This window comes from Ferruginibacter paludis (assembly GCF_030409685.1).
In the GTDB taxonomy this organism is placed as follows: Bacteria; Bacteroidota; Bacteroidia; order Chitinophagales; family Chitinophagaceae; genus Ferruginibacter; species Ferruginibacter paludis.
The window spans coordinates 230,071-345,413 of sequence record NZ_JAUFQJ010000007.1 but is presented as its reverse complement, the minus strand read 5'-3'; the positions used below and the strand labels follow the sequence as shown (position 1 = coordinate 345,413).

Sequence of the window (115,343 nt, the reverse complement as noted above, 5' to 3'; positions counted from 1 at the left end):
GCTTTTGCCATCACAGAAAAGCTCAATAAAAATAAGCAGTGAAGGAGGAATTTCATGAAATTGGATATCAGTTATAAGGACCGCTTTTCGGGGCGCCTACCTGATGAGCTTGTTTTCAATTAAATACCCAGGTAAAACTGCCTTAAAAATCGGTAACCCTTAATAAAAATTAACTATTCCAAATATAACGACGAAACCTGCTGAAAAGTGTGTTGCACATCAGGGAGTTAAACAAAAAATCCGGCAATCGTCCATTTCGTCATTTCCATATTTTCTTTAATCGTAATAAATCTCTGTTTTGGGCCAGAGGAAGTGATGAAGAAAATTGAAGGGTTCGGCACATTTGAATTAAAAGTTCAGTCCTGTTGCAACAGTATTCTAAGATTTTTTCTACAACAGCCTAATTGCATTCTTACAAAATATTGTTGCCAAACATCCCAACTTTACACTTATGCCCGCTTTTAGGAATGCGTTAGCTGTAGGCAAGCAATAGAAATTAGTAGTGTTCGTTAGAGGAACAACTGCTACAATTCAGTGAAGAACAACTATTAAACAGCCAAATGGAAGCGGTAGAAAACAGTATCTCAATTCTGATTATAGAAGATAATCCCGGCGACCAGGTGTTATTGGAGGCACACCTGGAAAATACGAGTCTGATTATCTCTGGTATCACCATGGCTTCAACCCTCGCCGAGGGCATTATGCACCTGCAACAAAAATCTTTTTCGCTGATATTTCTCGACTTTTTTTTACCGGACAGCTCCGGCCTCGATGCATATCTTAAACTGGTTAAAGTAAGCCCTGCCATTCCCGTAATTATTTTATCCGGCTTATCAGATACAGCCCTGGCTTTAAAAGCCATTTCGCTCGGTGCGCAGGACTTTATCCTGAAAGGAGAATATGATGTACAATCCCTGCAAAAATCTGTTTGGTATAGCATTGAAAGAAAAAAAAATATTGAACTTTTAAAAGAGAACAATGAACGGTACGATATTATTTCAAAGGCAACCAACGATATTATATGGGACTGGAATCTTGATACAAATAAAGTAAAATGGATTGGCCAGGGGTTGAAGAATTACCTGCCGGTAAATACAGACATTACAAATATTCCTGATAAATTCTGGACCCGTGCACTTCACCCTGATGAACGAAAAAAAATCGTGCGGAGCCTGCACGATTCAATCGAAAAGGGGGAAAATTCATGGGAATGCGACTACCGCTTTTTGAAAAACGATAGCAGCTACGCCCACATCAACAGCAGGGGCTATATCATCAAAAATGAAGCAAACAAAGCTGTCCGGATGATTGGATCCATCCAGGATATTACAGAAAGAAAAAAGGCAGAACTGGAAACTGAGCAGGCGAGAATTGAGGCAGAAGAAGCCCGCAAAACACAGGAACAATTCCTTGCCAACATGAGCCATGAAATTAGAACTCCCATGAATGGTGTTATAGGAATGACACAGTTGCTTTCTGCCACCGATTTAAATGAAGATCAAAAAGAATTTGTGGAAAACATTCAGCAATCCACCGGCAACCTGATGGCCATCATCAATGACATTCTTGATCTTACTAAAATAGTGGCAGGAAAAATAACGCTTGTCCAAAAAGACTATCTCTTTGCGGATCTCATCACCAATTGTATTAAAATGAATCAATACAGGGCTGATGAGAAAGGGATTTTGCTACACTGCACCATCGATGAAAATATACCGTCTGTATTATCAGGCGATCCTTATCGCTTAAACCAGATTTTGCTAAACCTGGTAAGCAATGCAATTAAGTTTACACACAAGGGTGAGGTAAATGTAATTATCAACCTGCAGGAGCAATCTGATGAGTCAGTTGCCCTGGAATTTATTGTTTCAGATACAGGAATTGGTATTGCGGCAGATAAAATAGATTCCATATTCGAACGCTTTATGCAGGTATCGGGAGATTCTACCAGGAAGTATGGTGGCACGGGGCTTGGCCTTACCATTACCAAACAATTAATACAGTTGCTGGGCGGATCCATCACTGTGCGAAGCCACCAGCACGAAGGCAGTACTTTCTCTTTCTACCTTACCCTGTTAAAAGGCAAACAGCAGTCTGGTGACAATCCCGCCAGAGGGGAAACTTCTGAACCGAACCTGCGGAATGCCCTGGCCGGCATTCATATTTTGCTGGTAGAAGACAATCTTGTTAACCAGAAAGTAGCAGTTAAATTATTGGAAAGCCAGGGCGCCACAGTGGAAGTGGCCAACCACGGCAAAGAGGCCATTGAGCTGCTGAAAGACATCCGGGCAGATATCATTCTGATGGATATTCAAATGCCCGAAATGGATGGCTATGAAGCCACCAAAATAATCAGGTACCAAATGCCGGAAGAGGTAAGCAAGCTGCCAATCATTGCCATGACGGCATCGGCCCTTATTTCCGATCAGAAAAAATGCCTGTTTGCAGGTATGAATGATTACATAGCAAAGCCTTACCAGGCAATTGATTTATATAAAAAAATTCTGCAACAGCTAACGCCCTCCTGCTGTATTTTGTAATGGCTCTGCTAATGCAATATCTTTTTGATAGTTGTAACTAACTAAACGACCGTTATCAATTTGTTATTAACAAAACGGCAACGGCTGTTTCACTCATCTGCCAATACATTTGTTTATGCTGTGTTTCTAAAAAAAAAGAAACAGAATTATTAACTAGGCCAGTGCAGGCTTTTAAAACAATCATTTACCATGGCCGAAATTGACGAAGCTATTCAGGAACAGGTAGAACACGCCGCAAAAAATAAACTTAACTCCATGATAGCGGTAATGGTTGCAGTAACTGCCACATTTATGGCGTTGTGCAATGTAAAAGATGGCAATATTGTGCAGGCAATGTCGCAGGCGCAAGCCAATGCATTAAATTCCTGGAGTTATTTTGAGGCAAAAAGTACCAAGCAGGCTATTGCTGAAAATACACTGTCTGTGTTAAAATTGCAATCACCTGTGGTAAATACTGACGTGATAAAAAATTATGAAGCTACCATTGCCCGTTACGAAAAAGAAAAAGAAGCTATTAAAGCTGAGGCTCAGGGATTCCAGAAACAATATGACAACATTAATCTTTTTGATGACCAGTTCGACATGACTGATGCACTGCTGACCATCTCGATCGCCATGCTGGGCGTTGCATCTCTTACGCAAAAAAAATGGCTGTTTTATTTTGCTTCTGCTGTAAGCTGCACGGGAATTTTTCTGGGATTAGCTGCCTTTATGAAAATCAGCCTGCATTCGGATTTTGTATCAAAAATCTTAGGATAAGTAGCTCAACACATTTTAACGGGCATATCCGACCATATCCGACGCATGTAACATGGAGCCTACGGTAAGCGTAATTTGTTTCAAAAAGATCATTTTTTTCAATATCGCATTTATCAAAAAAAATAACGCCGTTAAAACTAGCTGATGCAGTATTTTGCAGTCTCAAAAAAAATCCATCAGCTGGTAAAACATTATTATGAGACAGTTTATTTTATTTATTTTTTGTTTTGTATTATTTAACCATTTGCAGGCACAAACGCTGACTGATTTTGACCTTGTTAAAATGGAAAAGGCCACGGATTATAAGCCTGCAGAACCGTTCGTTTTGCAGACTGCTAATTACCTGTTGGCAGTTCCTTTTAAAAAAGACAGTAAGGATCGTTTAAATGCGCTGCGCTTCATTGGCAAATGGATGAACGGAACACCAGATTACTCGTTTTCATTTACAGATATTGCTGACAAAATAGGCAAGGAAAATTACGACCTCATCGGCCAATATATGGCTGCCCTGGCAAAATATACACTTGAAAATAAAGTAGCTGCCAGGGATACAAAGGTAGCCCGGTTAAACGCCATGATCACGTTGCTTGATTATTGTGAAAACAAAGACAACAACATGCGTATGTCAAAACAATTAAAAAAATTAGCCGAAGCAAGAAGCAAGGGTGAACTGGAAAAATCAATGTAAAGCAACATAAAAAATCATCCTATAAAAACGCTTTGTTGAGGAGGATTGATTGTATTTAAAATATAGAATCCGCTACCCGCGAATTAAATGCAAACTTCGAATGAAGCAACTTTCAATACTACTGCTCGTGCAAATATGCACGACCCCTGTTTTTGCACAATCACTTTTAGACAGTAATAAAAACTGGTCATTTCATTTTCAGCTAACGGCCGTTAACCAATCTCACCCTGCTTTTACAGCAAAATATTCGGGTAACAATAGCCTGGTTAACGAAGCTGAACGTCAAAAACTGTCGGTTACTACTACCCTTTTTATTGGCAGAAAACTGTGGAAAAATGCGGGCATATATGTTAATCCGGAAATTGCCGGTGGGTCCGGCCTCAGCTCAGCCAAAGGTATTGCGGGATTTACCAATGGCGAGACTTTCAGAATCGGAAGTGCAGACCCCAAATTATATATTGCAAGGTTGTACCTGACGCAATATATTTCTTTGAAAAAAAATGCTGATGAAAAATTTGAAGACGGAGCGAACCAGGTAGCGGAAACAGTTCCGGCTAACCGGATTACATTCACCGCAGGTAAAATATGTCTGGCTGATTTCTTTGATAAAAATACATACAGTCATGATCCGCGGACACAGTTTTTAAACTGGTCGCTTATGAGTAATGCGGCCTGGGACTACCCCGCTGATACCCGCGGTTACACGCAGGGGCTGATTGCCGAATTGGTTCATCCCTCCTGGGCTGTAAGAATTGCATCTGTACTGGTTCCCCGCAAAGCCAACGGCTTGCAGCTGGACTACAAAATAACAAAAGCACATTCGGAAACACTCGAGATAGAAAAAAGCTGGCAAGCGACAAAGCCAGGCGTTGTAAGATTACTTATGTTCCGGAATGCAACCCAGGCACCCACCTATGCCATAACTTTACACGACGTTAAAAATAGGGACAGCAGCAGTGTGGATGTGTATAGTGGTGTTAAAGAATGGAAAAAATATGGCGGTGTAAAATATGGACTTGGCATCAACGCCGAACAGGAAATTTATCCCTCCTTTGGAGTATTTTTTAAAGCCAGTTACAATGATGGCAAAACTGCTACCTGGGCTTTTACAGAGATAGACGAAAGTGTCAGTGCAGGTGTTAACATAAAGGGCTCGCAATGGAAAAGACCGGGAGATAACATTGGTATCGCACAAGTAGTCAACGGTATTTCCAAAGACCACCAGCAGTTTTTAAATGCCGGATTATATGGTTTTATTATAGGCGACGGAAAGCTGAACTACGGACATGAAAGCATTACAGAAATATATTACCAGGCTCAGATATCTTCTGCATTTTCACTTTCGTTCGATTACCAGTTTGTGCTGCATCCCGCCTACAATAAAGATCGCGGGCCGGTGAATGTATTGGCATTCAGGGGGCATGTCGCACTGTAAGTTGTAACCGGACATTAACCAGGGATTTCCAGTCGCCGGAAATTATTTTTTCTTCGCAGATAGCTTATCCATTTCCATATAATCAAGTGTAAGATTAGCCAGCGTTTCCACACCCAATTTTAACCCGCTGTCATCAATAAAAAAATCAGGCGTATGGTGTGATGGAGCGGTTAATGGATTACCGCCTTTTGGCATACCGCCTAAAAAGAAAAACAGGCCGGGTACTTTTTCCTGGTAAAAAGAAAAATCTTCGGCACCCGTTTGCGCAACGGTTAAAACAACATTTTCCCTGCCCGCGGATTGCTGTAAAGAAGGCAGCATTTTTTCTGTTAAAGCAGGATCATTAAAGGTTACAGGGAAACTGGATTCGTACGGAATAATGGCTTCTGCGGTAACACCCGCGCTCTCCCCTGTTTTGGTAACAACTTCCCGTACTCTTGCAATCAGCATCTTCCTATCCTCTTGTTTTAAAGCCCGGATGGTGCCCAGCATTTCAACTTTTTCAGGAATGATATTTCCCCTGTTGCCGCCGTTGATAGCCCCAATGGTTACTATGCCTGCATTTTCGGTAATGTTTAAATTGCGGCTTACGATGGCCTGTAAATTATTAATGATTTGCGCAGCAGCAACAATAGGATCAATGGCCGACCAGGGGTAAGCCCCGTGAGCAGACCGCCCTTTTACAATTATTTTCATATCATCTACGCTGGCCAGAATTCCACCGGGCTTGTATTTTATTTTACCCACTTCTGTTTGCGAATTAATATGCAAACCAAATGCAACATCCACTTTAGGATTCTCCATCACTCCTTCCTTTATCATCAGTTCCGCACCCGCATCTTCTCCCTGTGCAGCACCTTCTTCAGCTGGCTGAAAAATAAATTTCACGGTACCTTTCAATTCTTTTTTCATCCCCGCCAATACTTCGGCAACACCCATCAGTATAGCAACATGCGTATCATGTCCGCATGCGTGCATTACGCCGGTTTCTTTGCCATTGTATTGCACTTTTACTTTTGATGCAAACGGAACAGGTGTTCTTTCAGTAACAGGCAACGCATCCATATCGGCCCTTAAAGCTACTACCGGTCCGGGTTTATCTCCTTTTAAAATTCCTACCACGCCGGTAACCCCGACTGCGGTTTTAACTTCAATACCTAAAGACTCCAGGTGTTTTGCAATGAGCGCTGCTGTGCGAACTTCGTGGTTGCCCAGTTCGGGATGTTCATGTATATCCCGCCGCCAGCCGATTACCTTTTGTTCTATTTTATCCGCGGCATTGTCAGCCTCCTTTCTCAGGGCCGCGTTCTGTGCAGTTGAAGACAGGCTTACTAAAGCCAGCAGAGTAGTCACCAGGATATTTCTCATAATGTCAGTTTGATTGCCAAGTTACTTTAAAATGCGTTCAAATGAACAAGGCGGTATTGGTTCTGTTTAACTATGCTTTCAATCAAAAGATGACCCACGCACTTCCCGGGATTGAAATAATCCCGGGAACGCAACTATTGTGCGATAAGTCACGTTGGTAACAGTGATCCCGTCTGGTATTAAATCAAGCCATTTAGATAAACATTGTACTGGCGGGGCTTGTTAAAAATAAAAGTGATTAGTTAGTTTCTGTTTATATTTATAAAGAGATGAAAATTTCAATTGCATGCTTATGCCGTTTTTTACAAGCCTGTTTTCTATCATTTACCGTTTAAAAATATACCGTTGTCTCATTCTATTTATTTGTTGGTCCAACGCTGTGCAGGCACAACTTTGGAATGGTAACCTGGGAGCGCCGGTACTCAACATTACATTTGGTGCAGGCCCTTCCCAGCCGCTGGCTTCAGATGCAACTTCTTTTACCTACGCAAATGGCTGTCCTTCTGAAGGGCAATATGCCATCGAGCATCAGTTACCGGGTTGTTTCGGCGATACGTGGACTATACTGGTCGGGGATTATACCCACGACTTTGAAGGACATTATATGCTGGTAAACGGCGGCGCTCATTCGGGAACAGTTTTAGTGCAAAAGGTAGATGGTTTGTGTGGCAACACTACCTACCAGTTTGCTGCCTTTATAACAAATGTTCTGCGGGAGACGGCCTGCGGGGGTACGCCGGCTTTGCCTAATATCACCTTCAGCGTAGAAGCGACAGATGGCACCATCCTGGAATCGTACAACACAGGAGATTTACCAATTACTGTTGCAAGATACTGGACAGAATATGGCGTTTGTTATACAACGCCACCCGTACCCATGCCCATCGTGTTGCGTATTAAGAATAATGCAACAGGAAGCTGCGGCTGTGCCTTTGTAATGGACAATGTGAGTCTAAAACCTGCCGGGCCAGGTATTACCCTTACATTGGATGGAAAGCAAATTCAACAAATTGATCTGTGTAGTGGTTATAAAGATACATTGCTTTTGGAAGCAAATTATACCACCGGCTTTATAGACCCTGCAATGCACTGGCAGCAGAGTACTGATGGTGGCAGGATATGGTCAGACATTCCGGGTGCCAATACGCCGACTTATCTCATCCCACGAAGAAACCAGGGCATTATTGCCTACAGGTTTTGGATGGCCCAGCAAATTAACCTGGGCATTGCCAGTTGTACCATTAATTCAGATATGATTGTTACCAATGTTCATCCCGGCCCGGATCAGTTGCCTTTGCAACCTTTGCCAGCTTGTTTAAACAGTGAACTTGTTCTTCCAACTCGTTCCGGCTTTCAGCACTACGAATGGAAGGGCCCCAACGGATATCAAAGCAGCCAGCCAATGCCGGTAATTAAAGATATTAATTACGCAGATCAGGGATTGTATACCTTACTGGCCTCCGATGATGTAGGTTGCACAGCGTTGGACAGTTTTCTGCTGACAGTATATCCCGGGGCTGCCATTGCAACCAATCCGGTGTATACAGTTTGCGAGGGTACAACGGTGCATCTTGCCGCAAGTGGAGAAGGAAATTTTGCCTGGACTCCAGCTGCTTACCTGTCTGATACAAACATTGGCAACCCGTTTTCCACACCCCATGATTCTATCCAATACCAAGTTGTATTGACTAACATGTATGGCTGCAAAGATTCTGCATTGGTAAATATCAACATACTTAAAAAGGCAGTGGTAAGTGCGGGTGCTGATCAATTTATACTGGCGGGTGATACTGTTCTACTGAACGGATCAGTGAAGGGTACTGGTGTATACTATCTATGGACATCTACTGGTGCTGTGGCTGTTGACCAGGTGATTCAACCCCGTGTGGCACCCTTAGTTGAAACAAGTTATACCCTGTCTGCATCTGCAACAACCGGATGTGGCGATGCCAGCTCAACCACCACCGTTCATGTATATAAAGATATCTTTTTGCCGGGTGCATTTTCTCCGAATGCAGACGGCCTGAATGACGTTTATCACATCATCCCACCGGACAGCTACCCGCTTATTTCCTTTGCCATTTTTAACCGGCAGGGTAAAAAAGTTTTTAGTACTGCCAATCCAAACATGGGCTGGGATGGGAATTTCCAGGGCACGCCACAAGCACCAGGCACTTATGTTTATTACCTTGAAATGAAGCGGGGTAATGGAAAAAAGATAATAAGAAAAGGCAGCATTGTATTAGTCCGTTAGGTGTTAAACAATCAGCAAAAAAATAAACATTTACATTTACCCAATCTTAAATTTGCATCAGTGTTATAACTATTTCTATTTACAAACAACAATTGCCATGAATTTTAAAATAAACCACCTGCAGCACACCGGTATACCTGTAACCGATTTGGACGTTTCCGAAGCTTTTTATAAAAAATTAGGATTTGAAAATGTAATGGCCTCCGGCTTTGAACACAACAGTGGCAAAGGTACTATGGCAATGATGCAACAGGGAGCAATGATTGTTGAGCTATACCAGATGCCGCCACAAGAGCTGGAAGAAATCAGAAGCCGCTCTAACGGTCACATAGATCATATTGCTTTTGATGTATCTGATATTGACGAAGCATTCACAGAATTAAGAAATGACGGCTTCAATGTAATGGAGGCTGCACCTGTATTTTTGCCCTTCTGGAAAAATGGTTGTAAGTATTTTAACATCACCGGGCCCGACGGAGAAAGGCTGGAGTTTAACCAGATATTATAACAATTATAAGCGATGAATAACGAGCAGGATGCCGCAGATTGATGCTGGAAAAAGGATACAAAATTTGACAAAAAAAATGTTGCCAGTTTATCCGCAACGCTGCTAAAATAAGAAGTAACTATCTTGCGGCCGCATATACCTGGCAAACAAAATCAACAACACTATTCATGATAATATTAAACGGAATTACATGGGATCAATCAAGCATTTATGGTCCACTGGCAGCAGCCTCCAAACTATACGAAGAACAATTCGGCATACGGGTGGAATGGGAAAAAAGACCACTTTCCAGTTTTAAAGATCAGTCACTACCCGACCTTGCTACCAAGGCTGATTTACTCATAATTCAGCATCCGCAGACCGGTGTTGCCGGCGAAACCAACTGCCTGCTCAACCTGGATGAATTGCTGCCTTACGAACAACTGCAGGAACTGGAACACCAATCTGCCGGCCCGGTTTTTTTGAGTTACTATTACCAGCAAAAGCAGTGGGCATTGCCGTTAGATGCCACAATGCAATGTGCTGCCAGCCGGCCCGATTTGCTTGACGGCCACCCGGTTCCCACCAACTGGGATGAAGTTTTTGAATTAGCCGAAATATTAAAACAACAGCATTTAAACATTGGCATGGCGCTTTCTGCCACTGATTGTATGTATACCTTCCTATCACTTGCCGTTCACCTCGGCTCGGCCCCGCGGGAAAATAATACGCTGTTGGTAACAAAGGAAGTTGGCATGCTGGTGCTGGAAGGGATGCGTAAACTAAGAGATAATTTTCATCCAAAATGTCTGGATTGGACCCCAATTGAATTATATGACCATATGGCAACGGAAGATGATATTCCTTACTCGCCGCTGGCATTTTGTTACAACAATTATTCAAGAGATGGCTTCAGAAAAAACCGGCTGCGCTTTCACAATGCCCCGGATGTTAAAGACGTGGTGTTGGGTGGTGCAGGAATTGCTGTATCGGCCACTACAAGCGCTCCTGCAGAGGCCGCAAAATATGCAGCGTGGCTGTGCAGTGCTGCAGTTCAAAATGATGTATATGTAAATGCCCAGGGGCAACCCGCCAATATCATCGCATGGAAAGATCCTGCAGCCAATGCGATGACAGATAATTTTTTCAGCAATACAATTGATACATTAACCTATGCATACGTTCGCCCAAGGTATAATGGGTGGGCCGCTTTTGAGCAATATCTTGGTGAGACGCTGCACACTTTTTTAAAGCATAACAGCAATGCGGCTGAGGTATTGGAGCAGATCCAGGAGGCTTATCATTTCTCTTATGCCTATAACAAAAAAAGCAATCAGCAGAATACTCCCTGAAGAATTACAGCACTAAAACAGATAACGGTTTTTTATAGCGAGTGAACTTTTTTCACCGGTCCATTTTGGCATTTGAACATAACTGCTTTCATTACTCAACGGTAACATAAAAATCACGCGTAATCAATTTTACGGTGTGGTGAAAAGGCAAGAATTTTTTTCTTTAACTCGGCAGGTTTATAAGGTTTTAATACATAATCATCAAAGCCTGCCTCGTTGATTAATGACTCCATATCTTCAAGTAAACTGGCGGTAAATGCAAGCACCGGCGTTTTCTGATCTGTTTCCCTTATTTTTTTTACTGTTTGATAACCGTCCATTTGTGGCATTTCAAGATCCATCAATATAAGGTCGAACTTATGAAATTTCAACAGCTCTAAAGCATGAATTCCATTCTCGGCTTCTTTAACCAATACACCCCACCTGCGTAAAAAACTAATCAGTATAGTGGCATTGATGGCATTATCTTCTACAACCAATATTCTCAATCCCTTGGTATCGGTAATGTGTTCAAATCCTGCTTCATGTGGTACCGGTGCTTTGGGTTCTTTGAGTTGGGCATTCTCAAAACAAACGGAAAAATAGAAACTGGCTCCTTCACCGGGTTCACTTTCTACTTTTAGTTCGCCACCAAACTTAGCTACCAGCTTTTCGCTGATAGTAAGCCCAAGCCCTGTGCCCCCAAACTTTCTGCCGTGGTCTTCTGTATGTACCTGCGCAAACCCTTGAAAAATTTCGGCTTGTTTTTCTACAGGAATACCAATCCCCGTATCAGTTACTCTGAAAGACACCGTAGTGTTCAATCCATTTATAGCTTCAATAGCTACCTTAAAAGTAACATTGCCCGCGGTGGTAAATTTTAGTGCATTGGATAAAAGATTATTTAAAATCTGGCTCAATTTCAATTCATCGCTCGCAACCGTAACGGTGCTTAACTCGGGGGGAGCTGAAAATCTGAATTCAAGATTTTTGTCATTGAACTGCACTTCAAATGCTTCAATTACATTATTAAGACAGTGCTCTAAATTAAACACTTGTTTTTTAAGTTCCAGTTTGCCGGCATCTATTTTACTAAAATCAAGAATATCATTAATGATGCCCAGCATATGTTCTGAGGAATATTTTAAAATATTGATATGCCTTTTAATATTCTCAGGCAAATTGGCTTCCAGCAATACAAGATTGGAAGTACCAATAATTCCGTTTAAAGGGGTACGTAGTTCATGACTCATGCTGCTTAGAAACCTGGCTTTTGCCCTGGCCGCTTTTTCGGCATTCTGCTTATAGCTTGCCAATTCCTGCCGTGCATTTTTCTTAGCTGTTAAATCCCTGAAGGTAATTATCTGCCATTTCACCTCCTCTTTAAAAAAAACAGTGCTGCGGACAGCAGTATAAAATTTTTCTTTACAATAATTAATAAAACCGGCCTCACCTTCCCAGTAATCCGGAATACCATTCATCATCAAATCCTTGTTGTCACTATCTTCTGCCAGGTAGCGCATCATGATCTGGTTAATTTGCAACTTTTTCAGATTTACTTCTGGCGGAAGCGCAAACAATGTCACCATATGTTCGTTAAAATCAACGATATCATTGGTTTCAGTATTGATAACCACATAAGCGTCAATGTACAATTGCAAAAAAGCATCGTGAAAAGCAAGGTCAACGCTGCCTTCTTTTTTACTGTCGCCAAACAGCCGGTTAAAAAATCCGCTGCTTTTTTTGTCTGCTTGTATCATATGAACACTTTGTAAGTTTTACCTATAACAGCTTGAAACGAAAAAAACCTTAAATTATTTGCGTTGCGAAAACTAAATTACTGGCCTCTACAAAATGGATGTTACCATTTAAAATAATACAACAAATTTTACGTTATAAAACCAAACCATGTAAAAACCAAATTGTATTGTTTCATGAATGATGGATCTTTTGAATTTAATGCCCAGCTGGATGGACAATTTTTAGAAAGTATTTATGATGGTGATCATGAACATGCGGAAATGGTTTTTGAGCAGTTCATACAATCTGTTAACGGTCACATGGATGAAATAGAAGCAGGCTTTAACAGTGGCGATGCCGAAGTTTTCAGGAAAGCCATTCATAAATTTAAGCCGGTACTGAGTTTTGTGGGACTTACAAAATTGACAGAAGCTGCCGCAAACATTGAAAAAAAATGCACCGGGATGACGGATGTAAACAATTTAGCTACATTATATACTTTACTTAAAAATGAACTGATTGAAAAAATACCGATTATACAAAACGACCTGATAAAACTTAAATCCATAACCTCTTAACCCAACTTATGAAACTAACTGCACTAATTATTGATGACGAACCGATTGCGCGCAATTTTCTAGAAAGATACTGTGAAAAAACGGGCACCATTGATGTTGTTGGCTCATTTCCTGATTCTGAAAGCGCTTACAGTTACCTTCAGCAAAATGAAGTGGATATATTATTTCTAGATGTTGAAATGCCCGGAGATAGTGGCTTTCAGCTGTTGGACAGATTAATTGTGATGCCTAAAGTAATATTAACCACCTCTAAAACAGATTATGCATACGACGCTTTTCAATATAAAGTTACCGACTATCTTAAAAAGCCTTTTACTTACATCAGGTTCCAGGAAGCAGTGGGAAAAGTGAATGAATCTTTTGAGGATAAAAAAGAAACACCTAAACAGGAAGACATTTTTATCAAATCAAACGGGAAATTAATCCGCCTGAACTATGATGATATTTTATATATTGAAAGCTTAGGCGACTACGTTAAGTATTGCACCTTTGATAAAAAATACGTTACCCACAGCACACTAAAAGCGGTTGAAGAAAAAATGAATCAGGGCTGTTTTATGAAGGTTCACCGATCATACATTGTTAACCTGCGTAAAATAAACAATATAGAAGACTATACTTTGTACATTGGCGACTCTGTAATACCGATCAGTAAAATGCTGAAAACAGAAGTGATGGGAAGAATAAACGTTGCAAGCTAACTCCTCAATAAAACAACCAATCTAAAACGATGCCTCTTACGGGGCATTTTTTTGTTGCTGAAAACTCAACGGGGTAGTGTGTTTGAAATCGTCTTTTTCCAATCTTTCGCCGAAGCCTGCAAGCATTTAAACGAAATGTTTTTCAGCATTTAAATTTAGTTTGCATTTTTACATCAGCAAAGAAACAATAGCTTTTTAAATGTCAAATCCTGTCCGGTAGCCGAAGAAAAGCCAATCCAAACATTCTAAAAACAACCTGTCCCAACATCCTGAAAAAACTAAGATCCTTTCCATGAAAAGACCAAATGCAATTACCTAAGAAACGCCAAATTCAATTATCAAAAAATCCAGCGTTTATCCTAAAACCAGGCATCGGAAGATGTAAAAAAAATGGATAGTTGAACCACAGGTAACAATAAAATTGCAGACTATAAAAAAATGTCCCCTACCCGGGACATTTTTTATTTGCACGCTGGTCTTACCCGTTCCCAGCCTCCGGCTGTTAGTACACCTGTTATTTTAATAAGGCGTACAATGAACATCATTCGCCGAAACATGCTTTCCATTAAACGAAAAATAAAAATCTGCTGAGTAATAAATTGCATTTTTTTACATCAGAAAGAAAAAAGAACAGCTACATATAAAAGCCGATATCCTAGGAAAAACCAACTTCAAATCCTACAACATTTATACCCTGTTACCAAAGATCAATTCAATACTTTTGAAAAACCACCAACATGGTTAACAGGCGGCAAAAATGAGGGCCTTTACTTCAGGTTAGTTATGTTCCATTACCCGGATATTTTTTGAACGTGGCTATTTCAACAGATTGCTTCACGAACTTATTTTCTTAACTGTTGTTTCCAACAAACTATTCTCCGGCGCTTCAAAAATAACGCGTTAAAAAATTTAACGATCTGCTAACGGCAGCGGGCAATCATAATAAACATGCAATACCCGTTTACAAAGTAAGGCTATACCCCTTTGTGACAAAGCATCCCAGCCTTTTCCGAATAATTATCTGCTGAAATATTTCTTCAAAGGGCATTGATTTTGCTAACCTGCCGATGTTGGGCGTTTCAATTCATCCTCTTATATTGCGATACCAATCATTCAAAAATAACCAGCAAACTTTTACACCACATTGATAATTTATGAAAACCAGCTTACTTATTTTAGTTGCCCTTACGGCCATTATATCACCAACATTTTCGCAAGATATATTTATTAATAAAGACACGCTTATCAACAACACCTGGAAGATTCCTTCAGGAGCCATTATAAAATTTGGAAGTAAGGGACATATCAGTGGCACAGGTACCATAAGGGGTGGTATCATCGACGCCTCTTTAGAGCAATGGATCTTTGATACCACCTTAACCATCATTCCGGAAGGTACTTACGGCAAAGATTTTAGTGCAAAATGGTTTGGCGCCGGCAGGGTAAAAGATAACAGCAATGCGCTGCAAAAAGGCATCAACACGGTTCTTGCCAACAATGAAACCCTGCGCAATTTTTATATTCCCAAAGGCACCTATAATTATGGTACTCCCCTTATCATTGCCAATACTTACAAGGGCCAGTACAGTGGCAGTACTATTCACATGTATGGCGAAACTTCTTTTTGGGATTGTTGCAGTGGTACTACGTTAAGATACATGTCAACCGGGGGCTTCGCCCTTGGATTGCAATTAAATAAAGGCACGGAAATAAATAATCTCGCCATTACGGGGCAGTTTAAATCTCCAGCCGGCACCGATACCGCCTACTACAATACACCGTTCGAAAAATACAAAGACGCCAATGGAAAATGTGGTGATTACTATTTTGGAATTGTAATTGATTTCGACGGATCAAAAAATGTAGGCGGCAGCACCGGTGTAAAAATTCATGATGTAGCTGTCAGCAATTTTACAATTGATTATATGGTGAGTCCTAACGGAAAAACTTTTAATGCAGATATCCTGATCTTTGAAAACATAAAATGCGGTGATGCAAAAGTTGGATTCGCCTCGGGCCAGGCACAGGAAAAGGGCAATATCATTCGGGGTATTTATTCCTGGGGAAGCTTACATACGCTTATTTCTATTGGTCACTATGGCAAATCACAAGCCGGCTACTACACCATCGATGGAGGTAATATTGCCGGCAGGTGTATCCGGCTCTTTGATATCAGTCAGAGTGGATGGTATGCTACTTCTATCTCTAATCTTTACTCTGAAAGTATTGCCTCCATTGGTAATGTGTACTCGCAGATTCCGACGGCCATCAATAATTGCAATTTCCATTTTGTCTATGCAAAAGTCATTGGCAAGCAAACTATCCTTAATTCCAACAACGATAAAATTAAATTCAGCAATTGTATCTTCCGGTATTATGGATCAAAAGAAGACATGAAATTTGCCGGCTACGCAACCTATGACAATTGCTTTTTCAGCGGCACTGTGGTGAAATAGCCCATAACGGTCTGAAACCATGCTTACTGTTTCAATATAATTTATCCGTCTATTTTTCTGGATTTAAATATATTTGACAATCGATGATTAATCTTCGATTGCGATTTTTTGCGTATGCTCTGAAATACGTCAATTACATTTATTACAGAAAATTTTCGCCGTTATGCAGTACAAAAAAGTATTTACAGGAACAATTACCTTGTTGCTGTTTGCACAAATTGCAGTTAATGCACAAAGCAAGCAATCGTTTGTAAAAAGTATACCGGAAGGTGAGGGCGTTTCATCACAAGCCATCAATCAATTTTTGGATGCTGTTGGCAAAAGTAAGAATGAGTTGCATAGTATTATCATACTGCGCCATGGTAAGCTCATTGCACAAGGTTGGTGGAATCCATACGGACCAGATTTGAAACACACTTTGTACAGCTGCAGCAAAAGCTTTACCGCAACGGCAATTGGCTTTGCGATTGGTGAAAAAAAGCTAACAGTAAATGATAAAGTGATTTCATTTTTTCCTGAAGCAGTGCCGGCAGTGGTTAGCCCCAACCTTGCAGCATTAACAGTAAAGGATGTGCTGAGTATGTCTGACGGGCAAGATCCTGATCCAACATTTTCGCATGTAAGTATGGACAGTGACTGGGTGAAATCTTTTCTTTCAGTGCCTGTAGTATACAAGCCGGGAACAACATTTTTATACAATACACTGGGCACTTATATGCTCTCTGCCATTATACAAAAAGTAACCGGGCAAAAAGTAATTGACTATCTGAAACCAAGATTGTTTGATACGCTGGGCATTGAAGGAATGGATTGGGAAATTGATCCCAAAGGTATTAATACAGGCGGTTGGGGGTTGCGTTTAAAAACAGAAGACATGGCAAAATTCGGCCAGTTGTTTTTACAGAAAGGTAAGTGGGATGGCAAACAAATTTTACCAATGGGATGGGCGGAAGACGCTTCTACCGCCAAGATCATCCAACACCCTGATTACCCGCAATCAAAAAAAGACTCCAGCGATTGGGAGCAGGGTTATTGTTACCAGATGTGGCGTTGCAGGCACAATGCCTTCAGGGCTGACGGAGCCTTTGGCCAATACATTATTGTGTTGCCAGAACAGGATGCAGTAATTGCCATCACAGCAGAAACGGCGGACATGCAGGATGAAATCAACCTGGTTTGGAAATATTTATTACCAGCCTTTGATAAAAATAAATTGCCGGATAACAAAACTGCAGCAAGCGCATTGGAACAGAAACTGGCTTCGCTTGCCCTGGCATTACCTGCAAAAAACGCATTAACCTCAACGACGGAAAGTTTTAATAAAACATTTTCAATTGAACCCAACAGCCGCCTGTTTAAAAGCATTGCTTTTGATTTTAAAGGTGACTTATGCAACGTAACACTTGACACTGATACTATGACCTACCAGCTTGGTTTTGGAAATGGAGCATGGCAAAAAGGCGAAACCACCAAACACGGACCGTCACTGGTTGGCGGTGCCAAAGCAAGCTTCGTTGGGTTGCCTCCATTAAAAATTGCAGGCAGTTTTAGTTTTACAGATGAGTACACGATTGTGTTGCAATTGCGCTATATTGAAAGTCCGCATACAGAAAAAATTATCTGCCATCTGGATGGAAATAATTTAACGATGGATCTTGAAAACAGCTTCGACTATGGAACTAAAAAAACAACGTTAAAAGGCACTGCTCAATAATTTACTTAGTGAGTATATAATATCGCATGCTGATTTACCTGCGAAAATGCGTCATGTAAGTATGAAAAGTTGAAACAATACTGGCCTTGAAATGGTTTGTACTCATAAACTGCATATCATCATAATATTCTGACAACACCTTTTGATTGGTAAAATCAACAGCAGTAATTTGAAGGCTATGCACCGTTTCTTCGTTCTTAATTTTTTTTGAAAGCTTCCAGCTGCCAGTGAATTTTTCACTGGCAGCATTGGTATAATCCAGTGTTCCATTTTCAAAAAAAGTAATGCTGCCATTCACGAAAGGAAGCTGACTGGTACTGCCTCCCAGGCCAAAGCGGCCTACATCATCAATGCGCCAGGTTCCGATGATTCTTTTATCGTAACTCTTTAAAAAATCTTTGCTGCAGCCGGTAATCGTCACCAAGAGAAAAATGACCGCAATCAAATTTATTTTACCCATGACATCAAAATTTAAAAGATGAGTAAATCAACGTACATGTAACTCGTTTTAACAACTTTGGCCTTTACTAATCCTGAAGGTTTTATATAATTTTTGTCAAACAACCGGCCACGGAATAAGTACTTCATGTGTTTTTTGTCCACTTGGTATATCAGCAAAAGCACTTAAAAATATTGGCTGATGCGGATACCCGGCGTAACGCTCCTGAAAAAATTATTGAAATACATTGATGGCTCAATGGTAGTTTTTCTTATCGCAAATTTGCCAGCGCCCAACCGGAAAGTCTGTTTGTCAAAATACTCTCCTTCCCTGTGTATAAGATACCCTAACGAAAGCACAGCACTAAACGTAAAATCCTTCCTTGGATCGTGATCAGGTATGCCACCCTGTCCATACGTGAAGGTTAAAAAATCATTCCGGTAAGTCTGTAGTTTGTTTTGCGCATCCTTTGCAAAGATGAAATGCGGTTCCCAAAACAATCCTGGTTCCCATTTAAAAGTACGATCACGATTTGTCAGGGCGAGTTTAGCTCCAAGGCTAAAAGATGGAACAAAATAATTTTTATAGTTCTGTACATTAACCATAAAATTCAATACAAGAAAATCGCCGTGTGCGCCTGGTACAAAGCCCCTGGGGGCACCCCCGCTGATGGACCGGTCTTTCTTCAGGTAATGATCGCCGCCACCCAGTATCAACGGCCATTTGGTGTTTTCAAAATTTTTAATCGTGGTCAGTTTTTCTTTTACTGCACCATTGATGTAGCCGCTTAACTCATTCAGATCATTCAGGTAAAAAGTAAGGTGATAGTATCGATCGTTGGTACGACTGATTTTCTGTTGCGCCTTTGGCGGATTAGAAATTACACCAATAATATGAATGGTATCCTGTTCTGTTCTTAGAGAAGCCAGTTCGCCTTTGTTGATTAAAAAGCTGGCGCCTTTGGGCTGAAATTGTTGTAGCCGGATTTTTTTGCGCCCTTGCCCGTCGACAAAATAATCGATGCGTTTTGAAGTGAGTGGATCCCCAAGGGAATCTTTTAATGGAGCAATGTCCGTAATAAATGTCTGCAGTAATTTATCAATATCAGCAAGGGCCTCCAGGTCATTGATATCGGTTAACTCTACCTGCATTTTATTGCCTTTATTGAGGCTTATCCAAAAGCGCCGGTTGATGACAATATTTTCCGGCACTTCAAATGCTTTGTCTGATTTGTTGCTTTGAGCGCAAAGGTCTGACGTGATGCTGATTGCCAGCATCAAAAAACAAATTACTTTTTTCATTGTTATTTTAGTTTGATGGAGTGGTTTTGTTTTTAAAAAAATTCAGGTCGCTGATGTTTTGGGATGCTGATGTTGTAGTATAAGTTTCCGGGCTTACCGGGTTAAACCTGATCGAACGATAATCAGCGATGTGGTCATCCCTGCGTGTTGTTTCTTCCGGGTAGCCGAGCTCATTGATGTGAACTACTTTTAATTTTTGTTTTAATACCGGCCCTGCTGCAGCAATGGCAACTGGTGTAACGACGATCGGAGCGATGCTATTTTGTATAGGTTGAATTTCATTTTGCACTACTGTTCCCGTGCTTGTGGTAACAACTTCAGGTGCAACACTATCCATCGAAGCCATTGTTATTTTATCCTGCCGTGCAACTTTTACGGCTTGTCTTTTTTCAATTACAAGACCACTGTTTTCAGCCGGAGCAGGCGCAGGTTGGTTGATATTTTTATTGGGCATGGATGAGACCGGCTGTTGCTTTACTACCGCTGAGCTGTTATTTGCGTGTGAAGCAGTATTGTTTTTTAAAAATGGCAGCAGAATGACAAACAGCAGACAGGCAGCCGCGACCCAATACCATATCATCCTTTTTCGGCCGGGCTTTTTATGCAGGCGGCTATCCAGCTTTTCCCAAAGCGCATTGCTTTCGCTGCTGGTTAACCCCAGGATTGCCGGATCTTCCAGCCTGTCTTTCCAGGCCGCTCTATCTCGATTTTCGTTTGACATATCGGGTTCCATTTTGTGCTAGATTTTTTTGTAACAATATTTTTGCTTTGCTCAACTGCGATTTGGAAGTACCTTCTGTAATGCCCAGCATAGCCGCAATTTCTTTATGCTCCAGGCCTTCTATTTCGTACAGGTTAAACACCGTGCGGTAACCAACCGGCAACTGAACAATCAAATCAAATATTTCTTTGGCAGATAAATTATTCAACGCTTCTGCTTCCAGCGGGCAATCTGCTGCATCGGCTTCCGTGACAATAGTGAAAACATTTTTTTTGCGCAGAAGCATCAGACACTCGTGGATCATTATTTTTTTTACCCAGCTGTACAAAGCCGCATCTCCCTGGTACTGGAACGAGCCCAGCGTTTTAAAGAACTTGTAAAAGCCATCCAGTAAAACTTCTTCCGCATCTTCATTGCTTTTAACATAGCGGCGGCATACCAGCAGCATTTTATCGCTCAGCAAATCAAACAGGCATTTCTGCGCCGGGGCACTACCCTGTTTTGCTTGCCTGATTAACTGTGCTGTGTCCATATTAAATTTGAAAGATACCCGGTTGTGTACATTATTACAAATGCGGCGTGCAAGCATTAGGTTGTCCGGAGATAAAAATAATTTATTAGTGAGTGGGGAAAAGTGAATTGTGAATTGCTTATACCGATACCCGCATTATTCAACAAAATGCCAGCAAACACCTGCAATATCAATGATGTTTACTTCGAGGCCATACGGTTGCTTTTTGGGTGGTGAAACCCTGATGCCATATTTTTCCGGTAATTTTTTTTCTGTCACTGATCGATAGAACTCAGCCGCATTACTCACTTTTACACTTACCATAAAATTTTCGGCAAAGGCCTTATTTTCGTACTGCTGCAAAATAAACTTACAACCATCTTTTTCAAGACCGGCATATCCGCCCACATCCCAATTGACTGCAAAGCCCAACTCCTGAAAAAATAATTTGGATTTTTCAAATTCGCTGCCGGATGGAACAAATGGTTCCAGGGATAAAAATTGCATGCTGAGTATTTTTTAAAGCGCTGCTGTATGGCTGAATTATAGTAGGTTTCGTTTCAGGTAGTCATCAATCTTGAAGTTAATAATTTTTCCAGTTTTTCTATTGAATTTTGCGCAGATTTTGTGGCGGGTATCCATGTCTGATTAAGATTGCTGCATAATATGAAAAGATTCATTTCTCAAATGACCTGACCTTCGGGGCAGGAAGGAGTTTAATAGTATGCTGGTGAGCTTTAGCCCATTACTTATTTGGCTAAAGCAAGCGGCAAGAAAATCATAAGTCGCCGCCCTGAAGGACGGCGCAAGGTTATAATTGCCATCGTACCATTCATGATGCGTTGCTCCTTTCTAATTTTCAGCTAATTTATATCTGCCTCCGGCAGCATTTTCTTTATTAAAATAATCTGCCCTAAATGCTAGTGGAGGTGTTCAATAATACCGGTTATATTTCTGTAGTAATTACCATACTTACCATCCGCAAAATCGTCCCATAGTTTGGCTTCAGGCAGCTGTTCCAGCAGGCTGGCAAAGGCTTCTGCCTCCTTCCATATTTTTCCGAGTAACTGCTCCCAGTCTTCGCCGCATGCAATGGGTGGATGAGTGAAACTAAATTTATCACTGGCATCCATGGGCCACTCTGCAACACTTTCATTACAGCGCCTACGTAATACTTGGTATGAAACACCAGCGTGGCGATGGTATTAAAACTATTGACTTTTGTTGTAGCCTGCTGCCAGGTTACATCTGCAACTGTATCTTTCAGGTTCACCGCCGTCCAGTTACCGCCGAAGTGAACATCGCTGAATTGCTTTGCTATTTGTGCTGTTAAATTCATAGCAGTATTTTTTTGTCCCGTTGATATTAAAATAGCGTGCCATAAGGTGGTCGACCTTCTTGCACAAATTTTTAAAACACTTTTGTCTAAGGTCGACCACCTTGTGAATGCGATTTTGAAAATTATATGCTGGCAAAACAAACCTACAAAAAGTGTTTTGATTGTTTCTTACTCTTGCGATTTTAGCCACAACAATTGTTTTTCTGTATCCAGTACTTTTAGCCCACGACAATATTTATTTTTTCCCATCACCATTAAATAATGTTCCAATTCTCAATCTTTTCAAAAAAAATCTTACTCATTTTAATATTGCTGTGTTCAATACATTCATTTCATTTCCGTATTTGTAAAATTCTTCGTCATTTTCATCCCAGACATGATTAGAATCTTCCACATTTTTTTTACGCACATCAGCACCAATTCAATTCCCTTTGCAAATATTTGCTGTTTTGATGGCACAGATTGCATTACATTTTAAAAGACTTACAGCCTGATGTGCGCAGATGAATATGCTGAGCTTTGAATTAACAAATGTGAAAACTCCTGACATGTCTTTAGACCTGTCGTGATAATATCAGTGTTGGGTATAAAGTTTAAATGTACTCACATATCGAAGTATAACATATATATACTGTGAATCAGATTTAAAGTATTAAAAATTTGTACTAGCCTTTATTACAATAGCGGTTACATCATCACCCACAAAAGAATGCTGTTTAAGACTATTTTTTAAATGCTTCTATTCTGACCACCTCCCCTACTATAATATTTTTTTTATTTTAAACCATAACGAATAAATTGTGTTACTGGACTTTCCTCAACCCCCTTTCATAAATTATACAATATGCCGCAAGCCCCTGTTGCTATTTACAATCACCTGAATTATTTCAATGCCCTGTTTCATGAAGCCAAAGAAAATGCGGTACTGCTGCTGGATACCGATGGTATTGTACTGGAAGTAAACAAGGCTTTTATCAGCTCGTTTGGTTACGAACGGGACGACGTTTGCGGCAAGCATTTTAGAATGCTTTTTACCGAAGAAGACCGGCTGAAAGACCGGCCCGACAAAGAGATTGCAGCGGCCGTGAGCCAGGGCCAGGCATACGACAATAACTACCTGGTGCAAAAAGACAATGTAATTACCTGGGTATCGGGAGAAAGTACATTGATAAAAGATGAAGCAGGCAAAATCTATGTGCTGAAAATCATACAGAATATTAATGAACAAAAAATTTCTGAGAATGCAATTATCAGTCTCAGCAATTTTACGGACAGTATTTTAAAATCAATTGAAGATGGAATTGTGGTACTGAATAAAGACCTGAAAATTATCAGGGCCAACGAATCATTTTCAAGATTATTCGCCCTGGGTGAAACGAAAATAGCTGATGCTGATTTTGCAAAACTGATTGCACGTTATGACAAAAACAACGACCTGCTGCATAAAATACAACTGGCAGTCAGCAGCAAAAAAGGTTTCAGCAACGTACAACTACAACTGAGCGAAAACACCGCACAGGAGAAGATATTTGAGGTAAACTGCAGCCCGGTAAAAGATGGGTCAACTGAATCAAATGTATTGCTGATTGTACATGATATTACCGTGCAAAAGCAGGCGGAGCGTGACCGCGATGATATGATTGGTTTTATTGGTCATGAGTTAAGAAACCCCATCACCAATGTTCTGCTCTCGCATAATTTACTGGAAGCATTGGTTGAAACCAATGACGCGGGAACCATCAAAGAGTTGCTGGAGCGTAGCAAAAAAAATGTATTGCGGTTAAATAGAATGATCAACGAGTTATATAACTCCACTAAAATAAATGCCGGCCATTTTGAACTGGAAAAAACGGAATTCTATTTTACTGACATGATCTCCGAAGCCGTGGAAACGGTACAAATGTTGCACCCCGATTATAAGATTGCTGTTGATAATAGTGCCGGAACGGTCGTAACAGCAGATCGCTACCGGCTGGTACAGGTAGTTACCAATTACCTCGGTAACAGTATAAAATATGCCGGTGGCAAAAAAGACATCCGCATATCGATAACCATACAAAACAATTTTGTGGAAGTAGCGGTTAAAGACCAGGGAATCGGAATAGCTAAAGCTCACCTGCCTTTTATTTTTGACCGGTTTTTCAGAGCCGAAAAAACAATGAACCTGGAAGGTATCGGGCTGGGACTTTTTTTATGCAAACAAATTATACATGCCCACAACGGCCATGTATGGGCCGAAAGCGAGGAAGGTGATGGATCTACTTTTTACTTTTCTATTCCGTTGAGGCCGTAGTTTCTCCACTCGTTATTCACTAGTCACTATTCACCATTCACTACTCACCATTCACTACTCACCAAAAATCATCACCGCACCGGCACCACATTGCCCTTCAGCATTTTTACGCTGCCCAGCCGGTCGGTGCCTTTTATCATCCACACATAATTGCTGATGTTTTGTTTAATGCCTTTGTAGGTGCCATCCCACCCTTCACCAATATTGCTTGTTTCAAAAACAATATCGCCGTAGCGGTTAAATATCCTGAAGTATTCCAGGTTGCTGATGCCTACTGCTGCTGGCCTGAAGCGATCATTTAATCCATCACCATTGGGACTAAACGCATTGGGCACATAAAATCCGGGACCTTTTAACACACGCAGTTTTACTGTATCGTGCGCCGAACACCCGAGCTCATTTTTTACCGTTAAAGTAAATGTTTGAACTTTGATTAGCATGGCAGTTGGGTTAGCTATAAAGGGATTACTGAGTTGTTCCGGCGGCGACCATTCAAAACGTCCATTGCCAGTGCCGTTTAATTGGTAAGTCGCATTTTATTCGACGTTATCATCTTTGCCGGCATCGGCAATTACTTTTGGCAACACAGACAGGTTTATCATGGCGGTATCCAGGCAACCCTGGTTAGTTTTTACTATCAGCTGATAGTTGCCTGCACCAGTTACTAAATTTGACAACGCAAGGGCTTGCTGGTTGACTGTCCAGCTGCCGGTAAAGCCCGCAGTATTGTACTGGCTTGCCAGGTTCCGCGTATCTCCAAAACATATTTTCAGGTTTTTATCAGTCCCCAAAGTAGGTTTGGTATGAACGGTTACGGCAAGCATTGCCCTCGGCCCCTCGCAGTTACCGCCTACCTGGCTTACATCATAATGCGTTACAGCCGCCGCCAGCATGGAAGGCGTGGGCACGCTCTTATTGTCAGGGATTTTGGGCAACGCAGCAGCAGGGTACATGATTAACATGGTCAATAGTATACCCAGCAAAATGCTGTAACAGGTAAATTGGTTATTCATAATTCCCTTGGGTTGCTGCAGGCGATTCACACACTGCCTGAAGGATGCATCAATGGCAAAAGATACCAGACATGGATTGGTTTGCGATTTTTCAATTATGCAATAATTAAGCCGTTGTAAAAAATAGTTATGTACATTTCCGGCTATAGAATTTATCTTCCATACGCCTTTCCTGAAGCCTGATGAAATGCCCTTAATAGTTTAATTGAGTTGTTGGCACGCCCCTATCCTGTTTTGCTTAAAAAAAGCCGTTCGCTCATACTGCCCAAACACCGTATCCTCCTGGCATATCTCTCTGCGCCCGCATTATTTATTTTTCGCCTGTTCACCTTACTTTTGCATTTCTTTTTTTACATTTAAAATCAGCAGATGAAACTAGATATACTTGCTTTTGGCGCCCATCCAGATGATGTTGAACTGAGTTGCGCAGGCACTTTGATTGTTGAAAAATTGCAAGGGAAAAAAGTGGGGGTTATAGATCTTACCCGGGGCGAATTGGGTACCAGGGGCAGCGCCGAACTCAGAGCAAAAGAGGCTGCGGCTGCGGCAGCCATACTACAACTGGACGTAAGGGAAAACCTGGCGCTTCCTGATGGCTTTTTCAGAAACGATGAAGCCCATCAACTGCCTGTGATACAGGCGATTCGGAAATACCAGCCCGAAATTATTATTTGCAATGCGCCGGAAGACCGCCATCCGGACCATGGCCGGGCTGCTCAGCTGCTGGAAGATGCTGTTTTTTTGGCAGGGTTGCGCAAAATTGAAACGATGGAGGATGGACGGCTGCAGGAAATCTGGCGCCCCTCCTACGTATTTAATTATGTACAGGACAGGTACCTGCATCCCAATTTTGTGATTGATATTTCTGAGGTGATGGAGCAAAAAATTGCGTCTATTCAAGCCTATGGCACACAGTTTGTCAACCCCGATTTAGACGAACCGCAAACTTATATTTCTACGCCTGATTTTTTGGATAGCGTGATTTACAGGGCAAAGATGTATGGCAAAATGATTGGCGTAAAATACGCTGAGGGCTATATCAGCAAAAAAATGATCGGTTTTAACAATTTCAACGCATTTATTAAGGTAAATACCTGATTTGGGTATAAACATAAGGCCGATTGTACAGGATTAAAATGTAGTTTTGCAGCTTTAAATTAATATATTATGGCCACGCCAAAATTCATCAACAACTCTTCTACTTTTCACCAGGAATTAAAAGCCCGGGTAAGTCAGTATTTTGCTGATGTAAAGAAACCTTCAACCGGAAATATCAAGCTGTTTTTCAAGGCTATCTTTTTCTGTATTGCTTACGTCGCCCTCTATGTTCACCTTGTATATTTTACACCGGTTGCATGGGTTGCCATTATTGAATGTGTATTGCTGGGTTGCTTTACCGCTGCCATCGGCTTTAATGTAATGCACGATGGTGGTCACGGCAGCTTCAGTAAAAACAAAAGTGTAAACAGGCTAGCTGCCGTATCGGTAAATTTTTTAGGTGCCAGCAGCATTATGTGGGCGCAAAAACACAATATCATTCACCATACATATACCAATATTGATGGTATTGATGATGATATTGAAATTAAGCCTTACCTGCGCATGTGCACTACGCAAAAGCTATATAAAATGCACCGTTTTCAGCATTATTATGTTTGGTTTTTGTACACCCTGTTGCACCTGATCTGGATCTTTTTAACTGATTATCAGAAATATTTTAAGAAAAGAATCGGTACTGTTCCTATTAAAAAATTAACCGTAAAAGAGCACATTGCCTTTTGGGCTGCCAAAGTAGTGTACGCTGTTTTGTTTATGGCCTTGCCTATTTACATGGTTGGCTTCACTACCTGGCTGGTTGGCTTTTTAATTGCCAGTATGGTAACCGGTTTTGTTATCAGCATTGTCTTTCAGCTGGCACATACTGTGGAAGAAACCCAGTTCCCGATGCCTGAGGCCGACAGCAATAAAATTGAAAATGAATGGGCCATCCACCAGGTTCAAACAACGGCTAATTTTGCTACTAAAAATAAATTGCTTTCCTGGCTGGTAGGCGGCTTGAACTTTCAGATAGAGCATCACCTGTTTCCGAAAGTGAGCCATGTGCACTACCCTGCCATCAGCAAAATCATTAAACAAACCTGTTCCGATTACGGTATCAAGTACGTTGAATTTCCAAAAATGCGTCAGGCCATTGCCTCGCACGCTGCCTACTTACGCAGGATGGGAAGAGCGGCCGCCTGATAACTGCACGATAACATTTCATATCATTAAAAGCCATGTATATTTAGCATATACGTGGCTTTTTTATTTACCCAAACAATCTCAAAATAGGACACAATGAAAAATTATACCTGGCACGAAAAACATGAAAACTCGCTTTCCTTTGGCGACCGCCTTTCAGACAATGTTGCCAATGGCATGGGCTCCTGGCGCTTTATTATCATCCAAACTGTTTTTGTGATAATCTGGATGGGCCTCAATATTACCGGCCTTGTATTTCACTGGGATGTATATCCTTTTATTTTATTGAATCTCATTTTCAGTACACAGGCTGCGTATGCCGCACCCATTATCATGATGTCGCAAAACAGGCAAAGCAAGCGTGACAGGATTCAGGCGCAGGAAGACTATCAAACCAATATCGATGCAAAAAAAGAAATTGAGGCCCTTCAGATACGTTTAAACGAAATAGAAATACAAAAGCTGGATAAAATTATTGAGATGCTGGACGCCATGAAATTGAATAATATAAAGTCTGTGTAAGATTCAGTCTTTATCGTTCATGTTAAGGCTTTAAATGAGCACATTTTATTTAAGCGCTTTGCTGTCATCCGATCAAAATAACATCAAACAAACATTATAAGCCATCATACCTTAAATTTGCGCAACAAAGTATACACAGATGTCTGAAGAAAAGAGCCTGAATTTTATAGAAGAAATTGTTGAAGCGGATTTAGCAAGCGGAAAATACCAAACCATTCTTACACGTTTTCCACCAGAACCCAACGGTTACCTGCACATTGGTCATGCAAAAAGCATTTGCCTCAACTTTGGCCTGGGTCTTAAATATGGTGGCAAAACCAACCTGCGTTTTGACGACACCAATCCCACAAAAGAAGAAGTAGAATATGTAGACAGTATAAAAGAAGATGTACAATGGCTGGGCTTTAGCTGGGCAAATGAATTGTACGCCTCCGACTATTTTGAGCAGCTGTATTTGTTTGCAGTTGACCTTATAAAAAAGGAGTTGGCTTATGTGGACGATTTATCTGCCGAAGAAATAGCCACCTTAAAAGGCACGCCTACCGTATCGGGTATGGATAGTCCGCACCGCACCAGGACCGTTGAAGAAAACCTGCAACTGTTTGCTGATATGCGGGCAGGAAAATATACCGATGGAGAAAAAGTATTGCGGGCTAAAATCGATATGTCGGCCTCCAACATGCACATGCGTGACCCTTTACTGTACCGCATCAAACATGCTCACCATCACCGCACCGGCGATGCCTGGTGCATTTACCCGATGTATGATTTTGCCCATGGGCAGAGCGACAGCATTGAAAATATCACCCATAGTATTTGTACGCTGGAGTTCATCCCTCACCGGGAATTGTATGACTGGCTGATTGAAAAACTAGACATTTTTCCCTCCAAACAATATGAATTTGCCCGGCTTAACATGACCTATACCGTGATGAGCAAACGCAAGTTATTGCAACTGGTTACAGAAGGCCATGTGCAGGGCTGGGATGATCCGCGTATGCCCACCATCAGCGGTATGCGCAGGCGTGGATTTACAGCAGAAAGTATCCGTAGTTTTTGCGATAAAATTGGTGTGGCAAAAAGGGAAAATATGATTGACTTCAGCCTGCTGGAATTTTGCTTGCGGGAAGATTTGAATAAATCTGCCCTACGGGTGATGGGAGTACTTGACCCGGTAAAATTAATCATCACCAATTATCCCGAAGGGCAAACAGAAGAACTGGTAAGCGAAAACGGGCCGGACGAAGCATATGGCACCAGGATAGTGCCTTTCAGCAATACGCTATGGGTAGAAAGGGACGACTTTATGGAAGTGGCAGCAAAGAAATGGTTCAGGCTTGCACCGGGTGCTACCGTGCGTTTAAAAAGCGCTTACATTGTACGTTGCGACGGTTTTACAAAAGACGCTGATGGCATAGTAAACGAAATACACTGCTCTTATCTGCCTGAAACAAAAAGCGGCCACGATACCAGCGGCATGAGTGTAAAAGGAACCATCCATTGGGTGAGTGTTGAGCATGCATTACCAGCCGAAGTACGTTTGTATGAAAGATTGTTTAAAGCAGAAAATCCTTCCACTGAAGAAGGCGATTTTAAAGAATACATCAACGAAGATTCATTGACCATCATACCAAATGCCCGGGTAGAAAGATCTTTGGCACGTGCTACTATTGAAAGCCGTTACCAGTTTTTAAGAAAGGGTTATTTCTGCCTGGATAAAGAATCTACGCCTGAAAAAATGGTATTTAACAGAACCGTTACTCTAAAAGATGCCTGGTCTAAAACAGCCAATAAAGCCTAGGCCTTTTTGTCCTGCTCCATTTTAACATTGGGAAAAGCGGACGCTACGAGCAATAGTATAACACAAGCCATCATTAAAAAAATGCCGGCTTTTTTTTCGGGGCAGTAAGCGTTGTAGCAAGAGGTAAAGAGGATATATGTTTTGATTGCATAGCCCACGCCGAGTGCGGCTATAAAAAGATTGGCACGCTTGGCCCATAACTTTGGGAGCAGCATAAATCCAAATACAATGATAGCGATGGTGGACAGTAATTTACCTGGTTTGCCGTATTGATTCTGAAAGCTAAAAAAACCGGTAAAAGTACGCTGCGCTTCACTTGTAATATGCGGATCGGCATAGTAAGTCCATGGCAAAAAACAGGCTATTACAAGCAGTATACAGGCTGCTAACCCAACGCGGTGCATAACGGTAGAAAATGCCATAGTGATGATAATTTATCCTTCTTTAATTTTTTGTAACCAATAAGCCGGTGTTCTTTCAAAGCCGGTACCGGATAAACCAATAGGATTACCAAACAGTAATCCTATTCAATAAGTGCCGGCAAATCTTACAATTTTTAATTACTACTTTTTAAATACTCTCTTGCGCTAATTTCTTCACACCAACAACTCCCCTGCCAAAATCAGTTACAAATTGATGCGGCGAAATTACTGCATTTTTATCTCGCAAGGCAGTATCAATTCAAATCATACATCCCGAATTTTTAAAAGGGCTTTTCATCGTTATTTAAACTGATCCCTTTTCTGCCAGCCAGACATCTGCAATTACTGAAGATATCTGCCCGGTAAATTCTTTCATACAATCAATTCATCCGGCAACCTGCTCAATTCATCACCGTTACAGTTTTAACAACCTCAGGTCAATAATAGTTTTGCGCTGTTAAATAAAAAGCACAACATCATGAAGAAAAGAATTTCGTTTTTACTGCTCGCAATTATCCCGTTTTTGGCGCAGGCTCAGTTTGGTGGTCTTTTGGGAAAAGTAAAAAACAAAGTAAGCGATAAGGTAAACCAACGGGTGGATAATAAAATGGATAAAGCCATTGACAAAACACTTGATAAAGCGGAAGGAAAAGAAGCAGCTACACAACCAGAGGCGGCAAGCACTGCGGCAGTTGGCAATGAAAAATCTACCATAAAAAGTATTTCCAAATATGATTTTGTGCCGGGAGAAAAAGTTTTCTTCGCAGAAGATTTTGCACAGGAAGCTATTGGTGAATTGCCCGTTAACTGGAACACCAGCGGCAGCGGAGAAGTGGTGAGCCTTGAAAAATTTCCCAGCAAATGGCTGCAGGTGCACAATCCATTTATTTATCTCACCAGCAATACGAAAGAACTCACGGAAAATTACACCGCTGAGTTTGATTTGATTCTTCAGTTAAAAAATAATGGCTGGATGTATCCTACTTTCTCCAGCGGCTTTATTGCTACCAACGGGGAGCCGGGTACTGATAATGTATTTCTTAAGGACTACAATAAATACGCTGCCGTGGTAGCTACCATATCGCCAGCTGAATATAAAGACAGCAGGGTAAGTCTTGAATCATTTACAGATGCAAAAAAGTATTTTAAAAGCGAAGATAAAATCTACAGCGACCTTGAAAATTATTATGGCAAACCGGTTCACGTTGCAATACAGGTACAGAAACAGCGCTTCCGGATGTGGATCAATGAAACGAAAGTTTTTGACGTTCCCAAAGGGCTTGACACTGCCTATAAAATGAACCAGCTGTTTTTTAAAGTGGGCGCCACTAATTACAAAGAAGATCAATATGCAATTTTCATCGGTAATATCAAAGCAGCTACAGGTTTACCGGACACAAGGCATAAATTAATAGAAGAAGGCAAATTTTCCACCACAGGCATTTTGTTCAATCTTAATTCTGCAACGATACAACCAGCTTCTTTCGGTGTACTGAAAGAGATAGCGGATGTATTAAAAGAAAATCCTTCAATCAAAATTAAAGTGATCGGCCACACCAGCAGTGATGGCGATGATAAGGTCAATATGGAACTGAGTAAAAAAAGAGCAGCTGCAGTAAAAGACATGCTGGTAAATGATTTCAAGCTGGATGCATCAATTATTGAAACAGATGGTAAAGGAGAAAGCCAACCTGTTGCCGACAACAAAACCAAAGAGGGAAAAGCCCAGAACCGCCGGGTAGAATTTATAAAACTATAATCAATCAATATTAAAAATTAAAACAACATGAAACAGTTTTTTTTACTGCTTGCCCTTATCGCCGGCCTCTCAAACGCCGCCCCTGCACAGGAAATAAAAATGGACCCACCGTCCCAATTTATGCAGATCACTACTATTGAATCTGTACTGTCAGGCGGGCTGGGCAGATCAAGGATGCTCATCACCAACCCTGATGGATCGCAGAAGGAAACCGATATGGAAAATTTATTCAGCCTGGTGGGCATCAATTTTAAAAACATTAAGAAGAATGAAGACGAAGTAGTAAAAACGTTGAAAGAATACACTGATGGCGGCTGGAAAATAGCCCATGTAACTTCTTTAACGCTTAGCCAGAACGATACCGGCGCCGGAGGCATTTTTATGACCCGTTACCTGTTATCCAAACCAGAAGAGAAAAAATAATTACACATCTTCAAAACAAAAAAAATGAATCAGAAAAAAACAATTCTAGTAACCGGTGCTACCGGTGCACAGGGCGGCAGTGTAGCAAAAGCATTGCTTGCAGAAAACAATTTCGCTGTTCGGATTCTGACGAGAAATGGTCAATCCGAAAAAGCATTGGCACTGCAACAGGCAGGCGCTGAAGTGGTGACCGGCGACCTGGATGACAGGGAGAGCATAAGAAATGCGATGAAAGGTTGCTATGGTGTTTTTGGCGTAACCAATTTTTGGGAGCATTTTGAAAAGGAATACGAGCAGGGGAAAAATTTAATTGATGCGGTGAAAGAAATGAACATTGAGCATTTTGTTTTACACACGTTACCTGATTACAACAAACTAAGCAATGGCACATATCCTACGCCGCACTGTGACATCAAGGCGGCGCTGCAGGCGTATACCGTCAGTCAAAATATTCCCGCAACTTTTATGCAGGTAGCATTTTATTACGAAAATTTCTTCACCTTTTTTCCATTGCAAAAATCGGCCGACGGAGGTTACTCGTTTGGCTTTCCGCAGGGCGAAACCAAACTGGCCATGGTAAGCATTGATGACCTGGGGCCTGTAGTGGCGGCCGTTTTCAATCACCCGGCTGAATACATTGGCAGAACAGTGGGTGTGGTGGGAGCAGATGACACCTGCTACGAATATGCAGCTGCCATGAGCCGTGTACTGGATAAAAAAGTGAGCTACCAATACATCCCAAGAGATGAATACGCGGCCCTGGGTTTCGACGGCGCAGAAGAGCTTGCGAATATGTTTGAAGTACAACGTTTATACATACCGCAGCGGCAAATCGACCTGATTGAAAGTTATGGTTTAAACCCTGCCATGCAGCCCTTCGAACGCTGGCTGATTAAAAATAAAAACAGGTTTACAGCAATGATGAAAGCAGAAGATGCTATAATTGCGTAAACGAAAAACCAATACACAAACCCTGTACATGGTTTTGATGCCGGCAAGCGCCGGCATTTTTTTATGCTCATTATATTCAACAATTCATGCAGCCTTTATAACATCTCATGCAGACCTGCATTGCGTTGGCGGCCTTTCAAAAATATCTTGCACCTGTATTTAGAATACAAAAGCAATAAAATTATTTATGAAAAATAATCTTCCGCATACCGTCTTATTTGTGATCGTTGTGACTCTGATAATCATGGCTGCAGGTCGCGACTGGACATACAAAAATTACAATTCAAATGCAGTAAAAAAAGAGGCGGTGGCAGATGCAGGCAGCTATTTCGATTTGAGACACTTTCTAACACCCCTATCCCGCTTTTATTAAACATCGTAAAATAAAATTCAATCATAAACTCAAAAACAAACTATCATGCGTAACACATTTTTAATTTTTATTTTCGCTTCAATCATTGTCGCGGGCGCCATTATCAGCTGCACCAATTCCAGCTCTGCAGACTTACCCGATAAAGCTGCAGTTGATACAACCAAAAGAATTGCCCGGGGCGAATATTTAGTCAACGTAGCCGGCTGCGACGATTGTCATTCACCAAAAAGAATGGGCGCTCACGGACCCGAAATTATTCCTGAACTGAGATTTTCCGGTTATCCGTCCGCCCGCCCAATTCAACGACCAGACGGTAATGTAATTAAGCAGGGATGGGCGTTGATGGGGCCGGATCTTACCAGTGCAGCCGGACCATGGGGGGTGTCTTTTACTGCTAACATCTCAAGCGACCAGACAGGAATTGGCGCATGGAAAGAAGAGCAGTTCATTACCGCTTTGCGAAAAGGAAAATACAAAGGACTGGAAAGCAGCCGCGACCTGTTACCGCCAATGCCCTGGTATTATTACAAAAATATGACCGACGAAGATTTAAAGTCAGTATTTGCATTTTTGAAATCAACGAGGCCGGTAAAAAATATTGTGCCTGCACCCATGCAAATTGCGGAGATCAAATGATCATCCGAACATTAAAATAATGTTCTTTGCAATCCGGGTGAAACTTGTCATGGGCAATTGCCTGTTGATACCAAAACGAAATCCTACTGCTGAAATTCAATAGCGCGGTTCAGCAGTAGGCTATTAAAAATCAATCCAATCTAAAACCATTACTTTAACCTTTCAAAATTGACCGGAGACGTGGATAGAACAACCACGAATGAATAGTCACAGCATGAATTGCGTAAACGGCGGTATCAGGTGTCATTTCTGTTGCACCAACCGGTTTGCATTATTACATAGGTTTATTACATTTGATTATTAAAAAAAATCAAACTCTTTTGGCAAAGTTATTTTTGGTAATCAGCATTTTTCTGTTTGCATCATTTGCCATTGCGCAAGCACCGAAGCAGTATTCATTTACGCATTATACAACCAACTCCGGGCTTTTATCCAACCAGGTAAATACGGTATTGCAGGATGAGGAAGGTTATATCTGGACAGGCACCACAGACGGTCTGCAACGGTTTGATGGCACCCGGTATAAATCTTTCCGGCATATTGAAAATGATACTACCAGCCTTCCTTCCAATCCTGTATGGCAGATGCTGATTGATAAAAAGAAAAATTTATGGTTATTAATGTCTGATGGCAATGTGGGCATTTTTGACAGAAAGAAATTTACATTCAGAAACGTACCAACACATTTCAAAAAAGCCATTACTCCAAATACTTCATTGAAACGGTTAATAACTGACGAGTATGGCCACCTTTTTTACCTGCTGAGTGGCAGTGAGGTAATTACCCTTAATGAAACCAATACTGAGTTTTCTTACATACATAACTTTTTTAAGCAGCAACAAAACTGGGATATCATCGACTTTATCCAGCAACCCGGCACCCAAAAATACTGGCTCAGCGTAGCCAAAACCGGCCTGGCACTTTATGATCAAAAAAATGGCCAGTTAAATTATCCGGGTGCAAACAAAGCAAACGATGCTTTGATTGACCAGTATGCGGGTGGTACTTACAACCATCTTTTTTTTGACGGTCGGAATCGTTTATGGTTCATTACATGGACCACAGTTCCATTTATTCAATGCTACGATCTTGTAAAGCATCAACCCTTTTTAAAAGATATAACACTTGGCAGCTCTTTAAAAACCTATCACGAGATCAAGGGATTTTTTCAGCAACGGGATGGCACCATTTGGGTGAATGGTTTGCTGGTTCTCGCAAAATTTCTGGAGGCAGAAAAGCAATTTCAACTGGTATACAATGGTTATGTCAATGAACAGAGCATCGCTTACGAAATGGTGCATTGCTTATTTGAAGACCGGGAAAAAAATATCTGGGCAGGCACAGATAACAATGGTTTATATCGTTTCAATCCTGCTACCGAATTTTTCACCTGCATAAAACATTTCAGCAATCCAACTGCATCCGCCGGCAAAGGAAGTCTGCTCTCTTTTATAGCAACCAAGTGGGGAACCATACTTGCGGGCACCTGGGGTGACGGATTGTATGAATACGATTCCAACTTCAATCCGGTGCCGCTTACTATCAGGGGCCTTGGCACCGCCAACCCGTTTATATGGAGCATGTGCGCTTCGGCAGACAGCAACAGCATCTGGATGTCTGCACAACCAGGCATTTATTTAATAGACCAGGCAAAGCGGTCGTTCAAATATTTCAATCCTCCCCTTTTACAGAACCAAACCATTCGCCAGGTGGGGGAAGATAAAAGTCGCAACCTGTGGCTGGGCACTTATCAATTGGGTGTATTTAAGTGGATGGCAGCTAAAGGCAAGGTAAATTTTGACGCCGGCATTGAAGCTATCGATGCCGTTCCTCCTGTTCAGATAAATAAGATCACAGTTGATTCAAAAGGCTATGTATGGGTGGGAACGCCTGAAAACGGCGTGTATGTTTTAGATCCGGCTACCAATAAAATTACGATGCGCTTCAGTGATACATCGGCGATGGAAAAAAGGCTGCCCGAACGGGGCATCTCTTCTATCCTCGATTACAACGATAGTACTGTCATTATAACGACAGCTACCCGTGTGGTGGTTTATAACAGAATAACGCAAGGCCTGTCCGTTGTGGGACAGCAGGGAATGATATCGGGATTTATTACTGCGGTAGAGAAAGATAAAGATGGCTACCTGTGGCTTACCAGTACCAGTGGCCTGTACCGAATCCAGATTCAAAAACAGATTTTTGTAAAATTTACCCGCCGGGATGGTTTGGATAATGAGCATTTTATACAATCTGCTTCTGCCGTACTTCCCGGCGGCCGCATGCTGTTTGGAACTACCAATGACATGGTGCTTTTTGATCCGGCTAAAATTCATGTAGCCCCGGCTACCCCGGATGTACTGATAACCGATTTCAAAATAATGGGCAGTTCTGTTTCTGTTGATTCGCTGAACAATTTAAAAGCCCTGGAATTGGGCTACCAGGAAAATTCGTTGGCCATTGAATTTTCGCCGCTTATTTACAACAGTCCCTATCTTATAAAATATAAAATGGACGGCCTGGATAAAGACTGGAAAATAGCCGATAAAAACAATGAAGCCATCTACAGCTTTTTACCGCCGGGCAGCTATACCTTCCTGTTAAAAACAATGAATGAAGAAGGAAAAGAATCAGCAACAGCTACCCAGCTTAAAATAATAATCGTCCCTCCTTTTTGGAAAACATGGTGGTTTTACAGCCTGGTAGTTTTATTTATTGTGGCGTTGTTATTCTGGCTTGATAAAGAAAGGATGAAACGAAAAGAAGCCATTCAAAAAATGCGGGCTGACATTGCAGACAATTTGTACCAGGATGTAAATACAGCGCTCAGCAATATTAATATTTTAAGCGAAATGGCAAAACTGAAAGCCGATAAAGATCCTGAAAAATCAAAAGAATTTATTCAGCAGATTAACAGCAAAAGTCAGCAGATGATGGTGGCCATGGATGATATGCTGTGGGGTATCAGCCCGGAGAATGACAGCATGCAAAAAACCATTGAACGCATTAAAGAGCATGTTGATTCCCTCCGTAACCGGTATGACTCAGCAATTAATTTACTGATTGATAAAAAAGTGGAAGCCCTGGAACTGGATATGAAATTACGTCAGCATATTTGCTGGTTTATTAAGAGCGGCAGCACCAATATAGTCCGTACCGGTGCTACGGAATGCAATCTGCACATCGGGGTTGAGAAAAATAACCTCGTATACACGATTGAATTCAACAGTACCCAATCAGATATGCAACTGCTGAATAATATTTTACAACGGCAGGAGCTTGCCGCCAAACTGGAAGAAGTAAAAGGCATACTGCAGACAAAATTGAATCCCACGAAGTCATTGATTGTGCTGACAGTGCCGGTACGATAAGCCCTTACGGTCGGCACCGAAGGTGAGACCTTAAGGGCCTACTTCCCCATCCACTTTTTAAACTCGGTCACTTTCTCCCGGCTTACCAATGCCTCTTTATCGACGGCGGGTTTCAAACCAAGAATTAAACGGTTACCAAAGTAGTCGTCAATTTTATCAATGCTGTTGATGGATACATAAAAAGAGCGGCTAATGCGGAAGTATTTTTCAGCGTCAAGCATATCTTCCAACTCATCCATTGTATAGTCTACCACAAATTTTTTATTATCGTTTGTTTTAAAAAAATTCAAACGTCCATCACTGTAGAAATAGGCAATTTCATCAATTTCTACCGACACCAGCTTTTGACCATACTTTACTAAAAACCGTTTGCGATATTCCTTGGGTTGCAATTTTTGCTGCAGCTCTTTTACAAGACTGTCGATATTGATATCGGGCGTACCCTTAATTTTTTTAAATTTATTCAGCGCTGCTTCCAGCTCTTCTTTTTGAATGGGCTTTAATAAATAATCCACGCTGTTCACCTTGAACGCTTTCAATGCATATTCATCATAAGAAGTGGTAAATATCACCGGGCTTTTTACATCGGTTAAATTAAAAACCTCGAAGCTTTGGCCGTCAGCCAGTTCGATATCCATCAAAATCAAATCAGGCTGCGGATTGGTCGTTAACCAGTCCACCGTATTTTTAATACTGTCAGTTACCCCCACCACATCTGCACCTGCATCTACTGCGGCCAGTGTTTTTTGTAATTTTTTTACAGCCAGGTCTTCGTCTTCTACAATTAATATTTTCATAATAAAAAAGTTAATGGTTTGAAATCATTTTTTTGTGTTTACTATTTTTTGGCTGGTAGCGTTGTTCCACAACAAGGGCATCACGACCGTAAAGTTTCTTTCATTTTCTATAATCTGAAAACCGGGCAAATGCAGCAGATCGTATTTTACTTTTATATTTTCCAGCCCTATTTTGTTGCTGGGTGCTTTTACGGTGCGGTGCTGCAGGTTATTATTCACTACCAGGCGGTTGCCTTCTGTTGTAAATATTTCAATTGACAGTGGCTGCGCTTTTGAAATAGAATTGTGTTTGACTGCGTTTTCTACCAGCAGTTGCAGGCTCAGGGAAGGCAAGAGATAAGGATAGTATTTTTTATCTGCTTCCATGTGCAGGCTGATGGCATCTCCATGCCTTGTTTTTAGTAATTTAAAATAACTCTCTATGAATTTCATCTCATTGGCCAGCGTACTCATACCATCTTCGTTATTGCGGATCAGGTAACGGTAAACCTTGCTGAGCCCATCTAAAAAAGTTTCTGCCTTATCCTTATCTTCTGAAATTAAAGAAGACAACGTATTAAAACAATTAAATAAAAAGTGTGGGTTTACTTTTTGTTTAAGCCCGTCAAACTCCTGCTGTAACTGCAATTGCTCCAGTGTAGCTTTTTCCGCAATGCTTTCCTTATACTTATCAATTATAAAAATTACTTCAAATAAAGTTTCAAAAATTAAATTGGTGCTCAGGCCAACCAGGTAGCCATACCTGATATCGTCTTCCCGGATACTATAGCCCAAAATGTGAAATGCCTGGAACACATAAAAAATCAGCAACACGGATGGCGTCATTACCAACAGGTTTACCAGTAACTTATAAAAAATTCTTTTACCAGTTAGCTCAAGGGAAGGAAATTTTTGTTGCAGCCAGTGAATGTATTGTATGTGACCCATAAAAGAGAGATATCCAATAGTATTGATCAGCGGCACCGTGATTGCCCACACTTTCCACTCTGTCCAGATTCTTTCGTCGTACAAAATCCACGTAAACGCAAAAGAAATAAAGACCATGGAAAACCAATAGACCTGCCATTTTACTTTAGATGGTTTTGCTATTTTCATGACAGTACGGCTTTATCATCAAACAATGGCAATAACAGTATTCGTTTATTATCCTTCTCCTGTATGGTTACATTCCCGGCATTCAGCATCTGGTATTTGTTGATTAAATTGTCAAGCCCGTCGTCGATATCATAATTTTGAAGCACTATCTTTTCGTGTATGCTGTTAACAATGGCTAAACTATCTCCACCATCAGCTGAGATGATTATAGACAAAGGATCGCTCTTGCTGAGCGCATTGGTATAAATGATATTTTCCAAAATCACCTGCATACTCAATGGTGGCAATTTTTTTTGCATCGACTGGTTGTTAATATCGATACTGTATTGTATGGCTACACCAAAACGTTCTTTTGCCAGGTATAAATAAGATGCTGCGAACTTCATTTCCGTTTCCAGCGGCACCAGCAACTCTTCGTCACTGCGCAACAGGTACCGGTGTACCTTCGTCATCTCATCCAAAAATTGTTCTGCCTTTTCTGTATTCTCCTGTATCAATCCCGACAGCGTGTTAAAACAGTTGAATAAAAAATGTGGATTGATCTGCCCTTTCAAGCCCAACACCCTGCTGCGCTGGTACACATTTTTTAGTTGCTCCGTTTCTGTAATCGATGCCTTCCAGGCTTCCCAGTTGGCTACCCCTTCATTTATAAAAGTGATAATTGTACTCATGATGCATGCGTACAATATAGACCACCCCAGCATACCTGGTCTCGGATTACAAGCCAACGGCTGCAACCAATTGTACAGGTAAAAGAGCATTGAAACAGCTACGCAATTCAACAGGTAAAATACCGGCAGCATAGCGGCGATGCGTTTAAACATTTCGCCTGCTGATGGAAACCGCTTTTGAATAAAAGTGGCCACTATACCAAAGAAGAAATAGATGGCAAACATAAACAGGCCGGTATATAGAAAGCTTTGGACAACCAGTTTTAAAGAATGATAGACACAGCCGCCAAACACCAATAAATTAAGAAAGATGATGTAGGGTATCATCACCCAGATAAAAACCAGTGGCTCTTTATTACTGTACCGTTTTAATGCCATGATGTAATTTAAAAAATATACGCAATAATTGTTTTCAGCAATACACCAAATGTGAAATTGATGTATGAATTGAGGAAAAGGCTGTATGAATTGTAAACGTACAGTCATCGCAGCATACTATCATTTTCGGCTGCAGAAAACAGTCCGGCAACAGAACAAGCAGTCCATTACCTGAATTTGCCAATCCACTCAGGCTGCCATTTTAAATGCTTTTGCCACATTTTAATATTGCGTTTCAATCAAAACAAACAAAACATTCAAAACTATTTTTTATGCAACAACAAACCGGTACGCAACGTACGAACGCAAAAATTTTATTTGTAACTATGCCTGCCGACGGGCACTTCAATCCACTTACAGGATTGGCAAAACACCTGCAAAGCCTTGGCTGCGATGTAAGATGGTACACGCAGGACTTGTATAAGGAGAAGCTTGCAAAATTGCAAATTCAGCACTACCCTTGTGTATATGCTCCACAACTGAACCAGCTGAATTTTGAGCAGTTTTTTACTGACCGGGTGAAGCACAAAAGCCAGCTGGCAAAATTCAGGTTCGATCTTGAGCATTGCTTTATAAGACCCGTGCCGGCTATTTTAAAAGACATCGAAGACATTCATGCCACATTTCGTTTTGATCTTGTAGTCGCAGACATTATGTCCTTCTGCATTCCGTTGATAAAAGCGCAATTCAATGTGCCCGTGATTGCGGCTGGTATCATTCCGCTGATGGAAACTTCCGCTAACCTTCCGCCTGCGGGCATGGGATTGGTTCCGGCTGATACATTACCAGGAAAAATTAAACACAAGGTATTACACGCCATTACCAATGCAATGGTATTTAAAAAAGTGAATGCCATTTTCAGGGAAATTATTGCAGGCTATGGTGTAGAAGCGCCTGCCGGCAATGTATTTGATATTCTGTACCGGTCGGCAGATGTAGTGCTGCAAAGTGGAACGCCTGGTTTTGAGTACAACCGCAACGATATGAGTGCGAATATTCAGTTTACCGGCCCTTTGCTTCCGTACAGTTCCGGCACCAAAGCTGCATGGTTTGATGAACGCATCGCCGTATACAACAAAATGATTTTGGTAACGCAGGGCACGGTAGAAAAGGACATCAATAAAATTTTGATACCCACCCTGGAAGCTTTTAAAAACTCGGATACATTGGTGATTGCAACAACCGGCGGTGCACATACCGCTGCTCTTAAAAGAAAGTATGCCTGCCAAAATATTATTATAGAAGACTTTATTCCTTTTGCAGACATCATGCCTTTTGCCAACGCTTACGTCACAAATGGTGGCTACGGCGGCACGCTGTTATCTGTTCAGCATCACCTGCCGCTGGTAGTGGCGGGTGTACATGAAGGCAAAAATGAAATTTGTGCCCGGGTAGGCTTTTTTAAGCTGGGTATTAATTTAAAAACAGAAACACCTTCACCGGTGCAAATAAAAAACGCTGTGGAAAAGGTTATAAACGATACATCATACGCTCAAAATGTAAAACGGCTGGCCAATGAATTTGCCTGTTACAATGCCAATACGATTTTTGAGGATACTGTAAAAAAGCTGTTGCAAACAAATAAAACAAGTTATCGAAAAACGTATCAACAGCAAGCTGCTACGTTATAAATACAATTATAACAATTCATCCAAACATTCGCACAATTCATTCAGCACGCTATTTTAAAAGAGGCTTTTCAATAACATCTTTGTGCTGTCAATCAAAAACAATCATCAACAAAAATTTAAAAGTATGAAAAAATTATTCCTGGCAACCGCAGTGATTGCCATTGCATTTTCTTCCTGCAAAAAAGAAGACAGCAGCAACAACAACAGTAAAGGTGGCATTTTTAAAGGCCCCGAAACCGAAATGTACCATGGCAAAGCCTGGACATGGATTCAGCTGGACAACCAGGGCAATCCTGAAAGAGTCGCCATCGCTATCAACGACGCCGCATTGAGTAGCGTTACACCAGGCAGCGGCAGCACAGGTTCCGGTCACACCCACGAAAACAACGAAGTACTGGCGTTTCATCCCAAAGCCGCAGCCACACCGTTTCAGCACGCCTGGTTAAACTGGAACCCGAACGGGCATCCGCCTGCTGGCATCTATGATAAACCGCATTTCGATCTGCATTTTTACATGGTGCCATCCACTGAAAGAGAAGCCTATGTTGATCCGGTTAAGTTGAATGCAGATCCGGCCGCGACCTATTTACCTGCTAATTATATGGGTGGCGATCCCGTACCTACCATGGGCAAACATTGGGTGGATATCACTTCACCAGAACTAAACCCAACCAACCCGCAACCATTTACCCAAACATTTATTTATGGCTCGTACGACAGCAAAGTTGTTTTTTATGAGCCCATGATTACACTGGACTTTTTAAAAACCACCAACAATTTTGTAAGGGATATTCCGCAACCGGCCCAATTTCAAAAAAGCGGTTACTACCCAACCAAAATGCGTATTACAAAACAGGATGGTGTTACCAATATTATTCTTGAAGGCATGGTGTACAGGGGGCAATCGTAAGGAAGTCTGTGGTGAGTGGTGAGTAGTCAATGGTGAATAAGTCAACGGTGAATACAAAATAGTTGGCTTTGGCGTTGGAACACAAATACCGCTATTTCTGTGATTAATAGTAATCATTGTTAAAGAGAATTGCTATTGACTATTGACTATCGTCCATCGACCATTGACTACTCACCACTCACAACTCACCATTAACCATTCACCATTCACCATTCACCACCTTTAAAATTTATTTTATGCAACGCTATAATGTTTTTTACCAGGTACACAAGGGCTTAAGGGAATTGCTTTACACAACCGGCAGCCTTTTACAACAAACCGACTTTGACAACGCAGAAGAAAGGGAAAGCGCTTTGCAACAGGTGCGTTTAACGGCGGATTTATTTGATAAGCATGCCCACACCGAAGATAATTTTGTATTGCCTGACATCGCATCCCACGACGCTTCGGTAAGCGATTTGTTTGCAGCAGAGCATGTGCAGGATCATGCACTGGGCGAACGTTTGCGGGCATTGCTGGCAAAACTTGAGTTGTCTGCGTTGGACACAGACAGTCTGCAAACGGGCTGCGAATTGCGAATTGCCTTTACTGATTTTTTGGTATTTAATTTAAACCATATGGCTAAGGAAGAAGTGGAGCTTAACAGGTTGCTTTGGCAGCATTATACGGATGCGCAACTGCACGGGCTTACACAAAAAATACTGGCGCACATTGCGCCGGCAGACCTGCAAATTTTCAGCAGCTGGATGATGCGTGGACTGAGCAACAACGAAGTGATCGGCTGGCTGAAAGAAATAAAAAATAATGCACCGGAAGTTGCATTTACAGCCATGTTGAACCTGGCAGAAAAAGAGTTGCCTGCTACCCGCTGGCACCTGGTACAGGATTGCATTACAGAGGGGGCAATGATTGCCTGACAAAAATTAAATCTTTTAAATTATAAACGATGAAACAGACATTCAACAACACAGTGCGGCATTGGAGGATTGCATTTGCTGTCATAAGCAGCCTGGCTTTATTTTCATTTACAATCGTGAAAATGAACGGCGAATTTTTAAAGCAGCTGGGCATCAGCAAAACAGAGGCAGATCAAAAAATAACGGGCAGTATATTAGGTGGCTACCTGAACCAGTATGGTATCCGTAATGCTAAAAATATCGCGGTAGGCAACCGGGCTGCCGTTACAAAAGACTTGCTGTTGTACACAAAGCAGTTTGTTAATTCCACGACGTTTATAAAAGAATACAACACGATGAGAGAAAATGAAAAGCCTAAACCCTATTTGATTGAAACACCGGAAGCCATGCGCAGCAACCAGATCAACATGCTGAAGAAAAGCGTTAGCGAAACGGAAGCCAACATTAAAACTGCGGATGCTTCCATTAAAAAAATATTCGAAGATGTATTGGTCTCCACCAAACAACAACTAAAGGAAGCGGAAGATCCCAACAATAAAACTTTCGTCAATTACAAAAAGAACTATCCTGACATGTTGAAATCTGCAGAAGCGTCTAGCAAACAAAGTCTGCATGAATGGGAAGCTAAGTATCCCACCAACCATTTATTATTTGTAAAAAAAAGATTACAGGATTTTTTGACAAACACAGCTGACATTGACTTTGACGCTGCATTGACTACAAAAAACAATAAAAACTATTTTGTAAATCCACTGTATGAAAAGCAAAAAGGTAGTTACTGGAAAATGGCTTTCCGAGCCGGTAAGGAAGTAGTTTTGCCTGCAAGGGAATTTGTACAGCAATGGCTGGACGAAATAAAATAACAACATTAAAAATCAGCAATAACCGATGTTAAAAATTACAGGCCGGATTAGTTCCGGCCTTTTTAATTGAACGCATTAACCCTTTCGGATTTACCGAAAAAAATTTTGCAGGATGGATTATTAAAGTAAAATTGTACGATTATTACTTACGCTTAACCAACCGCCTGCAAATGAAAAGAAGTTCCTACGCCGTTTTTCTTGTTATGTTGACATTCTTCGTGATCTCTTTTTTAACCAATGTAATCGGGCCCCTGATACCCGACATGATCACAGGATTTAGTCTGAGCCTTACTTTGGTGGCTTTACTGCCTTTTGCATTTTTCATTGCCTACGGCGTAATGTCCATCCCTTCGGGTATGCTGATAGAAAAATACAATGAAAAGAAGATGATGATTGTTGCTTTTGTGATTGCGCTGCTGGGCTCACTGATGCTGGCTTTATTCCCTAATTATTTATCAGCAGTATTTTCATTATTTGTAATCGGGTGCGGCATGGCGATGCTGCAGGTTGTTATCAATCCCTTATTGCGCACGGCAGGCGGCGAAGAACACTATGCGTTTTATTCTGTATTGGCGCAACTGATATTTGGTCTGGCATCTTTTCTGAGTCCGCTGGCCTATTCCGGTATGGTGTCAGGTTTAAAACAACACAGCAACAGTGGCTTTTTTGCTTTATTCAATAAAGTGGTTCCGGCAAACCTTCCCTGGATTTCTCTGTATTTTCTTTTTGTTGTGATATGCCTGGCAATGGTGGTGGTGATTGCAGTTTCCAAATTTCCAAAGGTTGAACTGACCAGTGACGAAAAGGCAGGCCAGTGGGCAACACATGTACAATTATTCAAGACAAAAAAAGTTGTGTTATTTTTTATTGGCATGATCTGCTATGTAGGTACAGAGCAGGGTGTAGCCAACTGGATATCGCAGTTCCTTTTTACTTATCATGGACTGGACCCGCAAAAAACAGGGGCCGATACAGTGGCTTATTTTTGGGGATTAATGACCGCCGGCGGTGTGCTGGGTTTATTGTTATTAAAATTATTGGACAGCAGGATTGTACTGATTTCATTTACCATATTAGCGATCCTTAGCTTAAGCGCCGCCTTGTTTGGTTCTGCAAAAATAGCATTGGTAGCTTTTCCGATGGTAGGCTTTTTTGCTTCGGTGATGTACCCCATTATATTTTCACTGGCATTGAATTCGGTGGAAGAACATCATGGCTCCTTCTCCGGCATTTTGGTAACGGGTATTATTGGCGGCGCTATCATTCCACTTGTGGTGGGCTGGCTGGGCGATCAGCTGGGGCTCAGGGCCGGCATGTGTTTTTTATATCTTACCATGGGCTACATCCTGAGCATCGGCTTTTGGGCAAAGCCTATTATTACGAATAAGACGATTAAACTTTTTAAGAAAGACAGTCAATAGTCCATTGTCAATGGTGAGTGGTCAATAGTGAATAGTGGAGTTTGGCATGTCAGAAGTAAAAAAAATCGTGTAATTCGCGTAAAAAATTTCTGTTATCTCTTACATTTAAAAACTATGAACGATAAAAAAATTATAGGTGTTGATTTTGGCGCTACCAGTATTAAGGCTGGCCTGGTGCATGGCGATCAGCTATCTGCTATTCATTCAAAACACATTAACAATGCCGGCACGGAAGCCGACGTGTTGCAGGATTTATTTTTTGTGATTGATCAGTTGATAGATAAAGAAGTCGTATCAATTGGCGTAGGTGTGCCGAGCGTGGTAGATACAGAAGAAGGCATTGTGTATGATGTCATCAACATCCCTTCCTGGAAAGAAGTGCCGTTAAAAAAGATGCTGGAAGAACGCTATCATATTCCTGCATTTATCAACAACGATGCAAACTGTTTTGCACTGGGCGAACATTATTTTGGCAAGGGCATTGGCAAAAAAGACATGATCGGTCTTACCATAGGAACCGGACTGGGCGCAGGTATCATCATCAACAACCGTTTGTTTGCAGGCGCCAATTGTGGCGCGGGTGAATTTGGGATGGTGCAATACCTGGATCATGTATACGAGTATTATGCCTGCGGCCAGTTTTTCAACAATGTGTACCATACGGATGGACCATTGGTTTTTGAAAAAGCCAAGGCAGGCGATCAACAGGCGCAGCAGTGGTATGCGGAAATGGGCACGCACCTCGGCAACGCCATCAAAACCATGATGTATACCTATGATATTTCGCTGATTATTTTTGGTGGCTCGGTACGACTGGCTTATCCGTATTTCCAGGAGACTATGTGGACACAAATAAAAACCTTCGCCTTTACCAAATCTGCCGAACGACTACGAATTGAAATATCCGAAATGGAAAACCCGGCTATTTTTGGAGCAGCGGGATTGTATTATGATCAGGTGCAGTGAAGACAAAGTGCCTTAAATTTTAAAGACCGAATTTAAAAATGGCGAAGTGCCAAAATTAGCCAGTCGGCTTTGATGCATAAATAAAAAAGGAGGCCAAAGACCTGCTGCAAATTCGAAAAAACTCATAACTCATCACTCATAACTCCTAACTAAATCTTCAACTCTCCCCAACCCTTCCTGTATTCTCTTTTGATGAACTGGTTGGCTGGTTCAAAATTAGTTACCCTCATATTGGCGCCATCCCATTTAAAATCCAAATAACGCCCGCTGAATTTATAACCCTCCATATTGCCGTAGACAGGGTCATTACGCGTTATCTTTTCCTGCAGGTTAAAGCTTCTCAGCAACAGGTTACCCAGCAACACCGTCTCTGTCAGCGGACCTGCGTAGCCTTCAAATGGTGAGTCTACTTCCATTTTCCCATAGCCCGCAATGCTGGCATCTACCCATTGCCACCAATGACCATCCATGCCGCCCTGAACCCTTGGATATTTCTCGGGCACATGCACGTCTTTGTTTAAGGAAAGTGGCAATAGTCTTGGATGGCTTCCACCCCAGCCGCAGGAAACTTTTCCTTTGGTGCCGATAAACAACGTGCAACCTTCAAAATCATTTTCACCGGGGAAATCGCCCATCACATCATTCATGTTTACACCGGGTTCCAGTTCATCCAGCCGCTCCGGCGTTATGCCACCATCCATCCAATATAAATCAAGTGGCTTACCATTTTGCTGCCTGAATTTAAATTTGATCGAACTGGATACAGGGCCGCTTTCCGGGTAAATGCCTTCTTTAAAAATACCATTGTATACAGTACTGGCACTACCAGAAACATCGGTGGGATAACCGAGGCCAAGCAACTTAAATGGTGGCCCCATAATGTGACAACCCATGTCACCCAATGCACCGGTACCAAAGGTCCACCAGCCACGCCAGTTGAACGGCACAAGGTTATCAATGTAATCTGTTTGTGGCGCTGTACCCAGCCATAAATCCCATTTCAATTCTTTGGGAATTGCAGGCCGTTCTTTAGGCCAGGAAATGCCCTGCGGCCATACGGGTCTGTCCGTCCAGCAATACACTTTTTCAATGTCACCAATCACCCCGGCTTCAAACCATTCCCGCATGGTGCGCATGCCATCGCAGGAGGCACCCTGGTCGCCCATTTGCGTAACCACCTTGTATTTTTTTGCGGCTTCGGTTATAACTCGGGCTTCGTAAATATCATGCGTTAATGGTTTTTGTAAATAGAGGTGCTTGTTCAATTTCATTGCACTCAACCCTACAATCGCATGGTTATGATCGGGAATAGCGACCGTTACCGCATCAAAATTTTTATGTTCTTTCTCAAACATTTCCCGCCAGTCGTGATAAAATTTGGCTTGCGGAAATTCTTTTAATCTGGGCGCAGCCTGCCTTTCATCCACATCACATAAAAAAGATACGACTGCATTTTTTTTGGGAGCCGATGCGTAATGGTGAATGTCATTTTCCGCTTCGCCGCCACAACCTACAGCAGCAATGTATAATTTATCACTGGGCGCTGTATAGCCTTTTCCACCTAACACAAAACGCGGAACAATGTAAAACCCGGCAGTTGCAACTGCAGCCTTCTTTATAAACTCCTTGCGGGTAGTTATTTTTTTAGCGGGAATTATTTTTCTTTTTTCCATGGCAGATCATTTATTTTTTTGCAAGCGGTTTAACAGCAACTTCCTTAAAATACACAACATCATCCTCCCCATGATTTTGCAGACCGATATAACCTGCGTCGGGCCTTCTGCCCCTGAAAGGTTCAAAATCAAACTTGCGTTCCGGTGTTGGATCGCCTTCTTTGTAATCCGTCACTTTTTCTCCGTTCACATACACTAACGTGCGTGGGCCATCGAGCGTGATTTCCATTGTATTCCATTCAGGACCTGGTTTGCCGGGTTTAGCCAGAGGTTTGGTTAAAGAATACAACGTGCCGGTGATGTGATAGTCGTCTTCATCAGATGTTTCCGGATGATTGTCTATCTGTACTTCATACCCATAAAAAACAGGCATCCATTCTTCTTTTGGCTCGATGGGGATGCGGATAAATACGCCTGCATTGCTATTGAACTTTTGCATTTTATACACCACACGAATGGTGCAGTTACTCAGCTTGCCACCCGTCCAGTACAACAGGCCCATACCACCGTGGCCACGTATCAGGCCATCTTCTACCTCACTGCTGCCTTTGCCAACATGCTTCCAGCCGGTTAAATCTTTGCCATTAAAAAGCTGTCTCCAGGCTGTGCTGTCCGTCTTTTTTTTGGTGGTTTGTGCTTGTAAATTTGATAGAGCAGAAAGTAAGAACAAGCTTATAAAGAGGCAGAGCGCCTTCAGCATTTTTTTGTCTGACATAACATCGTTTGTTTAAAATAAAGATGTTCTAAGTTAGGATAAAAAAGAAAGGCGTTGAAATTTTAAAAACTATCAAGGTCGCAAAAAAAAAGGAGCCCGAGGTTCCTTATTTATGGACCGTGATCCAACAAAACAAAAAGCGGCAGTCAGCCCGATTTGACAGTTTATCACCTCCACGCAATTCTTCCTGTACCACAGCCAACCTTTTTATTTGCCATAGCATCTTACCCATGCATATAAGTAAAACAAACCAGCTATTCATGATTAAATATCTACATCAAATATGAGAATCCTTTTTGTAACAGATACCTGCCATCCACACATAAATGATATATATTATTTTATTTGCAAAATGGGAGCGCTGTTGCAGGAAAAAGGTCACCGGGTGGCAGTAATTGCACCATCTCAAACCCGCCATTATGCAAAAAACAGGATTGATAATATTGATTTTTATGGCATGCCATCTTTGCCGTCACTGCATTATTCCAGCTTCCGGATTTCGATGCCGTTTTCCCTTCAGTCAAAATTAAAAAATGTCATCGGCAGTTTTAATCCGGACGTAATACATATCCAGGATCATTTTATTTTATCAAAAGCTGTAGTAAAGCTCAACCGCAAACTGAACATTCCCTTGATTGCTACCAACCATTTTTTGCCTTCATCTGTCAGTTCCTTTTTTAAAAATAAAATTATAAAAAGAGGACTGGAAAATTTTTGGTGGTCAAGATTTTCTGATGTCTTTAATGAAGCCTTATTGGTAACCACTTGTACAGAGGCTGGCGCCCGCATCATACGCCCGCGATTGGATGCCGATGTTATTCCTATTTCAGCCGGTGTTGATACAGAGCCGTTTACCTCCTTTGAAAAAAAACAACGCATTAAAAATAAGTATGGCTTACTAGGTAAACCGGTGCTATTATATGTCGGCAGACTGGATACCTGCAACCGCGTAGACGAAATTGTTACAGCTGTTGCGAAGGTGGTGAAGACAATTGATTTTTGTTTTGTGGTGGCGGGTAACGGCAACCAGAAAGTGGCGCTGGAAAAGCAGGTAAAAGAATTACACATCGAAGACAGGGTGATGTTTACCGGCATTGTGCCGGAAGAAGATCTGTGCAAATTGTACAGTATGAGCCGTTGCTTTATAAGCGCCACCAGAACGGAGTTACAAAGCCTTGCAACGCTACAGGCAATGGCGGCCGGGCTTCCGGTAATTGCGCCGAATGCTGATGCGATAGACAACCTGGTGCAGGACAAAAGCAATGGCTATTTGTTCAACGCAGGTGATACTGACACCATTGCTGCATCCATCACCCATATTTTTTCGAATGATTATCTTCATCATCAAATGGCTAAAAAAAGCCTGGAATACATCCGTCACCATGACGTTCGCACAACCGCGGCCTCCTTTGAACGGGCATATAAAAGCTGTTACGTGCGCAACATTATTATACGGCACCATAAAGAAGCGGTGGTATCGGGTAGTTAGAATTTGACTAGCAAGTGTAAGTACTTAGTACTTAGTATTTAGACTAGAGTTCTCAGTGCCGGGTGTTTATAATACTGTCTCTACTTGTCTTTGTACTTAATACTTTATAGTTAATACCAAACAGCAAATATTATGCACTCAGACTGGAGCGCCCCGTGTTTGGTGTTCTAAATAATGCCGTGCTATCTTGATGCTAAATACTCGATACTTGATACTATGAATCCTTTAACGTTTTGTATGTAAACTATCGTTACAATAATCCATCTATTATAACGTAACAAAATTTACATACAATGAAAAAGATCTTTACAATTTCCGCAATAATGAGTGCCCTGCTTTTAATCACTACCATGGCTGACGCCCAGTATTCGAACAGGGGCAAAAATAACCAGGGTGGTCAGAGCAATCAATATGGACAAAATCAACAGGGTGGCCAAAACAACCAGCATGGCCAGCAAAACCAGGGTGGTCAATACAATGGGGGTAACCAGGGCAATCAATATGGACAGGATAACCAGTACGGTCAAAACAACCAGTCCCGCCAGCAAGACGACCGCCGGATGAATGACCGCAATGACAGGGATCGTTCAGACAGAGGCTACCGCGGTGATGACTATGGGTATCACAAAGGAGGACGTTATGATCGTTTTGACAGGTATAACCGTGGAAGACATTACGGCTACTACGACCGGTATGATGACCACAGATATTACGACAGAAGACGTTTTTAATAACGGATAAACCAGCAAGAAAAAAACCAGGACCGATCCTGGTTTTTCATTTAAAACAATATTTTTTTGATCGCTTATATTTTCTGTTCAATCAGCCAGTAATGCCCGAAGGGATCTTGAAACTCTCCCTGCCGGTAACCATAATCATAATCCTGTGCAGGTGAAATTTCGATAGCGCCTGCGGCTACTGCCTTTTGCATTACTACATCCACATCCGGCACAAAAAGGCCGATGGTAACGGTACTGAAATTGTGTTGATCCGGACTGGTTGAATTGGGTCGCCCCATGGCTTCATGCAAATGAAAAATATTTCCGCCGATTGATAATTCCGACACATGAATACTGCCGTCATCATTTGAAAAACGACGCAATTCAACGGCATCAAAAGCCTGTAAATAAAAATCAATATTGGTCACGCCATTTCTTATGGTAAGGTGTGGGGCGAAGAATGTGCTGTTCATTTTTTTCTGTTGAGTGATTTTATTCAGATTATTTCATTGAAAGCTAAAGTTTTTATTTGTTAATATGACTGGTTTGATATGGGTATTTTTTTACAACTTTTATCGCCGCCTGATTTTTTTAATTCAAATATGTTACCGTTAACATTTTTATTTGTTGACATAAAATAACCGTATACTTTTTTATACTTTCTTTGCCCGTTATTGTTTTCTTTTTAAAGTTACCTCGCCCCTGGTTCTATTTACCGGTATGTAATTTTTAATGGTAAAACTTTCAAAGCCCTGCAGCAAGGGTATATTGTTTTAAATTAATTTTTACAGTTATGATGGTAGCCGATTTGCCGGATGAGGAGGAAATGCGTTTGCTGGAACTCAATTCCTATGATGTATTGGGAAATGAATCAGAAGAAGATTTCAATGATCTTGCCACGCTGGCCGTACAAATTTTTAATTACCCCATTGCATTGGTAAGTTTAATTGATAACAATCACCAATGGTTTAAGGGAAAAAGCGGTACCAATGAGACAGGTAATTCAAGAGACCTGAGCTTTTGTGCACACACCATTTTGCAGGATAATGTGATGGTTGTAGAAGACGCAACCAAAGACAAACGCTTTTTTGATAACCCTGTAGTAGCAGGTGATTTCAACATCCGCTTTTATGCAGGTGCTCCTATTCTGTCACCCGCAGGGTATAAACTGGGCACTGTTTGCCTGTTTGATGTTAAGCCAGGTATTTTATCCGAAGCAGACAAAAAATCGCTTATACTGCTGGCGAAACAAGCAAGCAAATTATTGGAGTTAAGAAAGAAAAACCTTGTCATCCGGCAAAGGGCGGAAGATATTATTGAGCTAAAATCAACCATCATCGGGCAGATGATGCAGGTACAGATAGATGATAAAATTTCCATGGCACATACGCTGCATGAAGATCTTGCACAACGCATCGCATCTGGTTTGCTTTGTTTACGTACCGCGGAGAACAGCAGTAGCAGTCGTCCGGATTTAATACACAACGCAGCCAAACAACTGGAAGAGGTACTGGCAGGGATCAAAAGCCTTACTTATTCGATCGTACCCCAGGCAATCAATGTGCTGCCGGCCGATGTTTTAATAAAAGAATACATCGAAAAAGTGGCGCCTGCTTTTGACTTCAGCATCACAATTAATACCGAAAGCATAGCAGAAAATAACTATAGTAATATCGCGGTTCATGCCATCGGCATTATCGGGCAATGGCTTAAGGTGCTGGCACAAAAAAGCATCACCAATGTGCACATAGCAGTAAATATAGAAGACCGGTTTGAAATTTTGTTTGAAGACAACGCAGCCGCAGCAGAGCCCGAAAAAAGAAAACAGGAAGTGCTGGAAAGCTCAATTTATGATAGGGTAAAATCCATGCATGGCAGCACAGAACTGTTCAGCCTAAATGGCCGGCAGGTGTTGAAGATTTCATTGCCGTTGGTTGAATAATATGCCTCAGTGTATTTTTACGGATTATAGGCCACCAGTTCATATTTCAAATCAGGTGAAAATCAGCCATCATTTCATACTCAATCAATAGCCGGAATTAAACTGGCAGTACATAATTAAGAGCTGAAAAACTTTTTATAAAACTGCATAACTCTATTCTAAGTTCAACAACACCGCATATATAATCGTTCCCCCTTCAACAAATAAACTGGCAAATCACCGCAATCCCTATTTTTACAGCATGAAAGTATATCATTTTAAACACCAGGAAATTTTGCTGAATGACGAATTCCTTCCGGAAGCGCAACTGGTTGAAATGTATAAAGACATTTTACTGAGTTTGATGGCACGGCATGAGCTTAGCAGAAAAAAGATATTTGAAAGTGTTGATATAATCTATCATAACATCACCGTCAATCCATTGACTGTTGTAACGTTGTTAAAAAAGCAGGAATTACCACCGTTTGTTTTTTTAGCCTGCCGCAATTAATTTTATCACAGTATCAACATTGGAAGAAAATTATTTTAACAAAAATGCATCCATGGCCCTGGTGGGTTTACCATCATCGCCCCACGCACTCAGTGCATATTTACTCCAGCTCCTGGCCCCCTCCGGTTCCCAGTAAAATAAGCCCAATCCTTTGTTGTTTGGAACAGCTTTTACTTTTTGCTGCACCGCCACCAGCATATCGTAGGTGTTCTGAACTTTGTTATCTTCCCCTCCCACTTCAACCACCATTACTTCTTTACCATACCTTGCTGCCAGGTCATTTAAATTATTGCCCAGGTCATCAATAGAAAGCGAATAATCCGGATTGCCTTTAAGCCAGTAGGGATAATAAGATAATCCGATGACATCATATTTAGCATGATGTGAACGGGCGCTGTCAAACCAGGTTCTGAACCTTGCATTGTTGTTGCCCTGGTCTACATGCAATATTACTTTTGTTAATGGGCTTACATGCTTCACTGCATCATACCCTTTGTTGATGAGTTGTGCCAGGCTATCCCAATGGTCGGTGCTGCCTTCAGGATAAATCATACCGCTCGCCGTCTCATTGCCTACCTGTACCCAATCGGGAGAAATGCCGGCTTGCTTCAATGCTTTCATCACGCCAATCGTATAGCTATACAAGTCATTCAATAATTGCGGAAAATCATGACCCTCCCATGCCTTGGGTTTGCGTTGCTGCGCAGGGTCTGCCCAGCTGTCGCTGTAATGAAAATCAATCATCACTTTCATGCCCCAATGTTTTGCACGCTTAGCCATGGCGACCGTTTCGGCCGTAGTGCAATGTCCGCTGGCTTTATCATCAGACGGATTTACCCAAGCCCTTAACCGGATAGAATTGCCGCCATGATCTTTTAATATCTTAAAACAATCCTGTGGCTTTCCTTTGCTGTTGTAGAATTGATAACCGCTTGCTTCCATCTGCGGCAGCCAGCTGATGTCTGCGCCTTTGGCAAAAAAAGATGCGCCTTGCTGGGCCATTAAAGTCACTGGTGTTATTATCAGCAAAGCGACAATAATTGTGCAGGCCAATTGTGTGTTTTGTATGTTTTTTTTCATATGAATGGTTTGGAGTTTATTGCAGATGGTACAGACTTTAAAAAAGCCGGGCCTGTCTGCACTTTACGAAGTTACAACCATTACATAAGTCAACGCACCTGTTTCAGACATTCAGGCAAGTCAGACTATTTTGTTTAAGACTATTGTTATATCCTACTTCTTATTTATTCTTTTAGTAAGAATAAAATTCACCATCTCATTGGTTTGTCTATCAGACAAAACGCCTCTCCATGCCGGCATGCCTTTGGTGATTACGCCTTCCGTGACCGATTTTTTTATCGCTGTAAAAGAACTACCGTAATTTAATTTTTTGTTTACCAGACCAGGCTTTGTATCCACACCTTTCAGATCCGCACCATGGCAGCCGGCGCATAGTTGAGCATATAATATTTTAGTAGTGGCGGCAGTCTTGTTCATGCCAGCATTGCTGTTGTTGATAGCTACCTGCAATTTTTCAGCCTGTAGAGGATACCCTTTTTTTGCAGCGATCTCTTCCGCAGTTGCAGGCCGCATTCTCAGTATCATATCATAACTGCCTTCACCTTGTGGTGCGTTGCTTTCCGGCGGATCGACATGTGACGTTGAAAAATAAAGATTGCCATCCGGACCTTCTGCCAGCGCCCTGATTCTGCCGTAAATGTTTTTCAGCAAAAAATTATAGGATCTGATCTTCCTGTTTTCAAAATCAATGTTAAGAATGGCTTCGCCCCGCATGCAGGCTACCAGCAGGTTTCCTTTCATTGAAGGAAATGCCTTGCCGCTGTAAAAGATCGCTTCGGCCGGACCAATCGATGGCGAAAACTCCATCAAAGGCGGCATCATACCATCTGCATTATTGCGGTGATGCATCACAGGCCACCCGTAATTGTTGCCTTTTATAACAATGTTAATTTCATCTCCACCCGTTGGACCATGCTCTGAATTATATAAAAAACCAGTGCCCGGCTGAAAGGCAATACCCTGTGAATTGCGATGGCCGTAAGTCCAGATTTCTTTGCGGGCTGTGTCTGTTTTTACAAAAGGATTATCGGCGGGCATAGATCCATCTTCATTCAGGCGTAGTACCTTTCCATTGAGCGCTTTCAGATCCTGCGCCAGTCTTGGTACATCGGCATCACCAGTTGTGATGTATAATTTTCTATCTGCTCCAAACTTTAAGCGGCAACCCGTATGGTTAAAAACACCGGGTATTTTTTCGATAATGGTTTGCGGATTGATTAAGGAATCGTCTGCATATTTATAGCTGGCAACACGTAAAAAAGTTGTGTTATTAATACGGTAATTATATGCCAGGTAAACTAAGTGGTTGGTGGCAAAATTGGGATGAAGACATAAAGCAAGCAACCCCATTTTTCCCTTTACTTCAATATCAGGAACATTGAGTACTGGTTTTTCTATTAACTGGTTGTGTTGCATCAGGCGCACCCTGCCGGGCCTTTCAGTAAACAGCATGCTGCTGTCGGGTAAAAAAACAATATCCCATGGCACGGCTAAATTGATGGCCAGTGTATCCACTGCAAACCAGGCTGGCACAGCGTTCGGCAACTTAGGTTGCTTCAATACAAATGCTGTCAACCCAATAAAAACAGCCATCATTAAAACGGCACAACAAATAATCTTCTTCATAACATCAATTAAAATTTCAGCAAATGCTTTCCCTATTACTAAAAATTAAGGTGGTATATTTTGTTGATTTGTCTTACTGCAAATGGTCAGCCGTTTTTATGATAAATGAAGAAAATAAACATTACGCAACCCCGTCAGCGGTTCTAAACCCTGACGGCGGTTGCAGAAAAACGAACCTTTATTTTGAAATTCTGCCTAACCGCCGACGGGGCTGATAGCCGCCGTCGGGGTTAACGGTGTTTCAAACGAAGACGGTGGTCGATAAGATCAATTTCCCGAAGGCACATTCAGCACTTCCCCTTCCTTTACCGGCACGCCAAAATTGGGCGTACCATCTTTGTTCCAGGCAAATTTTTGTGCCCGTGGCGAACGAAAACCGCCACAACCCTGGCCGGGTTTTGAATTGGCGTGGTACAAAATATAATCTTCCTTACCATCAGGTGATTTAAAAAATGAATTGTGGCCCGGCGCATACACGCCGTTTTCAGGTGCCTGTTTAAATACCGGCTCCGGCGATTTTGTCCAGGAAGCAGGATTCATCAAATCTCTGCCCACATTGGCTGTCAGCATGCCGAGTGCATAAAAATCCGTCCAGCAACCGCTGGCTGAATAGATTAAAAACAACTTGTTGCCATGCACCAATACTTCGGGGCCCTCATTTACATTTACATGCGGCACATCATCTGCATTATTAAGATCGCCATGTATTTCCCAAGGCAATGAGGGTGTTGACAATTTTGCCCTTGCTCCTTCAACGGTCCATGGATTTTTCATTTTAGCGATGTAAATATCCTGCTCGCCATTAGCGTCTCCTTCCCATCCGCTCCAGATGGTGTACAGCTGTTTTTTATATTCAAACACCGAACCATCGATGCTCCATTTATCATCTGGCGTAGTAAATTTTCCTTTTACGATCCACTCCCCTTTTAACGGATCGGCAGAACTGTTTTCCAGCACCCAAAGCCGGTGATTGATATTACGGCCGCTGTCTGCCGCGAAATAAATATACCATTTGCCCTGCAGGAAATGTATTTCCGGCGCCCATAATTCTTTTGAATAAGGACCTGTGGAAGGTGGTGTAAATACCACTTTCTTCTCCGCCGTTTTTAAGTCAGCAATGCTGCCGGTTTTCCAAAGGGTGATATTATGGCCGGTTGAATTGGTATAATAATAAAATCCGTTTTTGTAAATGCACCAGGGGTCTGCACCAGACGAGAGCAGCGGGTTGGTAAATGTTTTTTTCTGCTGGGCTTGTACAGCCAAACTGCAGAAAAGAATCAGGCCATAAACAAATTTGAATGTTATTTTCATGCCGCTGGTTTTTAAAAATTAATTTGACAGTATTTAATCAGATTCGATTATAATGTGCCTGTGTTACTTAAAGAATAAAATGGTGTATCAATTTGCGAATAGTAGGTAATCAATAGCGATTTAGTGCTTATTCACTATTGCCTATTTACTATTGCTTATTTACTATTGCTTATTTACTATTGCTTATTGCCCGTTAAGTCTCAAGCTACCTGCATTTTTTCTGCACCAACGATAGAAGTTCCGTTTTCAATGGTGGCGATGTACACTTTCATTTCAATGCCAAATGCGACTTTGTAAGCTGCCTCAATCCGGCCAGACAATGCCTCAATTGCTTCTTCCTTCACCAGGTTAATACTACAGCCGCCAAAGCCGCCCCCCATCATTCTTGCGCCCAGCACAGCGGGTTCATTCTTTACAAAGTCAACCATAAAGTCCAGCTCTTTGCAGCTTACATCATACAGCTCGCTGAGGCCTTTGTGTGTGGCAAACATTTTTTCACCAAAGCTCACCATATCGTGTAGTTCAAGGTCAATACAGGCATCCTGCAAACGTTGTATTTCTTCGACAATAAAGCTGCAGCGCAGGTATACTTTTTCATCCCGGGGCAACACAATTTCATCCAGCATGGCCAGCGTTACATCACGTAATTTTTTTACTTCGGGGTATTGCTGCTGCACCATAGCAACGCCGGCTTCGCATTGCAGCCGCCTGGTATTGTATTCGCTGGAAGCAAGCGAATGCTTGATATTGGTATCAAACAACACAATGCGAATACCTTTCATATCAAAAGGTTTGTACTCGTATTCCAGTGAGCGGCAATCCAGTTTTATTACATGATCTTTTTTACCAAACATGCTGGCAAACTGATCCATGATGCCGCATTGCACGCCCACATATTTATTCTCCGCCTGCTGCGCCATTTTTACCATGGCCATTTTATCCAGGCCCAATGCAAATAGTTCATTCAAAGCAAACAACACCGCACACTCCACCGCAGCCGAAGACGACATCCCTGCACCGGTCGGTATATCGCCGCCTATCACGCAATTAAAACCACCAATTGTATATCCTGCTTTTTGCAACTGGTCAATCACACTGTTGATGTACACTGACCAATGGCCTTCTATTTTTTGCAGGTTATTTACATCCGTTTTATATTCTTCATTCATGTCGGCGGCAACAAAATGACATCGATCATTGTTGCTGACAGCAGCCGCGACATAGATGGCTTTGTTGATGGCGGCGGGCAATACAAAGCCGTCATTGTAATCCGTGTGTTCGCCAATTAAATTGACTCTGCCCGGGCTGCGTACCACCAAAGGTTCTGCATTAAATATCGTTCTGAATTTACCAGCTATGGCGCTGGCAATGGTATTATTTGTTGTTGTTTCCATGTAGTAGCTGTGTTATTATTTTTTTATTTTGTTACGAACTTTTGTTTTTCAATTAAGCATCGTTGTGTCACTCACTTTTACTTTTTCAGCTTTGGCAACAACGGATCGAAGTGTCTTCTTCAATGCAATAGCCTTCGGTGTGCAAAAGCACATTTTCAATGTCACCCCTTCTGTGTTTTTGAGTACGTTTCTCTTACTTTTTTTCTATAATAATGTCAGTCCTTCAGGCCTGGTATTTACAGCTTATAACTAACCATTTTTAATCACGTTCTTTTACGGTATGACCTTCGGTACCGACCGTAGCTCAATGCCGGCCCGGTCTCCAGCGCTTTGTTGAAAAGTAAAAAGCCGAAATACATCCCAACAATTAAGCTCGTATTCTTTTACTTTTGACTTTTTAATTTTAATTATTTCACTACCGGAAACGATGCAATCCTTAACCTCGCAGCGCCCATTGGTATCAGTTCTATAGGCTGTTCTTTTGTTGCTACGGTTACCGGGCTTTGCGGCAATACGTCACACAAACCATATTTATCCAGTATCCATTCCGGAATAATTTTTCCTTTTGCTTTCAGCATAAATGGAACGTCAGCTTCGGTAAAAGGAAAATCATTTTCGGGCCAAGCCTTTTTAACCATTTCAAACTGGCTTTCCAAAGGCTGATCATTTAAGGCAAGTCCGTAATTCCACATGCTGGCCGGGTAAATTTCGTAGGACGGCCATTTGCTTTGGTCTGCATTCGGCTGCCATTTGGAATCCCACGCAACGGCTTTTTTACTGTCGACCATTTTATAAGACTCATCAATTTTTAAAGAGAAAGTAAGCGGACCATAACTGATGCTGACACTGTTTTTATTCTTCGTCCAGTCTTGTTTTTTCAGCTTCATCGGTAACATCAATTCTACTACATCACCCTGCTTCCATTTGGTTTCAATGCGGGCATAAGAGCCGGGTTCAACCACTACTTTTTCATCAACACCATTTACCCAAATGGTTGCATTGCTGCACCAGTTTGGAATGCGCAGGTACAAAGGAAAACTGGTACTAACTTTTGTATTGATTTCAATTTTTATGTTTTCATCAAAAGGATAATGCGTGGTTTGTTTAAGCGTAACAAGACTACCTTTTCCTGTGCCTACTTTAGCGGTTACTTCACTGCTATTGTACAGCAACGCGGCAATACCATTATCAGGAGTTGCCATCCATAAATGTTCTGCATAATAAGGCCATCCCTGTGCATGGTTGTGCTGGCAGCAACGGCTGCTGAAAGGATTCATCATTAAAAACGGGCCTTCGTTTTGAATGCCGGGCGCATGGTTGCGGCTGTCACTCACCACCATGTTGGGTGCTGTTAAATAACGCAAACCTTTAAAGTCGGGCATCACTGCTGCAGGGTAAGTATTAAAAGCAACTTCCTCGCAATGATCGGCCCACATGGGATCTCCCGTGATGCCGGTTAAGATTTCATCGCTCGCCATTTGCTCTACCATGCCACAGGTTTCTACCGCCTGTCTTGGATCATCAAAACCTTTTCTGGCGTTTTCATCGGCACCAAACATACCTCCGGGCACTTGCCCGTAAATGCTTCTTACCAGGTAAAAATCGTTGTAGGTGGCGTTCAAAAAACTGCTGTCCTTTGTTTGCATGTAATATGTTGCAGGTTCACGAAAACATTGAGCGATGTTTACATTGTGCCAGTTGGGTAACCTGTCCTTTTGCGACCAGTCGGCTGTATTGCGGTGAATTTTATTGGCAAGATCCAGCAACCATTTTTCACCGGTACGATTGTACAGCCAATAAATGCTGTAAAGGTTATCACCGCCACGGCTGTTCTCCCAATAAATCTTCAGCAGCTTTGCTTCCGGCACGGTAGATTGCCATTTAAAATATTTTGTCATAAACGGAATCACCCTTGCATCGTTGCTGTATTCGTAATACGATTGCATGCACCATAACATCAGCATGTTGGGCCACATGTCCTGCAGACCAGCTTTGGCCTCCTGTATATCAGTCGTGGCAAAGGCGGGACCGAAATAACCATTTGGCTGCTGGCTTTGAAATACTTTGTCGAGCCATAATTTTGTTTCAGCTACAATCTTTTCATCTTTTAAAATATAACCGAGGTTGCCATAACCTTTTAACCAGTAAGGCACTTCTTCCCAGCCATGATCGCCTTTGCCGGTACCACTAAACCAGGCGTTGTTGTTTTTATCAAGCCAGGCACTTATTTCACCGAGTTTACCGGTTAAGCCATCCCGCTGGAGCTCCAGGTATTTTAAAATCCAGCCGTTGGGCCTGATACTGCCGACAGGTAACTTCACAAATGCCAGTGGCGCTAATGGAGCTTTGTTGCCAGTATAAAACTTGTTGGCAGTTGCGGTAGACGGACGTTTTACATTCGTAATTTTTACCGCATTTTGCGCCGCCAGCCTGGCTGGCACTACCACTATCATCAACATCAAAACAAACAAAACAATTTTTACAGATTTCATACTTAAATTATTTGTGCCTTTATTTTATTGAATTATTAATCGTTTACTAAATGACCTTTTATCATCCAAACCTCGCCACCTTTATCGGAATAGGCATTGGTTGATGTAAGCGCAATGATGGTATCATCGTCCAGCACACAAAGCGAATTCCACAGCCCATGTTTATTGAGTGGCACGTTAAAAGGAATAGAGGTCTGTCCGAAGTTTCTTCCATCATTATCACCGACGGTAACAAACATACAGGACTGCTCCCAGTTATTATTTCTGCCCGTTGTTCCCTGGTAGGCTAAAATGGTTTCGCCAGTTTTAAGCTGGTGCAGGTAGGGAGCGCCTGCGTACACACTGTCAGGCAAAGGTGTTGTCAAAGCTGCATTCCGGCTGCTACTGCCACCATCAACAACACTACTCCATTTACCATCGATGGAACCACGGATGATAGATGGTTTAAAAGTATTGACCGCGTTATCTTCTATGGAAAATAGGATTTCATTTTTATCCTTTAATAAAATAGGCACCGGCATGCCATCTCTTTTGCCTGCACGAAAGCTCACAATTTGCGGTTCGGTCGTCCAGCTTAATCCATTATCCATTGAGCGGAAGATAGAAATATTTTGTTCGTTACTGTGGGTGTAAATGCCTTCGTTGCTGAAAAATAATTGTATCTCGCCTGAAGGCAATTGTATTTGTGATGGCTCCCAACAACCATCTTCAACTTTTGAATCTGCTTCATACAACAGGCGTTCATCTTTCCATGTCAGGCCGCCATCATAACTTTTTTTGGTGCGAATGCCAAAGTGTTTAGTGGAATCTATGGGCGAAGGCCGGGGATTATAAGATGCCAACAAAGAATGATCTTTTAATTCAAGTATTTCGGGTACGGCCATATTGACGCCGTTTTGCCGGGTGGCTATTATAAGTGGTGCAGACCACGTATTTCCGACGTCAGCACTTTTAATACCTTCGATATTACCGCCTGCTACTTCATACACGCAGATCAAACTTTTATCATGCAGCTGTATCATTCGCGGATAACCGCAGTACGTAACATTGCTTCCGTTTAGGGGTGCTAATTTCTTTAAAGATGACTGATCCCAACTGATGTGCTTTGCTGGATGATTTTTTATCCTGCCGGGTGAAGTTGTGGGCACAGTTTTATTACTGCATGCAACAATTGCAAACACAATAAAAGTGATATAAATTTTAAAATATCTACGCATGCTTAATTAATTGCCGGACGTAAATTTTACATTGGATTGGTTCATTGGCGGCTTAAAATTAACTGCAATCGTTTACATTATTATTCAAAAACAGTCTTGCTTTGAATTTTTGAATAACAGTATTGTAAAGTAATGTAAGCAATCAGGAATGAACGCATCAAATCAAGTCAAAATACATTCAAATCGTTTCACTGAGTACTGTTGTCATTATTTAAATTTTTTCTGGCTCGATTGCCTGCAAATTAACTCCGGCTGCAACACGAGTTTAAACGGACTTGCATTGGCATCGCCCTTTTTTTCCTGTGAACCAAAAAATAACTTGGCTGCTTCTTCCCCCATTTGTACCGTTTGCTGGTTTACCGTTGAAAGCGATGGTGTAATGTACTCGCCAAAAGGTTCATTGGCAAAACCGATGATGGCAATTTCATCCGGTATTTTTATGCCTGCTGATTTAATGGCCTGCATGGCGCCGAGCGCTGTAAAATCTTCCACTGCAAAAAGGCCATCCGGCATTTTCGGCGACGCCAGCAATTTCTTCATCCAGTCACGCCCCGATTCGATGCTTACTTTTCCAAACACAATCAAATCGTCATCCACGGCGATGTTATGTACATTCAGTGCATCAATATAGCCCTTTAAACGCTGGTTAAATATACTTACATGCTGCTGGCCGCCGATATGCGCTATGCGCCTGCAACCCTGCATGATGAGGTGTTTGGTAGCAGCAAAGGCACCCGCATAATCATCCACCACTACGGAGGATACACCAAGTGTATCTACCGCCCTGTCGAAGAGGATCAGCGGCACACCGCGTTTTTTTATTTCATTGTAATGATCCAGGTTGATGCTTTCTTTTGAGATGGAAGCCAGCACGCCATCTACCTGCGACTGCAAAAATGTTTGTACGCCTTTTTTCTCGTACTCATACATTTCATTGGTTTGATAAATGAGTACGTTGTAATGATTTTCGTTGGCAATTTTTTCAATGCCATGTACTACAGAACCAAAGAAATTGATTTCCGCACTTGGTATAATTACCCCAATGATATTTGATTTGCCGGAGCGTAAAGACGAGGCTATTTTATTGGGCTGATACTGTAATTTCTCCGCTACTTCCCTTACTATTTTTTTTGTAGATTCTTTTATTCCGGGATGATCGCTCAGCGCACGGGACACGGTGGCCGCAGTTATATTCAGCTCCCGTGCAATATCCATCAGTGTTACTTTTAAAATAATTTCACTCATTGAGGTGTTTTTAAAAGCAGATAATTAAGATAATTCCTTACTTAAATTGTCGCATCAACAGCAGTTACCTACTTCAGCGGGCCGAAATTCCACAAAGCTTAAATGCTGAACGGAGCGTCGCCAATGCAGTCCCATAAAGCCTCTTAGCTGGTTAAAAAAGTATTGTGTTAAAAAAAAATGACCTGGAGTAGAAACAACAGGTCTTAACGACTGCCATATGAAAATTTATTTTTAAGGGCTTATAGCACCCCGTTTAGTTTTTTTATCAGGATAACTTCATCTTCCCTGTATGCTGTTCCATCTGGTCTGAAAATATCATGAAACCATTCTACCGGCTGACTACCATCCGGTGTGGGTGTATCCCAGGCGTAAATGGTATTTGTTTTTCCGGCAACAAAACCCCAGTTGATAGCGCCCACATTTTCCTTTTTCATCATGGGCAATTCGGTAGAGAAACGGCTGTTCCTCGTGCGTGCCATGTACTCCGTGCAAATCAATGGTTTGCCATTGGCCTTTAATATTTGGATGACTGTTTTATGCAGCGGCGCTTCCTGGTAATCGTGATAGGTAATAACATCGGAATGTGTTAACTGGAAAGCATTCAGGTTCTCAAGATCCCATGCCCAAAGGCCTGCAGATATTGGCTGATCGGGGTTTACCGCACGTGCCCATTCAAACAATTTTGTCAGCAATGCCAGGGAAGAATCGCCCTTGCCATTGTTACCTGGCTCATTATATAAATCCCACAATAAAATTCTTTTATCGTGTGCAAAACTGGTCAGCACATCTTTTACATATTTTTCAAGGCCGGGAAAGTTGATGCTGTCTGCCGAAGCCGGCTGGCCCGGGTCCTGCATCCATCCTGAATTGTGAATGCCTGTCTTTACTTCGGGTTGTTTACCGGCTTTGGGTTCCTTGTTCCAGCAGTCATCAAAAAATACAAACAGGGGTTGAATGTGGTGCTTATCGGCGATGGTTAAAAATTCTCCTACACGTTTTTTAAAACCATCAGGATCCTGTTTCCAGGCGATGGAATGCAAAAATACCCGCATGGTATTAAAGCCCAAACCCTTTGCCCAGCCTAGTTCTTTATCAATTGTTGCCGGATCAAAAGTATCTGCCTGCCACATTTCCAACTGGTTAATTGCGTTGGCAGGTATATAATTGGCACCGGTGATCCACTTGTGCTGGTTGTACCATGCAGTTGCTTTTTCAACCGACCAAACTGTACCCGTTACCGGCGCGGCTGTTGTTGCTTTTTTAGATTTCTGCGCCTGCGTTGCTGTTGAAACAACCAGTAAAAATAACAGGGCGAACAGCCGTATGCTTTTTGTCATGCTTTATTAAATTAAGAGTTTAACTATTGGTTTGAAAATGTATTGCAGTATTAAATTTAAATGCCTGTATTAAACTATCGTCTATTTGTTTTTTAATTTCATTTCAAGCACTTTCATAAAGTAACCACCTACAACACTTCTTGCCTGGAAGCCTACCATTTTACCATCCGTTGTTTCGTGCCAGTCACTGATGGGCACGCGGGATGTTGTTTGCGTGGCGTACTTATAAACAGGGGCAACCAATGCAGTAAAATCTTTTTGATTGTCTGCCAGCACAGATGTCCATATTATCCAGTCTGATTTGGTGTAAGTCTTCCTGCTATCCAGCGGCAATCCAAATTCATTTTGTTTGGTGAGGTAATATTTTATCTCTTTTTCATATACTTCTTTGGGAAAATAATTCAGTTTTAACACCTTGTCCCAAACAAGGTTATACTTTTGGCTCCAGGTACCTTTATCATTAAAAGTTAAAGAATAATGATCGCCGTCTTCGGCCATGGCCATCCATTTTTTTACCATGTCTTTTGTGATGCTTCGGTACTTGGCTGCGGTCTGCTGTTCGCCTGCTTTTTCAGCCATTTGTACATAACCACCCAACGCAACGATTGCCTTCATAGAAAGATTGGCGTTGCGTGCCAGGTGACCTGCGAAATCATCGGTGCATAATTGCAGTGCCGGATCAAGACCTTCTTTACTTAAATAGTCTGCCCAGATAGCCAGTGTTTTCCAGTGTTTTTTTGCATAGTTCACATTGCCTTCCGCCTTGCAAACAGCTGCGGTCAACGCCATCATGTTACCACATTCTTCTACCGGCATGTCTTCGCCATAAGTTTGCCCGTTGGCGATGGGATAAGTTCCCAAATCGTGTGATGGATAGGGTTTGGCCCATTTACCACTTTCGCTGTAATAAAAAATGCCGTTCAGCATTCCTTCAAATAATTGTGGATTATAAGCCAGGTACAATGGGGCTGATGGATAAGTAACATCCACCGTATTGATAGAGCCGTTACTAAAATTTTCTTTTGATAACAACAGCAATTCGCCCTTTGGACTTTTAACCAGTTTGTGTGCGGCAATACTTTGACGGTAGGCCAGCTCACATAATTTTGCGTATTCTTCACCACCGGCTTTCACCGCGTCATCATGAATCATTTTATTGATGACCTCACATTTTTTGATGGTTGCTTTATAATCAGCTGCAGCCTGTGTAAGTTCCTGCTCAAATTTTACTGTACCGCTTTGGTTCCAGTAAGGGCGCAGGTTTGTTTTAAAATATTGTATGGAATACAGATCATCGTAGCCCATTAAAATCAGCTGCTCTTTTACAGTAGTGCCAATTTTACCGAGGCTTACCACGGTGCCCAGTAACAAGTGTTTGCCGCCTTTAAGATTGTTTGCAGATGGCATAAATAATTTGGATGCATCCCCATCTTCAGTAACAGACTGTTTTACGCCTGCGGCTGATGGAACAGCTACATACATATACCCCCAGTCAATGCGCAGATCATCGCCTTTCTTTTGTAATATAGGCTGTTCAACAGTTCCAGCTTTTAAAATAGACAAGCCTCGGGAAGTATATTGCTGGGTGGTCATCGCCTGTGTGGGCGTGTTAGCCGCTATATCGGTTGAAGCGCCAAAGTACAATTGCACATCATGCGAAGCGCCATCTGTTGACTTTATTTTAGCGCTGATATAGGATACCGGCCTTGCTAAAATCGCCAGGTTGTTGATGAGTAATGGTGAAGTAAAAGTGAGTGACAGGTTTACTTTACCACAGGTAAAATCGTAGATGGTTTGTGTAGCATTTAATTGCACGCTGTTTTGTATGGCTGTTTGTACGGTGTTGCCGGTAGCCGCTTTGGGCTCTTCCACAATGCCTGCATCCAGCATAGCGCCACCTACGTTATTGATGACATGTATGGCTAAGATATTGTCGTCTTTTCTAAGTTTGCTTTTGATATCATCGCTGATGGGCAGGTAAATATATTTGTTGGTCCACCCTACTCTTTTATACACCAGGTCGCCGTTCAGGTAAGCTTCCACATCATCATCATGACTTAATTTTAAAAACAGGTTGTTAAGATTCAGATCGCCGACTGCAAACTTTCTTCTCATCCAGATATTTTTGCTGAGCCATTTTGTTTTTACCACGCTTAAGTTATCACCAAAGGGTGCTTTGCCTTTTTTCCACTGACTGTCATCAAAGCCAGCACTGATCCAGCCTTCAGCAGGCTGATCTTCCGTGTACGCTGCTTCATAATTTACTTCATCTCCGGCAGGTAAAATTGTTTTATACATCTTGCCTACATTGCCTAAAAAGCGATAGGTTTCACCATCTACTTTTATCATACCAATTAAAGACTGATCGGCACCTGTCCAGTGTTTGGTTGGCGATGCGGCCAGTTCATCGGTGGTTGACCAGATGCTGAAATAGGGATCATGAGTTATTAAAGGATATGCGGGCGCTTTGCTGCTTTGGGCAAAGCCAAGCCAGCAGTTAACAATCAAAAAACACAGTACAAACAATTTCTTCATGATGCGAGATTTTTTTTATCTGGTTAGATTATAAACTACAAGTGTTAAGCACCTGTCAATGGTCAATAGGCAATAGTCAATAGGCAATAGTCAATAGGCAATAGTCAATAGGCAGTAGACAATAGGGCAGCAGTAATTCACTATTCACCATTCACTATTCACCATTGACCATTCACAACTGACCGTTCACTATTCACCATCATTTAATTACTGTCCTGGTCAATGCCGAATTGAGTGCCTTCAATTTTTCTACGGGCATTTTCATATCTTTTCTGTCGTACGTAAGGAAGCCATTGCTCTCGCCTTCTACATCGGTGGTTTGTGTGTATACGGCGGCTGACAACCCTTTCTCTATTAAAGCAGGTATTTTATTGACTAACTCTGTATACCTTTTTAGTAACTCTTCTTTATTTTTAAAACTCTGGTAACCCCAGTTATTTTTAGATTGCCAGGTATGTCCTTCAACAGGTAGACCAAGACCGCCAAATTCACCGAGCACCAATATTCTTTTGGCACCAAACAATTCCGGATCAGGCATTAATGGTTCAGGGTAATTGTGAAGGTCTATAATTGGACCGACGTTTACAAAGTTGCCACCGCTGGCTGTATTTACGAGGCGGCTTGGGTCTTTCTGCATCGTCCACTCTACAATTTCTTTTGTTTTAAACTGGCCCCAGGCCTCGTTAAATGGTACCCATACCACGATGCAGGGAAAATTGTGCAGGTCCTGCATAATCTCGTTCCATTCTGTACGAAATATTTTTTCCGATTCTGGTGTACGGTCTTTATCTGTAGCACGGCCATAAATGCCAGGCCTGTTTTCCCATTGGTTACCGAGGTCACCGGTGGGCATATCCTGCCAAACCAGCATACCCAGTTTGTCGCAGTAATTGTACCAGCGGGCGCTTTCTGTTTTGGTATGTTTGCGGATTAAATTAAATCCCATTGCCTTTGTTTGCTCGATGTCAAATTTCAATGCCTCATCGGTTGGGGCAGTATACAATCCGTCAGGCCACCAGCCCTGGTCGAGCGGACCAAACTGAAAAACAAATTCATTGTTCAGCAACATCCGTTGTATACCATTCTTATCTGCCTGCATGGAGATTTTACGCATGGCGAAATAACTTTTTACTTCGTCTACCTTTTTTCCTTTGCGCATAACCGTGTACGTTAAGTCGTACAAAAACGGGCTGTTGGGCGACCATAGCTGCGGATTGGCAATGGCCAACGTTGCATCGGTGCCGGGTTGTATTTTTTGCTCTGCTACTTTTTCCGTGCCTTTAAATGCAGTCGCCACCACTTCATCACCCGGTTGCAGTTGCTCCACTGTAGCTGTTATATGCAGTGATTGTTTGTCTACATCCGGTGTTTGTGTTGTACTGCTGATGTATGTGTTGGGAACGGCTTCCAGCCAAACTGTTTGCCAGATGCCGGTTACAGGCGTGTACCAAATACCTTTGGGATCTTTTACCTGCTTGCCTCTTGGCTGCGGACCATCGTCTGTGGGATCCCACACACGGATGGCAATTTGCTGGTTGCCTTTTTTGGCAAGCGCATTGGTAACATCAAAACTAAAAGGATCAAAGCCGCCCTGGTGAGTGCCTACTTGTTTACCGTTTACGTACACCGTACACAACCAGTCAACCGCACCAAACTGCAGCAACACTTTACTGTTTTTAAAATTAGCCGGAAGACTGATGCTGCGCTGATACCATAACACACTGTCCTTACCAACCGTTTTACCAACGCCGGATAATGCCGATTCCACGGCAAATGGTACCGCTATTTTACCTGCAAATGAAGCTGGTATTGTTTCCTGAGACTTTGGCAAAATAGTGTACTGCCACAATCCGTTTAGATTCATCCAGCTGTTGCGTACCATTTGTGGCCGGGGATATTCCTGCAATGGTTTTGCCGGATCCACTTTTTCCGCCCAGGGCGTTACAATTTTATCGCCTGCAATTTTCCATTCGGATTGAGAAAAAGCTGTTACACAAAATGACGAAACAATAAATAAAGTGAGAATTTTTTTCATTGATGGCTTCAGTTAAATAATTAAATGCAAATAACCCACGGGCAGTTTTAGGTTCGTAAATATATAACAAAAGCCAAACAGCCTGCGCTGAAATGGCTTCTGTTATGATAACTTTCCAGTTATAAAAGGTTCTTCACCCGGTTTATTCTTTTTTCAATAGACAACAAACTAGTAAGTGATTTTTTCTACCGGCGAAAAAATCCTGTCTTCCACCCCTGCTATTTTAAGACCGATACGGGCAAAAACATAGGTTTGTGCAGGAGAAATTGCGGGAACTGAAACACTTAAACTTACGTTGTTCAAATCGGTAATATCTCCCCCGCTTAAATTAGCGGATGCCACATTATCAACCCCTGAAACAAATTCGGTCTTGTTGACAAAAAGCGTCACACTTTCAATATCCTTCGCGTTTACATCATTGATTATTTTTTCAATTTTAAAGGTTGCATTTACCTTGCCTCCACCGCCTGTTAGCTGGGGAGTTCTGATCATATAATAAGGCATTACTTCTATGTCCAGTGCCTTACTTCCAGCCAATGTAACAGCTATCGAATCCGGCACGCCGGGTGACAGCTCTTTAGAAATAAATGGCCCTTGTCCTACGGGAATAATCATTTTATAATCGCCGTCATATAACACGGCAGAATAAGTACCTTCCTGGGAAAACGTACTGTTGATGGCACCTACCTTTCCAAAGCCGTACTGGTAAATTTGAAAAGGCACCTGGTTTCTTTCCACCTGGATGGCTTCTCCGTTGTACACAATTTTGCCGGTTAAAGTAGAAGAAGGAGCGGTGTAGTTATCCTTTTTACAGGCACCGATTGAAGCAACCACAAGGCCTGCCAAAATGAATTGAAATATATTTTTCATTATTAAAAATTTAATAAATAATTATTGGTTGGGTTGTTTCACAATTTGCGGATTGGCCGCTCTTACATCATCTCCGATAAAGGTGTAATAGTTACCGAATAAAAAGCGGTTGGCACCTGTTACAACTGCCGGTAACGTTTCTTTGAATAACCATTTATTATTATCAGGGCTGCCCGGAAAATAAGTTTTGTATGGCCATAAACCCCACGGCTGAGTGCTGTGCCTGCTGGCCACGCCGATATTGCTTTTTAAATCACTCAACGTTGTAGGTACACCGTCCCATACTTTATCAGCAATGCGCCAGCGTTTCATATCATATAAAATATGTCCTTCAAAACAAAGCTCTACTCTGCGCTCGTGCACAATTCTATTGAAATTAATATCGCCGGCTGTTAAAGGAACTGTAAGACCAGCCCTTGAGCGCACCTGGTTTAAATAAAGTGCAGCAGTAATATTATCACCTGTTTCAAAAGCAGCTTCAGCAGCATTCAGCAAAACTTCGGCATAACGGTAACGGATAAACGCTACAGTACTGCCTTGCCCCCTGCGGCCTGAGCCTACAGTTGGGTCCAGGTATTTGCGGATGTAAAAACCAGTTTGTGTTCTAAACTCCAGTCCGTTTACAGGGCCGTCTTTACCAACCACCTGTACCGGTGTTCCGCCGGTTGTTAGTGGTTTTAAATGGCCTGCTTCATCACTGGTAATTACGCTTCCGTCAGCGAGCTCATAACCTGCCCATATATCCACTGCACGTCCTTTAAACAAACTGCCTGGCAACAAAATAGTTCCTGCAAGCCTCGCATCCCTGTCAGCAAATATGTCCTGGATATTGGAGTAATAAATCGGATTGCCCGAGCCATCTTTTGTAGCAAACGGAGCATAGGTATTATCCGTTTTTTCGAAAGCTTCTGCAAGGTTGAGTGAAGGATCGAGCCGGCCTGCATCGCCGCCTTCGTCTGATATGGAGTACGGCTGATCGTTGGTGGTAAAACCATGTGTTTTGGCACCGGTTTTAAAATCTTCAAAGAAGATGGTTTCCGGGCTTGTTTTGTCTAAGAACAGATTGGCATAGTTATCTGCCAGGGCTGTTGCATTAGCGCCGGTTGGCGCGGTGTACAACTTATATGCACCTGCGCTGCCGTTGATAATTTCACTGGTAGCCCTCAACACAATCGCATAATAGTCGTTTGATTTGGCGGCTGAAATTCCCACTTCTCCACCGGGCGTAGCTATGGACGGTGTGTTGGCACCATATTTTGCTATGGAACCTGCATACAAGGCGGCCCTCGCTTCCATTGCCAAAGCTGCTCCTTTACTTGCTCTTGATTTCTCATTTACATCTGCCGGCAAATCACCTTTAATGGCTTCCGCTTCGCTGATGATAAAATCATATAGTTGCGCTTCTTTCGATCTTGGTATTTGCAGGTAAGTGGCATCACCATTGTAATCATAAGAAAGCGGCTGCAGGCTTAATGGTACGCCGCCGTAACGTTTGGCTAACTCGAAATAAAAATTAGCACGCAGGAACCTGGCTTCAGCACTAAATCTTTTTTTATCGCCATCAGAAAGTGCTGTAGAAGCACTGTCTCTTTGTAAAAACAAATTCAGGTCGCGGATATAGTTGTAACTGTCAAACCAGTTAACACCCCAGTTATCATAGTTCCAGCCGGTTCTTTGTACAAGATCACGGGCGAAACTGCTGTTTTCTGACGGAAAACTTTCACTGAAATCTGTAAAACTTCCCCATCCGTTATCAAGGCCGCTAAAATCAAGTTGCCGGTTGTATAAGTCGCCCAGCACGGAAAGTACCAAAGCGGGATCGCTGAAAACCTGGTCGTTTGTGAGAAATGTATTCGGCTGTACATCCAGGAAAGCACTGTCTTTTTTGCAACCGGCTGCGCTGAATAGCAGCACTGCTATTGTTGATATTAAAATAATTTTTTTCATTGAAAGTATTTTTATTCAGAATTGATTATAAAGAAAGATTGATACCTACATTAATAACCCTGTTTTGTGGAAACTGCAATCCATTGTCATCGATGGTTTCAGGATCAACTCCGTACTGTGAAAGATTATCAATTGAGAACAGGTTATACGCATTCAGGTAAAACCTGGTTTTTTGAATTTTAGCTCTTTTTAAAATACTCGACGGTAACGTGTATCCTACTTCAATCGTTCTTGCCCTGATGTAAGAAACGTTGTGCAACCAGAATGTTGACTGTACATTGTAGTCAGAATGAGAGGTACCGGGATTGTACCTGTTTGCAGGATACTTACCGGGTATCCAGGCGCTGTTAACATCATAGATATCTGCTCTGTGCCACCTGTCTTCAAAAATTGCATTCAGGTTTCCGTTGTTCTGAAAAGCCCATCTTTGTTCCCAGTTCTGGTACCAGGTAAAGCCTGAAGCGCCTGAAAAATCAGCATGAAAATCGAAGTTTTTATAGTAGGCTGCAATGTTAAATCCAAAATTGATGTTGGGCTGTGTGCCATAGCCATAGCCAATCGGGCGCTGATCTGATCCATTAATCTTACCATCTCCGTTTACATCCTGGTAAATTAAATCTCCCGGCAATAAGGTTTTATTGCCCTGTCCGTCGATATCCACTTTATAAGCATTGATTTGTTCAACGGATGTAAACTGACCAATGCAATTATACCCCCATCCAAGATTTGTATACCGGCCTTCGCTTGAATTACGGTATTGATCAAGCGAGTTAAAGAATAAAGGATTATAAGATTGCAGGAATTTAGAGCGGGTATAAGAAACGTTTCCGCCAACAGTAAAGTTAACTTTACCAATGGTGCTGTTATAAGCCAACGAAAATTCTTCACCGAATTGCGCATCCGAATTAATGTTTTGCTGAGCCAGATTATACCCCAGTTCAATGGGTACAATTACATCATTTTTGGTACCCAGCAAGCCGGTACGTTTCCTGTAAAACCAGTCAAACGAGCCATTGATTTTTCCGTTCAGTAAACCGAAGTCCATACCTACATCGGTAATCTTACTTCTTAACCAGGATATACTGGTAACAGGTGTTCCTTTATCTCTTGAAGCGGGAACGGTGTTGCCATCCAATACGGCTGAACCCACAGTGCCATAATTATAACCAGCCAGGTAAGCGAACGGCGCAACGATGGGATTGTTATTGGGATTGTCATCACCCAATACACCATAAGAGCCCCTGAATTTTAAATTGCTGATAATTTTTGTTTCATCTTTTAATAATTTTTTAAAGAAAGGTTCTTCGCTGATTCTCCATCCCGCGGATACGCCGGGGAAGTAACCTACCCTGTATTGCGGGGCGAACAAATAAGATGCATCACGTCTTGCAGAACCCTCTACAAAATAGCGATTCTTATAATTATAGTTGATACGGCCGATATAGCCAATCCTTGCCTGGGTTCTGTCCTCATCCTGGTATTGATCAATAATAGGATAACTTACCAGCGGCAGGAAGTTGGACTGCGGTGAAGCATGTATCCAGTTTCTTACAAAATGATTATTGATTCTTTCAGCAACTGCAGTTACACCAATGGTATGGTCGCCGAATTTTTTGTTGTAGTTAGCCTGCAACTGCATGTTGGTGTTGATTTGTTTAATCTGCTCCCTGTCACGCCATGGATTGGTACTTCCTCCGGTTGCTTTGTAGCTGCTGTCTGATGGGTTATACGTATAAGCTTTGTATGTATACTCCTGGTTGTTTTCCAGTTCATCGGCCATGTAATAAGAACCCAACGCTCTTACAGACAAGCCTTTTACCCATGGAAGATCCCAGTCGATATGAAAGTTGGTTTGCAATACACGCCAGTCTTTTCTGAATTTACCTGACAAATTGTTATTAAGGAACGCATAGTTAGATTCCAAATGTGGCCCCATATCATTTAAATAAAGCGGGTTGTCATTGGCATAAGGTCTTTCCATCGGCGTATTTCTCAATACGGCCAGCCTTGCTAAAAAGTAATCATCACCACCCGGCACACCCGGGTTTTTGTATGTTTCTACCCGGCCATTGATATCAAAACCAACCTTTAAACCGTTGGCTAATTTTGCTGTAACATTAGATTGTATATTGGTACGGTTGAAGTTGTATTCTTTACCTAAAACTGAATTTTGAAACAGGTTGGTACCAGATACATAGTAGCTCACTTTATCTGAACCGCCGCTGATGTTTACGTTCACAGAATTTTGTGGTGCACCATTGTTGTTCAATACAAATTTTCTCCAGTCAAAACTTCTGTATTGCGGATCTGTACCGGCTTTCGCTGCATCCAGTATAGCCTGGGTAGTAGTAGTGCTGCCATAAGAATTCATTTCAGCGTCTGCCTTGTAATATAAATAATCAGCCGTATTATTAACTACTTTAGGAAAACGGAAAAAACTTTGGTAACCGCTGTAAGCGTCTACATTGATGCTGTTTTTACCTACCGTTCCTTTTTTGGTTGTAACCACCACTACTCCATTTGCGGCACGTACACCATAAATAGCTGCAGAGGCGTCTTTTAAGATGGTAATACTTTCCACATCATTTGGGGCCAACTGGTTAAACTGGCCTTCATCCTGCTGAATACCGTCAATTACATACAGGGGTGTACCCATATTACGTATCTGGATAGAAGCAGATGCACCGGGACGACCTTCTGCCTGGCGAAAAGTTACACCCGGCAATTTACCAGCGAGTGTGGTACTTACAGTAGCACCACCATGTACCCGGTCAATATCTTTAGCTGTAACCGATGAAATAGCACCCGTTAAAGACTCCTTTTTCTTGCTACCATAGCCAACTACAACAACCTCATCCATATCGTTTTTAACCTGCGCCATAGCAATGGTAAAATCTGTTTGGTTTTTCACAGTTATCTGTTGTACGGCATAGCCAATTGAAGAAACGACCAACACTGAATTTTGCCCGGCCACTTTTATAGTAAACCTTCCATCTGCACCGGACGATGTAGCATTTCTTGTACCTTTTTCGGTAACGGTAGCGTTTGCCAACGCATTGCCAATGCTGTCTTTAACAACACCCGATACTGTTATTTTTGCTGTTTGCTGTGCAAATACCGGTGCTAAAAAAGAAAGAAAAAAAAGCGAAAACAGAAGCAGTTTGGTTTTTTGCCGAAAGCGTTTGGGTGCGCAGGCAATTACTGGCGTAATACGCTGAGTAGTACATTTCATGTAGCAAGTAATTTTGATGATTTAATAATGATTGTAATCGTTTACATAATTTAATTCGGTTGTTACACTACCTTTAAATCATGGAACAAAATAAAATCTTATTTATCCGGGCGTCCATTCCTTGCGTACCATAATTTTCTCAAATTGTATCATTTTACCTTTGCCAACCCATGCACTTTATTTATTTGATAAAAAATAAACAGCCGGAGTAATTCAAATTTTTCATCAACTTCGCAAACGGTTTGAAACATAAAAAACATATCACACAATTAGTACAGATTTTCCTCTTCCTGGTTTTCAGCACGGTTACAACAACCGCACAATCTTATTTTTTCAGGCACTACCAGGTTGAAAATGGTCTTTCCAACAGTACCGTATTTTGCAGTGCGCAAGATAAATACGGCTTTTTATGGTTTGGTACCAAAGATGGCCTCAACCGCTTTGATGGCTACCATTTTAAACATTATGAAATGGCCAAAGAAGGGCATGTGATGATGCCGGATATGATTGGTTGCATGTTGGTGGATAATGACAACAGACTTTGGATTGGAAGCCAGAAAGGATTGTTTTATTTCGACCGCGAAAAAGAAAAACTGGTTCGTTTTATCGACTCGCTGGTTTGGATTAACAGTATGCACATGGATAAAGATGGGCAGCTGTGGTTTATATCTGCGGTAATGTTGTGCCGCTATAATTTTAAAACCAACACACTAACCAAATTTCCGCAGGCTAATTATTTTGCCGCTACTTCCATTTGCAGCTCTGACAATGGAGACGTTTGGGTATCCACAGATAACGGGCTTTTGCAACGGTTTGATGCTGCCACCGGTCAATTCAAACCGTTTAATTTGTTCGCCCATTCCCCACCCGCTGTTTCTACCTGGATACAAAAATTGCATACAGGTGAAGGCAATTCAATTTACGCAGGCACATCTGCACAGGGTTTAAAACAGTTTGATGTTGCTGCCGGCACGTACAAAGACCTCCTGACTTACAATCCCGATAAAACAACCATTTACATACGTGATATTGCCCGCAATGCTGTCAATGAATTTTGGTTTGCAACAGAGTCCGGCATTTTTATATTAAACACCAGCACCGGAGAATTTGTAAATCTTAAAAAGAATTTTACCAACCCCTATTCGCTTTCGGATAATGCAGTGTATTCTTTGTGTAAAGACAATGAGGGCGGCATGTGGGCTGGCACTTATTTTGGGGGAGTAAATTATTATTCCAGGCAATATGCCGTGTTTCAAAAATATTTCCCGGATAATTCGGCTGGCGCCATCAGCGGCAATGCGGTACGTGAAATTACCGGCGACCACCAGGGCAATATCTGGGTAGGTACGGAGGATGCAGGCCTTAATAAATTAAATCCTAAAACCGGTGCTATTACCCAATTTAAACCAGCCGGCGAGAAAGGGGATATTGCTTATCCCAACGTGCATGGTTTGCTGCTTTCCGGCAACGATTTATGGATTGGCACGTTCGATCACGGCCTTGATATATTGGATGTAAGAACGGGTAAGGTAAAAAAGCATTTCAATTCGGGCCCGGGTAAATATGACCTTAAAAACAATTTCGTTGTAAGCTTATTGCAAACTCATGATAGCGTAATATATGCCGGTACTGCCGGATCGCTGTACAGGTTTAACCCGGTGGTAAAAGGTTTCGACCTGGTAACAGAAATTGATCCGAATATTTTTGTAGCTGCGTTGCTGGAAGATCATGAGAAAACAATCTGGGCGGGGTCTCATGGAAATGGTATTCTTTTCTTTAATCCCGTCACTAAAAAGAAAGGCTATTTTCACAATGAACCGGATAATCCAAACAGCTTACCCAATAATATTATCAATGCTATTTTTGAAGACAGCCATCAAAGTTTATGGCTTGCCACTGAAGGCGGCGGTTTGGTTAAACTGGATAAGGACCGCCACAAATTTTCTTTCTTCACAACTAAAAATGGCCTGCCGAGTAATTTTATTTATAAGATACTGGAAGATGATAAACATCATTTATGGGTGACCACCTCCCGGGGGTTGGTAAATTTTAACACAGAAACAAACGTTGCTGCAGTTTATACAAAAGACAATGGTTTATTAAATGATCAGTTCAATTATAATTCCGGTTACAAAGATTCTACCGGTAAAATGTATTTCGGAAGTGTAAAAGGCATGATTGCTTTCCGTCCGGATGACTTGCTAAAAACTACACTTGATGCCCCGGTTTTCATCACCGGTTTCCAGGTACAAAATAAAGAAGTGGAAATTAACCAGGACAGCTCCTACCTGAAAAAATCAATCCTTTATACCGACAATATTACATTACCCTACGACCGGTCATCATTTAGTATTGACTTTGCTGCACTAAGTTATATATCACCCGAAATGACAGGCTACAGTTATTTAATGAAAGGCCTTGATAAAGAATGGACCGAATTAAAACAAAACAGGAAAATATATTTTACCAACCTGGTACCCGGAAAATATGTTTTTAAAATAAGGGCGGGCAACAATGGCAACTGGGGACCAGAAAAACAATTGGTCATTGTAATTGCACACCCCTGGTGGGCTACCGTTTGGGCCTATAGCTTGTATGCACTGTTTATAATTGCCCTTTCATGGTACCTTTTAAGAACCTACCATATTATTGTAGAAGATAAAAAGGAAAAGGAAATTTATGAAGCCAAAATTGATTTTTTTACCAATGTGGCGCACGAAATACGAACACCGTTGACTTTAATAAAAGGGCCTGTTGAAAATTTACTGGAGCAGGTAGATGAGCTGCCACAGATTAAAGAAGACGTGGTAACGATGGAAAGAAATACCAACCGCCTTATTGCACTGATTACGCAAATACTGGATTTCAGGAAGGCAGAGGCAAAAGGCTTCAGCATGGATTTTGTGAAAGTAAATGTGAGTGCACTGCTCAGGGAATCGTTTGAAAATTTTGCCCCGCTTGCAAAAAAAAGAAAGCTGGAATACACAATAGAATGCCCGGATAACGACATGATTATTTTTGCTGATGAAGAAGCTTTGACAAAAATTTTCAGCAATCTTTTTAATAACGCGTTGAAGTATGCCAACAAAAAAATTGCCATCCGCCTGTTACCAGCCAACGAAAGTACAGTAAGTTGTGTGATTGAATTTGAGAACGACGGCCTAAAGATACCTGCCGAAATGCGTGAAAAAATATTTGAACCTTTTTACCGGCTGAAGGATTCTTTAAAACAACAGGGCACCGGTATTGGCCTGGCTCTTGCCAGGTCGTTAACGCTGTTACACAATGGCAGTTTATACCTGAAAGATACAGCTGACAACCTGAATGTATTTGTATTTTGTTTGCCGTTGCAACATGAAGAAAATATACACCGCAAAAAGAACATCAATCAACCACTGCTAAAACTAAAATAATGAACAACGATATGCTGCCCCTCATTTTAATTGTAGATGACAATGAAGAAATACTGGAGTTTCTGGAAAGAATTTTTTCCAATAAATATGCTGTACTGAAGGCGCTTGATGGAAAAGAAGCCATTCAAATATTGCAGACAGAAGCAGTACAACTGGTGATTAGTGACGTGATGATGCCGGTGATGGATGGATTTGAATTGTGCAAAATCATTAAATCTAATTTTGAATATTCGCATATTCCGGTGATATTGCTGACGGCTAAAAACACCATCCAGTCGAAGGTGGAAGGACTTGAACTGGGTGCCGATGCCTATATAGAAAAACCATTTTCCAAAGAACACCTGCTGGCGCAAATTGCCAGTCTGCTTACCAACCGGAATATGATACGCGACTACTTTGCCAGCTCTCCTTTGGTGCATATTAAAAGCATGGCGCACTCAAAAGCAGATGAACATTTTTTAGAACTTTTAAATGATACCATCTGCGCTAATATAGAAGATACGGACCTGGATGTGGAGAAGCTCGCCAAAATAATGAACATGAGCCGGATTACTTTGTACAGAAAAATAAAAGCCATTTCTGTATTAACGCCGATTGAGCTTATCAACATCACCAGGCTTAAAAAAGCGGCTGAATTACTGGCCGAAGGGGATCATAAAATTTATGAAATTTCCTACATGGTAGGGTTTAGTTCGCAAAGTAATTTTGCAAGAAATTTTCAAAAGCAATTTAATATAACACCTACGGAGTACATGCATTCCAAGCAGTTGGATAAGAAGAAGAATTTTTATTAAAACTGATTGTGAACAGAATTGAAAGGTTTTTCAAAATTCTGTCGAACACGTTGGTTGCATATTCGCCTCTACCGCCGGCGGGGCTGCGTAACTGCAACGACGCTGCTTTCGCTTCTTTCAAAAAATATGCTGCGCATTTTTTGAATGCCGGCAAGCCGTCACCGTAGCGAAAGAGGCATCTTATGCAGTTACTGTGTTTAACTTGAAAGAGAGATTGAAGTGCTTAATTTTCCCCGCATTTTTTTTGGCAGGCAAACTTCATAGGCCCGCTTTCCGACGTAAGTACACTTCAAACGGCCTCAAATAAAAAGTGCTAGAAATTTTCAGCATAGACCGTTAAGAAATCAACGTTGTTTGAGCCAGTGCACACTGCGAAGTATAGAACTCTTCCGGCGAGTTCGTTGATTTTAGGGCTATGTTGAAAATTTCAGCCTTTTTATTCGAGGCCTTGATTTTTTTTGTTTCTTTTTTTTATCAAGAAAAAAAAGAAAGTAAGCTGTATATAAGTCAGCAAACTTCAAATTTTATTTTACAACGCATCGGCTTGGTGTTATAGTGGCATTTAGCGGTTGCGCATCAACCTCATCCGTCCGCCGCGGCGGACACCTTCGCCTTCAGGAGAAGGACGATTTGCAGTGTATTCGTTTATCGTACGTTTTTATCTTTGGCAAATTATGCTTTCAAACGGCCCCGAACTAAATAGCTTTGGAAATTTTCAGTATAAGTCCTTAAAAAATTATCCAAATAAAACAAGCAGCTATCTCACAATACTAACCATCCCATACATCAACTTCCTCCCGCTCCCCGGACGCAACACCCATGGATAACTTCCTGTTGGCAACGATTTCCCTTTAAACTTTCCGGTCCATCCAATGGATAAATCAGTGGAATGAAAAACAATTTGTCCGTAGCGGTCAAACACATCCAGGCTGGCACCTGTATAGGAATCAAGATAAGGAATGCGCCATACATCATTCAACCCGTCGCCATTCGGTGAAAAAGCGGTAGGTACAAAAATATCTTTTATAACAGCTACCTGCACTTCATCTTCGGCCTTACAACCATCTGCAGACAATACTTTCAGGGTATAAGTGGTATTTACCACCGGCGAAATAGTTGGTGTTACCACCTGGTTATTTTCTATGGCCGTGTCGGGTGTCCATTCATATTGAAGGTTGCTGCCGCTGGCGGATGCATTCAACACAATACTACTTCCAAGCAACAGCGTTCTATCCGGACCAGCATTTACAACCGGTTGTTCAAACACTTTAATGGATTGCTCAGCGAAGGCGAAGCAATTGTTGTCAGCGGTAAATGTATACCGTATGATGTGATCGCCAGTTGTTGCGATGTACGCATCAAACAATCCGGCAGCATTTACTCCGGTGCCGGAATAAATACCTGTTCCACTCATTCCATTTATCTCGGTTCCCTGGTTCAGTAGAAAAGGCTCAACGCCTGCACATACATTTTGCAATGCGGTAAACTGCACTTCAGGGCTTGCTTTTAATGTAATCATTTGTGTTGTTTCATTCACGCAGCTAATGCCTGAATATACCACGTATTTAACCTGGATTTGTTTGGTAAGCGGAGTGGCAAAACTGTTATAAAGATGACTGTATTGTTCGCCGGTTTCCGGCAGCGAATCGGTTATTTTAATAGCGGGACTGTTAATAAAATCCCAGTAAATTTCTGACCTGGTAATACTGCCGAAATTTACAGAAGCGGCGTCAGCAAAAATAATATCCGTGTTGCTGCAAAAGGTTACAGCCGGATCAATTGTAAAGTTGGCAACAGGTTGTGATCCGTTGACCGTAAAGTTTTTAATGGTATCTTTTACGCAACCATCTTTGGAAGTAATTTTTAAATCAACCGGGTAAATACCCACGCTGGTGTACGCATGTTTGGGTGATTGCTGCGCTGATACGTTTAAAGCCGGGGCTGCGTTTACATCACCAAAATTCCAGGCATAAACAAACTGGCTTTCACTGCCATCGCTGATGGAAGATGTATTGATAAATGTTGCAAAAGGATCGGCCAGGCAAATAGCGGGCAATCTAAAATCAGGATAGGGTAATGGATTAGCCAGTACATTTTTTGTAATTATATTGCTCTTGCAACCTTTATCATTTTCCACCGATAAACTCACCACATAATTTCCTGTGCCTGCAAAAATATACGAGGGTGCTTTTGTTGTTGCAACACCTCCATCACCAAAAACCCAGTTCCATTTTTGTATAGGCTGTCCACCGCTAACAGACTGATCTGAAAACAACACCGAACTCTTTTCACAAACAGGAGCCGTAATGCCAAAAGCCGCTACCGGAGAGGGATACACGGCAACTGTTATTGAATCCAGTTTTTTACACCCGGCTGCAGTCGTTACCATAACATAATATTTTCCGGCATTTGCCACCGTTACATTTTTGATAATTACCTGGCTGCCGGTTGAGGTAAAAGAATTGGGACCAGTCCAGTTGTAAACGGCTCCGCCCGTTGTGTTTAATACAATGCTGTCGCCGCTACATCTTGCACCATTGTTAGTAGCGTTTGTTACCGGCAATGGATTTACAATGATGGTTATCGGATTAGAAGATACCCTGCAGGTGCTGATGCCGATATTGATGGTTTCAGCAACTGTTAACCTGTATAGATAAGTTCCGGAGACTGTTGCAATCCTCGTATAGGCGTTACTGTTAGCACCGCTTATATTGCCCCAGGTATTTCCATTGTCGGTGCTTAGCTGCCATTGGTAAGCCGGTGCGGCATAACAATTTTCTACAGTTGATTCAAAATGAAAACTGCTGTTGTTGTCTGCACATACGCTGATGGTGTCGCCGGTATTACCGGTGATCTTTGCATCAATCGCAGGACCAGCGGGGCGGAAGGTGATATCATCCAGGCCCAGATCGTTGCCCACACCGCCGGGCGAATTGTTGCGCATGCGCAATACAACCGACGATACATTCGGCGGCGTAGTAAAATAAAAACCATACTGCGCCCATGTTACAGGATTGATAATCGGTATATCGCCTGTATCGTAAGTGCCTAAAATAGTACCGTCTGTTTTCTCAATTGTAAAAGTTATGTTTGGATTGATGCCCATTACACTGCACATGTTTAGCAGCCATGCCGCAAACTGGTAGGTGGTGCCGGCGCAAAGTCCGTTGATTGTTTGAATGTAAAAATTACTTGGCTGGTTGGACGCATTGATCAGCATATAATACCCATTGCTGTTACCAGTGTGATCCGTGGCCGTATGCCAAACCACATCGCTTGCCCAGCAGCCTGATGTATAATTTACAATAGAATAATACCCGTCAGACGGACAATTGACACCCTGGTATTGCAAACTGCTGGTGGCACCTGTTTGCAATGGCGGACCATAATTTGCACCTGCACCAAAACTGATGTTCACGATCGGATCGCCTAAAGATCCGGTACAGGTTTGAGCAATTGAATTTTTAAAAACAACAACAAGCAAACAGGTCAGCAATAAAAAGCATTTTTTTAAATGCATACGGTCAAATATTTGTCCTCATCCCTTTTAAATTAAACTTCCTGTTCATTACCATTTCAGCTGGCTGGTACTACTCCAATTTCTTTGTCAGTGAAAATGGTTTGTCTTCTTCCTGCAGGCCACGGTTGATTTCGGGTTTGTCAGCCATCTCCAGTTTTAATACACCGCCATTGGTGATATCACTGTGTGTTAAAAAGTTTTTGGTGTACACCTTTCCATTTAGGCTGGCCGATTTTATATACACATTTTCATTGCTGTTCAATGGCGCTTCAATAATAAATTTCTTTCCGTTCTCCAGGTTGATGGTTGTCTTTTTAAACAAGGGGCTACCCATTACATACTCACCCGTACCGGGCGTTACGCTGTAAAAGCCAAGCGCACTCAGCACATACCACGAAGAAGTTTGGCCCTGGTCTTCATCACCGGGATAACCGTCTTCTGTTGCATTGTACAATTTGTGCATCACTTCGCGTGCATGGTACTGCGACTTCCATGGTTCGCCGGCAAAATTGTACAGGTAAACCATGTGCTGTATCGGCTGGTTGCCATGTGCATACTGGCCCATATTGGCCATCACCATTTCCGTCATTTCATGAATCATGCCGCCATAAGAACCCACGTTTACTTTATTAGGTTCTGTAAAAACAGCATCCAGTTTAGCAGTAAATTTTTTGTCGCCACCCATTAAATTGATAAGGCCTTTAATGTCCTGGAATACCGACCACTCCCAATGCCAGGCATTGCCTTCTGTAAACGGACCGCCCCATTCTGTAGGGTCAAAGTTGGGCCGCCACAATCCATTGCTGTCACGCCCACGCATAAAGCCCGTGGTGGAATCGTACACATTTTTATAGTTGTACATCTGCCGCTGAAAAATATTTTTATAAAAATTATTGCCGGTGAGTTTGGCTAACTGGTAGCCGCAAAAATCATCATAGGCATACTCCAACGTTTTGGCAGTAGCTTCCCTGTATTTGGTATAAGGCACATAACCCAACTGCGCATATTCTTTCCATCCATCTCTTCCATTGGACGGGCCCCATGGACCTTTGTTTGTGGCTTCGTGCAGGTAAGCTTTTAAAGCCGCATTGGGATCGAACGTGTGAATTCCCTTTGCCCAGGCATCGGTAAATAAACTGATGGCGTGATTACCAATCATGCTGCCTGCTTCACTGGGGAACGACCAGGAAGGCAGCCAGCCACACTGATCATAAGCGTCCAGCATGGCCTGCATGTATTGCCCCTGCATGGTGGGATGCAACAATGTGTTTAAAGGAAATTGCGCCCGGAATGTATCCCAGAAGCCGGTGTCAGTAAACATATAGCCGTCATGCACTTTGCCATCGTACGGACTAAAATAATGTGGCTTGCCATCTTTATCAACTTCATAAAATTTTCTTGAAAACAAACTCGCCCTGAAGAAGCAGGAATAAAATGTTGCGATGTCTGCTTCGCTGCCACCTTCTACCTGTATTTTGTTCAGTGATTTATTCCATGCGGCGGCTGCTTTGGTTTTGGTTTGTTCCAGCGTTTTATCAGCGCCCAACTCCTGCTGTAAATTTAATTCTGCCTGCTCCTGGCTGATGTAGGACGATGCCACTTTTAACTGCACCTTCGCTCCGGCCTTGAATTGTACATAAGCGCCGAAACCATTGCCTTCCCCTGTTGCAGAATCGGCGTACACTTTATCCTGCCGGTTTTCCCAGGTGCCGTATTTTATAAATGGCTGATCAAAATAAACAACAAAAAAGTTTTTGAATCCCTTTTTAAAACCTTCGCCATTGTTTACATAGCCGGTGATTTTATTTTGTTTGGGATCAACTTTTATGGCGCTGATATTGGTGTAGCCATCCAGCACGAGGTAACTTTTTTTTGCTTTTGGATAAGCAAACCGAAGATGTGCGCCTCTTTCAGTGGGCGCAATTTCTGTAGTAATTTTATTATCAAAACTTACTTTATAATAGTTGGGTTTTGCAATTTCATTGGCATGACTAAACGTTGCTTCCCGGTCGTTTTCATTCACCACCAGTTGATCAATCATTGGCATAAAAGAAAAAACGGCATAGTCTCTTGTCCACGAGCTGCACTGGTGCGCCTGCTGAAAGCCGCGTATCTTATTTTTGAGATACTGGTACTTCCAGCCATCGCCGTTTTTGCCCGTCTGCGGAGTCCAGGTATGCATGCCGAAAGGCAATGCGGTGGTGGGATAGGTATTGCCCCTGGTTAATTCATGTTTTGAGTTGGTGCCCTGCAAGGTGTTTACGTATTTCACCAAATCAATGTCCTGTGCATATAAACTATTGGCGAACAGGCAACCTGCCGCTAAAAAGATACTTGTAAATTTCATGTGGAATTTTCCGTTATTTTTTTCAGATCTTTTACCGGGCATGATGCTAAAAGACCATGCATTTTAACCTGCCAAATAAAAAATCCGGTACTTGTAAAAATAACTTAAATGCCAGCAAGCATTTTAACCGCCACCTTTAATGAACTGATTTGAATAGAAGATGATACAAAACACAATAGCCTACATGGTAGGATGTTGCTGATAGATGATCCACTGCTGTAGTTTGGTGCCAGTCTTTTTGGCAAGCGTGATGCCGGTATCCGTGGTACCGTCTTTATCAACCGGGGTAACATATAACTCCGTTCCTTTGGCCCGGATGAGGTAACTATTTTTTTCTACGGGGATGAAATCATACAGTTGGTTGGCCTGCGCTTCCACCAATGGTTGCTGCTCCAGGGTAACGCCTTCTGCAGGGGTGATTTCTTTAGGCTGAAATGTTTTACTGGTAAACAGATTTTTCAGCTGGTAGGTCTGGCCGTCCACATGTTTAAAATCCCATGTCATACATTTCCAGTTAACCGGCGAATAAGCCACCAGCGGCGTACCATTTTTGCCATTCGCATCTTTAATACGCAGCAGCATGCCGGTTTGCACATTTTTGATGGCATAGGTGCCCTGGATGACCTGGGCAGATGCTGAATCCGCAACAAAAAGAAAAGCAGTTAAAAGTAAAGATTGAAATATTTTTTTCATGATAATAAAAGTTTAGATAACGACTGTAACTGATGATACAAATTAACGTGCATATTTCTGTTAATTTGAAGAAACAACAAAGTTAAAGAAAGCTCTATGCAGTTTCTTTCATTATTTACGCTAGTTGTTACAGAAGAAGGTTAACTATTTCTGTCAAACTCCGCATTTTTAAATACATGTGTGGCGGCTGCCTTCTCTCTATCTTGGTCTCATTTCTTTACCTGATGGATCGAATGCCAGTAAACTTTCATGTAATTCATTTAAACTGTCTTTGGGATTGTTGTCTTCATCCAATTCATACAAAGACCAATTTGTAACAGGGGTGTCCGCTTCAATAGATTTGTCAATTATTGAACATACATGAAACAAAGTATCGAACTGAATTACTCTTATCAAATCAATTATGGCCTCTTTGCTAACATTTTTTTCCCGCATTTCTTTTAATGCATGCGTCAGTTGTGAAGAAGGTTCACCAGGTCGTGAGTAATTGAATTCAATTTGATTATCCACCCAATTAAGATCATCTTCTTTTAGCCACTCAGAAGTAATTGCTTTCAAAAAACTAAACCTTCCAAGCTGATTAATTCCTTCTTCAATTTGGGATTTAGCCCACACCTCAGGTGCTATTGCTCCTGCCTGTCTAAATACTTCTGTTAAGCTTTTTAAATCATTGTTATTAAAGTTGTCATGTTTCATGATGAAGATTTTGATTTAGGTCTAATTAACGCTCAGCTGGTGTAGATTGTAGCTGTGCCCAATCATAACCTCCACTGATTGATTTTTTTTGTTGAAGATACCGGCTCCCAAACTGGTTGACATTTGTTTTTCCGAACTTTTATAAGTCGCAATGATAAGTGCTGCCCTAAATTAGAATGGAATTCTTAATGAGCTAAAGTTTCATAAAAATGTCTGAGCGTAGCTGATACACTTTGCCATTGTCAATACATAGCTGATTAATCTCTGATATTAAGCTATTTAATTCTTCTTCTATAGCTTCATAACTTATTTCCTGTTCTTTCACTGGAAATGATTTTATAAATGGGTTGATGTTCTGCATTACGTCTTCGAATTCAGCTTCAATAATTGTGTGAATCATTACTAAATGCTTTCTTATAAGTGCTAAATCTCTATAAGTTCTAGGGGCGTTATATTGTCCAAGTAAGTTAAAGCTGAATTCTTTTCCATCAATTCTAAAATTGTGTGCTATCATATTATTTCGATAGTCGTTTAAATGCTTCCATCTCCGTATCTGTTTATAAGCCGGCTTAGCAATTTTTTTTACTTCCAAGATTCGGGATTTAAATTGCGGTTCTGGATTGGTTGTAAACTTATCATCGTACTCATCTAAGTATGAGCATATGTTCATTATTATTGTATTATACAGGGCAACATAATGTGCTTGATCTTTCAGGTTCCATTCATTTTGCTTCCTTTCACGATAGCCGAAATCTATTATTAATTCCATTAAGAAGGTTATATCCTGTTTGTATCTTAAAAAGATATATAGGCTTTCGTATAGTTTCATTTATATTAAAAAATGATCTTTCTTTTTAGTGATGGCAAAAGAATGGCGCAGAAAAAGTATATCAATTTCATCGCACGCAAGTAAAGCAAAAAGCTTGATTTAAACCAATTCCTTTATATAAGTTAAATAGAATTATTGCGAGAAAAACTACTCACCAATTTCTGTCAGATGCAGAGAGCCCAGTGTGCTGGCATCGTTTTGCCCTATTAAAACAGCAAACAACAACCGAGAATTACAAGGTAAACCAAAGCATCAAAAACTCAATCAGCAGTAACAGCATATCGAAAGCTTTTTACATCAACAACCAGTTTATCAATCCCCGATGCTGCATCCTTTTCAAACCTCACCTGTATAATAGCCGTTCTTCTCGGCGTTGGTTTGCTGGATGAAAAATGTGTATGAAATACATAGGTCAGCTGGTGTGTTGCATCCATCACAAAATCACCATGGCCGGTGCCGTTGATCCCCAATATATTTTTGCTGATGATGGGATTGCCTGCGTATTTTTTCCAGGGGCCATACGGTGAGCTGCTGGTTGCATAACCCACCGCATAATCGGGGTTGCGGAAATCATTGGCGGTGTAGAAGAGGTAATAGAGGTTGTTGTGTTTCAATATCGAAGGACCCTCTGTAACCGGCCAGTTGGTATTGGCGGTATTTTCCCAGGCATCGGTTGCGGTGATGCATTCTTTTAAGGTAGCCGGTTTTATGGCGGAAAGATCAGCTTCCATTTCGGCTACAAATATTTTATTTCCACCGTTTAAGCGCACATGGTACAAATATTTTTTACCATCCTCATCAATAAAAACAAAAGGATCAATTTGACGGATGGGTGCATCGAGTTGCTTGATTATTTTTTGCGTAAACGGTCCGGCGGGACTGCCGCTTGTTGCAATGGCAATATTTTCATCGGCAACATAAGCCATGTAAAAACTATCTTGCTGCTGAAAAACCTGTGGCGCCCAAAAGCCTTTTGTTCCATAAGCCTCTCCCTTTTTAAGCACCCAACCATCCGGTGCAATGGTTGATTTATCCCATCGCTGCATGTCTTTTGAAGTATAGGCTATAAAGCCGCTGCCGGAATTGCCTTCCACCGTTCCGTATAAATAATAAACGCCTTTGTTATAGAAGATGGTCGGGTCTGCAAGATGGATCGTGTCCTGTTTTTTATTGGTTGATTGTGCCTCCGCATGTATACAAAAAATTGCAGCGAAGCAACAGGATACAACTAAGCAAGACAGAATTTTTTTTATGTTCATGCAACAATAATTTATATAAAATGGAATTGAATGTTCACTGGCACTACTTCTTTGTTCTCAATTTATTGGCGACGAACACACCAATTTTATCACCTTCATCCAACCCGTTGGTAATCGACGGCATGTAATGGATGCCGCCATAAAAGCGGCTGATGGCGGCTTCGTCTGCGGCCTGTTTGAATGATTTAAAATGCCGTACGGGTATGCCAAATTCAACTTCGGTAGAATCGCTGTAAGCAAAATGATCGCCGAATAATTTGGTTAGTATTACCGAGCAGGCGGCGGATACAACACTGTGCCCGCTGGTGTATTCAGGAAAGGGCGGCGTTTGCAGCAGGGGCAGCCAGCTCTGGCTGATGTACTGGTTGATATAGGTCTCCGGCCGGATACATTTGCTGCGGAATTTCTCGTCCCAGCAACTGATAAAACCATCGGCCAGTGTAACCGATAAACAGGCATAGGCTTCCGAGGATTGCACAAAACCGGCGTTGTTTTGTTTACAGGCCAGCCGGGTAATATTGATCCAGTGACCGCCGGGAGATATTTTTTTAGTGGCATACATCACATGCCCGTTGATGTTCATTTTAAAAGGATTGCAATCCCAGAAATTGGCAATCTCATTTTGCTCCGGTGTTAAGTTAATGCGGGCATTTTGGACATCTCTTGCTTCCTTGTAAAACTGGCTGGTGGAATCGATGGAAAATGTTGTGGGTGGCAAAGGCCTGAACTGTTGCGCTGAATCAATCAGGAATGTTCTGAGCTCGCCCCAGTGTGGTTCAATCGCTTTCATGTAACTGGGTGGTGTGGGCTTCCAGGACGCGGCATCGGTGCCAACAGAATATTTTGACAGCGATCTGGTTTCCTTATACCTGTCTTTTGCAGCCCAGGCCATGATGTGTTCTGCGATTTTTTTTCCATAAGCAACCGAGTTATCAAACACATCGGCTGGCATGCCGGAAGTATTATATTCCTGTAAAATGGCAGATTGAAAGGCGCCGATTCTTTCTTCAGAGATGATCATTGTTTTAGCTACCTGCAACAAAGCATTTACAGCGGCCAGCGGAAAACTGTATTGCTTGCCTGCCTCCGGCTGCGGCACATTGGTCAATCCGTGTAACTGGCCATCAAAAGAAATGTACGCCGCATCACCGTGATATGCTGCTTCATAAGCGGCCACCGTAACATAGGCATAAATTCTTGCTGCAACCGGTGGTGAATAAATATCATGCACCATTACATCGGTCACTTCTTTAACAGAACGATGCAGGTATTCGGGGTTCTCCGCCAGTTTTTTCCAATCGGGTTTTACCTGCGCACCTGCAGGTAATGCCAAACAAAAAAGCAATAAAAGAGGTAATAGATTTTTCATGTACTTTATTAATTGTTATTCGCTTGCTAAGCTGAATTGCACCGTCCTTCATGAATTGCACCGCCCTTCAGGGCGGTGAGCTGTTCATTTTATTTATTTATTGGCTTTAGCCCAAATAACCATTTCAGCTAAAGCCGCTTTTATTTTTATTTATTCTCCCAGTCCTGAAGGACGGAGCAATTCATGAAGGACGGGGCAATTCATGTGATCCTAAAGGATCTAGCAATTCATCGCGACAACTGATTGCACTTCATGCTTTTTGAACTCTTCGATCCGTTGTTGCCAATGGCTGTAATTGTACAAGGGAGTGACACAACGATGTTCAATTGAAATACAACTGCCCGTAAAAAAATCAGCAACATAACAATTAACAATCCAACAATAAAACAATCCATCAATTCAACCATCACATATCAGGCAACCAAAAATCAAACGGCTCATCCCTTATCACATCCAAAGTTCCGTCTTTAAAAATGATTTCGGCTACTTGTATTACGGAGCGTTTGTTGGAATAACTATAGCAACCATCTTTATCCAGCTCGCCTTCAGAATGCACCTTTCTGCCGGGATGGGTGAAATAAAAAATATAGGCCTTATCGCCCGTTACCACCACATCTGCGTGCGCACCGGTAGGTGTGTCCTGGGGACGGGTGCCGTTTTTATCGAGTATGCGGCCCTGCTTTTCCCAGGTGATGGCATCGGCGGAACGATAGACCCGCTGGCCCGCCCATTCGTCGGTAATCATCCAGTAACTGTCTTTAAAACGAAACATTTTCGGGCCTTCATGCGGCTTGCCGCCGATGGCTGGCTTATCAGACAAGGTCCAGTTTTTTAAGTCGCTGCTTTCGCCCGTCATGGTAATGCTGCCCTTTGTTTCATCCTTGTACCAGACATGCCATTTACCATCGGGCATTTTATAAAAACTGGGATCAATCACACTGCCGGAGGATAGTTTCATATCGCCTTCATGTTTCCATTTCCACAAGTCTTTGCTGGTATAATGTGTAATCACTTTATCACCGCCCCAGTCGTTTCTTACACCACGGATATATACCACGAACATGTGGTACAAGCCTTTATCAACAATAATATCGGGCGCCCAAAAAGTATTTCTGCCTTCTTCAAACTCCAGGGCCGGCGTGCCTTTGTATACCCACGATTGCCCATGATCGGAAGAGGTAGCCACGCCGATATCGGTGCCATAACAAAACGCTACATTGGCCGATTGTACATTGGCACGGCGCTGTGTGTAAAACATCCACCATTCCTTTTTTGCCTTGCTGTAAATTACTACCGGATCGGCGGCGCCATCGTAAATAGGATCACGGTAAAGCGGCGCTGGTGCTATATGCAACGGGCTTTTATTGGATTGCGAAAACACATTGCTTATCAGGCAGAAAAATACCGGCAGCAGACAAATCCTTTTAACATATTGCATCATAAAAACCGCTTAAAAAGTTGCCTAAGCTAAAGCATGACGCCTGCAAATGCTATTCGGACCGTATCATTTTTTATACTGAATAGTTCATTTTAAAAAGCTGGGTTATACTATCAGCGGGTTCAGTGCAGAAGCGGCAACGTTAGTGGGCGCAATGCCCTGCAGCCATCGGTTGCGGTCATTTTCCTGGTGTTCATTTACGGGTTCAGTCACCAGCGCATCAGCTGCATAATAAATAACGGTCATTACTTCACGGGTAACGTCCGATAAATTGCCGGGCGCACTGTGCAGCGTCCAGCCGTAGTGCCAGGTGGCATCGCCTGCATTCATTGTGGTGGCTCTTGTTATGGGATAGTCTCTGTCTTTTATCAATTGTTCAAGCTGTGCCTCCGATTCATCAGAGATGGCGAGGTTGCCGACAAAACCTTCCCGGTGAGAGCCAGATGCAAACGTAAGCATACCCATATCTTCGGTAATATTCAGCAACGGCATCCACATGGTCACAGTGTTGTTTGTGTTCAACGGCCAGTAATATTGATCCTGGTGCCAGGGTGTAAAACCACCGCCTGGTTCTTTATACAAAGCCTGGTCGTGGTATAACCGGACATGCTCAACGCCCAATAAATCAGCAGCGATTTTTGCAAAACGTTTGGCCAGTGTAAAGCGGCGCACGTTTTCATCCTGCTCCCACAAATTCATGATCTGCAAAAAAGCTTTGCCATAAGTATCCCTTTCAGCCATCGCTCTTTTTTCGGTATTAAAAGTATAGGCGGCTTTGTTGATGGCATCGCGGTATGCGGGTAATTCCTCCGGCTTTAAAACACTTTTAACCAGGGTATGGCCTTCCGTTCTGAAGCGGTCAATCTGCGCCGGATCAATGGTAACAAAATCAGCTAATAATGGCAATTGAAGCGTATTCATAATTGTAGATTTATTTTTTCTTTCAAAATAAAAAAGGCAGCAATATCACTAACCGAATATACCAGATTTATCGATGCCATTAAAAGAATAAAAAAAATTTGTTAAGGGGCATTGGTATTCCAATTTAGCATCGTTGTGTCACTCACTTTTACATTTTTAGCTGGAAGCAGCAATGGATTGATGAGTCTGCCCCTGCCTGCATAATCCGCTGAAGGCCCGCTAAAAATAATATTTCATATAACATAAAAAAATCAGTACTGTAACAAAATGAATATATTATGATACACGGACAAAAAACAGGTCAAATATTGCGGTGATAAAAATATTAATTTGCGCTATTCAAAAGTTTTGCACCATATGACTGTACAAATACTCCGCCAGCTGTTCCTTTTCACTCTTTTTATAAGCATTCATCCCCTTGTTAAAGCGCAAACCAACCCAGCTCTTTTTTCCCTGCGGGCAGCTTCGCAAACCGGCATTGAATTTAAAAATACCATCACCGAAAGTGATACCACCAATATTTTAAACCAGGCCAATATTTACAATGGCGGCGGTGTCGGCATTGCGGATTTTAATAAAGACGGTCTGATGGATATTTACTTTGCCGGCAATATGGTGCCCAACAAAATGTACCTCAACAAAGGCAATTTAAAATTTGAAGATGTAACCAATGCGGCCGGAGTTGACGGTGAAGGCAGATGGTGTACGGGTGTTTCAATTGTAGACATCAACGCAGACGGCCTGCCGGATGTGTACGTATGCGCCTCGTTCAGGAACGATGCGTTGCGCAGAACCAACTTATTTTATATCAACCAGGGCAATGATAAAAATGGTATACCGGTATTTAAAGAACAGGCTGCAGCCTACGGTGTAGCTGACACCGGCTTAAGCACACAGGCTTACTTTTTTGATTACGATAAAGATGGTGACCTTGATTTGTACCTCGTCACTAACCAGTTGAATGATCCTAAAACTCCCATCATTTTCAGACCCAAAGTAACAGATGGTTCGGCCTTAAACAATGACCGCCTGTACCGCAATAATGGCAACGGTACTTTTACCAATGTAACCAAAGCGGCAGGCATTTTATTTGAAGGCTGGGGCCACGCAGCCTGCATAAGTGACTTTAATAATGATGGCTGGCCGGATGTATATGTGGCCAACGATTTTGTAAGCAACGACCTGTTATACATCAACAATAAAGACGGCACTTTTACCAACCGCCTCGGTGAATATTTTAAACATACCGGCTGGAACGCCATGGGTACTGATTTCGCAGATATCAACAACGACGGGCTGCCTGATCTGATCTCGCTGGAGATGTTACCTGAAAGTAACATGCGCAAAAAAAGAATGCTCGGCGGCAATGAATATTACAACTATACCAACGCAGATAAATTTGGTTACACACACCAGTATGTGCGCAACGTAATGCAGATAAACAGCGGCCTTACCCCGGAAGGACATCCTGTATTCAGTGATGTTGGTTTTATGGCCGGCATGTACCAGACAGACTGGAGCTGGTGCCCGCTGGTAGCGGATTTTGACAATGATGGTCTGCGTGATTTGATCATCACCAACGGTTTGCCAAGAGATGTGACGGACCTTGATTATATCTCGTATGATAACGGCCAGGTTGGAGCCGGTAACTTTTCGCTGGCATTGGCAGATTCATTGCCCGTTGTTAAAATACCCAACTATTCTTTTAAAAATATGGGTAATGCTTTGTTTAAAAACACTTCCAAAGCATGGGGTTTTACACAATCCTCTTTTGCCAACGGCAGTGTATATGCAGACCTGGATAATGATGGTGACCTTGACATTGTTGTCAATAACATCAACGAAGTGGCGTCTGTTTATGAGAATACGACGAACGACAAAAACTTGCACCAGTTAACCGTATCCATTAACGGCAGCGGTTTAAACACACAGGGCATTGGCGCTACCATTCGTATTTATTATGGCAATCACCAGCAACAGTATTATGAACACCACCCCACCCGTGGCTACCTGAGTACAGATGATGCAAGAGCGCATTTTGGATTGGGCACCAATAAAAAAATTGACTCCTTAAAAATTGAATGGCCTGATGCCAGCTGGCAGTTGCTCATCAACCTTAAAGCGGATAAAGCCATTATACTAAACCAAAAAGATGCCGGTAACGGAAAGCCTTTTTCGCCGGCTATAAAACCTGCCCTGTTTACCGAAGCATCCCAAAAATATGGCATTGCGTACAAGCCGGTGGAAGATGATTTTGTGGATTACAATATTCAGTTAACGCTGCCCCATAAGCTAAGCCAGTACGGTCCCGGCATTGCAGTCGGAGATATTGACAACAATGGCTTTGATGATTTTTACCTAGGCGGATCGAGCAGTAATTTAGGCACCTTCTTTATGCAGGATGCCAAAGGTAATTTCACGCACGATGGAGACCGTTTTTTGCAAAAAGAAAATCCGTTGGTGGAAGATATGGGTGTGTTATTTTTTGATGCAGATGGTGACAAAGACCTTGACATGTATGTGGTAAGCGGCAGTTATGAATTACCGCCGGGCAATGAAATTTGCCAGGACCGTTTGTACCTCAACAATGGAAAAGGAAAATTTGCAAGAGCAGTCAATGCATTGCCAACAGAAACCGCTAATGGTTCCTGCGTTCGTGCAGCGGATATAGATGGTGATGGTGACCTGGATTTATTTGTTGGCGGCCGTGTAGTATCAGGTGCTTATCCCACCGCACCGCAAAGTTTTATTCTACAAAATGATGGCGGCAAATTCACCGATGTAACGGCACAGTATTGTCCTGCTTTAAAAAACATCGGCATGGTAACAGATGCCTTGTGGAGCGATTTTGATAAAGATGGAAAAATTGATTTGGTGTTGGTGGGCGAATGGATGCCGGTAACCTTTTTTAAAAATACAGGCAAGGGCTTTTTACAAGTCAGTAAAACCTCCGGCATCAGCAATCACATCGGTTGGTGGAACAGTTTGGTCGCAGGTGATTTTGATAACGATGGAGACATTGATTATATAGCAGGCAACCTTGGCCTCAACTCCAATTACAAAGCCACACCAAAAGAGCCGATGACGATTTGGGCAAAAGACCTTGATCAGAACGGATCGCTGGATGCGATGATTTTTTGTTACATGCAGGCGGCCGACAGCAGCAAGCAACCTTTCCCCATGCATACCAAGGATGATCTTGCCGCACAGTTACTGTCCATCCGTAAAAAATACCCTACTTATAAATCTTTCGGAGCTGCAGGCATGGATGAGTTATGGCCTGCTAAAGACCGGCAGGATGCCATAACATACCAGGCCAATGATATGCAGACAAGCTATATTGAAAACAAAGGTAACGGCCAGTTTACCATTACACCATTGCCCATTGAGACGCAGACTGCGCCCATTTATGGCATGATGGCAACTGATGCAGATCGCGATGGCGACCTCGATGTGTTGCTAACCGGTAACGATTATGGAATGGAGCCCTACAGCGGCCGTCATGATGCGTTCAATGGTCTTTGTTTAAAGGGAGATGGCAAAGGCAGTTTCGCCGTAACTACTTTGCAGCAAAGTGGCTTTTTTGTAAAGGGAGACGCCAAAGGCCTGGCAACAATTCACACGGCAAAAAATGAAGATTTAATTTTATCTACTCAAAACCAGGATAGCCTGAAAGTATTTGCGCAGACTGCATCTGAGCACAGCGGTAGCAACCGCTGGATTAGCCTGCAACCGGGAGATGCCTCTGCTGACATCGTATACAAAAATGGTACAAAAAGAAGAATGGAGTTTTACTATGGCAGCACTTATCTTTCCCAATCTACGAGAAAAATTAAATGGGATGCCGGCATTGCAAAAATGGTAATTACCAATTTTCGCGGTGTGAAAAGAACCCTGTAAATTATTGCCGGCAGTGTTTTACACATTGCCGGCCATGTTTCTTAAAATGCCCAGTTCAACGCCCCTGATTTCCGCCAGGCCCCTCAATCGACCGATGGCAGAATATCCGGGGTTTGTTTTTTTGTTTAAGTCATCCAGCATCTGGTGACCGTGATCCGGCCGCACGGGTATGGCAACATTTCTTTCTTTCATTACCTGCACAATTTCTTTAATTACGGCGTACATGTCCACGTCGCCTTCCAGGTGATTGTCTTCATAAAAATCCCCCTCCGCATTTCTTTTGGTACTGCGCAGGTGAATAAAATTGATCCGCTCGCCAAATTGTTTTACCATGGCGGGTAGATCATTATCTGCCCTTACACCAAATGAACCGGTACAAAAGCAAAGCCCGTTGTGGAGCGAAGGCACCGCATTTACCAACACTTCAATATCTGCGGCGGTACTTACCACTCTGGGCAAACCAAGAATGGCATATGGTGGATCATCCGGATGGATCACCAGCTTCACACCGCATTCTTCTGCGACCGGCACCACCTGTTGTAAAAAATAAATCAAATTGTTTCGCAATGCTGCCGCATCAATGTTGTCATACTTATCCAGCGCCTGCTGAAATTGCGCCAGCGTAAAACTTTCTTCGCTGCCCGGTAAGCCTGCTATTATATTTCTTTGCAGCAACAATTTTTCTTCATCACCCATCGCTGCAAATCTTTCCTTAGCTTTCGCTAATTCAGCTGCGGTATAATCCTTTTGTGCATCTTTTCTGTTTAAAATAAAAACATCAAATGCTACGAAGGCAGCCTTTTCAAAACGCAGGGCTTTACTGCCATCTGCTACAATATAGGCAAGATCAGTTCTTGTCCAGTCGAGCACCGGCATAAAATTGTAGGTAACAATTTCAATGTTGCAGGCTCCCAGGTTGCGGATGGACTCCTTATAATTTTCAATGTACTGTTCAAAGCCTTCCAATTGTGTTTTAATGGCTTCATGAACCGGTACACTTTCAACAACTGACCAGGTTAACCCAACAGCCTCAATTTCATTTTTACGCAGTTTAATTTCTTCTACTGTCCATACTGCTCCGTTTGGAATATGATGCAACGCTGTAACGATTCCTGTGCAGCCGGCCTGTTTAATATCGGCTAAACTGACAGGATCTTTGGGGCCATACCAACGCATAGTTTGTTCCATCCGGATGCCGGTGTTTTTGTAAGAAGGAAGATGCCCTCCAGTTCCTTCAGGGAAGGTGCCTTCCCCAACCTCTCCCCGGGAGGGGCTTCTGTAAAGTCTGTTATTTGTGAAGCTGCTCATATGTTGAATATTTTAGCACCGGAATTTCTGTTGCCGGGTTTCTAAAAAAGATGCAATTTCTGTTTTTATTCTGTTAAAAGAAAATGGATGTTTATTGTATTTGCCCCTATTTTATAGTTGCGCTTTTTATTATTGTAACACAAGCCACTTGAAAAAAACAGTATATAAATATTGACCCGTGTTTTATTTTTTGCGTAAATTACAAGCAACAAATGAGACCACAATTATATAAATTACCATTGGCGCCCGACACCTCTTTTCTTTATATAGATGAAGAGTGTAAATACTTTGATAAACCCTGGCACTTTCATAAAGAATATGAATTGGTATATATCGATAAAACTAAAGGCACCCGTTTTATTGGCGACCAGGTAAGTTTTTTTGATGATGGCGATTTGGTGTTGCTGGGTCCCAACATACCGCATTTATACAGGAACAGTGAAGACTATTATAAAAATAATAAGCTAACCGCCAAATCAATTTTTATACATTTTACAGAAGATTTTTTAGGCCGTTCTTTTTTTGATTTGCCCGAAATGAAACAGGTAAAAAAGCTGCTGGAAAGATCTTCGCTTGGCATTGAGGTAACCGGAAATACCAATGCGCTGATAAAGGAGAAGCTGACGGCAATGAAAAAGATGAAACCAGTCAACCGGCTGATGAAGCTGTTGGAAATACTCATCAGTTTATCCAACAGCAAAGAGTTAACGCCCATTCTTTCCAAAGCATTTACAGCATCCAGTACAAAGGATACCGACCGCATTGACCAGGTCATCCAGTTTATCCTGAAAAATTATAAAAATGATATCTACATCGAAGAGATTGCCGGGCAGCTTAACATGAGCATTGCTTCCTTTTCAAGATATTTTAAGCACCATACGCACAAAACATTCTCCAACTATGTTACAGAAATTCGCATCAGCCATGCCTGCAGGCTGATGATGGATAGTCATTATAATATTTCTGAGATCTGCTACCTGAGCGGGTTTGAGAATCAATCCAATTTTTACCGCCACTTCAAAAAATTCACCGGCGTAATTCCAAAAGAATACAAGGCCAGGTTTTTAACCAATACGGCGGATATGGAAGAATAATTTTTATCCTTTTATAAACCTACCTTTTTTAAGATGAATAAGAACGTCTAATTTTTATTCGAGGCCTTTGAAGCGTGTGCGTTGCGGAAGCGCATGTGTAATGTTTGCCCTTAAAGAAAGCGTGTAAAAAAAAAGCGCATTAACCCTTCCTTCGGGTTGAAAACAGTAACTGCATAAGGTGCATCTTTCGGTGCGGTTCCGGCTAGCCGGAATTCAAAAAATGCGCAGCATATTTGTTGAAAGAAGCGAAAGCAGCACCGTTGCAGTTACGCAGCCGCGCCGGCGGTAGAGGCGAGTCTGCATATTGAAAACTGTTCTGATTGCTGTCGATTGGGCAACAAATTTTAGCAGGATAAAGCTTGCGATTGTTACACCATTTGATTGGAAGTACTACCCAACCCTTCAATCTCAACAGTAACAACATCTCCGGGTTTCAACCAGTTTTTTTCAGTCATACCCATGATCACTCCTTCCGGTGTGCCAGTTAAAATTAAGTCGCCGGGTTCAAGTGTCATATGTTTGGAGAGATCTTCAATGATTTCAGCCACCGAAAAAATCATGTCTGCTGTGGTGGAGTTTTGCCGCAGTTCGCCGTTTAAGGTGCACTTCAAATTCAATTGCTGCACGTCCGGAATTTCATCTTTTGTAACAATGTATTTGCCAAGCGGCAAAAAATAATCCAGGCTTTTGCCCATCAGCCACTGGCTGGTTCTGAATTGCAGGTCGCGGCACGAAAGATCATTGGCGACACAATATCCCAGCACATAATCCAATGCATCTGCTTTGGAAACATCTTTGCATTTTTCTCCAATTACCACTCCTAACTCTACTTCATAATCAAACTGCTCCCCAACCTTTCCCAACGGTACATCCTTGCCGTAATCAACGAGCGTGTTGTTGTATTTTGTAAATACAACCGGCACGGTCGGCACCGCCATGCCACTTTCTGCAGCGTGCCTCCTGTAATTCAAACCAATACAAATTATTTTGGAAGGCGTTGGGGTACAGGATGCGATAGTCAAGGCTCCTTCGTCCAGGATAAATTCCGGGTGGCGGATACCATCGGCAAGCATTTTTTTTAATTCATCAACATTTTTGTTGGTTAGATTGGTGGCAGAAAAAAACTTTTGCCCTTTAAATTGACGATAAGCGTCCGCATCAAGTATCCCCTTTTCAGTAACTATGCCAAGCCTGTATTGCTCACCGTTCTTAAAATATAATAATTTCATTTTTACAATACTTTAGATAAATCATTCGTCGTGCGGTAATCAATAGCGGGCCCTTCCACCGGACAGGTCGAAAGTAAAACCCGTGGTAAAACTATTTTGTGGTGATACTATATAAGCCGCCATGTTAGCCGCTTCTTCCAGCGTACCACAGCGCTTCATCGGAATTTTATCCGTCATATATTTTACCTGCGCTTCCGGCATCGCATCTACCAGCGGTGTTTGTATAACAGCGGGTGCAAGCGCATTGATGGTAATACCCATTTCTGCGTATTCGCTGCCCTGCACTTTTGCCATACAAATTACGGCCGCCTTGGATGTGGAGTAAGCCAGCATGCCCGCATTGCCTTCTTTCCCGGCAATGGATGCGATGTGCAGTATACGTCCGTATTTAACCGCCGCCATGTGAGGCAACACAGCCCTGGAGGTATAAAAGCAACTCATAAAATTAACTTCAAAAACCTTGTGCAAATCTTCGCTGCTTACTTCATGACTTTTAATATTTGTAATACCGGTAATGCCAACACAATTAACCAGTATGTCAATCTTTTTATACTTTGCTATTACAGTTACTATCGCTTCGTCCACCAGCTGCTGGTTGGTAACGTTTAACGAAATGATTTCGGCCTTCGTGCGATATTGATCGAAGGCTTCATGCAGGGCAGGTTCATTTAAATCAAACAAAATAACCTGTGCATCCATTGCCAGTAATTTATGTGCGATAGCTAATCCTATTCCGGAGGCGGCACCCGTAACGATGGCTACCTGGTTGATAAAATCACTCATACAATTTTTGTTTTTAAAGTGGCCTTTAATATCAGGCTAAATAATTATCAGCTTACCAAATTATATATTTCACTGTTCACCAGTTCAACTACACGCTGATTCAATTCCTTAATATAGTTGATGCTCGACTGGTCTGGCTTGTAGGCGGCCTTTCTTGCAATGCTGTTTGTCAAAATACCTCTTGCCATCAGCAGTTCCTTTTCTGCGTAATGAAACAACTCCATATTTTGTAAAGAGAAAAATATTTGTGGCATCACTCTTTCAAATATGCTGAATGCCCTGGCATGTTCGCCATTTCTCCGCAGATCAAATACTTTTTGTAAAATGTCTGACACGCCCAAACCAGGCATCACGCCGGCAATACCCAGCGGTATCAGCTCCAGCATATATAAACCTCCCCAGCCTTCAAACAAGCCAATGTTGCCATTCGTTCTTCGAATGATCTCTTCAAATTTCGGTGCACAAAGCGGCTCTTCGAGTTTCAGGTATTTAAAATTCGGATGTTCATTCATCAGCGCTTCAATAAAATTCACACTGATGGAAGCACCGCCAGGATTAAAATCCTGGATTAAAACAGGTGTATCTGGTATGGATTTCAGGAACTCTCCCAGGTATTCTTTTAATGAATCCTCGGGCAAACTAAATATTCTTGGTACAGCCAGCGAAATCACATCTGCACCCGCTTTTACATTGGCCTCAGCCAGCTTAACAGCTCCTCTTAACGACGGGTTGTTGGACTGTGCTACAATTTTTATCCGGCCGGCAGCATGCCCTACGGCAACTTTAACCACGTATAATTTTTCCTCATCGCTTAGTTTATAAAACTCGCTGGCATATGCCGGTAAACATACCGCTTCTATTCCGCTCTCAACAGCGAAATCAATCAGGTTGCAAATTCCCAGCCCGTCTATTTCTTCGTCTGCTGTAAACGGCGTGGGTATAATGGGCACTACTCCCGTGAGACCTTTCGGTGCTTCTTTCATAATGTAATGGTTAATTATTTATATGATTAGGTTTTACTAAGCTTCTTTTATAATTCCGGTTGTCAACGATGGTTAATATAAGGGTTGAAATAAGTACCAGCACACCACCGATAATGGCAGGCAGTTTTAATGTTTCGCCCAAAAAAATGGTCGAGATAGGCAACGCTAAAAAAGTGATCATGTAATTGGATAATGCTACCTGTGTTGCATCCAGGTATTTCAATACTTTAAAGAACAACAACATCGACAAAAAATTGTGGAACAAGGTCAATGAAGCCATCCCCAGCCATGTCTTTACAGTAAAGTCCGGTACCCTTGCAAACATGAACGGCTCATAATGGAGTACCAATGGCGTGAGCATAATCACCAGCACGAGGTAGGTGTAAAACACCATTTCCATTTCTGTATATTGTTCCGCTACTTTTTTGCAACCTACATTGTAATAACCGTTACCAATGATGGCTAAAAAAATCAGCAGGTTACCTAACGCATACTTCGAACTGAGATCCATGTTTTTGATATCATCGGTTGAACAAAGCAGTACACCAATAATAGCAATGGCAAAACTGATCCACCGCAATTTGTTCATCTTTTCGCCCAAAATAAAGAATGCAAAAACCGCTGTTATTACCGGCAATGCCAATACCAGGATAGCCGAGTTGCTGGCAAGAGAATATTGCGTTCCATAAGTCATCAGCACCTGTGATGGAAAAGCACCCAATGCGCCCAGTTGTACAAAGATCATTACGTCTTTAATTTTCTTCTTACCCTTTCTAAAATCTTTTACAGCAAAGGGTAATAAAAACAGCGTTGCCAACACCATAGGAGCCCACACCGTGAAATAAGGTCCCACCTGGTCCTGCACCAATTTGATGCTGGTAAAATGAAACGACCATATCAGGTTACAAAACAACAATACTGACCAGGCGATAAATCCTTTTTTCATACATCTGCTTTATGTGTGCTTATTAATTTATGAAAACAGGAAAGCTCATTACAATGCTTTTTCAAATTTTCCTGGTGATTGATTTTTTTATTTTACTCCATTTTTTTGTTTACGCAGCAACCGTTAACTGGTTGCCTGTTTTGTATTTTTCAATGGCAGCGTAATCCAGCTGCACACCCAACCCATCACCTTGCGGAACTTTAGCTGCTCCATTTTCAAAAACAATTCCATCAACGAGCAGATCATCCACCCTCACCAGTTCGCCGAAAATATCAGAAGGGATCGTGCAGTTGATGCTGGCGGCAGCGATGTGCAATCCCATGGTTTCGGAAATGCCGAGATCAACTTCTGAACCGCGCCAGCAGGATTTTCCTTCGAGGTGTGCGATCTCAGCCAGTAAAATTGAATTGTATGCCGTGCCATTGAAATTATAGTCATCCACAGCATCGGCACGAACAAAAGTGATTATATCGCGGATATCCTGAGTATAGGGAAGTGAAATATGCCGGATCATCGGCACGCCTAAATGTTCCTTCAAATATTTAAACCCTTCCACATCCGCATGCAGTATCGGGTCTTCAAGCCCTAACATAATCTCGCTATCAACACCTTCCATTAATTTCATGGTAGTAGCCACATCAGTCCAACGCTGGTTGGGATCAAGTATGATTTTTATTCCATCGCCACATTTCTTTTTGATAGCTTCGGTCCATAATCTTACCGGGTCTTCATCCGAACATTTGAATTTAAAAACCTTGTGGCCTTTCTGCATCGCCTCGTATGCTTTCTGTGCAGCATCTTCAGGCGTTCTTCTTCCCGTCCAACCCATACAATCTACCGTTGTGCGGTAAGCACCACCCAATACCTGGTGCACTGGCACATGCAATATTTTTCCGACCAAATCCAGTACGGCGGTTTCAAATGCCTCATAAATGCGCTGATCAGTCAATGGTAATTTTTTCCAGTTTAATTTCAACACATCCTTTCCAACGAAGGCATTCATGGCTTCTTCTATCAGGGCTTTATTGGCACTGCGGTAAGTTTCGCCAATGCCTGCCAATCCATTGTTCAACGTTATTTCAATGATCCATTTAGGCTGGTTGGCAAACTCCGTCCAGCTTTCGCCGGTCATAAATTTTTTGGCAAACTCGGTGTCTTTATCCAGCACCATGTCAGAATTTAAACTGCCTGGTTTTGCAGGCACCACCACTTCCGTTGCCTTGATTGATTGTATGGTTGTATTGTTATTTCCACTCATGATTTCGGGGTATATTTTTCTGCCAGTTTACGGATGTCGTAACTGAATTCAATGAATTGCTCTTCCCATTTTTCGGCAGATTCTGTTGTGTAAGGATAGAAGCCCTGCGCATTGCTTACGCCTTTGGCGCCCGCCGCTACCAATGCTTCCATTGATGCAGGAGGAATGGTTGTATTGCTTAATTCAGGAAACAAATCTTTCATTACCGTGAGATAAGCAGGGATGCCAGTTAAGTCCATAAAACGAAATGGCCCTGCAAAAGTGATCCAGTAACCAAGGTCGTTTCTTAAAGAACGATCTACATCTTCCACCGTTGCATAGCCATTCTCTACCAGGTTAAATGCTTCCCGCAACATCGCATACATAATGCGGTTAGTAATAAAACCACGGATATCTTTTTTTAGCAGTGAGGGTTCTTTACCCCACCCCTCTGCAATGGCAATTATTTTATAAGCATAATCAATATTGGACTCCTTGCCGCAAATCACTTCCATAAAACGGGTAATGTGCGCCGGCTCTGCCCAGTGAATGCCGAGCAATCTTTCGGGATGCTGCAGGTCTTCCTGCAAAATGGTTACGGGTATGGCCGAAGTATTGCTGCCAATGATGGCAGTGGCGGATAAAACTGTTTCCAGTTGTTGATAAAGCTGCTTTTTCTCTGCTACATTTTCAATGATTGTTTCAATAATTACTTCATGGCCTTTCAGCTGCGCTATGTCGTCGGTAATGATATGTCTTGCAATAATTACCTGCGGATCTTCTTTTAAAATGCCTTCTGCATTCAGCTGCTGCAAAAACTCCAGTATCCGCTCTCTTGCTTCATCTGCTGCTTCAATTCTTCTCACCAGCGATGTTACCGGGTGACCTGCGGCAAGGATGCAGGTCGCGATACTGCAACCCATCAATCCCAGCCCCACCGTGCCTATGTTAATTTTTTGCTCCATTACTTTTTTTATAAGGATGTTTCGTTGCCACCATTAGCCAAGCACTGCAATGGCATCTATTTCTATTTTAATACCGTCTGCCAATACAGATTGCACGGTTGTTCTGGCAGGGCGAATGCCTGTAAAAAATGTTGCATAGGCCGCATTGAACCTGTCAAAGTCTTCAATCTTTTCCAGGTGCACCGTGCATTTCATAATATCATCAATCGTTCCGCCGGCTGCTTCAATAATTTTTTTTATGTGCGATAAAGTAAGCAGGGTTTCTTCTTCAATCGTGCCGTGAATCACTTCGCCGGTACTTAAATCCAATGGTCCTTGTCCGCTGATAAACAACATGCCGTTTTTTATTACGCCTGCGGAGTAAGCTCCGGTAGAAACGGCTTTATCAGGATGTTTAATTTCAATTTTACCCATGACTATGGTTTTAATTTTTTGATGGTCGGCCAATTTTTAAATGACACTATAAAATCCAGCAAAGCTTTTGTTGCATGTTCAAACAAATGCTGCCCTTTTTCTTTGGTGGCCAACTGTGGTTCACCACTGCAACCATTGCCGGAAACAAATTCGGTCTGTTTCACCACGGTTACACCCCTGTATGGTTCATCATCTTCCCAGGCAATGTAGCCATTGCTTTCGGGCCTTGCGGCACGTTGTACTTTTTCCATCAGCACATTACCCGGAAAGAGATGCAGCATCAGGCTTGTTTCATACTCGCAGGCATGACTCAACGCAGGGCTTTGCATAGGCGGTTCACCGGCAAATGTTATTCCGGCAAGTTCCCAGTAAGTTGCCAGGGCAATCGTTGGATTGATGGTAGCATCGTACCGGTTGCTTAACACAGACAAAGCCTGTTTCACCGGCGTAATATTGCCACCATGACCATTTAATAAAATAATTTTTGTAAAGCCGCTCTTTATAACCGACTCAACTATTTCAATTACCAATTGTGTATAGAGTTGCGGCGATACACTCAGCGTGCCACCAAATGCCTGGTGATGATGACTCGAGCCATAAGCAAGCGTAGGGCACAAGAGGATATCATCGGGCAATTTACTTTCTGCGTAAGTGGCTACGGCTGTTACAATATCTGTGTCAGTACTAACAGGCAAATGCAAACCATGCTGTTCTATGGCCCCCAAAGGAAGCAATACAATTTTATTGCTGGTTTCTTTATTCAACGAAGGATAAGTGGAGCCTGAAAAAAACATGTACTAGGTAATTGAGTATTAAAAATGGACAATTCAAACGCTGGCCGTTCATTTAATTAATCAAATTCAGCTGTGGTATTCAAAGCCAAAAACAAAATAGGGTCGTTTGAAATGCACGATAAAAATAGAAATAAAAAAACCGGTACAACTATATTTATGCTGCTGATTTCTATACTTTTTTAACTATCGCATTATTGCGCCACCGCATAAATTTTTATACCCTCTAAATTTAAGTTCACAACTGTGTGCTCCTTACCAGCCCTGCGAATGTCTGCAACTCTATTGGATTCACCAAGCTCCGGGCTCATTAGCGACAATTGAGATAAACGAATACTGCTGTCGATTTCATAAGACAGTTCATTATCCGTTATCAGTGAATCAATGTCTTTGATCAATGGCACATCTGAAAGGTCCTTCACTTCATCCGGCACGGGCAGCAGGCCTCCGTTCATAAAATGAATGGCCGCATTGCCGTTGTAAAACCTGATTCTTGCAGCCCAACGTTGATCGCCTTTTAACTGCCTGATAACAGGTTTGAATTTGCCTGCTTCAATTAATTTTTGCAATGGTGCCGATGCAACTGCAGAGTCAATGATATATAAATTTTTATACTTTGCTTTTAATAACACCGCCGATAGCGGCGTTGCACGGGCAAAGCCTTTTTCGTTCTGCGTACCGAATGGCAGTGCAACCCAGGCAATACCACCTTTAGAAAGATAGGATTGAATGGCCGTAAATTGTTTATCCGAAACACAGCCAACGCCATCCATTACCAAAGGTGTATTTTCTTTGCTCAATGCAGTGGCATCTGCCAGTTCGGCCGTGCGTAAAAAACGATAGCCTACATTGTGTTTCACCAGTTGAGCACTCCATGCTTTCGATCTGTCCCAGTGTTCATGACCAGCTTCATCCCGCCAGCCGTTCTCCCTGCAATAACTATTGTTTACCAATCGTACTTCCACCAGGTCTTTGCCATCGCGGTAATTTAAATCGCTGTATTTTTTTTCCCAGTTGTTTGATCTGCTGATGGCTTCTTCTGCCTCCAGCGAATGCGCAGGATCCTCTTCCAGCCTGCTGTTGAGCGTACTGCTCCAGTTACCTACGCCCCAAAATCTTGCTAAGGCCCAGCCAAAATAAGCACCCTTCTCAAAGATGGCATAACTCAATGCCATGGCCGGAGCGTTGTTTCTTTTTTGGGCGATGTCTTTCTGATGCAAGGCTTCCGCATCCATTTCTATCCAGTCGGCATTTTTTATATTGGTGCCCACATTTTCCAGCATAAACAAATCCAGATAGGGCGCCATTTTTTCCAGGTCAAGCGCCACTGCATTCAATACAATCGGGCCGGTGTTGGAACAACAGGTCATCAATGGCTTATCACCCAGCACACCTTTAATCATCTTTACATGATCATACACGGCATCGGCTTTCATCCGCAGCCAATCGCGGTAGGCAGGGTTATCATAGTTGCCCCACTCCAGCATATCCTTTGTTATATCACCAAAAAAGTTTTTATCAGAAAAATCGGGAATGTCATGACCATATTCCTTTTTAAACCGATCCCTGCAATATTTACAACCACAGGTAGTATTGCCCGGGTAACTGCACATATCATCTACTTCAACACCATCAAAAGGAACCTCCTTCATCAGCCGCTGGAGATATTTTTTATGCATGTCCAAAAAGTTGGGATTGTTATGGCAGAAGGCTTCAAACTGGTATTGTTTTGCGTAGCCACGACTACCATCCCGCAAATCCACTTCACAAAGATCATTGTAGAAATATCCTTCATACTGCGCATATTGCCTCGCAACGGGATCAGGAAAAAGCAACACTGCATGCCGTTCGAATTTATGCACATAGCGAAAGTCGGCTTCATTCCTTGGCCTTGTAATATCATTGCAGCTGTAGTGATCCATAAAGCGCACGCCGTTTTTGTGCAGCTCTTCACACACGTTGGCGTAATATCCATGCAGCTGGCTGAAGTAATTGGCAAAATCAAAACGATTGTGAAAACCAAAATTAATGGCCGTATCAATGCCGGCTTTAGCAAAACCCTCTGCCCTTCTTTTTATTTTATCAACTACCTGTTTTTGCGGCCATTGAATGTCTTCCAATGTACACCACCAGCTAGCACTGCGGTTGGGAATAAAAGCCGTACCGGTATTTTTAAATGGCTGTTTGCCAAAGGACGCCAGCTGGACGGCATACGCGGGCAAACTATGAAAGAGGCTGATACCTGCGCCTGTTACAGCAGCCGTTTGTATAAATTTTCTGCGATTGGTTTTTCCATTCATCTCAACAGGTTTTGGTAAAGTGCTGGTTCAAATCTACTGACTTACCAAAACTTTATTTTCCATTAATCGGTTTAAAATGTATACTTTTTTAACAAGCGGAAAATGCAGAACTTAGGAGCGGCATAAAATTATTTTTTGACCGGCAGTTGTATTTCAATTAGGCATCGTTGTGTCACTCCCTTGAACAATTACAGCAATATGGAACAAGAGAAATGAAGGGCGATTTTTATGATAGTTGAAGATCAACAATTTTAAACTGGAAATTCATCGCAACTATAGGCAGATTCTTCAATATTGCACAAAGCGTTCCTACGGAACGCAACTATTATTGATGAATATTTTCTACCCACATTTTGTTCCTACGGAACATGAGATGGCTTGCGAAGCATATTGCCCCATCGGGGCATTGTTTGGGTAGAACCGGTAATTATTAGCATACGTTCCTACGGAATGTATTGTGGATTTTTGTTTTATCGCATATAGCGGTTCTAAACAACGCAACGATTGTTAACCCAAAGCCTGCAAAGACCTGCACTTTTGAAAAATCCAGCGATTTGAAAAACTGGTCTCATCCTCCGGCAACCGCATACACTTTTATCCCCTCAAGATCAACTTTAATCGTTGAATAATTTTTACTCTTGACAATGTCCACAATTCTTTTTGCATTACTTAATTCAGGACTCATCACCGACACCCCAACCAAATTTATTTTATTGGAATTAATCACATATTCCAATACATTATCCGTTATGTTAGAGTCCAATGCTTTTAATACCGGAATTCCGCTGATGTCTTTAATAGTGGGATGAGGTATTGGTTTCAATGCGGTATTCATGAAATGTAATACCGGTTTGCCATTGTACAACCTGGTGCGGACGGCCCATCTCTTATCACCTTTTATTTGTTTGATCAGCGGTTGAAACTTGCCGGATATTATCAATTTTTGTAGCGGTGTAGCTGCAACAGCCGATTCTATCATAACCAAATTTTTATGCCTGCCTTTCACCAGTTCTGCTGATAAAGGCGTTGCACGAACAAAACCTTTTTCATCATGTGTACCAAAAGGCAATGCCAGCCAGGCGATGCGGCCTTTGGTTAGATAGGTTTTGATGGCTACAAATTGCTTATCCGAAACGCAGCCCACCGAATCTAAAATCAGGGGCGTATTTTCTTTGCCCAAAAGCTCAGCATCCCCCAATTCTTCATACCGAACAAAACGATAGCCCACATTGTTTTTTACCAGTTGTTCACTCCATGCCGCAGCACTGTCCCAATGCTCTTTGCCATTGGTGTTGCGCCAGCCATTTTCTTTACAATAGCGGTTGTATACCAATCTTACTTCTGCAACGTCAACACCTTCCCGGTAATTTAAATTGCTGTATTGCTTTTCCCAGTTGTTGGATTTGCTGATCACGTCTTCCATCTCCATCGCATCGGCCGGATCTTCTACCAATCTGCCGTTGAGCGTACTGCTCCAGTTGGCCACGCCCCAGAATCGACTGAGCGCCCAGCCAAAATAAGCGCCCGGTTCATAGATGGTATAACTCAATGCCATCGCCGGAGCTTTCCCTCTTTTTTCGGCAATGTCTTTCTGGTGCAATGCTTCCGCATCCATTGCTATCCAGTTGGCATTGTCAACATTGATGCCCACATTTTCAAGCATAAAAAAATCCAGGTGCGGCGCCAGTTTTTCCAGGTCGAGTGATAGTATATTGAGTATGATGGGGCCCGTGTTGGAGCAACAGGTCATCAACGGTTTTTCGCCAATGGTTTGCTTGATCATTTTTAAATGATCCGCTACGGAATCAATTTTCATTCGCAGCCAATCCCTGAAAACAGGGTTTTCATAATTGCCCCATTCCAATGTCTCTTTGGATGTATCACCCCAAAAAGATTTTTCCCCGAAGGGCGGAATATCATGACCATAATCTCTTTTAAACCGCTCCCGGCAGTATTTACAACCACAGGTGGCGGGACCGGGATAGTTGCACATATCATCCACTTCAATGCCATCAATGGGCACTTCCTTTAACAAGCGTTGCAGGTATTTCTGGTGCATGTCCAGGAAGCCGGGATTGTTATGACAAAAGGTTTCAAACTGGTACTGCGGTGCATAGCCACGGCTGCCATCCCGCAGATCCACTTCACAGATATCATTAAAAAAATGTCCTTCGTATTGTGCATATTTTGCAGCAACCGGGTCATGGTATAACAACACCGTGTGCCTTTGAAACTGGTGCATTTTTTTAAACTCCGCGGCATTGCGTGGCCGTTCAATTTCATTGCATGAATAATGATCCATGAGTTTAATACCATGCTGGTGTAACTCTTCCGCCACATTCGCAAAGTAACCATGCACCTGGCCAAAGTAGTTGGAAAAATCAAACCGCAGACCAAAGCCAAAAATGATGGCAGTATCAATACCTGCTTTGGCAAACCCTTCGGCCCGGCGTTTTATTTTATCGATAACATGTTTTTGCGGCCATTGCAGATCATCCATGGTTGTCCACCAGCTGGCAGAACGGCTGGGTATAAAAGCGGGCTCAGCAAACCTACCGGCTTGCTGAAGGTTATTTGCATACACCAGGGGCAGCCCATTGGAAAGCCCGATACCTGCGGCTGTCAAAGCTGTCATTTTTATAAATGCCCTGCGGTTGTGGGGATGCTTCATTGTTTGAACGGGTTTATAAACCTTTGTTCAAATCTAATGAATTGTGGGAAGGATGTTTTCCTATAATCGGTTTAAAGCGTGTACTTTTTTAACGGGACAATATCCTTATTGCACCACCGCATAAACTTTTACCCCATCCAAATTAATCCGCAACGTCGCAAACCCATTGCCTTTACCCACGATTGAAACAGATCGCTTTAAGCCGTTCAATTCAGGGCTCATCACCAATAAGCCGTTGAAAGAAAGCACAGCTGTATTGATTTCATATCCCAGCACATTGTCAGTAACCACAGAATCCAGCCCGATCAAAATAGGAATAGCAGAAAGGTCTTTTAATGTCGGATGCGGTATCGCTGTGAGGGCTGTATTCATACAATGCAAAACAGGTTTGCCATTGTACAGGCGCATTCTTACCACCCATCTTTTATCGCCCTTTATTTGTTTGATAACGGGTTTGAATTTTCCAGCAGCAATCAAATGTTGCAAAGGTGTTGATGCAACAGCAGAAGCAATCATCACCAGGTTTTTATAACGGTGCTTCTTCAATTCTTCCGATAACGCAATTGGTCTTGCAAACCCTTTTTCATCATGCGTACCAAAAGGCAATGCCAGCCAGGCAATACCGCCATTGGCCAGATAAGTTTTGATGGCAGCAAATTGTTTATCCGAAACACAGGCCACGCTATCTAAAATCAACGGCGTCTTTTCTTTGCTTAATGCAACGGTATCTTCCAGTGCTGCAGAACGAACAAAACCATAGCCTACATTATTTTTTACCAGCTGCTCCGTCCATGCGGCCACACTGTCCCAATGCTCATGCCCATTGTTGTTGCGCCAACCATTGACTTTACAATCGCGACTGTACACCAGTCTCACTTCCACTAGGTCGCTGCCGTTGGTATAATCCAGGTCGCTGTATTGTTTTTCCCAGTTGTTGGTTTTGCTGATTACGTCTTCCTGTTCCATCGCATCCGGCGGATCTTCCGGCAGTCTTGCGTTGAGCGTGCTGCACCAGTTGGCCACTCCCCAAAAGCGACTGAGGGCCCAACCGAAATAAGCACCGGCTTCATAAATGGTATAACTCAATGCCATGGCCGGACGATTGCCTTTTTCCGCGGCGATATCTTTCTGTAACAGAGCTTCTGCATCCATTTTTATCCAGTCAACATTCTGCACATTGGTGCCTACATTTTCCAGCACAAAAAAATCAAGGTATGGTGCTAATTTCTCCAGGTCGAGCGACAACGCATTCAGGATCAACGGACCGGTATTGGAGCAGCAGGTCATGAGTGATTTGTCGCCCATGGTTGCTTTGATCATTTTTAAATGATCCGTCACCGCATCTACTTTCATACGCAACCAATCCCTGAAAACAGGGTTATCATAATTACCCCATTCAAACGTTTCTTTTGTTGTGTCGCCCCAAAAATCTTTTTCACCAAAGGGCGGAATATCGTGACCATATTCCTTCCTGAACCGCTCCCGGCAATAAGTACAGCCGCACACCGTTGGACCTGCATAGTTGCACATATCATCTACCATGATGCCGTCCAGTGGCACTTCCTTTAATAATCGCTGTAAATATTTTTGGTGCATGTCCAGGTAGTTCGGGTTGCTGTGGCAAAAGGTATTTAACTGGTATTGCGGTGCGTATCCCAGGCTGCCATCTCTTAAATCAATTTGACAAACATCATTGAACAAGTGGCCCTCATACTGTGCATATTTTGCAGCAACCGCATCATGGTATAACAGCACATGGTGCCGCTGAAAAGTGCTCATCTTTTTTAGTTCCGCTTCATCCTTTGGCCTGGAGATATGATTGCAGGAATAATGTTCCATGAAATGGATGCCATGCTGGTGCAGCGCTTCGCATACATCAGCATAATAGCCATGCAACTGGCCGAAATAATCTGCAAAATCAAAACGTATATGAAAGCCAAAATTAACAGCAGTATCAATATTCGCTTTGGCAAAACCTTCGGCCCGGCGTTTTATTTTATCGCTGATTTGTTTTTGCGGCCACTGCAGGTCTTCGATAGACGTCCACCAGCTTGCTACGCGGTTGGGAATAAAAGTGGTTGCAGGACAGTTGTTAAGGTTCGTTGCGTGACGATCATTTGCATACAAAAACGAAAAATTGTTTGCAGCTGCAACGCCTGCCCCTGACATAACTGCCAGCTGGATAAACTTCCTTCGGTTGCAGGGGTACCTCATGTTTGGTTGGTTGTAAGATTAGATACTCAAATCTACTCGTTTCATACAATGGCATATTCCTATA

The 115,343-nt window shown here is 42.1% G+C and carries 88 protein-coding genes (1 of these 88 running past the window's edge); 36 read left to right on the top strand and 52 right to left on the bottom strand.

The window, feature by feature from the left end; translation table 11 throughout:
* Window positions 1-56 carry the 5' end (the start) of an Ig-like domain-containing protein gene (locus QWZ08_RS14880; RefSeq protein WP_290338248.1) on the bottom strand. It extends 5,902 nt beyond the left edge of the window, so 56 of the gene's 5,958 nt are visible here — the first part of the coding sequence; its start codon is at window positions 54-56; its stop codon lies beyond the left edge, outside the window.
* Window positions 57-560: 504 nt separating this feature from the next.
* On the opposite strand from QWZ08_RS14880, the gene QWZ08_RS14875 reads away from it, so the two are divergent.
* The 4 genes from QWZ08_RS14875 to QWZ08_RS14860 all read left to right on the top strand — a co-directional run bounded on the left by QWZ08_RS14875 (window position 561) and on the right by QWZ08_RS14860 (window position 5,422).
* On the top strand, window positions 561-2,540 hold the full coding sequence (locus tag QWZ08_RS14875) for a response regulator (protein ID WP_290338247.1): 1,980 nt from the start codon (window positions 561-563) through the stop codon (window positions 2,538-2,540).
* 189 nt (window positions 2,541-2,729) lie between these two features.
* On the top strand, window positions 2,730-3,299 hold the full coding sequence (locus QWZ08_RS14870) for a DUF4337 domain-containing protein (protein ID WP_290338245.1): 570 nt from the start codon (window positions 2,730-2,732) through the stop codon (window positions 3,297-3,299).
* A 196-nt stretch (window positions 3,300-3,495) separates the two neighbouring features.
* Complete coding sequence (locus QWZ08_RS14865; RefSeq protein ID WP_290338244.1) at window positions 3,496-3,987, top strand: hypothetical protein; 492 nt, start codon at window positions 3,496-3,498, stop codon at window positions 3,985-3,987.
* 100 nt (window positions 3,988-4,087) lie between these two features.
* Entirely contained in the window at window positions 4,088-5,422 is a 1,335-nt protein-coding gene (locus QWZ08_RS14860) for a carbohydrate porin (protein WP_290338243.1), read from the top strand.
* 42 nt (window positions 5,423-5,464) lie between these two features.
* On the opposite strand, the gene QWZ08_RS14855 is transcribed toward QWZ08_RS14860, so the two are convergent.
* Window positions 5,465-6,790, bottom strand: a complete 1,326-nt coding sequence (locus QWZ08_RS14855; protein WP_290338242.1) for an amidohydrolase — start codon at window positions 6,788-6,790, stop codon at window positions 5,465-5,467.
* A 292-nt stretch (window positions 6,791-7,082) separates the two neighbouring features.
* Between QWZ08_RS14855 and QWZ08_RS14850 the strand changes: the two genes are divergently transcribed.
* From QWZ08_RS14850 to QWZ08_RS14840, 3 genes are all read left to right on the top strand, one after another.
* Window positions 7,083-9,044, top strand: coding sequence for a T9SS type B sorting domain-containing protein (locus tag QWZ08_RS14850; protein ID WP_290338241.1), 1,962 nt, complete (start codon window positions 7,083-7,085; stop codon window positions 9,042-9,044).
* A gap of 97 nt (window positions 9,045-9,141) precedes the next feature.
* Window positions 9,142-9,552, top strand: coding sequence for a VOC family protein (locus tag QWZ08_RS14845; RefSeq protein WP_290338240.1), 411 nt, complete (start codon window positions 9,142-9,144; stop codon window positions 9,550-9,552).
* A 167-nt stretch (window positions 9,553-9,719) separates the two neighbouring features.
* Window positions 9,720-10,883: an extracellular solute-binding protein gene (locus QWZ08_RS14840; protein ID WP_290338239.1), complete on the top strand. Its 1,164-nt coding sequence runs from the start codon at window positions 9,720-9,722 to the stop codon at window positions 10,881-10,883.
* Between the two features lie 113 nt (window positions 10,884-10,996).
* Here the strand turns inward: QWZ08_RS14840 and QWZ08_RS14835 are convergent, their stop codons facing one another.
* The gene (locus tag QWZ08_RS14835; protein WP_290338238.1) at window positions 10,997-12,622 is read right to left on the bottom strand and encodes an ATP-binding protein; all 1,626 of its coding nucleotides are present in this window, start codon (window positions 12,620-12,622) and stop codon (window positions 10,997-10,999) included.
* Between the two features lie 174 nt (window positions 12,623-12,796).
* Here QWZ08_RS14835 and QWZ08_RS14830 point away from each other — a divergent pair, with 174 nt between their 5' ends.
* The 4 genes from QWZ08_RS14830 to QWZ08_RS14815 all read left to right on the top strand — a co-directional run bounded on the left by QWZ08_RS14830 (window position 12,797) and on the right by QWZ08_RS14815 (window position 18,051).
* Window positions 12,797-13,180, top strand: a complete 384-nt coding sequence (locus QWZ08_RS14830; protein WP_290338237.1) for an Hpt domain-containing protein — start codon at window positions 12,797-12,799, stop codon at window positions 13,178-13,180.
* An 8-nt stretch (window positions 13,181-13,188) separates the two neighbouring features.
* Window positions 13,189-13,881: a LytR/AlgR family response regulator transcription factor gene (locus tag QWZ08_RS14825; RefSeq protein ID WP_290338236.1), complete on the top strand. Its 693-nt coding sequence runs from the start codon at window positions 13,189-13,191 to the stop codon at window positions 13,879-13,881.
* Window positions 13,882-15,035: 1,154 nt separating this feature from the next.
* Window positions 15,036-16,337, top strand: a complete 1,302-nt coding sequence (locus tag QWZ08_RS14820; protein ID WP_290338235.1) for a hypothetical protein — start codon at window positions 15,036-15,038, stop codon at window positions 16,335-16,337.
* Between the two features lie 163 nt (window positions 16,338-16,500).
* Window positions 16,501-18,051 (top strand): serine hydrolase domain-containing protein, encoded by a 1,551-nt coding sequence (locus QWZ08_RS14815; RefSeq protein WP_290338234.1) that lies wholly within the window; start codon window positions 16,501-16,503, stop codon window positions 18,049-18,051.
* 34 nt (window positions 18,052-18,085) lie between these two features.
* Here QWZ08_RS14815 and QWZ08_RS14810 read toward each other — a convergent pair whose 3' ends face one another.
* The 6 genes from QWZ08_RS14810 to QWZ08_RS14785 form a co-directional block, all read right to left on the bottom strand.
* On the bottom strand, window positions 18,086-18,511 hold the full coding sequence (locus QWZ08_RS14810) for a hypothetical protein (RefSeq protein ID WP_290338233.1): 426 nt from the start codon (window positions 18,509-18,511) through the stop codon (window positions 18,086-18,088).
* Between the two features lie 164 nt (window positions 18,512-18,675).
* On the bottom strand, window positions 18,676-19,791 hold the full coding sequence (locus QWZ08_RS14805; protein ID WP_290338231.1) for a hypothetical protein: 1,116 nt from the start codon (window positions 19,789-19,791) through the stop codon (window positions 18,676-18,678).
* Between the two features lie 7 nt (window positions 19,792-19,798).
* A complete protein-coding gene (locus tag QWZ08_RS14800) occupies window positions 19,799-20,512 on the bottom strand; it encodes a hypothetical protein (RefSeq protein ID WP_290338230.1) in 714 nt (237 codons plus the stop codon).
* Window positions 20,490-21,044, bottom strand: coding sequence for an RNA polymerase sigma factor (locus QWZ08_RS14795; protein ID WP_290338229.1), 555 nt, complete (start codon window positions 21,042-21,044; stop codon window positions 20,490-20,492). The genes QWZ08_RS14800 and QWZ08_RS14795 overlap by 23 nt, the downstream gene beginning before the upstream one ends.
* A 135-nt stretch (window positions 21,045-21,179) precedes the next feature.
* Window positions 21,180-21,530, bottom strand: a complete 351-nt coding sequence (locus QWZ08_RS14790; RefSeq protein WP_290338228.1) for a VOC family protein — start codon at window positions 21,528-21,530, stop codon at window positions 21,180-21,182.
* Window positions 21,531-21,969: 439 nt separating this feature from the next.
* Window positions 21,970-22,362: a hypothetical protein gene (locus tag QWZ08_RS14785; RefSeq protein ID WP_290338227.1), complete on the bottom strand. Its 393-nt coding sequence runs from the start codon at window positions 22,360-22,362 to the stop codon at window positions 21,970-21,972.
* A gap of 844 nt (window positions 22,363-23,206) precedes the next feature.
* Here QWZ08_RS14785 and QWZ08_RS14780 point away from each other — a divergent pair.
* Window positions 23,207-24,655, top strand: a complete 1,449-nt coding sequence (locus QWZ08_RS14780; protein WP_290338226.1) for a PAS domain-containing sensor histidine kinase — start codon at window positions 23,207-23,209, stop codon at window positions 24,653-24,655.
* Between the two features lie 71 nt (window positions 24,656-24,726).
* Here the strand turns inward: QWZ08_RS14780 and QWZ08_RS14775 are convergent, their stop codons facing one another.
* Together QWZ08_RS14775 and QWZ08_RS14770 are read right to left on the bottom strand one after the other, a co-directional pair.
* Window positions 24,727-25,095, bottom strand: coding sequence for a T9SS type B sorting domain-containing protein (locus tag QWZ08_RS14775; protein ID WP_290338225.1), 369 nt, complete (start codon window positions 25,093-25,095; stop codon window positions 24,727-24,729).
* 96 nt (window positions 25,096-25,191) lie between these two features.
* A complete protein-coding gene (locus QWZ08_RS14770; RefSeq protein WP_290338224.1) occupies window positions 25,192-25,668 on the bottom strand; it encodes a hypothetical protein in 477 nt (158 codons plus the stop codon).
* A gap of 369 nt (window positions 25,669-26,037) precedes the next feature.
* Here QWZ08_RS14770 and bshB1 point away from each other — a divergent pair, with 369 nt between their 5' ends.
* The 4 genes from bshB1 to QWZ08_RS14750 all read left to right on the top strand — a co-directional run bounded on the left by bshB1 (window position 26,038) and on the right by QWZ08_RS14750 (window position 30,232).
* Entirely contained in the window at window positions 26,038-26,766 is a 729-nt protein-coding gene (gene bshB1, locus QWZ08_RS14765) for a bacillithiol biosynthesis deacetylase BshB1 (protein ID WP_290338223.1), read from the top strand.
* Window positions 26,767-26,835: 69 nt separating this feature from the next.
* A complete protein-coding gene (locus QWZ08_RS14760; protein ID WP_290338222.1) occupies window positions 26,836-27,909 on the top strand; it encodes a fatty acid desaturase family protein in 1,074 nt (357 codons plus the stop codon).
* 96 nt (window positions 27,910-28,005) lie between these two features.
* Window positions 28,006-28,431 (top strand): DUF1003 domain-containing protein, encoded by a 426-nt coding sequence (locus tag QWZ08_RS14755; protein ID WP_290338221.1) that lies wholly within the window; start codon window positions 28,006-28,008, stop codon window positions 28,429-28,431.
* Between the two features lie 139 nt (window positions 28,432-28,570).
* Entirely contained in the window at window positions 28,571-30,232 is a 1,662-nt protein-coding gene (locus tag QWZ08_RS14750; protein WP_290338220.1) for a glutamine--tRNA ligase/YqeY domain fusion protein, read from the top strand.
* Here QWZ08_RS14750 and QWZ08_RS14745 read toward each other — a convergent pair.
* Window positions 30,229-30,654 (bottom strand): hypothetical protein, encoded by a 426-nt coding sequence (locus QWZ08_RS14745; protein ID WP_290338219.1) that lies wholly within the window; start codon window positions 30,652-30,654, stop codon window positions 30,229-30,231. The genes QWZ08_RS14750 and QWZ08_RS14745 overlap by 4 nt on opposite strands.
* A gap of 478 nt (window positions 30,655-31,132) precedes the next feature.
* Here QWZ08_RS14745 and QWZ08_RS14740 point away from each other — a divergent pair, with 478 nt between their 5' ends.
* The 6 genes from QWZ08_RS14740 to QWZ08_RS14715 all read left to right on the top strand — a co-directional run bounded on the left by QWZ08_RS14740 (window position 31,133) and on the right by QWZ08_RS14715 (window position 38,167).
* The gene (locus QWZ08_RS14740) at window positions 31,133-32,413 is read left to right on the top strand and encodes an OmpA family protein (RefSeq protein WP_290338218.1); all 1,281 of its coding nucleotides are present in this window, start codon (window positions 31,133-31,135) and stop codon (window positions 32,411-32,413) included.
* A 27-nt stretch (window positions 32,414-32,440) separates the two neighbouring features.
* Window positions 32,441-32,836: a hypothetical protein gene (locus tag QWZ08_RS14735; RefSeq protein ID WP_290338217.1), complete on the top strand. Its 396-nt coding sequence runs from the start codon at window positions 32,441-32,443 to the stop codon at window positions 32,834-32,836.
* Window positions 32,837-32,860: 24 nt separating this feature from the next.
* A complete protein-coding gene (locus QWZ08_RS14730; protein ID WP_290338216.1) occupies window positions 32,861-33,787 on the top strand; it encodes an NmrA/HSCARG family protein in 927 nt (308 codons plus the stop codon).
* A 187-nt stretch (window positions 33,788-33,974) separates the two neighbouring features.
* Window positions 33,975-34,160 carry a hypothetical protein gene (locus QWZ08_RS14725; RefSeq protein WP_290338215.1) on the top strand — a complete coding sequence of 62 codons (186 nt, stop codon included), beginning with the start codon at window positions 33,975-33,977 and terminating at the stop codon, window positions 34,158-34,160.
* Window positions 34,161-34,205: 45 nt separating this feature from the next.
* Complete coding sequence (locus tag QWZ08_RS14720) at window positions 34,206-34,796, top strand: c-type cytochrome (RefSeq protein ID WP_290338214.1); 591 nt, start codon at window positions 34,206-34,208, stop codon at window positions 34,794-34,796.
* Window positions 34,797-35,116: 320 nt separating this feature from the next.
* Window positions 35,117-38,167, top strand: a complete 3,051-nt coding sequence (locus QWZ08_RS14715) for a ligand-binding sensor domain-containing protein (RefSeq protein ID WP_290338213.1) — start codon at window positions 35,117-35,119, stop codon at window positions 38,165-38,167.
* A 38-nt stretch (window positions 38,168-38,205) separates the two neighbouring features.
* Here the strand turns inward: QWZ08_RS14715 and QWZ08_RS14710 are convergent, their stop codons facing one another.
* From QWZ08_RS14710 to QWZ08_RS14700, 3 genes are read right to left on the bottom strand one after another with little or no spacing between them, the layout of a single operon-like run.
* Window positions 38,206-38,964, bottom strand: a complete 759-nt coding sequence (locus QWZ08_RS14710) for a LytR/AlgR family response regulator transcription factor (RefSeq protein WP_290338212.1) — start codon at window positions 38,962-38,964, stop codon at window positions 38,206-38,208.
* Between the two features lie 24 nt (window positions 38,965-38,988).
* Entirely contained in the window at window positions 38,989-40,059 is a 1,071-nt protein-coding gene (locus QWZ08_RS14705; RefSeq protein ID WP_290338211.1) for a sensor histidine kinase, read from the bottom strand.
* Window positions 40,056-41,108: a sensor histidine kinase gene (locus tag QWZ08_RS14700; RefSeq protein WP_290338210.1), complete on the bottom strand. Its 1,053-nt coding sequence runs from the start codon at window positions 41,106-41,108 to the stop codon at window positions 40,056-40,058. Before QWZ08_RS14700 ends, QWZ08_RS14705 begins: the two co-directional genes overlap by 4 nt.
* A 272-nt stretch (window positions 41,109-41,380) precedes the next feature.
* Here QWZ08_RS14700 and QWZ08_RS14695 point away from each other — a divergent pair, with 272 nt between their 5' ends.
* The 6 genes from QWZ08_RS14695 (at window position 41,381) to QWZ08_RS14670 (ending at window position 47,816) form a co-directional block, all read left to right on the top strand.
* Window positions 41,381-42,739 (top strand): glycosyltransferase, encoded by a 1,359-nt coding sequence (locus QWZ08_RS14695; protein WP_290338209.1) that lies wholly within the window; start codon window positions 41,381-41,383, stop codon window positions 42,737-42,739.
* A gap of 124 nt (window positions 42,740-42,863) precedes the next feature.
* Window positions 42,864-43,649, top strand: a complete 786-nt coding sequence (locus QWZ08_RS14690) for a hypothetical protein (protein WP_290338208.1) — start codon at window positions 42,864-42,866, stop codon at window positions 43,647-43,649.
* A 236-nt stretch (window positions 43,650-43,885) separates the two neighbouring features.
* Window positions 43,886-44,566: a hemerythrin domain-containing protein gene (locus tag QWZ08_RS14685; RefSeq protein WP_290338207.1), complete on the top strand. Its 681-nt coding sequence runs from the start codon at window positions 43,886-43,888 to the stop codon at window positions 44,564-44,566.
* A 29-nt stretch (window positions 44,567-44,595) separates the two neighbouring features.
* Window positions 44,596-45,429, top strand: coding sequence for a hypothetical protein (locus QWZ08_RS14680; protein ID WP_290338206.1), 834 nt, complete (start codon window positions 44,596-44,598; stop codon window positions 45,427-45,429).
* 170 nt (window positions 45,430-45,599) lie between these two features.
* Window positions 45,600-46,850, top strand: coding sequence for an MFS transporter (locus QWZ08_RS14675; protein ID WP_290338205.1), 1,251 nt, complete (start codon window positions 45,600-45,602; stop codon window positions 46,848-46,850).
* A gap of 114 nt (window positions 46,851-46,964) precedes the next feature.
* Complete coding sequence (locus tag QWZ08_RS14670; protein ID WP_290338204.1) at window positions 46,965-47,816, top strand: ROK family protein; 852 nt, start codon at window positions 46,965-46,967, stop codon at window positions 47,814-47,816.
* Between the two features lie 149 nt (window positions 47,817-47,965).
* On the opposite strand, the gene QWZ08_RS14665 is transcribed toward QWZ08_RS14670, so the two are convergent.
* Complete coding sequence (locus QWZ08_RS14665) at window positions 47,966-49,489, bottom strand: Gfo/Idh/MocA family protein (RefSeq protein ID WP_290338203.1); 1,524 nt, start codon at window positions 49,487-49,489, stop codon at window positions 47,966-47,968.
* Window positions 49,490-49,499: 10 nt separating this feature from the next.
* Window positions 49,500-50,204, bottom strand: coding sequence for a 3-keto-disaccharide hydrolase (locus QWZ08_RS14660; RefSeq protein ID WP_290338202.1), 705 nt, complete (start codon window positions 50,202-50,204; stop codon window positions 49,500-49,502).
* A gap of 283 nt (window positions 50,205-50,487) precedes the next feature.
* On the opposite strand from QWZ08_RS14660, the gene QWZ08_RS14655 reads away from it, so the two are divergent.
* Together QWZ08_RS14655 and QWZ08_RS14650 are read left to right on the top strand one after the other, a co-directional pair.
* A complete protein-coding gene (locus tag QWZ08_RS14655) occupies window positions 50,488-51,693 on the top strand; it encodes a glycosyltransferase (protein WP_290338201.1) in 1,206 nt (401 codons plus the stop codon).
* Between the two features lie 293 nt (window positions 51,694-51,986).
* Window positions 51,987-52,424 carry a hypothetical protein gene (locus QWZ08_RS14650; RefSeq protein WP_290338200.1) on the top strand — a complete coding sequence of 146 codons (438 nt, stop codon included), beginning with the start codon at window positions 51,987-51,989 and terminating at the stop codon, window positions 52,422-52,424.
* Between the two features lie 74 nt (window positions 52,425-52,498).
* On the opposite strand, the gene QWZ08_RS14645 is transcribed toward QWZ08_RS14650, so the two are convergent.
* Window positions 52,499-52,885 (bottom strand): VOC family protein, encoded by a 387-nt coding sequence (locus QWZ08_RS14645; RefSeq protein ID WP_290338199.1) that lies wholly within the window; start codon window positions 52,883-52,885, stop codon window positions 52,499-52,501.
* Window positions 52,886-53,205: 320 nt separating this feature from the next.
* On the opposite strand from QWZ08_RS14645, the gene QWZ08_RS14640 reads away from it, so the two are divergent.
* Window positions 53,206-54,354 (top strand): GAF domain-containing protein, encoded by a 1,149-nt coding sequence (locus tag QWZ08_RS14640; RefSeq protein ID WP_290338198.1) that lies wholly within the window; start codon window positions 53,206-53,208, stop codon window positions 54,352-54,354.
* Window positions 54,355-54,595: 241 nt separating this feature from the next.
* Complete coding sequence (locus QWZ08_RS14635) at window positions 54,596-54,844, top strand: hypothetical protein (protein WP_290338197.1); 249 nt, start codon at window positions 54,596-54,598, stop codon at window positions 54,842-54,844.
* A 30-nt stretch (window positions 54,845-54,874) separates the two neighbouring features.
* Here the strand turns inward: QWZ08_RS14635 and QWZ08_RS14630 are convergent, their stop codons facing one another.
* The 13 genes from QWZ08_RS14630 to QWZ08_RS14570 all read right to left on the bottom strand — a co-directional run bounded on the left by QWZ08_RS14630 (window position 54,875) and on the right by QWZ08_RS14570 (window position 77,165).
* Window positions 54,875-55,924 (bottom strand): glycoside hydrolase family 53 protein, encoded by a 1,050-nt coding sequence (locus QWZ08_RS14630; RefSeq protein WP_290338196.1) that lies wholly within the window; start codon window positions 55,922-55,924, stop codon window positions 54,875-54,877.
* Window positions 55,925-56,077: 153 nt separating this feature from the next.
* Complete coding sequence (locus QWZ08_RS14625; RefSeq protein WP_290338194.1) at window positions 56,078-57,550, bottom strand: PQQ-dependent sugar dehydrogenase; 1,473 nt, start codon at window positions 57,548-57,550, stop codon at window positions 56,078-56,080.
* A gap of 267 nt (window positions 57,551-57,817) precedes the next feature.
* Window positions 57,818-58,861: a glycoside hydrolase family 43 protein gene (locus QWZ08_RS14620; protein ID WP_290338193.1), complete on the bottom strand. Its 1,044-nt coding sequence runs from the start codon at window positions 58,859-58,861 to the stop codon at window positions 57,818-57,820.
* A gap of 200 nt (window positions 58,862-59,061) precedes the next feature.
* Entirely contained in the window at window positions 59,062-60,255 is a 1,194-nt protein-coding gene (gene galK, locus QWZ08_RS14615; protein ID WP_290338192.1) for a galactokinase, read from the bottom strand.
* Window positions 60,256-60,662: 407 nt separating this feature from the next.
* Window positions 60,663-62,747 carry a beta-L-arabinofuranosidase domain-containing protein gene (locus QWZ08_RS14610; RefSeq protein ID WP_290338191.1) on the bottom strand — a complete coding sequence of 695 codons (2,085 nt, stop codon included), beginning with the start codon at window positions 62,745-62,747 and terminating at the stop codon, window positions 60,663-60,665.
* Between the two features lie 35 nt (window positions 62,748-62,782).
* A complete protein-coding gene (locus QWZ08_RS14605) occupies window positions 62,783-63,964 on the bottom strand; it encodes a sialidase family protein (RefSeq protein WP_290338190.1) in 1,182 nt (393 codons plus the stop codon).
* 207 nt (window positions 63,965-64,171) lie between these two features.
* Complete coding sequence (locus QWZ08_RS14600) at window positions 64,172-65,209, bottom strand: LacI family DNA-binding transcriptional regulator (RefSeq protein WP_290338189.1); 1,038 nt, start codon at window positions 65,207-65,209, stop codon at window positions 64,172-64,174.
* 239 nt (window positions 65,210-65,448) lie between these two features.
* Window positions 65,449-66,546 carry a glycoside hydrolase 5 family protein gene (locus tag QWZ08_RS14595; protein WP_290338188.1) on the bottom strand — a complete coding sequence of 366 codons (1,098 nt, stop codon included), beginning with the start codon at window positions 66,544-66,546 and terminating at the stop codon, window positions 65,449-65,451.
* 81 nt (window positions 66,547-66,627) lie between these two features.
* Window positions 66,628-69,081 carry a glutaminase family protein gene (locus tag QWZ08_RS14590; protein WP_290338187.1) on the bottom strand — a complete coding sequence of 818 codons (2,454 nt, stop codon included), beginning with the start codon at window positions 69,079-69,081 and terminating at the stop codon, window positions 66,628-66,630.
* 199 nt (window positions 69,082-69,280) lie between these two features.
* Window positions 69,281-71,116, bottom strand: a complete 1,836-nt coding sequence (locus QWZ08_RS14585; RefSeq protein ID WP_290338186.1) for a glycoside hydrolase family 2 protein — start codon at window positions 71,114-71,116, stop codon at window positions 69,281-69,283.
* A gap of 168 nt (window positions 71,117-71,284) precedes the next feature.
* Window positions 71,285-71,986: a DUF3823 domain-containing protein gene (locus QWZ08_RS14580; protein WP_290338185.1), complete on the bottom strand. Its 702-nt coding sequence runs from the start codon at window positions 71,984-71,986 to the stop codon at window positions 71,285-71,287.
* Between the two features lie 21 nt (window positions 71,987-72,007).
* Window positions 72,008-73,933 carry a RagB/SusD family nutrient uptake outer membrane protein gene (locus QWZ08_RS14575; protein ID WP_290338184.1) on the bottom strand — a complete coding sequence of 642 codons (1,926 nt, stop codon included), beginning with the start codon at window positions 73,931-73,933 and terminating at the stop codon, window positions 72,008-72,010.
* 25 nt (window positions 73,934-73,958) lie between these two features.
* Window positions 73,959-77,165 (bottom strand): SusC/RagA family TonB-linked outer membrane protein, encoded by a 3,207-nt coding sequence (locus tag QWZ08_RS14570; RefSeq protein WP_290338183.1) that lies wholly within the window; start codon window positions 77,163-77,165, stop codon window positions 73,959-73,961.
* A gap of 242 nt (window positions 77,166-77,407) precedes the next feature.
* Here QWZ08_RS14570 and QWZ08_RS14565 point away from each other — a divergent pair, with 242 nt between their 5' ends.
* Complete coding sequence (locus QWZ08_RS14565) at window positions 77,408-80,578, top strand: sensor histidine kinase (protein WP_290338182.1); 3,171 nt, start codon at window positions 77,408-77,410, stop codon at window positions 80,576-80,578.
* Window positions 80,578-81,372: a response regulator transcription factor gene (locus QWZ08_RS14560; RefSeq protein WP_290338181.1), complete on the top strand. Its 795-nt coding sequence runs from the start codon at window positions 80,578-80,580 to the stop codon at window positions 81,370-81,372. Before QWZ08_RS14565 ends, QWZ08_RS14560 begins: the two co-directional genes overlap by 1 nt.
* 757 nt (window positions 81,373-82,129) lie before the next feature.
* Here QWZ08_RS14560 and QWZ08_RS14555 read toward each other — a convergent pair.
* The 9 genes from QWZ08_RS14555 to QWZ08_RS14515 form a co-directional block, all read right to left on the bottom strand.
* Window positions 82,130-84,892 carry a PKD domain-containing protein gene (locus QWZ08_RS14555; protein ID WP_290338180.1) on the bottom strand — a complete coding sequence of 921 codons (2,763 nt, stop codon included), beginning with the start codon at window positions 84,890-84,892 and terminating at the stop codon, window positions 82,130-82,132.
* A gap of 70 nt (window positions 84,893-84,962) precedes the next feature.
* Window positions 84,963-87,239 (bottom strand): GH92 family glycosyl hydrolase, encoded by a 2,277-nt coding sequence (locus QWZ08_RS14550; RefSeq protein ID WP_290338179.1) that lies wholly within the window; start codon window positions 87,237-87,239, stop codon window positions 84,963-84,965.
* A gap of 180 nt (window positions 87,240-87,419) precedes the next feature.
* Entirely contained in the window at window positions 87,420-87,932 is a 513-nt protein-coding gene (locus tag QWZ08_RS14545; RefSeq protein WP_290338178.1) for an RICIN domain-containing protein, read from the bottom strand.
* A gap of 198 nt (window positions 87,933-88,130) precedes the next feature.
* Complete coding sequence (locus QWZ08_RS14540; protein WP_290338177.1) at window positions 88,131-88,628, bottom strand: hypothetical protein; 498 nt, start codon at window positions 88,626-88,628, stop codon at window positions 88,131-88,133.
* Window positions 88,629-88,821: 193 nt separating this feature from the next.
* The gene (locus tag QWZ08_RS14535; RefSeq protein ID WP_290338175.1) at window positions 88,822-89,397 is read right to left on the bottom strand and encodes a hypothetical protein; all 576 of its coding nucleotides are present in this window, start codon (window positions 89,395-89,397) and stop codon (window positions 88,822-88,824) included.
* 320 nt (window positions 89,398-89,717) lie between these two features.
* Entirely contained in the window at window positions 89,718-90,716 is a 999-nt protein-coding gene (locus QWZ08_RS14530) for a glycoside hydrolase family 43 protein (protein WP_290338174.1), read from the bottom strand.
* A 43-nt stretch (window positions 90,717-90,759) separates the two neighbouring features.
* Window positions 90,760-92,085 carry a vanadium-dependent haloperoxidase gene (locus QWZ08_RS14525; protein WP_290338173.1) on the bottom strand — a complete coding sequence of 442 codons (1,326 nt, stop codon included), beginning with the start codon at window positions 92,083-92,085 and terminating at the stop codon, window positions 90,760-90,762.
* Between the two features lie 406 nt (window positions 92,086-92,491).
* Window positions 92,492-93,526, bottom strand: a complete 1,035-nt coding sequence (locus QWZ08_RS14520) for a glycoside hydrolase family protein (protein WP_290338172.1) — start codon at window positions 93,524-93,526, stop codon at window positions 92,492-92,494.
* A 102-nt stretch (window positions 93,527-93,628) separates the two neighbouring features.
* Window positions 93,629-94,444: a phytanoyl-CoA dioxygenase family protein gene (locus QWZ08_RS14515; RefSeq protein WP_290338171.1), complete on the bottom strand. Its 816-nt coding sequence runs from the start codon at window positions 94,442-94,444 to the stop codon at window positions 93,629-93,631.
* Window positions 94,445-94,801: 357 nt separating this feature from the next.
* On the opposite strand from QWZ08_RS14515, the gene QWZ08_RS14510 reads away from it, so the two are divergent.
* Window positions 94,802-98,344: a VCBS repeat-containing protein gene (locus tag QWZ08_RS14510; protein WP_290338170.1), complete on the top strand. Its 3,543-nt coding sequence runs from the start codon at window positions 94,802-94,804 to the stop codon at window positions 98,342-98,344.
* Window positions 98,345-98,362: 18 nt separating this feature from the next.
* On the opposite strand, the gene uxuA is transcribed toward QWZ08_RS14510, so the two are convergent.
* Window positions 98,363-99,652 carry a mannonate dehydratase gene (gene uxuA, locus QWZ08_RS14505; protein WP_353960490.1) on the bottom strand — a complete coding sequence of 430 codons (1,290 nt, stop codon included), beginning with the start codon at window positions 99,650-99,652 and terminating at the stop codon, window positions 98,363-98,365.
* A gap of 212 nt (window positions 99,653-99,864) precedes the next feature.
* Between uxuA and QWZ08_RS14500 the strand changes: the two genes are divergently transcribed.
* Window positions 99,865-100,746 (top strand): AraC family transcriptional regulator, encoded by an 882-nt coding sequence (locus QWZ08_RS14500; RefSeq protein WP_290338169.1) that lies wholly within the window; start codon window positions 99,865-99,867, stop codon window positions 100,744-100,746.
* A gap of 368 nt (window positions 100,747-101,114) precedes the next feature.
* Here QWZ08_RS14500 and QWZ08_RS14495 read toward each other — a convergent pair whose 3' ends face one another.
* The 11 genes from QWZ08_RS14495 to QWZ08_RS14445 all read right to left on the bottom strand — a co-directional run bounded on the left by QWZ08_RS14495 (window position 101,115) and on the right by QWZ08_RS14445 (window position 115,279).
* Window positions 101,115-101,975 carry a fumarylacetoacetate hydrolase family protein gene (locus QWZ08_RS14495; RefSeq protein ID WP_290338168.1) on the bottom strand — a complete coding sequence of 287 codons (861 nt, stop codon included), beginning with the start codon at window positions 101,973-101,975 and terminating at the stop codon, window positions 101,115-101,117.
* 39 nt (window positions 101,976-102,014) lie between these two features.
* Window positions 102,015-102,758, bottom strand: a complete 744-nt coding sequence (locus tag QWZ08_RS14490) for an SDR family NAD(P)-dependent oxidoreductase (protein WP_290338167.1) — start codon at window positions 102,756-102,758, stop codon at window positions 102,015-102,017.
* A 47-nt stretch (window positions 102,759-102,805) separates the two neighbouring features.
* Entirely contained in the window at window positions 102,806-103,741 is a 936-nt protein-coding gene (locus QWZ08_RS14485; protein WP_290338166.1) for a dihydrodipicolinate synthase family protein, read from the bottom strand.
* Window positions 103,742-103,751: 10 nt separating this feature from the next.
* Window positions 103,752-104,687, bottom strand: coding sequence for a DMT family transporter (locus QWZ08_RS14480; protein ID WP_290338165.1), 936 nt, complete (start codon window positions 104,685-104,687; stop codon window positions 103,752-103,754).
* Between the two features lie 109 nt (window positions 104,688-104,796).
* Window positions 104,797-105,945, bottom strand: a complete 1,149-nt coding sequence (locus QWZ08_RS14475) for a mandelate racemase/muconate lactonizing enzyme family protein (protein WP_290338164.1) — start codon at window positions 105,943-105,945, stop codon at window positions 104,797-104,799.
* Window positions 105,942-106,889 (bottom strand): 3-hydroxyacyl-CoA dehydrogenase family protein, encoded by a 948-nt coding sequence (locus QWZ08_RS14470; RefSeq protein ID WP_290338163.1) that lies wholly within the window; start codon window positions 106,887-106,889, stop codon window positions 105,942-105,944. Before QWZ08_RS14470 ends, QWZ08_RS14475 begins: the two co-directional genes overlap by 4 nt.
* Window positions 106,890-106,922: 33 nt before the next feature.
* The gene (locus QWZ08_RS14465; RefSeq protein WP_290338162.1) at window positions 106,923-107,303 is read right to left on the bottom strand and encodes a RidA family protein; all 381 of its coding nucleotides are present in this window, start codon (window positions 107,301-107,303) and stop codon (window positions 106,923-106,925) included.
* Between the two features lie 2 nt (window positions 107,304-107,305).
* Window positions 107,306-108,097 carry a creatininase family protein gene (locus QWZ08_RS14460; RefSeq protein ID WP_290338161.1) on the bottom strand — a complete coding sequence of 264 codons (792 nt, stop codon included), beginning with the start codon at window positions 108,095-108,097 and terminating at the stop codon, window positions 107,306-107,308.
* A 191-nt stretch (window positions 108,098-108,288) separates the two neighbouring features.
* The gene (locus tag QWZ08_RS14455) at window positions 108,289-110,394 is read right to left on the bottom strand and encodes a hypothetical protein (protein ID WP_290338160.1); all 2,106 of its coding nucleotides are present in this window, start codon (window positions 110,392-110,394) and stop codon (window positions 108,289-108,291) included.
* A gap of 568 nt (window positions 110,395-110,962) precedes the next feature.
* Window positions 110,963-113,065 (bottom strand): hypothetical protein, encoded by a 2,103-nt coding sequence (locus QWZ08_RS14450; protein ID WP_290338159.1) that lies wholly within the window; start codon window positions 113,063-113,065, stop codon window positions 110,963-110,965.
* Window positions 113,066-113,170: 105 nt separating this feature from the next.
* A complete protein-coding gene (locus QWZ08_RS14445; RefSeq protein ID WP_290338158.1) occupies window positions 113,171-115,279 on the bottom strand; it encodes a hypothetical protein in 2,109 nt (702 codons plus the stop codon).
* Window positions 115,280-115,343: the final 64 nt, after the last annotated feature.

Bases quoted from the DNA above. Each gene is read 5' to 3' on its own strand.
- QWZ08_RS14875 (WP_290338247.1), top strand. From the start codon at position 561: ATGGAAGCGGTAGAAAACAGTATCTCAATTCTGATTATAGAAGATAAT.
- QWZ08_RS14870 (WP_290338245.1), top strand. From the start codon at position 2,730: ATGGCCGAAATTGACGAAGCTATTCAGGAACAGGTAGAACACGCCGCA.
- QWZ08_RS14865 (WP_290338244.1), top strand. From the start codon at position 3,496: ATGAGACAGTTTATTTTATTTATTTTTTGTTTTGTATTATTTAACCAT.
- QWZ08_RS14860 (WP_290338243.1), top strand. From the start codon at position 4,088: ATGAAGCAACTTTCAATACTACTGCTCGTGCAAATATGCACGACCCCT.
- QWZ08_RS14855 (WP_290338242.1), bottom strand. From the start codon at position 6,790: ATGAGAAATATCCTGGTGACTACTCTGCTGGCTTTAGTAAGCCTGTCT.
- QWZ08_RS14850 (WP_290338241.1), top strand. From the start codon at position 7,083: ATGCCGTTTTTTACAAGCCTGTTTTCTATCATTTACCGTTTAAAAATA.
- QWZ08_RS14845 (WP_290338240.1), top strand. From the start codon at position 9,142: ATGAATTTTAAAATAAACCACCTGCAGCACACCGGTATACCTGTAACC.
- QWZ08_RS14840 (WP_290338239.1), top strand. From the start codon at position 9,720: ATGATAATATTAAACGGAATTACATGGGATCAATCAAGCATTTATGGT.
- QWZ08_RS14835 (WP_290338238.1), bottom strand. From the start codon at position 12,622: ATGATACAAGCAGACAAAAAAAGCAGCGGATTTTTTAACCGGCTGTTT.
- QWZ08_RS14830 (WP_290338237.1), top strand. From the start codon at position 12,797: ATGAATGATGGATCTTTTGAATTTAATGCCCAGCTGGATGGACAATTT.
- QWZ08_RS14825 (WP_290338236.1), top strand. From the start codon at position 13,189: ATGAAACTAACTGCACTAATTATTGATGACGAACCGATTGCGCGCAAT.
- QWZ08_RS14820 (WP_290338235.1), top strand. From the start codon at position 15,036: ATGAAAACCAGCTTACTTATTTTAGTTGCCCTTACGGCCATTATATCA.
- QWZ08_RS14815 (WP_290338234.1), top strand. From the start codon at position 16,501: ATGCAGTACAAAAAAGTATTTACAGGAACAATTACCTTGTTGCTGTTT.
- QWZ08_RS14810 (WP_290338233.1), bottom strand. From the start codon at position 18,511: ATGGGTAAAATAAATTTGATTGCGGTCATTTTTCTCTTGGTGACGATT.
- QWZ08_RS14805 (WP_290338231.1), bottom strand. From the start codon at position 19,791: ATGAAAAAAGTAATTTGTTTTTTGATGCTGGCAATCAGCATCACGTCA.
- QWZ08_RS14800 (WP_290338230.1), bottom strand. From the start codon at position 20,512: ATGTCAAACGAAAATCGAGATAGAGCGGCCTGGAAAGACAGGCTGGAA.
- QWZ08_RS14795 (WP_290338229.1), bottom strand. From the start codon at position 21,044: ATGGACACAGCACAGTTAATCAGGCAAGCAAAACAGGGTAGTGCCCCG.
- QWZ08_RS14790 (WP_290338228.1), bottom strand. From the start codon at position 21,530: ATGCAATTTTTATCCCTGGAACCATTTGTTCCATCCGGCAGCGAATTT.
- QWZ08_RS14785 (WP_290338227.1), bottom strand. From the start codon at position 22,362: ATGAATTTAACAGCACAAATAGCAAAGCAATTCAGCGATGTTCACTTC.
- QWZ08_RS14780 (WP_290338226.1), top strand. From the start codon at position 23,207: ATGCCGCAAGCCCCTGTTGCTATTTACAATCACCTGAATTATTTCAAT.
- QWZ08_RS14775 (WP_290338225.1), bottom strand. From the start codon at position 25,095: ATGCTAATCAAAGTTCAAACATTTACTTTAACGGTAAAAAATGAGCTC.
- QWZ08_RS14770 (WP_290338224.1), bottom strand. From the start codon at position 25,668: ATGAATAACCAATTTACCTGTTACAGCATTTTGCTGGGTATACTATTG.
- bshB1 (WP_290338223.1), top strand. From the start codon at position 26,038: ATGAAACTAGATATACTTGCTTTTGGCGCCCATCCAGATGATGTTGAA.
- QWZ08_RS14760 (WP_290338222.1), top strand. From the start codon at position 26,836: ATGGCCACGCCAAAATTCATCAACAACTCTTCTACTTTTCACCAGGAA.
- QWZ08_RS14755 (WP_290338221.1), top strand. From the start codon at position 28,006: ATGAAAAATTATACCTGGCACGAAAAACATGAAAACTCGCTTTCCTTT.
- QWZ08_RS14750 (WP_290338220.1), top strand. From the start codon at position 28,571: ATGTCTGAAGAAAAGAGCCTGAATTTTATAGAAGAAATTGTTGAAGCG.
- QWZ08_RS14745 (WP_290338219.1), bottom strand. From the start codon at position 30,654: ATGGCATTTTCTACCGTTATGCACCGCGTTGGGTTAGCAGCCTGTATA.
- QWZ08_RS14740 (WP_290338218.1), top strand. From the start codon at position 31,133: ATGAAGAAAAGAATTTCGTTTTTACTGCTCGCAATTATCCCGTTTTTG.
- QWZ08_RS14735 (WP_290338217.1), top strand. From the start codon at position 32,441: ATGAAACAGTTTTTTTTACTGCTTGCCCTTATCGCCGGCCTCTCAAAC.
- QWZ08_RS14730 (WP_290338216.1), top strand. From the start codon at position 32,861: ATGAATCAGAAAAAAACAATTCTAGTAACCGGTGCTACCGGTGCACAG.
- QWZ08_RS14725 (WP_290338215.1), top strand. From the start codon at position 33,975: ATGAAAAATAATCTTCCGCATACCGTCTTATTTGTGATCGTTGTGACT.
- QWZ08_RS14720 (WP_290338214.1), top strand. From the start codon at position 34,206: ATGCGTAACACATTTTTAATTTTTATTTTCGCTTCAATCATTGTCGCG.
- QWZ08_RS14710 (WP_290338212.1), bottom strand. From the start codon at position 38,964: ATGAAAATATTAATTGTAGAAGACGAAGACCTGGCTGTAAAAAAATTA.
- QWZ08_RS14705 (WP_290338211.1), bottom strand. From the start codon at position 40,059: ATGAAAATAGCAAAACCATCTAAAGTAAAATGGCAGGTCTATTGGTTT.
- QWZ08_RS14700 (WP_290338210.1), bottom strand. From the start codon at position 41,108: ATGGCATTAAAACGGTACAGTAATAAAGAGCCACTGGTTTTTATCTGG.
- QWZ08_RS14695 (WP_290338209.1), top strand. From the start codon at position 41,381: ATGCAACAACAAACCGGTACGCAACGTACGAACGCAAAAATTTTATTT.
- QWZ08_RS14690 (WP_290338208.1), top strand. From the start codon at position 42,864: ATGAAAAAATTATTCCTGGCAACCGCAGTGATTGCCATTGCATTTTCT.
- QWZ08_RS14685 (WP_290338207.1), top strand. From the start codon at position 43,886: ATGCAACGCTATAATGTTTTTTACCAGGTACACAAGGGCTTAAGGGAA.
- QWZ08_RS14680 (WP_290338206.1), top strand. From the start codon at position 44,596: ATGAAACAGACATTCAACAACACAGTGCGGCATTGGAGGATTGCATTT.
- QWZ08_RS14675 (WP_290338205.1), top strand. From the start codon at position 45,600: ATGAAAAGAAGTTCCTACGCCGTTTTTCTTGTTATGTTGACATTCTTC.
- QWZ08_RS14670 (WP_290338204.1), top strand. From the start codon at position 46,965: ATGAACGATAAAAAAATTATAGGTGTTGATTTTGGCGCTACCAGTATT.
- QWZ08_RS14665 (WP_290338203.1), bottom strand. From the start codon at position 49,489: ATGGAAAAAAGAAAAATAATTCCCGCTAAAAAAATAACTACCCGCAAG.
- QWZ08_RS14660 (WP_290338202.1), bottom strand. From the start codon at position 50,204: ATGTCAGACAAAAAAATGCTGAAGGCGCTCTGCCTCTTTATAAGCTTG.
- QWZ08_RS14655 (WP_290338201.1), top strand. From the start codon at position 50,488: ATGAGAATCCTTTTTGTAACAGATACCTGCCATCCACACATAAATGAT.
- QWZ08_RS14650 (WP_290338200.1), top strand. From the start codon at position 51,987: ATGAAAAAGATCTTTACAATTTCCGCAATAATGAGTGCCCTGCTTTTA.
- QWZ08_RS14645 (WP_290338199.1), bottom strand. From the start codon at position 52,885: ATGAACAGCACATTCTTCGCCCCACACCTTACCATAAGAAATGGCGTG.
- QWZ08_RS14640 (WP_290338198.1), top strand. From the start codon at position 53,206: ATGATGGTAGCCGATTTGCCGGATGAGGAGGAAATGCGTTTGCTGGAA.
- QWZ08_RS14635 (WP_290338197.1), top strand. From the start codon at position 54,596: ATGAAAGTATATCATTTTAAACACCAGGAAATTTTGCTGAATGACGAA.
- QWZ08_RS14630 (WP_290338196.1), bottom strand. From the start codon at position 55,924: ATGAAAAAAAACATACAAAACACACAATTGGCCTGCACAATTATTGTC.
- QWZ08_RS14625 (WP_290338194.1), bottom strand. From the start codon at position 57,550: ATGAAGAAGATTATTTGTTGTGCCGTTTTAATGATGGCTGTTTTTATT.
- QWZ08_RS14620 (WP_290338193.1), bottom strand. From the start codon at position 58,861: ATGAAAATAACATTCAAATTTGTTTATGGCCTGATTCTTTTCTGCAGT.
- galK (WP_290338192.1), bottom strand. From the start codon at position 60,255: ATGGAAACAACAACAAATAATACCATTGCCAGCGCCATAGCTGGTAAA.
- QWZ08_RS14610 (WP_290338191.1), bottom strand. From the start codon at position 62,747: ATGAAATCTGTAAAAATTGTTTTGTTTGTTTTGATGTTGATGATAGTG.
- QWZ08_RS14605 (WP_290338190.1), bottom strand. From the start codon at position 63,964: ATGCGTAGATATTTTAAAATTTATATCACTTTTATTGTGTTTGCAATT.
- QWZ08_RS14600 (WP_290338189.1), bottom strand. From the start codon at position 65,209: ATGAGTGAAATTATTTTAAAAGTAACACTGATGGATATTGCACGGGAG.
- QWZ08_RS14595 (WP_290338188.1), bottom strand. From the start codon at position 66,546: ATGACAAAAAGCATACGGCTGTTCGCCCTGTTATTTTTACTGGTTGTT.
- QWZ08_RS14590 (WP_290338187.1), bottom strand. From the start codon at position 69,081: ATGAAGAAATTGTTTGTACTGTGTTTTTTGATTGTTAACTGCTGGCTT.
- QWZ08_RS14585 (WP_290338186.1), bottom strand. From the start codon at position 71,116: ATGAAAAAAATTCTCACTTTATTTATTGTTTCGTCATTTTGTGTAACA.
- QWZ08_RS14580 (WP_290338185.1), bottom strand. From the start codon at position 71,986: ATGAAAAATATATTTCAATTCATTTTGGCAGGCCTTGTGGTTGCTTCA.
- QWZ08_RS14575 (WP_290338184.1), bottom strand. From the start codon at position 73,933: ATGAAAAAAATTATTTTAATATCAACAATAGCAGTGCTGCTATTCAGC.
- QWZ08_RS14570 (WP_290338183.1), bottom strand. From the start codon at position 77,165: ATGAAATGTACTACTCAGCGTATTACGCCAGTAATTGCCTGCGCACCC.
- QWZ08_RS14560 (WP_290338181.1), top strand. From the start codon at position 80,578: ATGAACAACGATATGCTGCCCCTCATTTTAATTGTAGATGACAATGAA.
- QWZ08_RS14555 (WP_290338180.1), bottom strand. From the start codon at position 84,892: ATGCATTTAAAAAAATGCTTTTTATTGCTGACCTGTTTGCTTGTTGTT.
- QWZ08_RS14550 (WP_290338179.1), bottom strand. From the start codon at position 87,239: ATGAAATTTACAAGTATCTTTTTAGCGGCAGGTTGCCTGTTCGCCAAT.
- QWZ08_RS14545 (WP_290338178.1), bottom strand. From the start codon at position 87,932: ATGAAAAAAATATTTCAATCTTTACTTTTAACTGCTTTTCTTTTTGTT.
- QWZ08_RS14540 (WP_290338177.1), bottom strand. From the start codon at position 88,628: ATGAAACATGACAACTTTAATAACAATGATTTAAAAAGCTTAACAGAA.
- QWZ08_RS14535 (WP_290338175.1), bottom strand. From the start codon at position 89,397: ATGGAATTAATAATAGATTTCGGCTATCGTGAAAGGAAGCAAAATGAA.
- QWZ08_RS14530 (WP_290338174.1), bottom strand. From the start codon at position 90,716: ATGAACATAAAAAAAATTCTGTCTTGCTTAGTTGTATCCTGTTGCTTC.
- QWZ08_RS14525 (WP_290338173.1), bottom strand. From the start codon at position 92,085: ATGAAAAATCTATTACCTCTTTTATTGCTTTTTTGTTTGGCATTACCT.
- QWZ08_RS14520 (WP_290338172.1), bottom strand. From the start codon at position 93,526: ATGATGCAATATGTTAAAAGGATTTGTCTGCTGCCGGTATTTTTCTGC.
- QWZ08_RS14515 (WP_290338171.1), bottom strand. From the start codon at position 94,444: ATGAATACGCTTCAATTGCCATTATTAGCTGATTTTGTTACCATTGAT.
- QWZ08_RS14510 (WP_290338170.1), top strand. From the start codon at position 94,802: ATGACTGTACAAATACTCCGCCAGCTGTTCCTTTTCACTCTTTTTATA.
- uxuA (WP_353960490.1), bottom strand. From the start codon at position 99,652: ATGAGCAGCTTCACAAATAACAGACTTTACAGAAGCCCCTCCCGGGGA.
- QWZ08_RS14500 (WP_290338169.1), top strand. From the start codon at position 99,865: ATGAGACCACAATTATATAAATTACCATTGGCGCCCGACACCTCTTTT.
- QWZ08_RS14495 (WP_290338168.1), bottom strand. From the start codon at position 101,975: ATGAAATTATTATATTTTAAGAACGGTGAGCAATACAGGCTTGGCATA.
- QWZ08_RS14490 (WP_290338167.1), bottom strand. From the start codon at position 102,758: ATGAGTGATTTTATCAACCAGGTAGCCATCGTTACGGGTGCCGCCTCC.
- QWZ08_RS14485 (WP_290338166.1), bottom strand. From the start codon at position 103,741: ATGAAAGAAGCACCGAAAGGTCTCACGGGAGTAGTGCCCATTATACCC.
- QWZ08_RS14480 (WP_290338165.1), bottom strand. From the start codon at position 104,687: ATGAAAAAAGGATTTATCGCCTGGTCAGTATTGTTGTTTTGTAACCTG.
- QWZ08_RS14475 (WP_290338164.1), bottom strand. From the start codon at position 105,945: ATGAGTGGAAATAACAATACAACCATACAATCAATCAAGGCAACGGAA.
- QWZ08_RS14470 (WP_290338163.1), bottom strand. From the start codon at position 106,889: ATGGAGCAAAAAATTAACATAGGCACGGTGGGGCTGGGATTGATGGGT.
- QWZ08_RS14465 (WP_290338162.1), bottom strand. From the start codon at position 107,303: ATGGGTAAAATTGAAATTAAACATCCTGATAAAGCCGTTTCTACCGGA.
- QWZ08_RS14460 (WP_290338161.1), bottom strand. From the start codon at position 108,097: ATGTTTTTTTCAGGCTCCACTTATCCTTCGTTGAATAAAGAAACCAGC.
- QWZ08_RS14455 (WP_290338160.1), bottom strand. From the start codon at position 110,394: ATGAATGGAAAAACCAATCGCAGAAAATTTATACAAACGGCTGCTGTA.
- QWZ08_RS14450 (WP_290338159.1), bottom strand. From the start codon at position 113,065: ATGAAGCATCCCCACAACCGCAGGGCATTTATAAAAATGACAGCTTTG.
- QWZ08_RS14445 (WP_290338158.1), bottom strand. From the start codon at position 115,279: ATGAGGTACCCCTGCAACCGAAGGAAGTTTATCCAGCTGGCAGTTATG.